This is a genomic window from Curtobacterium sp. NPDC089689 (genome assembly GCF_044749145.1).
In the GTDB taxonomy this organism is placed as follows: Bacteria; Actinomycetota; Actinomycetes; order Actinomycetales; family Microbacteriaceae; genus Curtobacterium.
The window spans coordinates 470,120-585,462 of the sequence record NZ_JBIVHJ010000003.1 but is presented as its reverse complement, the minus strand read 5'-3'; the positions used below and the strand labels follow the sequence as shown (position 1 = coordinate 585,462).

General features: G+C 72.1%; 97 protein-coding genes and 1 tRNA gene (2 of these 98 running past the window's edge). 57 read left to right on the top strand and 41 right to left on the bottom strand.

The genetic code is table 11. The features are described 5' to 3' along the window. The 6 genes from glmS to aroA all read right to left on the bottom strand — a co-directional run. Positions 1-442 carry the 5' portion of a glutamine--fructose-6-phosphate transaminase (isomerizing) gene (gene glmS, locus ACIPYW_RS14300; RefSeq protein ID WP_400414624.1) on the bottom strand. Its footprint begins 1,373 nt before the window's first position, so only the first 442 of its 1,815 coding nucleotides appear in the window; its start codon is at positions 440-442; the stop codon falls past the left edge of the window. 429 nt (positions 443-871) lie between these two features. Continuing rightward, the gene (locus ACIPYW_RS14295) at positions 872-3,571 is read right to left on the bottom strand and encodes an AAA family ATPase (RefSeq protein ID WP_400414621.1); all 2,700 of its coding nucleotides are present in this window, start codon (positions 3,569-3,571) and stop codon (positions 872-874) included. A gap of 609 nt (positions 3,572-4,180) precedes the next feature. Next, positions 4,181-4,963 carry an inositol monophosphatase family protein gene (locus tag ACIPYW_RS14290; RefSeq protein ID WP_400414618.1) on the bottom strand — a complete coding sequence of 261 codons (783 nt, stop codon included), beginning with the start codon at positions 4,961-4,963 and terminating at the stop codon, positions 4,181-4,183. A 32-nt stretch (positions 4,964-4,995) separates the two neighbouring features. Next, entirely contained in the window at positions 4,996-6,111 is a 1,116-nt protein-coding gene (locus ACIPYW_RS14285) for a hypothetical protein (RefSeq protein ID WP_400414616.1), read from the bottom strand. A 233-nt stretch (positions 6,112-6,344) separates the two neighbouring features. Next, a complete protein-coding gene (gene rsgA, locus ACIPYW_RS14280; protein WP_058727084.1) occupies positions 6,345-7,403 on the bottom strand; it encodes a ribosome small subunit-dependent GTPase A in 1,059 nt (352 codons plus the stop codon). Beyond that, positions 7,400-8,812 (bottom strand): 3-phosphoshikimate 1-carboxyvinyltransferase, encoded by a 1,413-nt coding sequence (aroA, locus tag ACIPYW_RS14275; RefSeq protein WP_400414612.1) that lies wholly within the window; start codon positions 8,810-8,812, stop codon positions 7,400-7,402. The genes rsgA and aroA overlap by 4 nt, the downstream gene beginning before the upstream one ends. 114 nt (positions 8,813-8,926) lie before the next feature. Here aroA and ACIPYW_RS14270 point away from each other — a divergent pair, with 114 nt between their 5' ends. The 3 genes from ACIPYW_RS14270 (at position 8,927) to ACIPYW_RS14260 (ending at position 10,483) form a co-directional block, all read left to right on the top strand. Further along, positions 8,927-9,721 carry a sigma-70 family RNA polymerase sigma factor gene (locus ACIPYW_RS14270; protein ID WP_290131505.1) on the top strand — a complete coding sequence of 265 codons (795 nt, stop codon included), beginning with the start codon at positions 8,927-8,929 and terminating at the stop codon, positions 9,719-9,721. Beyond that, positions 9,718-9,960, top strand: coding sequence for a zf-HC2 domain-containing protein (locus tag ACIPYW_RS14265; protein ID WP_058727081.1), 243 nt, complete (start codon positions 9,718-9,720; stop codon positions 9,958-9,960). Before ACIPYW_RS14270 ends, ACIPYW_RS14265 begins: the two co-directional genes overlap by 4 nt. Before the next feature lie 82 nt (positions 9,961-10,042). Continuing rightward, positions 10,043-10,483: a GNAT family N-acetyltransferase gene (locus tag ACIPYW_RS14260; protein WP_400414609.1), complete on the top strand. Its 441-nt coding sequence runs from the start codon at positions 10,043-10,045 to the stop codon at positions 10,481-10,483. Positions 10,484-10,549: 66 nt separating this feature from the next. Here the strand turns inward: ACIPYW_RS14260 and ACIPYW_RS14255 are convergent, their stop codons facing one another. Next, positions 10,550-14,305, bottom strand: coding sequence for a multifunctional oxoglutarate decarboxylase/oxoglutarate dehydrogenase thiamine pyrophosphate-binding subunit/dihydrolipoyllysine-residue succinyltransferase subunit (locus ACIPYW_RS14255; RefSeq protein ID WP_400414607.1), 3,756 nt, complete (start codon positions 14,303-14,305; stop codon positions 10,550-10,552). A gap of 233 nt (positions 14,306-14,538) precedes the next feature. On the opposite strand from ACIPYW_RS14255, the gene ACIPYW_RS14250 reads away from it, so the two are divergent. Beyond that, positions 14,539-15,978: a GuaB1 family IMP dehydrogenase-related protein gene (locus ACIPYW_RS14250; RefSeq protein WP_290131508.1), complete on the top strand. Its 1,440-nt coding sequence runs from the start codon at positions 14,539-14,541 to the stop codon at positions 15,976-15,978. A gap of 400 nt (positions 15,979-16,378) precedes the next feature. Here ACIPYW_RS14250 and ACIPYW_RS14245 read toward each other — a convergent pair whose 3' ends face one another. The 4 genes from ACIPYW_RS14245 to ACIPYW_RS14230 form a co-directional block, all read right to left on the bottom strand. Further along, positions 16,379-17,461 carry a hemolysin family protein gene (locus tag ACIPYW_RS14245; protein ID WP_400414606.1) on the bottom strand — a complete coding sequence of 361 codons (1,083 nt, stop codon included), beginning with the start codon at positions 17,459-17,461 and terminating at the stop codon, positions 16,379-16,381. After that, positions 17,458-18,867 carry a hemolysin family protein gene (locus ACIPYW_RS14240; protein ID WP_400414604.1) on the bottom strand — a complete coding sequence of 470 codons (1,410 nt, stop codon included), beginning with the start codon at positions 18,865-18,867 and terminating at the stop codon, positions 17,458-17,460. Before ACIPYW_RS14240 ends, ACIPYW_RS14245 begins: the two co-directional genes overlap by 4 nt. Before the next feature lie 150 nt (positions 18,868-19,017). Further along, positions 19,018-20,100, bottom strand: a complete 1,083-nt coding sequence (locus ACIPYW_RS14235; protein WP_400414602.1) for an NADH:flavin oxidoreductase/NADH oxidase — start codon at positions 20,098-20,100, stop codon at positions 19,018-19,020. After that, the gene (locus tag ACIPYW_RS14230) at positions 20,097-20,735 is read right to left on the bottom strand and encodes an HAD family hydrolase (protein WP_400414600.1); all 639 of its coding nucleotides are present in this window, start codon (positions 20,733-20,735) and stop codon (positions 20,097-20,099) included. The genes ACIPYW_RS14235 and ACIPYW_RS14230 overlap by 4 nt, the downstream gene beginning before the upstream one ends. A 24-nt stretch (positions 20,736-20,759) precedes the next feature. Here ACIPYW_RS14230 and ACIPYW_RS14225 point away from each other — a divergent pair, with 24 nt between their 5' ends. From ACIPYW_RS14225 to ACIPYW_RS14205, 5 genes are all read left to right on the top strand, one after another. Further along, positions 20,760-21,617: an NAD(P)H-hydrate dehydratase gene (locus ACIPYW_RS14225; protein WP_400414599.1), complete on the top strand. Its 858-nt coding sequence runs from the start codon at positions 20,760-20,762 to the stop codon at positions 21,615-21,617. Between the two features lie 193 nt (positions 21,618-21,810). Next, positions 21,811-23,124 carry a glycosyltransferase 87 family protein gene (locus ACIPYW_RS14220; RefSeq protein ID WP_400414598.1) on the top strand — a complete coding sequence of 438 codons (1,314 nt, stop codon included), beginning with the start codon at positions 21,811-21,813 and terminating at the stop codon, positions 23,122-23,124. Continuing rightward, positions 23,121-23,429: an MTH1187 family thiamine-binding protein gene (locus ACIPYW_RS14215; protein ID WP_400414596.1), complete on the top strand. Its 309-nt coding sequence runs from the start codon at positions 23,121-23,123 to the stop codon at positions 23,427-23,429. Before ACIPYW_RS14220 ends, ACIPYW_RS14215 begins: the two co-directional genes overlap by 4 nt. A 132-nt stretch (positions 23,430-23,561) precedes the next feature. Beyond that, positions 23,562-23,744: a hypothetical protein gene (locus tag ACIPYW_RS14210; protein WP_290131516.1), complete on the top strand. Its 183-nt coding sequence runs from the start codon at positions 23,562-23,564 to the stop codon at positions 23,742-23,744. Between the two features lie 314 nt (positions 23,745-24,058). After that, positions 24,059-25,324, top strand: a complete 1,266-nt coding sequence (locus ACIPYW_RS14205) for an MFS transporter (RefSeq protein ID WP_400414594.1) — start codon at positions 24,059-24,061, stop codon at positions 25,322-25,324. A 202-nt stretch (positions 25,325-25,526) separates the two neighbouring features. Here ACIPYW_RS14205 and ACIPYW_RS14200 read toward each other — a convergent pair whose 3' ends face one another. The 6 genes from ACIPYW_RS14200 to ACIPYW_RS14175 all read right to left on the bottom strand — a co-directional run bounded on the left by ACIPYW_RS14200 (position 25,527) and on the right by ACIPYW_RS14175 (position 33,230). After that, positions 25,527-26,198, bottom strand: a complete 672-nt coding sequence (locus ACIPYW_RS14200) for a response regulator (protein ID WP_400414591.1) — start codon at positions 26,196-26,198, stop codon at positions 25,527-25,529. Between the two features lie 112 nt (positions 26,199-26,310). Continuing rightward, positions 26,311-27,633: a hypothetical protein gene (locus ACIPYW_RS14195; protein ID WP_400414589.1), complete on the bottom strand. Its 1,323-nt coding sequence runs from the start codon at positions 27,631-27,633 to the stop codon at positions 26,311-26,313. Positions 27,634-27,682: 49 nt separating this feature from the next. Further along, complete coding sequence (locus ACIPYW_RS14190; protein ID WP_400414586.1) at positions 27,683-28,840, bottom strand: sensor histidine kinase; 1,158 nt, start codon at positions 28,838-28,840, stop codon at positions 27,683-27,685. A gap of 288 nt (positions 28,841-29,128) precedes the next feature. Next, positions 29,129-30,328, bottom strand: coding sequence for a homoserine O-acetyltransferase (locus ACIPYW_RS14185; protein WP_400414585.1), 1,200 nt, complete (start codon positions 30,326-30,328; stop codon positions 29,129-29,131). Positions 30,329-30,628: 300 nt separating this feature from the next. Beyond that, positions 30,629-31,957 (bottom strand): bifunctional o-acetylhomoserine/o-acetylserine sulfhydrylase, encoded by a 1,329-nt coding sequence (locus ACIPYW_RS14180; protein ID WP_290131522.1) that lies wholly within the window; start codon positions 31,955-31,957, stop codon positions 30,629-30,631. Between the two features lie 190 nt (positions 31,958-32,147). Then, positions 32,148-33,230: an acyltransferase family protein gene (locus tag ACIPYW_RS14175; protein ID WP_400414583.1), complete on the bottom strand. Its 1,083-nt coding sequence runs from the start codon at positions 33,228-33,230 to the stop codon at positions 32,148-32,150. Between the two features lie 91 nt (positions 33,231-33,321). Here ACIPYW_RS14175 and ACIPYW_RS14170 point away from each other — a divergent pair, with 91 nt between their 5' ends. The 5 genes from ACIPYW_RS14170 (at position 33,322) to ACIPYW_RS14150 (ending at position 36,929) form a co-directional block, all read left to right on the top strand. After that, positions 33,322-34,098: an SDR family oxidoreductase gene (locus tag ACIPYW_RS14170; protein ID WP_400414581.1), complete on the top strand. Its 777-nt coding sequence runs from the start codon at positions 33,322-33,324 to the stop codon at positions 34,096-34,098. A 124-nt stretch (positions 34,099-34,222) separates the two neighbouring features. Continuing rightward, positions 34,223-34,756 (top strand): phosphoribosyltransferase, encoded by a 534-nt coding sequence (locus ACIPYW_RS14165; protein ID WP_193750459.1) that lies wholly within the window; start codon positions 34,223-34,225, stop codon positions 34,754-34,756. Beyond that, entirely contained in the window at positions 34,753-35,472 is a 720-nt protein-coding gene (locus ACIPYW_RS14160; protein ID WP_400414578.1) for a Type 1 glutamine amidotransferase-like domain-containing protein, read from the top strand. Before ACIPYW_RS14165 ends, ACIPYW_RS14160 begins: the two co-directional genes overlap by 4 nt. A 5-nt stretch (positions 35,473-35,477) precedes the next feature. Then, complete coding sequence (locus ACIPYW_RS14155; protein ID WP_400414576.1) at positions 35,478-36,158, top strand: uracil-DNA glycosylase; 681 nt, start codon at positions 35,478-35,480, stop codon at positions 36,156-36,158. A gap of 156 nt (positions 36,159-36,314) precedes the next feature. After that, positions 36,315-36,929, top strand: a complete 615-nt coding sequence (locus tag ACIPYW_RS14150; RefSeq protein ID WP_400414573.1) for a GNAT family N-acetyltransferase — start codon at positions 36,315-36,317, stop codon at positions 36,927-36,929. A gap of 339 nt (positions 36,930-37,268) precedes the next feature. Here ACIPYW_RS14150 and ACIPYW_RS14145 read toward each other — a convergent pair whose 3' ends face one another. Next, complete coding sequence (locus ACIPYW_RS14145) at positions 37,269-37,976, bottom strand: FadR/GntR family transcriptional regulator (protein WP_400414571.1); 708 nt, start codon at positions 37,974-37,976, stop codon at positions 37,269-37,271. Positions 37,977-38,201: 225 nt separating this feature from the next. Here ACIPYW_RS14145 and ACIPYW_RS14140 point away from each other — a divergent pair, with 225 nt between their 5' ends. Both ACIPYW_RS14140 and ACIPYW_RS14135 read left to right on the top strand, forming a co-directional pair. Continuing rightward, positions 38,202-39,731, top strand: coding sequence for a GntP family permease (locus tag ACIPYW_RS14140; protein ID WP_400414568.1), 1,530 nt, complete (start codon positions 38,202-38,204; stop codon positions 39,729-39,731). A gap of 68 nt (positions 39,732-39,799) precedes the next feature. Then, the gene (locus tag ACIPYW_RS14135) at positions 39,800-40,282 is read left to right on the top strand and encodes a gluconokinase (RefSeq protein ID WP_400414839.1); all 483 of its coding nucleotides are present in this window, start codon (positions 39,800-39,802) and stop codon (positions 40,280-40,282) included. 78 nt (positions 40,283-40,360) lie between these two features. Here the strand turns inward: ACIPYW_RS14135 and ACIPYW_RS14130 are convergent, their stop codons facing one another. Continuing rightward, the gene (locus ACIPYW_RS14130) at positions 40,361-42,394 is read right to left on the bottom strand and encodes a glycoside hydrolase family 43 protein (protein WP_400414567.1); all 2,034 of its coding nucleotides are present in this window, start codon (positions 42,392-42,394) and stop codon (positions 40,361-40,363) included. A gap of 197 nt (positions 42,395-42,591) precedes the next feature. Here ACIPYW_RS14130 and ACIPYW_RS14125 point away from each other — a divergent pair, with 197 nt between their 5' ends. After that, positions 42,592-42,960 carry a YciI family protein gene (locus ACIPYW_RS14125; protein ID WP_400414564.1) on the top strand — a complete coding sequence of 123 codons (369 nt, stop codon included), beginning with the start codon at positions 42,592-42,594 and terminating at the stop codon, positions 42,958-42,960. Positions 42,961-42,969: 9 nt separating this feature from the next. Here ACIPYW_RS14125 and ACIPYW_RS14120 read toward each other — a convergent pair whose 3' ends face one another. After that, a complete protein-coding gene (locus tag ACIPYW_RS14120) occupies positions 42,970-44,634 on the bottom strand; it encodes an ABC-F family ATP-binding cassette domain-containing protein (RefSeq protein ID WP_400414561.1) in 1,665 nt (554 codons plus the stop codon). A 108-nt stretch (positions 44,635-44,742) separates the two neighbouring features. Here ACIPYW_RS14120 and ACIPYW_RS14115 point away from each other — a divergent pair, with 108 nt between their 5' ends. Beyond that, positions 44,743-45,330 (top strand): dihydrofolate reductase family protein, encoded by a 588-nt coding sequence (locus ACIPYW_RS14115; protein ID WP_400414837.1) that lies wholly within the window; start codon positions 44,743-44,745, stop codon positions 45,328-45,330. A gap of 22 nt (positions 45,331-45,352) precedes the next feature. Here the strand turns inward: ACIPYW_RS14115 and ACIPYW_RS14110 are convergent, their stop codons facing one another. Then, positions 45,353-45,652, bottom strand: a complete 300-nt coding sequence (locus ACIPYW_RS14110) for a putative quinol monooxygenase (RefSeq protein ID WP_400414835.1) — start codon at positions 45,650-45,652, stop codon at positions 45,353-45,355. 160 nt (positions 45,653-45,812) lie between these two features. On the opposite strand from ACIPYW_RS14110, the gene ACIPYW_RS14105 reads away from it, so the two are divergent. Beyond that, positions 45,813-47,276, top strand: coding sequence for an amidase (locus tag ACIPYW_RS14105; protein ID WP_400414560.1), 1,464 nt, complete (start codon positions 45,813-45,815; stop codon positions 47,274-47,276). Between the two features lie 187 nt (positions 47,277-47,463). On the opposite strand, the gene ACIPYW_RS14100 is transcribed toward ACIPYW_RS14105, so the two are convergent. The 3 genes from ACIPYW_RS14100 to ACIPYW_RS14090 form a co-directional block, all read right to left on the bottom strand. Then, positions 47,464-49,122 (bottom strand): extracellular solute-binding protein, encoded by a 1,659-nt coding sequence (locus ACIPYW_RS14100; RefSeq protein WP_400414557.1) that lies wholly within the window; start codon positions 49,120-49,122, stop codon positions 47,464-47,466. 102 nt (positions 49,123-49,224) lie between these two features. Continuing rightward, on the bottom strand, positions 49,225-50,118 hold the full coding sequence (locus ACIPYW_RS14095) for a carbohydrate ABC transporter permease (protein ID WP_400414554.1): 894 nt from the start codon (positions 50,116-50,118) through the stop codon (positions 49,225-49,227). Further along, positions 50,115-51,098: a sugar ABC transporter permease gene (locus ACIPYW_RS14090; RefSeq protein WP_290131536.1), complete on the bottom strand. Its 984-nt coding sequence runs from the start codon at positions 51,096-51,098 to the stop codon at positions 50,115-50,117. The genes ACIPYW_RS14095 and ACIPYW_RS14090 overlap by 4 nt, the downstream gene beginning before the upstream one ends. A gap of 143 nt (positions 51,099-51,241) precedes the next feature. Between ACIPYW_RS14090 and ACIPYW_RS14085 the strand changes: the two genes are divergently transcribed. The 4 genes from ACIPYW_RS14085 to ACIPYW_RS14070 all read left to right on the top strand — a co-directional run bounded on the left by ACIPYW_RS14085 (position 51,242) and on the right by ACIPYW_RS14070 (position 56,107). Then, positions 51,242-52,351 (top strand): substrate-binding domain-containing protein, encoded by a 1,110-nt coding sequence (locus tag ACIPYW_RS14085; protein ID WP_400414552.1) that lies wholly within the window; start codon positions 51,242-51,244, stop codon positions 52,349-52,351. 83 nt (positions 52,352-52,434) lie between these two features. Next, positions 52,435-53,502, top strand: coding sequence for a hydroxyacid dehydrogenase (locus ACIPYW_RS14080; protein WP_400414550.1), 1,068 nt, complete (start codon positions 52,435-52,437; stop codon positions 53,500-53,502). Positions 53,503-53,510: 8 nt separating this feature from the next. After that, positions 53,511-55,409: a heparinase II/III family protein gene (locus tag ACIPYW_RS14075; RefSeq protein ID WP_400414547.1), complete on the top strand. Its 1,899-nt coding sequence runs from the start codon at positions 53,511-53,513 to the stop codon at positions 55,407-55,409. Further along, entirely contained in the window at positions 55,406-56,107 is a 702-nt protein-coding gene (locus ACIPYW_RS14070; protein WP_400414545.1) for a ThuA domain-containing protein, read from the top strand. The genes ACIPYW_RS14075 and ACIPYW_RS14070 overlap by 4 nt, the downstream gene beginning before the upstream one ends. A 211-nt stretch (positions 56,108-56,318) precedes the next feature. Here ACIPYW_RS14070 and ACIPYW_RS14065 read toward each other — a convergent pair whose 3' ends face one another. The 7 genes from ACIPYW_RS14065 to ACIPYW_RS14035 form a co-directional block, all read right to left on the bottom strand. Then, positions 56,319-57,920 (bottom strand): DUF4832 domain-containing protein, encoded by a 1,602-nt coding sequence (locus ACIPYW_RS14065; protein ID WP_400414543.1) that lies wholly within the window; start codon positions 57,918-57,920, stop codon positions 56,319-56,321. Positions 57,921-58,120: 200 nt separating this feature from the next. Next, positions 58,121-58,903, bottom strand: coding sequence for an ABC transporter ATP-binding protein (locus ACIPYW_RS14060; RefSeq protein WP_400414540.1), 783 nt, complete (start codon positions 58,901-58,903; stop codon positions 58,121-58,123). After that, on the bottom strand, positions 58,900-59,730 hold the full coding sequence (locus ACIPYW_RS14055) for an ABC transporter ATP-binding protein (RefSeq protein WP_400414538.1): 831 nt from the start codon (positions 59,728-59,730) through the stop codon (positions 58,900-58,902). Before ACIPYW_RS14055 ends, ACIPYW_RS14060 begins: the two co-directional genes overlap by 4 nt. After that, positions 59,727-60,695, bottom strand: a complete 969-nt coding sequence (locus tag ACIPYW_RS14050) for an ABC transporter permease (RefSeq protein WP_400414536.1) — start codon at positions 60,693-60,695, stop codon at positions 59,727-59,729. Before ACIPYW_RS14050 ends, ACIPYW_RS14055 begins: the two co-directional genes overlap by 4 nt. Further along, positions 60,692-61,645, bottom strand: a complete 954-nt coding sequence (locus tag ACIPYW_RS14045) for an ABC transporter permease (protein ID WP_400414534.1) — start codon at positions 61,643-61,645, stop codon at positions 60,692-60,694. Before ACIPYW_RS14045 ends, ACIPYW_RS14050 begins: the two co-directional genes overlap by 4 nt. A 29-nt stretch (positions 61,646-61,674) precedes the next feature. After that, positions 61,675-63,204 (bottom strand): ABC transporter substrate-binding protein, encoded by a 1,530-nt coding sequence (locus ACIPYW_RS14040; protein WP_400414533.1) that lies wholly within the window; start codon positions 63,202-63,204, stop codon positions 61,675-61,677. Positions 63,205-63,264: 60 nt separating this feature from the next. Further along, on the bottom strand, positions 63,265-64,233 hold the full coding sequence (locus ACIPYW_RS14035) for an alpha/beta fold hydrolase (protein WP_400414530.1): 969 nt from the start codon (positions 64,231-64,233) through the stop codon (positions 63,265-63,267). Positions 64,234-64,297: 64 nt separating this feature from the next. On the opposite strand from ACIPYW_RS14035, the gene ACIPYW_RS14030 reads away from it, so the two are divergent. Together ACIPYW_RS14030 and ACIPYW_RS14025 are read left to right on the top strand one after the other, a co-directional pair. Then, positions 64,298-65,212 (top strand): siderophore-interacting protein, encoded by a 915-nt coding sequence (locus ACIPYW_RS14030; RefSeq protein WP_400414528.1) that lies wholly within the window; start codon positions 64,298-64,300, stop codon positions 65,210-65,212. Positions 65,213-65,220: 8 nt separating this feature from the next. Then, a complete protein-coding gene (locus ACIPYW_RS14025) occupies positions 65,221-66,024 on the top strand; it encodes an ABC transporter ATP-binding protein (protein WP_400414526.1) in 804 nt (267 codons plus the stop codon). 216 nt (positions 66,025-66,240) lie between these two features. On the opposite strand, the gene ACIPYW_RS14020 is transcribed toward ACIPYW_RS14025, so the two are convergent. The 5 genes from ACIPYW_RS14020 to ACIPYW_RS14000 form a co-directional block, all read right to left on the bottom strand. Further along, positions 66,241-66,597 carry a Fe-S oxidoreductase gene (locus ACIPYW_RS14020; protein ID WP_400414524.1) on the bottom strand — a complete coding sequence of 119 codons (357 nt, stop codon included), beginning with the start codon at positions 66,595-66,597 and terminating at the stop codon, positions 66,241-66,243. Next, positions 66,594-67,997 carry a dihydrolipoyl dehydrogenase family protein gene (locus ACIPYW_RS14015; RefSeq protein WP_400414521.1) on the bottom strand — a complete coding sequence of 468 codons (1,404 nt, stop codon included), beginning with the start codon at positions 67,995-67,997 and terminating at the stop codon, positions 66,594-66,596. Before ACIPYW_RS14015 ends, ACIPYW_RS14020 begins: the two co-directional genes overlap by 4 nt. Positions 67,998-68,150: 153 nt before the next feature. Next, positions 68,151-68,972 carry an arginase family protein gene (locus ACIPYW_RS14010; RefSeq protein WP_400414520.1) on the bottom strand — a complete coding sequence of 274 codons (822 nt, stop codon included), beginning with the start codon at positions 68,970-68,972 and terminating at the stop codon, positions 68,151-68,153. An 80-nt stretch (positions 68,973-69,052) separates the two neighbouring features. Beyond that, entirely contained in the window at positions 69,053-69,778 is a 726-nt protein-coding gene (locus tag ACIPYW_RS14005) for a PspA/IM30 family protein (RefSeq protein WP_290131552.1), read from the bottom strand. Between the two features lie 85 nt (positions 69,779-69,863). Continuing rightward, positions 69,864-71,792, bottom strand: a complete 1,929-nt coding sequence (locus ACIPYW_RS14000; RefSeq protein WP_400414518.1) for a TPM domain-containing protein — start codon at positions 71,790-71,792, stop codon at positions 69,864-69,866. Between the two features lie 307 nt (positions 71,793-72,099). On the opposite strand from ACIPYW_RS14000, the gene ACIPYW_RS13995 reads away from it, so the two are divergent. Together ACIPYW_RS13995 and ACIPYW_RS13990 are read left to right on the top strand one after the other, a co-directional pair. Beyond that, on the top strand, positions 72,100-72,303 hold the full coding sequence (locus ACIPYW_RS13995) for a hypothetical protein (RefSeq protein WP_290131554.1): 204 nt from the start codon (positions 72,100-72,102) through the stop codon (positions 72,301-72,303). Positions 72,304-72,345: 42 nt separating this feature from the next. After that, positions 72,346-72,912 carry a 4'-phosphopantetheinyl transferase family protein gene (locus tag ACIPYW_RS13990; RefSeq protein WP_400414515.1) on the top strand — a complete coding sequence of 189 codons (567 nt, stop codon included), beginning with the start codon at positions 72,346-72,348 and terminating at the stop codon, positions 72,910-72,912. Here ACIPYW_RS13990 and map read toward each other — a convergent pair. Continuing rightward, positions 72,896-73,663, bottom strand: coding sequence for a type I methionyl aminopeptidase (map, locus tag ACIPYW_RS13985; protein ID WP_400414513.1), 768 nt, complete (start codon positions 73,661-73,663; stop codon positions 72,896-72,898). The genes ACIPYW_RS13990 and map overlap by 17 nt on opposite strands. A 31-nt stretch (positions 73,664-73,694) precedes the next feature. Between map and ACIPYW_RS13980 the strand changes: the two genes are divergently transcribed. Further along, a complete protein-coding gene (locus ACIPYW_RS13980; RefSeq protein WP_400414512.1) occupies positions 73,695-73,979 on the top strand; it encodes a helix-turn-helix domain-containing protein in 285 nt (94 codons plus the stop codon). A 155-nt stretch (positions 73,980-74,134) separates the two neighbouring features. Here ACIPYW_RS13980 and ACIPYW_RS13975 read toward each other — a convergent pair whose 3' ends face one another. Then, positions 74,135-75,445 carry a M1 family metallopeptidase gene (locus ACIPYW_RS13975; protein ID WP_400414509.1) on the bottom strand — a complete coding sequence of 437 codons (1,311 nt, stop codon included), beginning with the start codon at positions 75,443-75,445 and terminating at the stop codon, positions 74,135-74,137. Positions 75,446-75,576: 131 nt separating this feature from the next. After that, positions 75,577-79,485, bottom strand: coding sequence for a Pls/PosA family non-ribosomal peptide synthetase (locus ACIPYW_RS13970; protein ID WP_400414507.1), 3,909 nt, complete (start codon positions 79,483-79,485; stop codon positions 75,577-75,579). Between the two features lie 149 nt (positions 79,486-79,634). On the opposite strand from ACIPYW_RS13970, the gene ACIPYW_RS13965 reads away from it, so the two are divergent. Next, positions 79,635-79,706 (top strand) — tRNA-Arg (locus tag ACIPYW_RS13965). Positions 79,707-79,822: 116 nt separating this feature from the next. On the opposite strand, the gene ACIPYW_RS13960 is transcribed toward ACIPYW_RS13965, so the two are convergent. Further along, entirely contained in the window at positions 79,823-80,380 is a 558-nt protein-coding gene (locus tag ACIPYW_RS13960) for a hypothetical protein (protein ID WP_400414505.1), read from the bottom strand. Positions 80,381-80,438: 58 nt separating this feature from the next. Here ACIPYW_RS13960 and argS point away from each other — a divergent pair, with 58 nt between their 5' ends. From argS to prmC, 9 genes are all read left to right on the top strand, one after another. Beyond that, positions 80,439-82,109, top strand: coding sequence for an arginine--tRNA ligase (argS, locus tag ACIPYW_RS13955; protein WP_400414502.1), 1,671 nt, complete (start codon positions 80,439-80,441; stop codon positions 82,107-82,109). Positions 82,110-82,339: 230 nt separating this feature from the next. Beyond that, on the top strand, positions 82,340-83,095 hold the full coding sequence (locus ACIPYW_RS13950; RefSeq protein WP_400414499.1) for a hypothetical protein: 756 nt from the start codon (positions 82,340-82,342) through the stop codon (positions 83,093-83,095). Positions 83,096-83,138: 43 nt separating this feature from the next. Further along, positions 83,139-84,563, top strand: coding sequence for a diaminopimelate decarboxylase (lysA, locus tag ACIPYW_RS13945; protein ID WP_400414496.1), 1,425 nt, complete (start codon positions 83,139-83,141; stop codon positions 84,561-84,563). Between the two features lie 29 nt (positions 84,564-84,592). Beyond that, a complete protein-coding gene (locus ACIPYW_RS13940) occupies positions 84,593-85,924 on the top strand; it encodes a homoserine dehydrogenase (RefSeq protein WP_400414493.1) in 1,332 nt (443 codons plus the stop codon). A 53-nt stretch (positions 85,925-85,977) separates the two neighbouring features. Beyond that, positions 85,978-87,057, top strand: a complete 1,080-nt coding sequence (gene thrC / locus ACIPYW_RS13935; protein WP_290131565.1) for a threonine synthase — start codon at positions 85,978-85,980, stop codon at positions 87,055-87,057. Between the two features lie 68 nt (positions 87,058-87,125). After that, a complete protein-coding gene (gene thrB, locus ACIPYW_RS13930; protein WP_400414833.1) occupies positions 87,126-88,049 on the top strand; it encodes a homoserine kinase in 924 nt (307 codons plus the stop codon). Between the two features lie 163 nt (positions 88,050-88,212). Next, positions 88,213-90,420 carry a transcription termination factor Rho gene (gene rho, locus ACIPYW_RS13925; RefSeq protein WP_400414490.1) on the top strand — a complete coding sequence of 736 codons (2,208 nt, stop codon included), beginning with the start codon at positions 88,213-88,215 and terminating at the stop codon, positions 90,418-90,420. 3 nt (positions 90,421-90,423) lie between these two features. After that, positions 90,424-91,506 carry a peptide chain release factor 1 gene (prfA, locus tag ACIPYW_RS13920; RefSeq protein ID WP_290131568.1) on the top strand — a complete coding sequence of 361 codons (1,083 nt, stop codon included), beginning with the start codon at positions 90,424-90,426 and terminating at the stop codon, positions 91,504-91,506. A 23-nt stretch (positions 91,507-91,529) separates the two neighbouring features. Beyond that, positions 91,530-92,405 carry a peptide chain release factor N(5)-glutamine methyltransferase gene (gene prmC / locus ACIPYW_RS13915; protein WP_400414831.1) on the top strand — a complete coding sequence of 292 codons (876 nt, stop codon included), beginning with the start codon at positions 91,530-91,532 and terminating at the stop codon, positions 92,403-92,405. 60 nt (positions 92,406-92,465) lie between these two features. On the opposite strand, the gene ACIPYW_RS13910 is transcribed toward prmC, so the two are convergent. Further along, a complete protein-coding gene (locus ACIPYW_RS13910) occupies positions 92,466-93,137 on the bottom strand; it encodes an HAD-IA family hydrolase (protein ID WP_400414487.1) in 672 nt (223 codons plus the stop codon). Positions 93,138-93,163: 26 nt separating this feature from the next. On the opposite strand from ACIPYW_RS13910, the gene ACIPYW_RS13905 reads away from it, so the two are divergent. The 19 genes from ACIPYW_RS13905 to ACIPYW_RS13815 all read left to right on the top strand — a co-directional run. Further along, positions 93,164-93,838, top strand: a complete 675-nt coding sequence (locus ACIPYW_RS13905; RefSeq protein WP_400414486.1) for an L-threonylcarbamoyladenylate synthase — start codon at positions 93,164-93,166, stop codon at positions 93,836-93,838. Continuing rightward, positions 93,835-95,061 (top strand): MraY family glycosyltransferase, encoded by a 1,227-nt coding sequence (locus ACIPYW_RS13900; protein WP_290131571.1) that lies wholly within the window; start codon positions 93,835-93,837, stop codon positions 95,059-95,061. The genes ACIPYW_RS13905 and ACIPYW_RS13900 overlap by 4 nt, the downstream gene beginning before the upstream one ends. After that, entirely contained in the window at positions 95,058-95,543 is a 486-nt protein-coding gene (locus tag ACIPYW_RS13895) for a hypothetical protein (protein WP_400414483.1), read from the top strand. Before ACIPYW_RS13900 ends, ACIPYW_RS13895 begins: the two co-directional genes overlap by 4 nt. Before the next feature lie 105 nt (positions 95,544-95,648). Next, the gene (atpB, locus tag ACIPYW_RS13890; protein ID WP_400414481.1) at positions 95,649-96,509 is read left to right on the top strand and encodes a F0F1 ATP synthase subunit A; all 861 of its coding nucleotides are present in this window, start codon (positions 95,649-95,651) and stop codon (positions 96,507-96,509) included. Between the two features lie 58 nt (positions 96,510-96,567). Continuing rightward, positions 96,568-96,810 (top strand): ATP synthase F0 subunit C, encoded by a 243-nt coding sequence (gene atpE, locus ACIPYW_RS13885; protein ID WP_022905151.1) that lies wholly within the window; start codon positions 96,568-96,570, stop codon positions 96,808-96,810. A 9-nt stretch (positions 96,811-96,819) separates the two neighbouring features. Further along, the gene (locus tag ACIPYW_RS13880) at positions 96,820-97,365 is read left to right on the top strand and encodes a F0F1 ATP synthase subunit B (RefSeq protein WP_058725321.1); all 546 of its coding nucleotides are present in this window, start codon (positions 96,820-96,822) and stop codon (positions 97,363-97,365) included. A gap of 2 nt (positions 97,366-97,367) precedes the next feature. Continuing rightward, entirely contained in the window at positions 97,368-98,162 is a 795-nt protein-coding gene (locus ACIPYW_RS13875; RefSeq protein WP_400414478.1) for a F0F1 ATP synthase subunit delta, read from the top strand. A gap of 109 nt (positions 98,163-98,271) precedes the next feature. Continuing rightward, on the top strand, positions 98,272-99,900 hold the full coding sequence (gene atpA / locus ACIPYW_RS13870; RefSeq protein WP_400414476.1) for a F0F1 ATP synthase subunit alpha: 1,629 nt from the start codon (positions 98,272-98,274) through the stop codon (positions 99,898-99,900). Continuing rightward, on the top strand, positions 99,901-100,803 hold the full coding sequence (locus ACIPYW_RS13865; protein ID WP_400414474.1) for a F0F1 ATP synthase subunit gamma: 903 nt from the start codon (positions 99,901-99,903) through the stop codon (positions 100,801-100,803). 47 nt (positions 100,804-100,850) lie between these two features. Further along, positions 100,851-102,305, top strand: a complete 1,455-nt coding sequence (atpD, locus tag ACIPYW_RS13860; protein WP_400414472.1) for a F0F1 ATP synthase subunit beta — start codon at positions 100,851-100,853, stop codon at positions 102,303-102,305. Between the two features lies 1 nt (position 102,306). Next, a complete protein-coding gene (locus tag ACIPYW_RS13855; RefSeq protein ID WP_022905158.1) occupies positions 102,307-102,570 on the top strand; it encodes a F0F1 ATP synthase subunit epsilon in 264 nt (87 codons plus the stop codon). Next, positions 102,567-103,337, top strand: a complete 771-nt coding sequence (locus tag ACIPYW_RS13850) for a YaaA family protein (RefSeq protein WP_400414829.1) — start codon at positions 102,567-102,569, stop codon at positions 103,335-103,337. The genes ACIPYW_RS13855 and ACIPYW_RS13850 overlap by 4 nt, the downstream gene beginning before the upstream one ends. Positions 103,338-103,436: 99 nt before the next feature. Beyond that, positions 103,437-103,997, top strand: coding sequence for a hypothetical protein (locus tag ACIPYW_RS13845; protein ID WP_400414469.1), 561 nt, complete (start codon positions 103,437-103,439; stop codon positions 103,995-103,997). 55 nt (positions 103,998-104,052) lie between these two features. Further along, positions 104,053-104,892, top strand: coding sequence for an FHA domain-containing protein (locus ACIPYW_RS13840; RefSeq protein WP_400414467.1), 840 nt, complete (start codon positions 104,053-104,055; stop codon positions 104,890-104,892). A 52-nt stretch (positions 104,893-104,944) separates the two neighbouring features. Continuing rightward, positions 104,945-105,766: a PP2C family protein-serine/threonine phosphatase gene (locus tag ACIPYW_RS13835; protein ID WP_400414464.1), complete on the top strand. Its 822-nt coding sequence runs from the start codon at positions 104,945-104,947 to the stop codon at positions 105,764-105,766. Between the two features lie 128 nt (positions 105,767-105,894). Next, positions 105,895-107,307 carry a serine/threonine-protein kinase gene (locus ACIPYW_RS13830; protein WP_400414462.1) on the top strand — a complete coding sequence of 471 codons (1,413 nt, stop codon included), beginning with the start codon at positions 105,895-105,897 and terminating at the stop codon, positions 107,305-107,307. Beyond that, on the top strand, positions 107,304-113,150 hold the full coding sequence (locus tag ACIPYW_RS13825) for an Ig-like domain-containing protein (RefSeq protein ID WP_400414460.1): 5,847 nt from the start codon (positions 107,304-107,306) through the stop codon (positions 113,148-113,150). The genes ACIPYW_RS13830 and ACIPYW_RS13825 overlap by 4 nt, the downstream gene beginning before the upstream one ends. Before the next feature lie 77 nt (positions 113,151-113,227). After that, positions 113,228-114,199 (top strand): AAA family ATPase, encoded by a 972-nt coding sequence (locus ACIPYW_RS13820; RefSeq protein WP_400414458.1) that lies wholly within the window; start codon positions 113,228-113,230, stop codon positions 114,197-114,199. Then, positions 114,196-115,343, top strand: partial view of a DUF58 domain-containing protein gene (locus ACIPYW_RS13815; protein WP_400414456.1) — the 5' portion only. The gene runs 265 nt beyond the window's last position; the window shows 1,148 of its 1,413 coding nt (coding positions 1-1,148); its start codon is at positions 114,196-114,198; the stop codon falls past the right edge of the window. Before ACIPYW_RS13820 ends, ACIPYW_RS13815 begins: the two co-directional genes overlap by 4 nt.

The following is a 115,343-nucleotide window of genomic DNA, read 5'->3' as shown; positions in this document are numbered from 1 at the left end:
GCATGAGGTCCGGGTCCACCGCGAGGGCTCGTTCGACGAGATGCGCGATGACCTCGGAGTCGACGTCGGACCGGAACACGTGGCCCTGACGCTCCAGGGTCGCGCGCAGTTCGTCGGCGTTCTCGACGATGCCGTTGTGCACGACGCTCACCCGGCCCCCGCAGTCAGCGTGCGGGTGCGCGTTCGCCTCGCGGACGGCACCGTGGGTGGCCCAGCGGGTGTGGCCGATGCCGACCCCGGTGAGCGCGTCGCCCGAGCGCGCGGCGACGAGCGTCCGGAGATCGCCGACGCGGGACACCGACCGGATCGTCTCGGTACCACCGGAAGCTGTCCGGACCGCGATGCCGGCCGAGTCGTAGCCGCGGTACTCGAGGCGTTCGAGACCGTCGAGCAGGTATGGGCTCGCGTCGTCACTGACGCGGGCCGCGATGATGCCGCACATCGGGCGTCCCTTCGGGTCGGGCACTGCTGGGGGATCGGCACCGACCGCCGTCGGGTCTGCCGCGCGCTCGGTCCGCCGGCTCGAGGGCCGCCGCCCGTCCCCGGATCAGGCGAGGACGGACGACGGCGGTCTGGTGAGCCGACGGTTCGGGTACCGAACGGGGTACCGCGGTCGGGCTCCCGGAGGAGCACGGCGGTCGGTGCAGGAGAAGCGTCACCCGCGCGTGGTGGCCAGGGCAACCATGTCCGGCCGCTCTTGCGGTTCCCCGCGCGGCGACCGCACCGCGCGTGCGGCCGTGCGGAACCCCGCATCCGGGGGTCACTCGCCCCGGCGCGGCGCACGCAGACGACGGACGGGAGGCCCGGTACCAGCTGGTACCGGGCCTCCCGTCCGTCCTGTGGTCGCGTCACGACCGCGCGGTCACCTCGATCAGGTGAGGAGCGCGACCAGGTGCGAGCGCGACCGCGCACCCACCTTGCGGTAGATCTGCGTGAGCCGCAGCTCCACCGTCCGCTGCGACATGAACAGCGACGAGGCGATCTCGCGGTTGCGGTACCCCTCGGTCACCTTCTGCACGACGGCGCGTTCCTCGGCGGTGAGCGACGTGAAGGCCGCCGACGCGTCCGGGGCGCTCCGCGGCGTCCCGGGGACGGGCCCCGAGGCCGTCGGACCCGACCGGACCAGCGACGCGCCGAAGGACGGCATAGCGACCGACGGAGCCGGCGTGACGAGTGGTCGGCGCAGGCCCGCCGCCTCGTAGGCGGCCGCAGCCGCCGCACCGAGGCGCGGACGCTCGGTCGGTGTCCCGACCGCGGCCAGTGCTGCGAACGTCCGAGCCCGCTCGTACTGCGAGTCGTGCGGCTGGAACAGTTCGAGCGCGCGGCGACGTGCGGTCTCCCGCGTCGTGTCGTCCGCGACGAGCGCCAGGCTCCTCGCGAGGACGAGCGCACCCCACCGCGACGGTCGGGCGTGGTGGTCCGCCGCGAGGCGGGCCGTGATCGCCCGGGCGTCGTCGACCCGACCGAGGCGCACGTACGCCTCCACCAGGTCACCGAGGTGCCGGAGCAGGACCGGGTTCCGCAGCGGGCGGCCGATGGCGTCGGCGGCCTCGAGGGCCACCGCCGCCTCCTCGAGCCGGCCGTCGAGCAGCAGCACCTGGCCACGCAGGGCGTGCAACTTCGCCGTGGCGCCCCAGAGCCGGTTCGTCGACCGCTGTGCCAGGCAGGCGTCGAGGACGTCGAGCGCCTCCGCGGAACGACCCTCGGCGAAGTGCCGCCACGCGATCGCGATCACCCGCGACGGCTCGCGCAGCCGCTCCGCCGCCGCCGAGCCGGCCTCCCACACGTCGATCGCGCGGAGCGCCTGCCGGAAGTTCCCGGAGCGCACCTCGTTGTCGGCGGACAGGTACCGCGCCGCCTCGGTCCACACCAGGGGCGTCTGCGGCCCCCGGGCGAGCACCAGGGCGAACACCCGACGTGCGCTGCGGTAGCGCTCGCCGAGGCTCAGGGCGTGGGCGAGGAGGAGCAGCGCCGGGTCGGACATGCCGAGCAGCACGGTCGCCGAGAGCCCGTCGTGCAGCTCCGCGTCGGCCGGGAGCGTCCCGTCGACGGCCGCGATCACGTCACGGGCCGTCGACGCGATCTCGAGCGTGTGCGGCGAGGCCGTGTCGAGGTACGGCTCGGCTCGGTGCAGGAGGTCCCGCGCCTGGTCCAGCTCCCACACCTCGGCGCGGAAGCAGGCCACCGTGGCGAGCAGCCCCGCGACGGCGTCCGTCTCGGCGGGGTCCGTCGTGTCCGCCGGGACGAGCAACTCGTCGGCGTGCACGGCGTCACCGCTGAGGAACTCGACGGAGTACTGCAGGCGCAGTCGTCGGACCTCGGTGACGGTGGTGCGGAACGGACGGATCGCCGCGAGGTACCGCGCCGCGCCGCTGAGGAGCCGGTTCGCCAGCATGACCTCGGCCACGCCGAGCAGCGCCTCGTGCTCGTCCTCGGTGCCGCCGCCGACGAGCAGGGCTCGTTCGGTGAGCGCGGTCGCCGCGGTGGTGTTGCCGTCCACCACGTACGACCGGGCCGCCCGGAGCAGGGCGACGGCGTCGGGGACGTCGTCGACGAAGCTCCGGTGCCAGGCGTGGGCGCGCTGGTCGGTGTCCGCGGTGATCGCCGCGAGGGCGGTGTGTGCCGCACGGCGGTCCCGGGAGGCGGTGCCCCAGTACAGCGACGAGCGCACGAGCGGGTTCGTGACCGACACCTGCTGGCCGCGCACCGTGACGAGCCCCGCGTCGGCGAGGTCGTCGATGGCGTCGCGGTCCCACCCGGTGGTGGTCGCGGTCGGCACGAGGGCGAGCCGAGCGAGGACGTCCAGATCGCGTCCCGCAGCGGCGTCGAGCACGGCGGAGGCGATCGCTTCCGTCGTCTTCGAGGGGCGGAGCGGCAGCACGAGCGGCTCGGTGCCGTTGAGCTGACCGCGGCTGAGGCCGGCGAGCTGCTCGCGCAGGACGCCGGGGTTGCCGCCGGTCTCCTGGGCGAGGACCGCCAGGACGCCGTCGTTCGCGTCCTCGGCGGCGGTGGTCCGTGCGAGGGTGAGCGAGTCGTCCTCGCTGAGCGGCTCCAAGCGCAGCGCTGGGAGCGCGGCGAGCGGGCCGTCGGCGGGGACGGTGCGGACGGACGCGACCACCCGGAGCGCGGTGCCGGCCAGTCGACCGGCGAGGAACGCGATGAGCTCCTGGCTCTCCGTGTCCATCCGGTCGAGGTCGTCGATGAGGACGACCGTCGGCGGCAGGGTCAGCGTGTGCACGGCTTCGAGGAAGTCGTGCGCAGCGGCGAGCCCGGCGCGGGCGGGGGCCTGGCCACCGGTGCTGCCCGCCTGCAGGAGGTGGGCGATGTGCGCGGTGGCGCGGGGGTCGTCCAGGGCGGTGAAGAGCGCGGTCACGCCGGCCAGGGGCCAGTGGGACTCACTGCCGTTCACACCGACGCGGACGACGGGGAGGGAGACGCGGTGTGCGACCGCGTCGAGGACGCTGCTGCGCCCGGAACCAGGGTCGCCGACCACGACCATCGCCGACTCCCGGGGGAGCATGGCGAGGGTCGCGATCCGGTCGACCTCGAGACGGCGACCGGTGAGTGCCATGACTCACCGGCTCCCGGGTACGGGGACGGATGCAGCGACGGACGGGCGCGCAGAGGCGGAGCGGTCGAGGACGCGGAGGGAAACCGCGCGACGGACCGGTCGTGGGAGAGCTTCGTGGTTGGAATGCGGACGACGAGTGAGGGTGCACTCGGTTCCGCTCGGGAACGATGATGTCATCGTCTGTATCACCCCTCGGGTTAGGGTCTTCGACGAACTGGCACCGGGTCGCGCTCCGTGCCGGATCTAGGGAATCCGAGACGTCACCTGACCTGGCGTCCCGTTGACAGTAACCCAGGTGCGGCCGAGGTGGACCGGTCGTTCGCGGACATTTCACCCCCCCGCGTGTCCCCAGTCCGGGGGGCGGTACCCCCGTGGTGGGGAGCGAGCGCCGGGGCGTGTGGTACGGCAACGGGGTACAGCATCGTCCGCACCCGGCGTGCCCGGATCAGCGGGGTACGCGGGCTGTTCCGGCCATGGCGTCGAACCGGTTCGACAGGTCGTGCGTCGGTGGGGTACGCGCGGGTATCGAGTGACGCACCCGGACGAGGGGGGTGTCCGACCGCTCCGACCGGAGGGGCGTGTGCGTTCTCCGGATCGTCCGGCGGCGTGTCAGCGTCGGAGGAGCTCGACCACGGCGTCGTGCACGAGGCCGTTCGTGGCGAGCGCGCTGCCGTGCCAGGGTCCGGGATCGCCGTCGAGGGAGGTGAACCGGCCGCCGGCCTCCTCGACGATGGGGACCAGCGCGGCGATGTCCCACGGCTTGAGGTCCGGTTCGCCGGCGACGTCGAGGACACCTTCGGCGACCATCATGTACGACCACATGTCGCCGTAGGCCCGGGTGCGCCAGACCGTCCGGGACAGCGCGACCAACGAGTCCAGCCGGTCGTCCTCGTCCCACTGCTGGATGCTGTTGTAGCTGAGGCTCGCGTCGCCGAGCTCGTCGACGCCGGAGACGCGGAGCGGTCCGTCGAAGGAGTGCGCGCCGAGCCCCTCGGCGGCCCACCAGCGCTTGCCGAGCGCCGGCGCGCTCACGACGCCGAGGACCGGTCGACCGTCCACGGCGAGGGAGATGAGCGTCGCCCACACCGGCACGCCCCGGAGGTAGTTCGCGGTGCCGTCGATCGGGTCGACCACCCACTGCCGGTGCCCTTCGCTGACCGCGTCGGCGCCGGTGTCCGCCGTGGTCTCCTCACCGAGGAAGGCGTCGTCCGGCCGCTCGGCGGCGAGTCGCTCCCGCAGGGCACGCTCGACCGCCTGGTCGGCGTCCGTGACGTGCGTGCTGTCGGCCTTCTTCGACACGTGCAGGTCGGCAGCGCGGAAGCGCTCGAGGCTGATCGCGTCGGCGGTGTCGGCGAGGGAGCGGGCGAAGTCGAGGTCGGCGCTGAGGTCCACGCGACGAGCGTAGCGTCCGCCCGGCAGGCCGTTCAGGCGGCGACGACCTCGTCCTCCTCCTGCGCGGTCACGACGCGTTCGCGGGCGATGCGGGTGCGGCGGGCGACCAGGCCGTGCACGACGAAGCACAGCACCACGGCCACGACCAGCCAGAGCGCCAGCACGAGCATCGGCCGACCGACGGACGCGTCGGGGAAGTACTGCAGGGCCTGCGCGACCTGGAGCCACGCGGCTCCGCTCCAGAACGTGTTGAGTGCGGCGAAGAAGCCCGGCTGGAACGCCGGCTGGAAGATGCCGCCGGAGCTCGTGAAGTTGAGCATGACGAAGAGCATCGTGAGGATCGGGGTCGTCCACCGGCCGAGCACCGGGTGCAGGCCGACGCCGAGCGCCACGATCACCGCGTCGTAGAGCCACGCGACGAGGAAGACCTCCCACCGGTGGGTCGCGACGACGCCGTACACCGGACCGGCGACGACGACCCCGATGCCGGCGACGACGCCCGCGGTGGCGAGTCCGACCACGGCCGTCCAGACGCCCCGGAGCTTCGTCGCGACGGCCGCGACGGCGATCGCCGAGGCGTACCCGCCGACACTGAGGCCGACCAGCAGGAAGAACAGGCCCTGCCCGGTGGAGTCCTGCGCGCCCGCGGGCACGACGTCGACCACGCGGAACGGCAGGTGCTGCCCGTACGCGATCGGCAGGAACACCTTCTGCGCGGCGGTGGCGGTCGTCTCGGACGCGGCGCTCGAGACGTAGAGGGTCGCACCGGTGCTCGTCGGGGCGTAGACGGCGGCGAGCTCGCGGTCGCGGACCTGCCGTTCTGCCCGCTCGGTGTCCGCGACGACGTGCGCGACGAGGGCGCCGTCCGAGCGGTCCGTCACGGTCTGGGCGAACACCTGCGTCGCGGCGCCCTCGCCGACGATCCCGACCGGGAGGTCGTGCGGCGTCGGGGCGTGGAAGGCGCCGAGGTACGCCAGACCCATGCCGGCGGCGAGGAACAGCGGGACGAGGATGTGCGAACCGAAGTGGCGCAGCACCGCGCCGAGGCCCTTCGGGCGCCACACGCTGTCCGGTCGGGGGTGGTGGACCCTCGGGGCGGCGTGGGTCGCGCTCGACGAGGCGTAGTTGTACTTTGCAACTTCAGACACAAGAGGCAACGATACACCGTTGTCGGCGCGGCGCATCGGGAGTCCAGGGCACCCCGCGGGCCTGGCGCCGAACGGCCACGACGCCCCGCGACCCTGGTGCCGAGCGGTCACGACCGGTCGATGTGGCGTCGACGGAGCGACCGTTGGTGACCGCGCGCCGGACCCGAGCGGGGAGTCGTGACCGCGCCGGGACGGAGGGAGCGTGCCCAGCGCGCCAGCCCGGTCGCGGTGGGCTACTCCTGCCCGGGGTCCTCCGCGCCCATCCCGGTCAGCAGGGCACGGAACGAGTCGAGCCGCTCGACCCCGGTCGGCCCGAGCTCGCCGTCCGCCACCCGGTCCACGATCTCCCAGTCGTGCGCCTGCGACAGGGGGATGCCGTCGACGGGCTCCCGCACGGGCACCGCGTGGGAGGCGAACGCCCGGAAGACGTTCGCGGGGTCGACGTGGCCGAGGCCGAACGACCGGACGCCGGGGGTGTCGATGATCCAGCCGCCGTCCCGCACCCGCAGCGCGATCGAGGACGACGACGTGTGGCGCCCGCGTCCGGTCACGGCATTGACGTGCCCGGTCGCACGGGTCGCGCCGGTGATGGCGTTCACGAGCGTCGACTTCCCGACGCCCGAGTGCCCCACGGTGACGGTGACCCGGTCGTCGAGGACCTCGTGCAGGGCGTCGAACGGCACGTCGTCCGAGCGGCTCGTGACGATCCGCAAGGAGAGGCACGCGAAGTGCTCGAGGAACGGCGCCGGGTCGGCCAGGTCCGTCTTCGTGATGCAGAGGATCGGGTCGAGTCCCGCGTCGAACGCCGCCACGAGGTAGCGGTCGATGAGTCGGGTCCGCGGCTCGGGGTCGGCCGCCGCCACCACGACGAGCATCTGGTCGGCGTTGGCGACGATGACGCGCTCGACCTCGTCGGTGTCGTCGGCGCTGCGACGGAGGAGCGTGGTGCGGTCGGCGACCTTCACGATGCGCGCGAGCGAGCCCGGTTCGCCGGACAGGTCGCCGACGAGGGAGACGTGGTCGCCCGTGACGACCGACTTCTTGCCGAGCTCCCGCGCCTTCGTGGCCGTGATCACCCGCTCGTCCGCACCACCGGAGCCGACCAGCACGCCGTACCGCCCGCGGTCGACGTTCGTCACCCAGCCGACCGGCGCGTCCTCGTACGTCGGCCGGACCTTCGTGCGCGGCCGGTTGCCCTTCGGGTTCGGCCGGATGCGGACCTTCGACTCGTACTGTCCGTACGGCTCGTCGTCGTCCGTGTCGTCGCCGTCGACGTCGTCCCACCAGCTCACGGGGTCACCCCGCCCGCGGGCGCCGACCGGGTGTCGCTGCCGGACGCCACGAGCGACGCCCACAGCTCGGGGAACTGGGGCAGGGTCTTCGCGGTCGAGCCGATGTCGTCGACGGCGACGCCGTCGACGACGAGGCCCACGACCGCGCCGGCCGTGGCCATCCGGTGGTCGTCGTACGCGGCCCAGTCGGCGCCGTGGAGGGGAGCGGGCTCGATCCGGAGGCCGTCATCGAGTTCGCGCACCGCGCCTCCCGTCCGGTTCAGGTCCGCCGCCAGCGCGGCGAGGCGGTCCGTCTCGTGTCCACGGAGGTGGCCGATGCCGGTGATCTCGCTCGGCGCGTCCGCGAGGGCCGCGAGCGCGACGAGCGCCGGGGCCAGCTCGCCGCCGCGCGTGAGGTCCAGCTCGACACCCGGCAGGGAGGCCCCACCCGCGACCCCGACGCCGCCGTCGAACACGAGGTCGTCGCCGTCCCGCGTGACGGTCGCTCCCCACAGCGGCAGGAGCGTCTCGAGGTCGGCACCGACCTGGGTCGTCTCGGTCGGCCAGGTGCGGATGCGGACCGTGCCGCCCGCGACGAGGGCGGCGACTGCGAACGGCGCGGCGTTCGACAGGTCGGGCTCGATGGTGACGTCGCGCGCGCCGATCGGGCCGGGGTGCACGACCCACTCGCCGACGGCGGGCTGGTCGACGCGCACGCCACGGGCCCGGAGGACATCGACCGTCATGTCGATGTGCGGCAGGCTCGGCAGTCGCTCGCCCGCGTGCACGAGGTGGAGGCCCTCGGTGAAGCGCGGCGCCGACAGCAGGAGGCCGGAGACGAACTGCGACGACGCGGACGCGTCGATCGTGAGGGAGCCGCCGCGGACCGTGCCCGTGCCGGTGAAGGAGAACGGCATCGCGCCGTCGCCGTCGTCGGTGACGTCGACGCCGAGGTCGACGAGCGCACGGATGATCGCGCCCATCGGCCGCTTCCGCGCGTACGGGTCGCCGTCGATCGTGACCGGTCCGGTGGCCAGCGCGGCGAGCGGTGGCAGGAAGCGCATCACGGTGCCGGCGAGGCCGCAGTCGAGGCGGACGTCGCCGTGCATCGATGCCGGGGTGATCCGGAGGTCCGGGCCGTACGGGTTCGGCACACCTGGTGCGCCGTCCGACCCGGGGGCGACCTCCTCGATGCCCACCTCCTCGATGCCGACGCCCAGCTGCCGGAGCCCGGCGATCATCAGGGCCGAGTCGCGCGAGTGCAACGGCAGGCGGATGGTGGACGGCCCGTCCGCGAGGGCGGCGAGCACGAGCTCCCGGTTGGTCAGCGACTTCGACCCGGGCAGCGCGACGTCGCCGCGCAGCGGACCGCGCGCGCGGGGGGCGGTCCAGGGGGCGGGGGCCTGGTGGGAATGCGTCGTGGCAGCCATCGGTTCACCAGGGTACTGAATCCACCGGGAGGACCATTGGCGACAGCAACCCTGACGCGCGAGCGGACGCACCTGCCCGTCGCGGTCACCACGCTCGGCCTAGACTCGGCCGTGATGACCACCGACGAACCGCAGGCAGCACCGCACGACGTCGCGGGACCGGACGACGTGGCGGCTCCGCACGACCTGGTCGAGGAGACCGAGGCGCAGCTCGACGCGGTCCAGGACGAGGACGAGGTCCTCGCCGACGAGACGACCGTGTCCGAGTCGGAGCTCCGCGCCCTCTTCGAGACGCAGGCGCTGCCGTTCATGGACCAGCTGTACGGCGCGGCGATGCGGATGACCCGCAACCCCGCCGACGCGTCCGACCTCGTGCAGGAGACCTTCGTCAAGGCGTTCGCGGCCTTCCGGCAGTTCCGGCAGGGCACGAACCTCAAGGCCTGGCTGTACCGGATCCTCACGAACACGTTCATCAACACGTACCGCAAGAACCAGCGGAACCCGTACCAGGGCACCATCGACGAGCTCGAGGACTGGCAGCTCGGCGGCGCGGAGAGCGTCACGCAGTCGATCTCGGCGCGCTCGGCCGAGGCGGACGCCATCGACCACCTGCCCTCGTCGGCGGTGAAGGACGCCCTGCAGGCGATCCCCGAGGACTTCCGCATGGCCGTGTACTTCGCGGACGTCGAGGGCTTCTCCTACCAGGAGATCGCCGACATCATGAAGACCCCCGTGGGGACGGTCATGAGCCGACTCCACCGTGGCCGCCGCCTCCTCCGGGGGCTGCTGGCGGACCACGCCCGTGAGACCGGCATCGTCCCGGACGCAGCGTCGACGGCGACGATGCGCGGACGCGGCCGGAAGCCAGTTGCGACCTCGGGTCGCGTCGAAGGGAAGGAAGCACGATGAGCGGCTGCGACTGCTCGAAGGCCAAGGCGGAGCTCGAGGAGTTCCTGCACGGCGAGCTCTGCCGCGAGGACGCGGCGGACATCCGCGAGCACATGGAGGACTGCGAGGACTGCACGAGCGAGCACCGCGTCGGCGTCGTCCTCATCGAGACCGTCCGACGTGCCTGCAAGGAGACCGCTCCCGAGCAGCTGCGCGCCGAGGTCCTCGCCCGCATCCGCGTGGAGCAGGCGACGCACTGACGCTGGTCGGCGGCGCGGCGGCCGGCCTGCGAGCCCGGTCAGCGTGTCGTCACACGCCGTCCGTGCTCGGTAGGGTCGCGACATGACCCTTGCTGTCGAGTCCGTCACCACCTGGTCCGACGCCGACGTCGCCGACGTCAGCGCCCTCGTCCGCCTCCTCGGCCACGAGGTCGACCCGGACGACATGCGCTCCCGGCTCGAGCGGCTCACGCCGGCGGCCGGGCACCGCACATGGTTGGTGCGCGGTGAGGACGGGCGAGCGGTGGCCGTCGCGGGAGCGCAGGTCACGTGGGCGTACGCCTCGGACGAGCCGACGGCGCAACTGCTGCTGCTCGTCGTCGACGACTCGGCCAGGAGGCACGGCACCGGTTCGGCGCTCCTCGGCACGTTCGAGACGTGGGCAGCCGAGCAGGGTGCGCGTCGCCTCAGCGCGGTCAGTGCGGCCGCGACGGACAGCGCGCACCGCTTCTACCAGAAGCGCGGGTACCACGAGGCCGGAGTCCGGTACACCCGCATCGTGTGAGGTCGGACCGACCGGACAGGGCGAGGGCGGCCGCGCACTGCGCGACCGCCCTCGCCCCGTTCCCGCTCAGCGCTGGTCCGACGAACCCAGCGCGGCGCGGATGACCTCGGTGGCCTCCTGTGCGGAGCGCTTCGACGACCCCGTCGCAGGTGCGGCACTCGCCGGACGCGACGCGACCGAGAGCGGCCGACCCTGCAGGTGCGGCGAGAGGTTCATGCACACGAACGGCCAGGCACCCTGGTTCTCGGGTTCCTCCTGCGCCCAGACGACCTCGGCGTCCGGGTAGCGGCCGAGGACCTCGAGGATGCGCTCGAGGGGCAGCGGCGCGAGCTGCTCCAGCCGGACGAGGGCGACGTCGCCGCGGCCGGTCTTCTCGGCCTCGGCGCGGAGGTCGTGGTGGACCTTGCCGGAGTGCAGCACCACGCGGCGCACGGCACCGGCGTCGAGCTGGCGGTCGTCGTCGACGACCTCCTCGAAGGTGCCGTTCGTGAACGCCTCGACGGGGCTCGTCGCCTGGCGCAGGCGCAGCATCGCCTTCGGGGTGAACACGATGAGCGGCTTCTGCGGCCGTTCCCATGCCTGGCGACGCAGCAGGTGGAACCACGACGCCGGGGTCGACGGCCGGGCGATCACCATGTTGTCCTCGGCGAAGAGCTGCAGGTAACGCTCGATGCGCGCCGACGAGTGGTCCGGTCCCTGGCCCTCGTAGCCGTGGGGGAGCAGGAGCACGAGACCCGAGCGCTGCCCCCACTTCTGCTCGGCGGACGAGATGAACTCGTCGATGACGGTCTGGGCACCGTTGGCGAAGTCACCGAACTGCGCCTCCCAGAGCACGAGGGCCTCGGGACGCTCGACCGAGTAGCCGTACTCGAACGCCATCGCCGCGTACTCGCTCAGCAGCGAGTCGTAGATGGTGAAGCGGGCCTGGTCCTCGGTGAGGTTCGCGAGCGGGAGCCACTCCTGCCCGTTCACCCGGTCGTGGAAGACGGCCTGGCGCTGGACGAACGTGCCGCGTCGGGCGTCCTGGCCGGCGAGGCGGACCGGCTTGCCCTCGACGAGGACGGAGCCGATCGCGATGAGCTCGGCCATCGCCCAGTCGATGCCGCCGTTGCGCGTCATGTCGGTGCGCTTCGCGAGCAGCTGCTGGAGCTTCGGGTGGATGGAGAACCCCGCGGGCGGGTTGCTGTGCGCGTCGCCGACCGCCCGGACGAGGTCCTCGGGGACGGCGGTCTCGTGCACGTCGTTCTCGGAGTCGTCCCGCTGCGAGGTCGGGCGCTCGAGGCCGTTCACGGCGCCGTCGTCGTCGCCCGTGATGACCGGGATCGTGCCGGTCTGCGCCTCGTGCGTCTCGGCGAACGCGCGCTCCAGGCGGTCCTGGAAGTCGCGGTGCGCCTCGTCGTACTCCTCCTGCGTGATGTCGCCGCGGCCGACGAGCGCCTCGGTGTAGAGCGTGCGGACGGAGCGCTTCGCCTCGATGAGGTTGTACATGAGCGGCTGGGTCATCGAGGGGTCGTCGCCCTCGTTGTGTCCGCGTCGGCGGTAGCAGATGAGGTCGATGACGACGTCGCGGTGGAACTCCTCGCGGTAGGCGAAGGCGAGCTCCGCGACGCGGGACACGGCCTCGGGGTCGTCGCCGTTCACGTGGAAGATCGGCGCCTGGATCGTCTTGGCGACGTCCGTGGAGTACACCGAGCTGCGGGCGGACTCCGGCGGGGTCGTGAACCCGACCTGGTTGTTGATGACGAGGTGGACCGTGCCGCCCGTGCGGTAGCCGCGGAGCTGCGACATCTGCAGGGTCTCGACCACGACGCCCTGACCGGCCATCGCCGCGTCGCCGTGGACGAGCACCGGCAGCACGTTCGTCGACCCGGGGCCCTGCTTGTCCTGCTTCGCGCGGACGATGCCCTCGAGCACGCCGTCGACCGCTTCGAGGTGCGACGGGTTCGCCGCGATCGTCACCGGGATCGCCGTGCCGTCGCTCGCACGGAACACGCCCTCGGTGCCGACGTGGTACTTCACGTCACCGGAGCCCTGACCGGACACGGAGCCCGGCAACGAGGAGCCCTCGAACTCGCGGAAGATCTGCCCGTACGTCTTGCCGGCGATGTTCGTGAGGACGTTGAGGCGGCCGCGGTGGGCCATGCCGATCGCGACCTCCTCGAGTCCGGCGCCGGCGGCCTGCTGGATGAGGGTGTCGAGGAACGCGATCGTCGACTCGCCGCCCTCGAGTGAGAAGCGCTTCTGCCCGACGTACTTCGTCTGCAGGAACGTCTCGAACGCCTCGGCCTCGTTGAGCTTGCCGAGGACGCGGAGCTGTTCGTCCTTCGACGGCTTCGCGTAGGGGACCTCGATGTGCGACTGCACCCAGCGGCGCTGCTCCGGGTCCTGGATGTGCATGTACTCGACACCGGTCGTGCGGCAGTACGCATCGCGCAGGATGCCGAGGACGTCGCGGAGCGGAGCGTTCGTCGTGCCGGCCAACCCGCCCGTGACGAACTCGCGGTCGAGGTCCCAGAAGGTCAGCCCGTGGCTCTCGATCTCGAGGTCCGGGTGGGTGCGCTGTCGGTACTCGAGCGGGTCGATGTCCGCCATCAGGTGCCCGCGGACGCGGAAGCTGTTGATGAGCTCCTGCACGCGCGCGGTCTTGTTGACGCGGTGCGCGAGGTCGACGTTGATGTCGTTCGCCCACTGGATCGGCTTGTAGGGGATGCGCAGCGCGGCGAAGATCCCCTCGTAGAAGCCGTGGCCCCCGATGAGGCGCTCGTGCACCTTCTTGAGGTACTCGCCCGAGCCGGCGCCCTGGATGACGCGGTGGTCGTAGGTGCTCGTGAGCGTGATCGTCTTGCCGATGCCGAGCTCGACGAGGGTCTTCTCCGCCGAGCCCTGGAACTGCGCCGGGTACTCGAGGGCGCCGGCGCCGATGATGCAGCCCTGACCCTTGGTGAGGCGCGGGACCGAGTGCACGGTGCCGATGCCGCCCGGGTTCGTCAGCGAGATCGTCGTGCCCTGGAAGTCCGCCGGCGTGAGCTTGTTGTCGCGGGCGCGCTTGACGAGGTCCTCGTAGGCGGAGAGGAACTGCCCGAACGTCAGGCTCTCGGCACGCTTGATGCTCGGCACGAGGAGGGAACGGGTGCCGTCCTTCTTCGGGACGTCGATCGCGATGCCGAGTCCGACGTGGGCGGGCTCGACCACGAACGGCTTGCCGTCGCGCTCCTCGTAGAAGACGTTCTGGCTCGGGAACTCCTTGAGGGCCTGCACCATCGCCCACCCGATGAGGTGCGTGAACGAGATCTTCCCGCCGCGGGCCCGTCGGAGGTGGTTGTTGATGACGATCCGGTTGTCGATCATGAGCTTCGCCGGGATCGTCCGGACGCTCGTCGCGGTCGGGACCGTCAGGGAGGCGTCCATGTTCGACGCCAGGGTCTTCGCCATGCCCCGGAGCGGGGTGGCCACGTCCTCGTGGGTCTCCTCGTGCTCGTCCGTGGCGTCGTTCGCCTCGGCGGGGATCGGCTGCGGCGTCGGCTGACGCGAGGTCGTCTTCGCCTGGATCGGGCCGGACTTCGCCTCGGCCGGGGCGTCACCGGTCGCCGGCTGTTGCGTGCTCGACTGCGCGGCGGGCGTGGTCCCCGAGGGAGCAGGTGCAGACGGCGCGGGCGATGCCTGGCCGGTCTGGGAGCGGTGGAACTTCTCGAGGACCGGCCACCAGGACTCGTCGACCGAGGTCTTGTCCGCGACGAACTGCTCGTAGAGCTCGTCGACGAGCCACTCGTTGGCCCCGAATTCGCCCGCGGTCTCGTCAGTTCCGGTCAGATGGCTCGACACAGCCGATCGCCCACTCTCCGTCGATAGATGCTCGTGTGTGTCGTACGCAGCAACCCTGCTGCCGTACTGCGTGGAAGCCTAGCCGTTCCCGGATGACCGTTCGGTGACCGCCGGACGCGATTCGTGCCTCTCGGCGGACGCCTGGCGTGTCGTGCCGGACGAGCGCGTCACCGCGCGCACCGTGGGCGCCGACGGGGCGGTCCGCACCCCCTGTGCCGCCGTACAGTGGGCCCATGAGGTTCTACGAGACGCGGCCGACGCACGACCTGACCTACTCTGACGTCTTCCTCGTCCCCAGCCGGTCGGGGGTGACGAGCCGCTTCGACGTGGACCTCGCGGCGAACGACGGCTCCGGGGCGACGATCCCGATCATCAGCGCGAACATGAACTCGGTGACCGGGCCGCGGCTCGCCGCCACCCTCGCCCGCCGCGGCGGCCTCGGCGTCCTGCCGCAGGACATGCACCTGCAGGACCTCGACGCCGCGATCCGCTGGGTGAAGGACCAGCCGGTGGCGTTCGACACCGCGGTCGACCTCGGCGCCGACACCACGGTCGCCGAGGCGCTCGAGCAGCTCCTCCCGGTCGCCGGGCGCGGCGTCGTGGTGCGCGACGGCAGCGGTGCGTACCTCGGCTGCGTTCCCGCGACACGGCTCGGCACGGCGGGTCAGGACGCGACCCTCGGCGACCTCCTGCACGGCGCCTCCACCGGCATCGACGCCGAGGACGCCGGCACCCCTCGACACGTCTACGACGTCCTCACCGCGGCGGAGGTCGACTTCGCCCCGGTCACGAGCCACGGCCGTGTCGTCGGGACCACGAGCCCCACGAGCGCCATCCGCTCGGACATCTACACGCCCGCGGTCGACGCCGACGGTCGCCTCCGCGTCGCCGCGGCGCTGGGCATCAACGGAGACGTGGCCGCGAAGGCGAAGGCCCTCGCCGCGGCCGGCGTCGACGTGCTCGTCCTCGACACCGCGCACGGCCACCAGGAGGGCATGCTCCGCGCCCTCGACACGGTCGCGTCGCTGGGGCTCGGCATCCCGCTCGTCGCGGGCAACGTCGTCACCGCCGACGCGGTCGCGCACCTCGTCGGCGCCGGCGCCTCGATCATCAAGGTCGGCGTCGGACCCGGCGCGATGTGCACCACCCGCATGATGACCGCGGTCGGCCGTCCGCAGTTCTCCGCGGTGCTCGAGACCGCGGCGGCCGCGAAGTCCCTCGGCGCCCACGTCTGGGCCGACGGCGGCGTGCGTTACCCCCGCGACGTCGCGCTCGCGCTGGCCGCCGGGGCGTCGGCCGTGATGATCGGCTCGTGGTTCGCCGGGACGCTGGAGGCACCGGGTGTGCTCCGCCGCGACGCCGCGGGCAAGGCGTACAAGGAGAGCTGGGGCATGGCGTCGGCGAAGGCCGTCCGGGAACGCTTCGAGCGACTCGACCCGTACGAGCGGGCGCGGAAGGCGCTCTTCGCGGAGGGCATCTCGTCGTCGACGATCTACCTCGACCCGGAGCGGCCGAGCGTCGAGGACCTGCTCGACATGATCACGACGGGCATCCGCAGCTCGGCGACGTACGCGGGGGCGACGTCGCTCGCCGAGTTCCACGAGCGGGCCCTCGTCGGCATCCAGTCGGCCGCCGGCTACGAGGAGGGCAAGCCGCTGCCGGTCAGCTGGTAGCGCGCCGTCGGCGCGGGGCCGAGACTCGGTCTGAGCGACACGCCTCGGGGTCCGGAGCGCGAGAAGCGTCGCTGACCCCGAGTCTCGGGGCAGGGAGCACGAGACTCGGGGCACACGGCGGCCGGGAGGCGCGTGGCGGCCGCGCGCCGTGCCTCCAGTCCGACGGTCGGCTGCGTCAGCGGTCCGCTGGCTGCATCGCTGCCCGAGCCTCGCGCCGGGCGACCGTTGTCGTGGCCGGAGCCGCGAGGACGGTCGCTCACGCCGAGTCTCGGCTCGCGACCACGAGCGGACGGAGGCACGGTGCCAGCTGGCACCCCTCCCTCGCAAGCTCGGTCGGCGCGCCCCGCGCAACGCTTCGCGTCGCCGCTGAGCGGGGCGCGCCCGTCCGTCGTTGCGCGCGTCAGCGGCGTCGGGTCGCGTCCTCGACCTCGCCGACGAGCTCCTCGAGGATGTCCTCGAGGAAGAGCACGCCGAGCGTGCGGCCCTCGGCGTCGAACGCCCGTGCCACGTGACGGCCGGCGCCACGCATGGTCGCGAGGGCGTCCTCGAGGTCGGTCTCGGTGTAGAGCGAGATGAGCTGCCGGATGCGCTTCGGCGGCACCGGGTCGTCGTACTCGTCCGGGCGCAGGTCGATGACGTCCTTCACGTGCACGTAGCCCGTGGGGGAGCCGTCCTCGCCGACGAGCACGTACCGGGAGAACCCGCGCTGCGCCACGGCCCGCTCGACGTCGCCCGGGGTGGCGTCCTCGGGCAGGGTGACGAGCTCGGCCATCGGCACCGCGACGTCCTTGACCTGCTTCTCCGTGAACTCGAACGCCATGCGGAGCGTGCCGCCGTTGTCGACGAGGGTGCCCTCGCGGCGGGACTGCTCGACGATCGTCTGCACCTCCTCCACGGTGAAGGCGCTGACGGCCTCGTCCTTCGGCTCGACCTTGAACAGCCGGAGCACGCCGTTCGCGGCCTCGTTGAGCCCGACGATGACCCAGTGCAGGCCGTGGCCGATGTACCAGAGCGTCGGGACGAGCATGAGCGCGGCGCGGTCGGGCATCGAGAAGGAGATGTTCTTCGGCACCATCTCGCCGAACACGACGTGCAGGAACGACACGAGGAGCAGCGTGAAGACGAAGGCGACCGTGCCGATGACCTCGACGCTCCAGCCGGTGAGGTGCAGCGGCCCCTCGAGCAGGTGGTGGATCGCCGGCTCGGACACGTTGAGGATGAGCAGCGAGCAGACCGTGATGCCGAGCTGGGTGGTGGCGAGCATGCGCGTGGCGTGCTCCATCGCCCAGAGGGTCATCTGCGCGGCCTTCGACCCCGCCTCGGCCCGCGGCTCGATCTGGGAGCGGCGGGCGGAGATCACGGCGAACTCGGCGGCGACGAAGTAGGCGTTGCCGAGCAGCAGCACGACGAGCCAGAAGATGCCCCACCAGTCGGAGGTGGACGAGGCGGACTCGCCGGCGGCGAGGACGGTGACGGTGGTCATCGGGAGCCGCCCTTCGTGGTCGTGGTGTCGACGGTCGGCGTGGACTTCGTCGCGGGGATGATGATCGCGGTCGCGGGGGACTGCGCGGCGGGGGACCCGGTCGGCTCGGGCGCCGTGGGGGTGTAGCGGATCCGGTCGACCCGGCGGCCGTCGAGCCGCTCGACGCGGAACACGCCGCCGTCGATCGGGACCTCGTCGCCCACGACGGGCAGACGTCCGAGCGTGGACATGACGAACCCGCCGACGGTCTCGTACGGGCCGTCCTCCGGCACCCGGACCCCGGCGCGGTCCTCGAGCTCGTCGGGGCGGAGCAGCCCCGGGAACGTCAGCCAGCCGCGGGAGCGGACCACGTCGATGCGGGCGCGGTCGTGCTCGTCGGACACCTCGCCGACGATCTCCTCGACGAGGTCCTCGAGCGTGACGACCCCGGCGGTGCCGCCGTACTCATCGACGACGATGACCATCTGGTAGCCGCGGCTGCGGACCTCGGCGAGCAGGGCGTCACCGGGCATGGTCTCGGGGACCCGCTCGGCGTCGGTCATGAGCGCCCCGACGGGGACCTCCGGGCGCTTCTCGCGCGGGACGGCGACGGCCTGCTTGACGTGCACGATGCCGACGACGTCGTCCGCGTCCTCCTCGATGACGGGGAACCGGCTGAACCCGGTCTTCCGGGCGAGGGCGAGGACCGCCTCGGCGGACTCGGACACCCGGATGGTGGACAGGCGCGGCCGCGGGGTCATCACCTCGCCTGCGTCGAGCTCGGAGAACGAGATGGTCCGCTCGAGGAGCGTCGCGGTGTCCTGCTCGAGGGAGCCCTCGGACGCGGAGCGACGCAGCAGCGAGGTGAGCTCCTCGGCGCTGCGGGCACCGGAGAGCTCCTCCTGTGGCTCGATGCCCATCGCCCGCAGGACGGCGTTCGCGGTGCCGTTGAGGACGGCGACGGCCGGCTTGAACACCGTCGTGAAGGCGATCTGCAGCGGGACGACGATCTTCGCCGTCTGCAGCGGCAGCGCGAGCGCGAAGTTCTTCGGTACGAGTTCACCGAGGATCATCGAGAGCAGCGTCGCGATGACGAGCGCGACGATCGAACCGACGGTCTCGACCACGGCCTCGGGCAGCTGCATCGCGAGGAAGGGCGCCTCGAGCAGCGTCGCGATCGACGGCTCGAGCAGGTAGCCCGTGAGCAGCGTCGTCAGGGTGATGCCGAGCTGCGCGCTGGAGAGGTGCGTCGAGGTGACCTTGAGCGCACCGATGACCGGCGCGAGGCCGGACTCGCCGCGGTCGCGACGGGCCTCGACCTCGGCGCGGTCGAGGTTCACGAGCGCGAACTCGGACGCGACGAAGACACCCGTGCCGAGCGTCAGCAGGATGCCACCGATCAGCATGACGACGTCGATCGGACTCATTCTTCACCCCCCGGACCGTGCGGGGAGGAGCTGCTCACCGTGTGAGCGGCGGATGAGTGGGAGGGCGAAGAGGCATTCGGAGGATCGTCCACAGTGCTCATCATCGTACCGGGTGGCCGTCGGGAAGCCGAGAGGACGTACAGGGACGGCCTAGGTGGTCACCCGGGCCCGGTGGTACTGCTGCGGCTCGTAGTCCACGTGCACGCCGAGCTCCACCGCCGCACGCAGGGCGAACGACGGGTCGCGGAGGAACTCCCGTCCGACCATGACGACGTCGGCCTGCCCGGTCGCGACGATCTGCTCGGCCTGGAACGCGTCCGAGATCATCCCGACCGCGATCGTCCCGATGCCGGCCTCGCGCTTGACCGCCGCGGCGAACGGCACCTGGTAGCCCGGACCGACCGGGATGGGCGCGCTCGACACGTTGCCGCCCGTCGAGACGTCGGCGAGGTCGGCGCCGTGCTCGGCTGCCCACCGCGCGACCTGCACGGTCTCCTCGAGCGTCAGGCCGCCGTCGACCCAGTCGGTCGCCGAGAACCGGACGACGACCGGGAAGCCGTCGCCGGCCTCGGCGCGGACGGCGTCGAGCACCTCGAGGAGTGCGCGGGCGCGGTTCTCGAGCGACCCGCCGTACTGGTCCTCGCGGTGGTTCGACAGCGGGGAGAGGAACTGGTGCAGCAGGTACCCGTGCGCGGCGTGCAGCTCGACGAGGTCGAAGCCGGCGTCGATCGCTCGACGAGCGGCCGCGGCGAAGGACAGCGCGACGACCCGGACGTCCTCGGCGGCGAGCTCGCGGGGCTCGGCGTAGCCGTCGAAGGACTCGGCCGACGGGGCGACGGTCTGCCACCCGCCCTGCTCGAACGGCACCGAGCCGTGCTCGGACTCCCACGGGCGGAACGTCGAGGCCTTGCGGCCGGCGTGGGCGAGCTGGATGCCGGCGGCCGCGCCCTGCGAGTGGACGAAGTCGACGATGGGACGGAAGGCGTCGCGCTGCTCGTCGTTCCACAACCCGAGGTCCTGCGGGCTGATCCGGCCCTCGGGGACGACGCCGGTCGCCTCGACCACGACCGCGCCCGCGCCGCCCTTCGCGAACGACCCGAGGTGCACGAGGTGCCACGGGGTCGGGACGCCGTCCTGGGCCTCGACCGAGTACTGGCACATCGGGGAGACCCAGATGCGGTTGCGGACGGTGAGGTCGCGGATGGTGATCGGCTCGAACAGGACGTGCGTCACGCGGGGGCTCCTTCGGCGGTCGTCGCCGCCAGGTCCTGCAGGAAGGACCGCAGGCCGGCGGGGGACGTGTAATGGTGGCCGACCGCTCCGATCGCTTCCGCACCGGCGGCGTTCTCGGCCCTGTTGTCGACGAACACCATCTGCTCGGGCGTGATTCCCAGACGGTCGCACGTGTCGCGGTAGATGGACGGCTCGGGCTTGAGCACGTGGTCCTCGGCGCTGACGACGACGGTCTCGAACAGCGACCCCATCGGCGAACGGCGGTACGGGTCACCGAAGTCGAAGCCGGCGTTCGACAGCAGGGCCAGCCGGGTGCCGGCGTCGTGCAGCTCCTCGACGATCGCGAGGGTCTCCGGCTCGACCTCGAACCAGCCGGTGAAGTCGATCGCCCAGAACCGGTGCACGTCCGTGACGCTCCAGGTCCGACCGACCCGGTCACCGATGGCCCGCCAGTACGCCAGCACCGAGAGGTCGCCCCGGTCGAGGTCGTGCCGGAGCTCCTGGTAGACGGGGAACAGCTCGGCAGCGGGCACGCCCGTCGCGGCGACGAGGGCGTCCCGTGACGCGTGCGGCGTCCGGCTGATCACCTCCCCGTAGTCGAAGACCACCACACGACCGGGGAGGAACAGACTCATGCGCCCCACCGTACTGTCGGGACGATGAGCGATCCCGTGCCCTTCCGACCGTCCGACGCCGCCGCGTGGATCACCGTGCCGCACGGGGAGTCCACGAAGTACCGCCGCGGGGTGCTCGGTGTCGCGACCGGCTCCGACCGGTACCCGGGCGCGGCCGTCCTCGGGGTCGACGCGGCCGTGCACACCGGCGTCGGCATGGTCCGCTACGTCGGGCCGGACCGTGCGACCGAGCACGTGTTGACCCGCCGCCCGGAGGTCGTGTCCGGCATCGGCCGGGTGCAGGCGTGGCTCGTCGGCTCGGGCATCTCCGCGCCGTCGCTCGACGACCTCGACCCGGCCACCGCCGACGCCTTCCGCCACGCCTCCGACGACGGCGTCCCGGTGGTCGTCGACGCGGGAGCGATCCCGCTCGTCGACCTCGGACCGCTCGCGGTGCTCACGCCGCACGCCGGCGAGGCCGCGTCGCTCCTCGGCGAGTCCCGCGACGACGTCGAGGCGGACCCCGCAGCCGCCGCACTGCGCGCCGCCCGGCAGACCGGGAGCGTCGTGCTCCTCAAGGGCGAGCGGACCCAGGTGGTGACACCGGACGGCACCGTCGCGCTCGTCGCGTCCTCCGCCACGCCGTGGCTCGCCACCGCGGGGGCCGGGGACGCACTCGGCGGGGTGCTCGGCGCGCTCGTCGCGGCACGGCAGGGCCTCGCCGAGGCTTCCGGCCGCACCCTCACGCCTTCCGCCCTGGCGCACCTCGCGGCGACGGCGGCCGTCGTGCACGGCCTCGCGGCGCGCCGCGCCTCGCGCGGCGGTCCGTTCCCGATCACCGGGCTGGTCGAGCGGGTGGGCGGCGTCGTCCGCGACCTCGCGGTCGACGGCGACGCCGGCTGACGTCGCGCCCGCTGCCGTCGGACGACGGCGTCGCTGGCGTCCGACGACGGACGTGCCGACCCGCAGCGGTGGAGGCGACCACCTGACGGCCGGGAGGCGCGGGTCGGGCCCGCACCGCGCCTCCCGGCCGTCGAGCGGTCACCTCCGGCACCCCTGTCGGGGTTCCCGCACGCTGGCTCGGTACGCTCGTCCGGTGCAGCGCAGAACCTGGGTCGAGCCCGTCCTGTTCGGCGCGGCGTTCGTCGCCGTCCACGCCGTGCTGTGGTGGCTGACGACGACCTCCGGCAACCTGCCGCTCGGTGACGTGACGATCACCTACCGTCGCTGGATCGAGACCGGCCAGCAGTCGCACTTCTGGGTCGGCGTCGACGAGGCGTGGGTGTACCCGATCCTCGCGATCGTCCCGATGGCCGCGGCCGCGCTCGGGGGTGTCGCGTCGATCGGCACCGGGTGGCTCGTCCTCATGGTTCTGCTCGACGCCGTCGTCTGCGTGGTGCTCTGGCGCTTCCGGGCCCGCGTCGGCACCGCCCGGATCCGCGTGGTCTGGTGGTGGCTCGCCTTCCTGCTCGCGCTCGGGCCCATCGCGCTCGGGCGCATCGACACCGTGGCGACCGTCCTCGCGCTCGCCGGCGTCGCGTTCGTGGTGACGCGGCCGGCCGTCGCGTCGGTGCTCTTCACCCTCGCGGCGTGGACGAAAGTGTGGCCCGCCGCACTCGTCGGCGTCCTCGTGCTCCTGCGTCGTGGGCACCGGCGTGGCGTGGTCGTGGGTGCCCTCGTGACGACGGCGCTCATCGTGCTCGTCGACGTGCTCTACGGGGGTGCGGCGTACCTCTTCTCCTTCGTCGGGCAGCAGAGCGGCCGCGCGCTCCAGATCGAGTCGCCCCTCGCGACGCCGTTCATGTGGGCGGCGGCGCTCCGTGTGCCCGGGGCCGCCGTGTACTACGACCGCGAGATCCTGACGTTCGAGGTGTCCGGCGCGGGGACCCACGCCGCCGCGGCGGTGTCGACGCCGCTCATGGCGCTCGTCGTGCTCGCCGGGGTGGTCCTCGCGCTGCTTGCCGTGCGGCGCGGCGCACCCCGGGCCCAGGCGGCGCCGCTCCTCGCGCTCGTGCTCGTCGCCGCACTCGTCGCGACGAACAAGGTCGGGTCGCCGCAGTACATCGGCTGGTTCGCGGTGCCCGTGGTCTGGGGGCTCGTCGCCGGGCGGGCGAGTGCTCGGCGGTTCCTGCCGATCGCGCTGCTCGCCCTGCCGACGGCGTTCCTCACTCAGGTGATCTACCCCGGGTACTACGACCAGTTGCTCACCGTGCAGCCCTGGATCCTCGTGGTGCTGACGCTCCGGAACGTGCTCGAGGTCGTCGTGCTCGTGTGGGGGATCGTCGGGCTGGTGCGGTTGGGGAGGCTCGGTCCGCGCTCTGGTGCTCCGTCGTCGGGTGCTTGGTCGTCGGGCGGTTCGTCGCCGCGCACGGCGCACTCGGTCCGTCCGCGGGGCAGGATGGACGCATGATCGTCGCGTTCTCCGTCGCACCGTCCGGTGGTCCCGCCGCAACCGAGGACGGCTCGGTGCACGACGCCGTGGCCGCCGCCGTGCGGGTCGTCCGCGAGAGCGGGCTGCCGAACCGCACCTCGTCGATGTTCACCGAGCTCGAGGGGGAGTGGGACGAGGTCATGGACGTCGTGAAGCGCGCCACCGAGGCCGTCGCACCGTTCGGGACGCGGGTCTCGCTCGTGCTCAAGGCCGACATCCGCCCAGGGCACACGGGCGAGCTGGACGGCAAGGTCGAACGGCTCGAGGCAGCCCTCGACCGCTGACGGGGCGACCGCCCTGGGCACACGCCCGGTGCGGCCGCGACACGCCGCGCGCCTCCCACGGATGTCGGTGGTCGGGTGTCTCCTGTCGGTGTCGGACGCAGCGGGCGTCCGCACGACGACGAGGAGCTGCTCATGATGCACGACGGCTGGTGCCCCGACTGCGACCTGCGTTCGGTCGTCATCGACTCGGACGCCGACGGTCAGCACGCCTGGGCGACCTGCAGCGAGTGCGGCGCGGGCTGGGTCCACCGTGACGAGCTCCCGGAGGCCACCGCTGCACCGGCTCGGACCGTGCCGGAGCGTCGAGCGGCCTGACCTCGTCGGCCGGGCGTCCGTTCCGGCCGACCGCGTCGTGATCGGTCGAATCGATTCGGCACGTCGTCTTCCGTCGGCTGGTTGGAGCGTTCTACACTGCTGGGAGCAGGTCGGCACGACCGACCTGTGACCCGTTCGCCGCTGAACCGGGACGCCCGATCCGGGTGGTGCCCGCCGTTCGCGACGGGGCCGCCGAGGGGTGCGCCGCGCGACCAGCGCGTGCCCCGCCGTCCCGGTCGGCCCACCGCACCGCCCGTGGGCCGCTCGACGGCGTGCCGGGCCGACCCGCTCCTCCCGTCCGAGAGACAGGCACCATGACCCACCTCACGCCTGCGCGCCGCGCCGCCGCGCTGATCGCCCTCGCCCTCGGCGGGTTCGCGATCGGATCGACCGAGTTCGTCGCGATGGGGCTGCTCCCGAACATCGCCGAGGCCCTGCTGCCGTCGCAGTACGCGGCGAACCCCGACGCGGGCATCGCCCACGCCGGGTGGCTCGTCAGCGCCTACGCGCTCGGGGTGGTCGTCGGTGCCCCCACCATCGCCGCGATGTCCGCGAAGTTCCCGCGCAAGGGCCTCATCCTCGTGCTGCTCGTCGGGTTCGTCCTCGCCACGGTCGCGAGCGCCGTGCTGCCGTCGTTCGGGCTGGTGCTCGTCGCACGGTTCGTCGCCGGCCTGCCCCACGGCGCCTACTTCGGCATCGCCTCGATCGTCGCCGGCGACATGATGGGACCGGGCAAGCGCGGCAAGGGCATCGCGATGGTCCTCCTCGGGCTCTCGGTCGCGAACGTCGTCGGCGTGCCCGCGATCACCTGGGTCGGACAGGTCGCCGGCTGGCGCATCGCGTACGGCGTCGTCGCCGCGCTCTTCGCGCTGACGTTCCTCGCCGTCGCCGCGTTCGTGCCGCGCTCCGCGAAGGACGAGCACGCGACGATCGGCCGCGAACTGCGGGCTTTCCGTGAGCCGCAGCTCTGGATCGTCATGGGCCTCGGCGCGATCGGCTTCGGAGGCTTCTTCGCGGTGTACTCGTACATCTCGCCGATCGTCCAGAACGTCACCGGGCTGAGCGAGTCAGCGGTGCCGCTCGTCCTCGTGGTGGTCGGCCTCGGGATGGTCGTCGGCGGGGTCGTCGGCGGGCACCTGGCCGACCACAGCGTCAAGCGCACGATCTACGTCGGGCTCCTGGCGCTCGTCGGCGCGCTCCTCGTCACGGTCCTGACGGCGCAGTGGACGGTCGGCATGTTCGTCGGCGCGTTCCTCATCGGCGCGACCTCGTCGGCGATCCCGCCCGCCGTCCAGTCGCGGCTCATGGACGTCGCGGGCGATGCCCGGACGATCGCGGCGGCGCTGAACCACTCGGCGTTCAACATCGGCAACTCGCTCGGTGCGGCCCTCGGCGGGGCGGTCATCGCGGCGGGGTTCGGGTTCCTCGCACCGGGCTGGCTCGGGATCGTGCTCGCGCTCCTCGGCGTCGGGGTCACGGCGGTCAGCTACGGGGTCGAGCGGCGGTCGACGGCACATGCGGCGCTGCGCTCGTCGCACCCGTCCACCGGCCCGATCACTGCGCCCGTCCCGACCGTCTGACCCGGAGGCGCGCGGTGCGGATCGCGTCGGCGCGCGGCGCGGCGCGCGTCGGCACGCGGCGCGAATCGCGTCGGCACAACCGGAGTCACCCCGAACCACGCATCGGCGCGGTTCGGGGTGACTGTGGTTGTGCGGTGCGGTGCGTCGCGGAGCGGCGGACAGGTGGCGGACAGGCGGCGGACAGGCGGCGGTGCCGTCGGCGCTACAGGCCGACCGGGCTGCCGTCCTGCACGATGATGCCGTCGGTGATCGCCCGCTTCCGGAGCGCCACCTTCGTGCCGACGTCGAACCCGGCCACGCGGTACTTCTCGCGGATGCGCTTGAGGTAGCTCTTCGCGGTCTCCTCGGAGATGCCGAGCTGGTACGCCACGCTCTTCACCGGCTCGCCGCCGCCGTACAGCGCCATGACGCGACGCTCCTGGGCGCTGAGCTTCGGCACGCCGCCGACGTCGCCGGAGTTGATCGCGAGGTCGAGCTCGGCGGAGACGTACTGCTCGCCGCGCTGGGCGGAGCGGATCGCCTCGACGATCATGTCCGCGTCCTCGCTCTTCACGAGGTAGCCGAGCGCACCGGAGGCGAGGGCCTCGCGGACGACGTTCGGCTCGGAGTACGTGCTCATCACCACGGTCTTGACGCCGGCGGTCTTCAGCGTGGAGATCTTGAGCGAGACCGGGATCGAGTCCTTGAGGTCGAGGTCGAGCAGCACCACGTCGACCGGGAACGCGGGGCTGGTGAGCAGCTCCGGCCAGGTCGTGACGGCGGCCACGAGGGTGATGTCGTCGGCGGCGCTGCGGATCCACTCCGTCAGTGCGCCGAGGAGCATCTTGTGGTCGTCGACGAGGGCGAGACGGATCGGTTCCTCTGGAGTCGCCATGCTGGCGTCCTTTCTCGGGGGCTGTGCCGATCCTAGGTGGACCGGACGCACGGTACGGGCAGGCTGGTCAGGGTGTCCGGTTGTTCGGGTCCAGCCGGCTCGGTCCGCGCGACTACATCGTCGGGTGTCGGTTGACGACGCAGTGCGCCACGATGCGCAGCGTGCCGTCCTGGACGGTCTCGGTGAACGGGCCGATGCGGTGCAGGGCACTCCACGTCGCCGGGCCGAGTCGTCGACGCGTGACGCTCCGCGACTCGATGACGATCGGGACGTCCATCGTCTCGTCGGTGACGGGGTGGCCGTCCGACCCGACGGGGCCGAGCGTCACGGCCACGACGGGCTGGCCCGGCTGTGCGGTCCGTCCGTCGCCCGCCATCTGCCACAGGGCCTGCAGGAGTCCGTCGCGCTGGGTGGGGGAGAGGTGTCCGGCGAGCGAGCCCGGGTCGGCGACGCTCACCGCACGGCCCAGGTGGTCGGATTCGGTGATGGCGTGGTACAGCCACGTCTCGCGACGGCCCTCGATGAGGTGCAGTCGGAGTTCGGTGGCGAGCGACGCCGCGACCGAGGCCGAGGCGTCGGAGAGCGGCAGCGGGTCGGACCCGTTCGCGACGGCGTCGAGGAGCTTCTCGGCCGCGAGGTCGAGCCGGGCGAGCTCGTCCGACGCGAGCATGCCCACGGCGAACTGCGGCGCCTGGACGTTGCTCTGCACGAGGACGCGGTCGAGCTCCTTCTGCACGAGCTGCCGGAAGCGGTGCACGACGTACAGACCGAACGAGGGCGGGACGACGACGAGGGCGACGAGCGACACCATCCCCGGCAGCGTGTCGGTCGTCACGGGGGTCGAGACGAGGCACATCACGATGAACGCCACGCCGAGGACGACGATCGCCGCGGCGACCTCGCGGGCGGGTCGCAACGAAGCCATCGGCAGCAGCGCGAACCCGGCCGCGATCGACGCGGTGGCGAAGTGCGCGATGTCGTGCTCGGGCCAGATCCCGATGAAGTCGAGCGTGACGACGCACGCGAGGACCACGCCGATCAGAGCGAACGCGACCCCGGTCAGTCGCTCGCCGTACGTGAGCAGGCTGAGGCCGACCCCGAGCGCCGCGACGATGTAGAGCCCCCACGCGGCGGCCGGCAGCCACGGGTCGGTGTACTCGGGCCAACGGGCGAGGAAGAGCACGATGCCGGCGACCGCCTCGATCGCGGTGAGGACGGCTGCGCCCGCGCCGAGGTACCCGGCCCCGAGCGACGCGCCCGGCTTCGCCGCCTGGCGCAGGGAACGGGCACCGGTGGAGGTCGACGGCAGGCCGCGTGCCTGCCGACGTTCGCTGCCCCGGTACCGCTCCCGTGCCTCGCGGCGGGTCCGCGGAGCGGACTGCACGGTCTCACCGGGCAGTCCGCGACTGATGGTGTCCTCGGGGACGCGGCTCACAGCGCTGGCCCCGTCCGCCGGAGCGCAGGACCTGCGGGACGGTGCTGGCTCATCGTGGGGCCTCCAGGACGACGGTCGTGCCGGAGCCCGGCGCGGAGAACAGCTTCGCGTCGCCGCCGACCTCGCGGAGGCGGTTCACGACGCTCTCCTTGAAGCCGAGCCGTTCGGCGCTGACGTGGGTGAGGTCGAAGCCGACACCGGAGTCCGTGACCATCGCGCGGACCATCTCGTTGTCGTGCACGATCGTCACGTGCGCCTCGCCGACGCCGGCGTGCCGACGGACGTTCTCGAGGCACTCGCCGAGCGCCAGGAGGAAGGCGTCGAGGACGGTGGACGGCAGCAGCACCTGGCCGGTGCCGTGCCAGCTGACCTCGAGCCCCATGCGGCCGAAGCGCTGCTTGACCGACTCGAGGGTCTGGCCGAGGGGTGACTCTTCTTCGCGGGTGAGCGAGTAGTCGCCGGACTGCTGCGGCTGCGGCGTCGCACCGAGCCGGAGGTGACGGAGCAGCCGTGCGTCCTCGGCGGCCTGTTCGCGCATCGCCTGCTCCGAGACCCCGACGCCGGAGTGTGCGAGGAGCGTCAGGGTCGCGAGCACGGTGTCGTGCAGGAGCCGCGCACCCTGCCGACGCTGGGCCTCGGTCTCGCTCGCCTGGCGCTCTGCACGGTGGGCGGTGCCGATGCTGTAGATGCGGCGGGCGACGCGCGGGATGCTCCGGGAGATCCAGATGGTCACGACCGCGATGAGCACCCAGCCGAGGAGCGCTCCGCTCGTCGCCACGGACAGGACCGACCCCGTCGCCCAGGCCATGCCCACTGCGGTGGCGGCGCCGGCCGCGAGGGTCAGTCCGAGCCCGACGGGGTGTCCGCGCTGGGCCATGAGCGGTGCGGACACGCCGCCGGCAGCGAGCGGCATGACCGCGCTCGCGATCACCGGGCGCGTGGCGTCGTCCGCTCCGAGCAGCAGGATCGCGAGGGCGCCGAGACCGCCGGCGAGGATGACGGCGGTCCACCACACCGAACCGCTCGACCCGAACACCACGAACCCGGCGATCATCGCCGCGATGCACGCGAGGGCTCCGAGGAGCAGTCCGACCGGCACTGCGAACGAGGACAGCACAGCGATGACGCTGATCACGGTGCAGACGATGCCGACGACACGGACGGTCGACCGGAGCAGTCGGTCGCGTTCCTGTGCGATCAGTTCCATCGATGTCCTGTGCGGTGGTCGTGGTGCGAAGTCGAGACTCGGTCAGCCGAGCACCACGCCATCATTCCACGCACGGCACCCGTTGGGGGGTCTTCGGCGCGCGGGGCCGTACCGGATGGGAACCGAATTGTGATCGCGGGTGCGATGCAATCCGCCCGTCGCGGCCCGCGTCCGCGCCCCAGCCGTCCGCGTCCGCGTCCGGGCAGGCGTCGTCCGCGGTCCTGCGGCCCGCCGCCGCCCACGCGTCCCGCGCCCGCCACGCGGCCCGCGCCCGCCACGCCACGCCCGTCAGTCCAAAAGCCGCCGGAGGTGCGCCCCGACCGCCTCCTGCTCGATGAGGAACCCGTCGTGCCCGAACTCGCTCGTCACCACCGTGGCGCGGTCGCCGTCGAGGGTGTCCGGGATGCCCGCGGCGATCCGGTGCTGGTCCTCGACGGGGAACAAGCGGTCGCTCGACACCCCGATGACGAGCGTGCGCGCGGTCACCCGTCCGAGCGCGGCGGCCACGCCTCCGCGGCCGGCCCCGACGTCGTGCGAGTCCATCGCGTGCGTCAGCGTCACGTACGAGCCCGCGTCGAACCGACGGGTGAACTTGTTGCCGTGGAAGTCGAGGTAGCTCTCCACCGAGAACCGGCCGTCGTCACCGAGCGGCGACACGTCGCTCTGCCACGACCGGTCGAAGCGGCCGTTGAGCTCGTCGGGCGCCCGGTAGGTCATGAGCGCCATGCGGCGGGCGAGTGCGAGCCCCCGGTGCGGTCCCTCGCCCGGGGCAGCGTCGTGGTAGTCGCCGTCCGCGAACCCGGGGTCCATCTGGATGGCGGCACGCTGCAGCGAGTTCGCGGCGATCTGGTCGGCGGTGGTCTGCGCCGTGGAGGCGAGGACGGCGAGCCGCGCGACGCGGTCGGGGTGGGTGATCGCGAACTCGAGGGCGTGCATGCCGCCCATCGACCCACCGACGACGCCGGCGAACCGTTCGATCCCGAGTCGGTCGGCGAGCTGGACCTGCACGGCGACCTGGTCGCGCACCGTGACGAACGGGAAGCGTGCGCCCCACTCGACCCCGTCCGGTGCGACCGACGAGGGGCCGGTCGTCCCCTGGCAGCTGCCGAGCATGTTCGGGACGACGACGAACCAGCGGTCGGTGTCGATCGCGCGGCCCGGTCCGACGACGTCGCCCCACCAGCCGGCGGTGCGGTGCCCCGGGCCGGCCTCGCCCGTGACGTGCGAGTCGCCCGTGAGGGCGTGGAACACCAGCACGGCGTTGTCGCGCTCCGGGGACAGCGTGCCCCAGGTCTCGTAGGCGACCCGGACGTTCGGCAGGCGCCCGCCGCGGACCCGCTGCTCGCCGAGGCTCGCGAAGTGTCGGGTGCCGGGGTGGTCGCCGGGCCGCCAGGCGCCCGTGACCGGCGGCTTGCCGAGGGTGCCGAGTTCGGTCCCGGGCACGAGGGAGGACGGCACGGAGTCCTCGGGGGTCGTCTGCCAGTCCATCGTCCGACCAGTCTGCAGGGAGGCACGGGTCGCCGCCGCCGTGTTACGTCACGCCGGGCGTGTGGCCGGCCCGGCGGCTCGTGGTCACGTTCTCGCGTGCGCCACGTGGTCGTGTCGCGCGCGCCGCGTGGACGCGTCGTGCGTGCGACGAAGCACGCGTCGATCGACAGGTGTTCCGTCGCGGTCACGACGTCGCGTCCGATGCGGGTGCGACGAGCGACGTCCCACGTGTCGATCGACACGTGGGACGTCGGGACGCGGGCGTTTCGTGCAAGAGAGGGGAGCCGGCGCGCGCCCGCGTCAGGCGCGGAGACGCTCCGACTCGGCACGGGCCGCGGCGAGCCCGGCCTCGAGGTCGGCCCGCAGGTCCTCGACGTTCTCGATCCCGACCGACAGCCGGACGAGCCCCGGCGTGACCCCGGTCGTCAGCTGCTGCTCAGGGGTGAGCTGCGAGTGCGTGGTCGACGCCGGGTGGATCACGAGCGAGCGCACGTCCCCGATGTTCGCGAGGTGCGAGAACAGCCGCAGGTTGTCCACGAACGCCTTGCCCGCGTCCACGCCGCCCTTGAGCTCGAACGACAGCACCGCACCGACGCCCTTCGGTGCGTACTTGTTCGCAGCGGCGTACCAGGGGGACGTGGGCAGCCCGGCGTACGACACCGAGGCGACGTCGGGGTGGCGGTCGAGCCACTCCGCGATCTCCTGTGCGTTCGACACGTGCCGCTCGATGCGGAGCGACAGCGTCTCGATGCCCTGCAGCAGCGCGAACGCCGTGTCGGGGGAGTTCGACGCCCCGAGGTCACGGAGCAGCTGCACCCGTGCCTTGATGATGTAGGCGAGCGGATCGCCGACCGCCTGCGAGAACACCGCACCGTGGTACGACGGGTCGGGCGTGCTGAACTCCGGGAACTTCTCCGCGTGGTCCGACCAGACGAACCGGCCGCCGTCGACGATCACGCCGCCGATGACGGTGCCGTGTCCGCCGAGGAACTTCGTCGCCGAGTGCACGACGATGTCGGCCCCGTGCTCGAACGGACGGATGAGGTACGGCGTCGCGATCGTGTTGTCGACGATCAGCGGGACACCGGCCTCGTGCGCGATGTCCGACACGGTGGCGATGTCGAGGACGTTGATCTTCGGGTTGCCGACCGTCTCCGCGAAGAACAGCTTCGTGTTCGGTCGGACGGCGCGACGCCACTCCTCGGGGTCGTCCTGGTCCTCCACGAAGGTGGTCTCGATGCCGAGCTTCGCGAGCGTGTACTTGAACAGGTTGTACGTGCCGCCGTAGATCGACGACGAGGACACGATGTGGTCGCCCGCACCCGCGATGTTGAGCACCGCGTACGTCTCCGCGGCCTGCCCGGAGGACACCAGCAGCGCCCCGGTGCCGCCCTCGAGCGCGGCGATGCGCTGCTCGACGACGTCGTTCGTCGGGTTCATGATCCGGGAGTAGATGTTGCCAGGCTGCGCGAGCGCGAACAGGTCGCGGGCGTGGTCCGAGTTCTCGAAGACGTACGAGGTCGTCTTGTAGATCGGCGTGGCACGCGCACCGGTCGTCGGGTCCGGCTGGGCGCCGGCGTGGACCTGGGTCGTCTCGAACCGCCAGGCGGCGGCGTCGTTCGTGCTCATCGGTGCTCCTGTCGGGTGCGGTTCTCGGGACGGGCGGCGCACCGGCCGGGAGGCCCGGGGCAGCGCTGCGTCGCTCGTCACGGTACGCAGGTGGTCGGGTCCGCACCAGCGTGCCCGCCACGCGACGTAACGGACGTCGCGGGGGCGACCCGTGCCTCCCGGCCGGCGCAGCACACCGACCGCAGCGCGCCTACCGCACCTCGTCCTTCCGGAACAGCCAACCGACCCTCGGCTCGAGGAGCCAGCGCATCGCGCTGCGCACGAACGGCTGCGCCAGGAAGAGGCTCACCGCGCAGGCGACCACGACCATGAGGAGCACGTACGGCCAGGCCGAGTGCTCGCCCGCGAGGACACCGGACTCACGGATCGGGTAGAGGACGAACGTGTGCAGCAGGTAGACGTACATCGTCGCCGCACCGAACCGGGTGATCCAGACCGTCCGTCGGGGCACCAGCAGGAGGAACGACGCCGTGAGCACCGCGGCGAGCAGCATCAGGCCGAAGCGGACCGCTCCCGCCCACCACGCGTCCTCGCCGAGCCCCGAGTACGAGTCGTCGTAGAAGAACCAGTGGTGGAGGTCGAACTCCTTGAACTGCGGGATCCAGATCGCGCACGACACCGCCCACGCCGCGAACACCGCGGCCGCGATCACCCGCACGCGCACCACGGTCCGTCGGGGTGCGTCGTACCAGCGGTCGAAGAGCCCCCACTGCTTGACCTGCCAGCCGACGAGGAAGAACGGCAGCAGGCTGATCGCGCGGCTCAGGGAGAGCGTCGAGTCGACGTTGTCGAAGTAGCCCACGCCGATGCTGAACACCACGGCCCAGAACAGCGGCCACCGCAGCTGCGCGAGGTACGGCAGGATCAGCCGGAAGATCCCGAGGGCGAGCAGGAACCAGAGCGTCCAGGTCGGCTGCGTCGGGTTGAACTGCTTGCCGCCCTCGACGATCGCCTGCACGACGGTCCAGATCGTCTGCATGATGATGTACGGCACCACGATGTCCGTGATCGTCCGCTTCATCCGGTCCGCGGTCGGGGTCGCGGCCGACGAGAAGTAGCCGCTGATCACACCGAACGCCGGCATGTGGAAGGCGTAGATGAACGTGTAGAGGGCGAGCGCGTGCTCACTGTCGCTCGTCTGGCGCTGGATCGCGTGCCCGATGACGACGAGCGTGACCGCGAGGAACCGCGCGGTGTCCCACATCGGGATGCGCTGCTTCGCCCGCCCCGGCTCGGGCCCGGCGGGGGCCACCGGAGCCGCTTCTCTCGTCATGGCCCGCCACGCTACCGGCTGGCGCGGCGTCGTGGTCGGTACGCTCGTGACCCACACCCGTGTCCACACCCAGGCGTTCGGAGGAACACCCATGGCACCTCGTCGCGCAGTCGTCACCGGAGCCAGCTCGGGCATCGGCGCCGCGACCGTCCGACTCCTGCGCTCCCGAGGCTGGGACGTGCTCGCCGTCGCCCGACGCGAGGCCAAGCTGCAGGCGCTCGCCGAGGAGACCGGTGCGACGTACCTCGTGGTGGACGTCACCGACCCGTCGGACGTCCAGGCGCTCGCCAGCCGGGTGTCCGAGGCCGGCGGTGTCGACGTCCTCGTCAACAACGCCGGTGGTGCCCTCGGGTCGGCGTCGGTCGAGGAGTCCGACGTCGAGGACTGGCGCGCCATGTTCGAGGTGAACGTGATCGGTACGAAGCAGGTCACGGCCGCGCTGCTCCCGGCGCTGCGCGGGACCGCCCGGAGCAACGGACACGCCGACATCGTCACGGTGACCTCGACGGCCGGGCACGTGGCGTACGAGAACGGCGGCGGGTACAACGCCGCGAAGTTCGCCGAGCACGCCCTCGTCGGGGCCCTCCGGCTGGAGCTGAACGGCGAGCCGATCCGGGTCGTGGAGATCGCTCCGGGCCTGGTGAAGACGGACGAGTTCGCGCTCACCCGGTTCCGCGGCGACGAGGCGAAGGCGGCCGCCGTGTACGACGACGTGCCGGAGCCGCTCGTGGCCGAGGACGTCGCGGAGGCGATCGTGCACGCGGTCGAGCTGCCGGCGCACGTGAACCTCGACCTCGTGACCGTCCGGCCGGTGGCGCAGTCGGCGCAGCACAAGCTGGCGCGGGGGCGGTTGACGCCGCGCGACTGACCCGACGACCTGCGCGGCCCTCGTGGGCGTGTGCGCGGGCGTGCGCACGCACCCGGGCGTGTGCACGCGCCCGGGTGCCGGGTGCGGGTCGCGGGCTCGGGGTCCCTGCCGGTACCGTGGTCGGATGCCGATCAGCAGCGAATCCGAGCCGGTGGCCCAGGCTCCGTCGACCGTGACCGTCACGAGTGGGCCCGAGGTGCTCGGCTGGCTGGAGTTCGGGGACGCCGCGCGCCTGCTCGCCAAGGACGTCCTGTCGTCCGGCTTCGAGCCCGAGGTCGTCGTGGCGGTCGCCCGCGGCGGGCTGATCATCGCCGGAGCCGTGGCGTACGCGCTCGGCACCAAGGAGTGCGGCTCGATCAACGTCGAGTTCTACACCGACGTGGAGCAGCGACTCGAGGAACCGGTCATCCTCGCCCCCGCGCTCGACGCCCCGGCCCTCGCCGGCAAGAAGGTGCTCGTCGTGGACGACGTCTCCGACTCCGGCCGCACGCTGCGCCTCGTGGTCGACATCATCGCGAACGCCGGTGCCGAGGTCCGCAGCGCCTGCCTGTACTCGAAGCCCGGCACCGTCCTCGAGCCCGACCACGTCTGGCGTCGGGTCGACGGCTGGATCACGTTCCCGTGGAGCGCCCTGGCCCCCGTGACGGCCGAGTCGTGAGCATCCACCTCGTCGGCGGGGGCCTCCTCGCCGCGGCGGACGTCGCCGCCCCGTTCACCGCCGAGGCCGCCGCACGCGCGGCCGCCGTCGGCCGGACCGTCCCGCGCATCGCGGTCCTCTCCGTCGCACGCGCCGACGGGACCTCGCCGTCGAGCACCGCGGACATCGCCGAGACCCTCGGCGGCGCGCGGCAGGCCGAGACGATCGTGACCGAGGTCGCCGCGGGTGCGGCCTTCGACACGACCGTGCTGAGCGACGTGGATGCCCTCGTCGTCGCCGGTGGCGTCACACCCGACTACCTCACCGCGGTCGCGCCGATCGTCGACCAGCTCCGCCTGCTCGTCAGCGACGGGCTGCCGTACCTCGGCTACTCGGCCGGAGCGATGATCGCCGCCGACCGTGCACTGGTCGGGGGCTGGCGCATCGGCGGCGTCGAGATCTGCCCGGAGGAGGCCTCCGAGGGCCTCGACGAGGTCGAACTCCGTGAGGGGCTCGGGCTGATCGACCTCACCGTGGACGTGCACGCCGTGCAGGCCGGGACGCTCGCGCGGCTCATCGCCGCCGCCGAGGCCGAGTTCGTCACGGCGGGCCTCGCGATCGACGAGGACACCACGCTCGTGGTCGGCGAGGGTGCGCTCGAGGTCCGGGGGACCGGCAGCGTCTGGCGGGTGATCGCGGGCGACGAGTCCGTGTCCGTCGCCACCATGGGCGCGTAGCGGGCGTGGAGCCGCGGCCGCTCGTCGAGCTCGTCGATCCCGGGTGGGCGGCCGCGCTCGCCCCCGTCGAGGACGACGTCCACCGGATGGGCGTCTGGCTCCGTGCCGAGGTCGCCGCCGGGCGGCCGTACCTCCCGGCCGGCGCCGACGTGCTGCGCGCGTTCCGTGATCCCTTCGACGACGTCCGGGTGCTCGTGCTCGGGCAGGACCCCTACCCGACCCCCGGCCACCCGATCGGCCTGTCGTTCGCCGTCGATCCCGGTGTCCGGCCGGTGCCGCGCAGCCTCGCGAACATCTACGCCGAACTCCGCGACGACCTGGGCGTGGAGCCCCCGGCGCACGGGGACCTCCGGGCGTGGTCGTCGCGCGGCGTGCTGCTGCTCAACCGGGTGCTCACGGTCCGCGCGGGCGACGCCGGGAGCCACCGGGGGAAGGGCTGGGAGGCCGTCACCGACCAGGCCGTCCGAGCACTCGTCGCCCGGGGAGCGCCCCTCGTCGCCGTGCTCTGGGGAGCGCAGGCGGCGACGGTGCGACCGCTGCTCGGGGACACCCCGGTCGTCGCGTCGGCGCACCCCTCGCCCCTGAGTGCCCGCCGCGGGTTCTTCGGCAGCCGACCGTTCTCGCAGGTGAACGAGCTGCTCGTGGCGCAGGGCGCGGAGCCGGTGGACTGGTCACTGCCCGCCTGACGCGGCTGGCCGGCTGGCCGGTTGGCGGCTGCCGGTTGGCGGCTGCCGGCAGCCGAGTCTCGGGCTGAGCGACGTGTTCCGCGGCAGGACGCGCGAGAACGGTCGCTGACCACGAGTCTCGGGGCCCGCGGCGCCGCCGCCCCGTAGGCTCGACCCGTGCTCGAGGAGGAATACCAGCGACGGCGGGTCCTGCCGCGACACCTGCGCGCCCCCGTCCCGCAGGAGGCCGCGTTCACGTACACGATCCGCGCCGCCGAGCCGCGCGACGTCCCCGACGTGCGGGAGATCCACACGCACTACGTCCGGAACTCCTCGGTCACCTTCGACCCGTCGGCGTTCACGTTCGCGCGCTGGAAGCAGCGGTACGACGAGATCCGCCGGCGGGGGCTGCCGTTCCTGGTCGCGGAGAACCCCTCGGGCCAGGTGCTCGGCTACGCGCTCGTGGACCCGTGGAACCCTCGCGACCGTTCGAACCACGTCGTCGAGGACTCGATCTACCTGGGTGCGGCGGCGGGCGGCAAGGGACTCGGGCGGGCGCTCATGGAGGCACTGATCGAGGAGTGCCGCGCCGCCGGTGTCCGCGAGGTCGTCGCCGTCATCGCCGACCGTCAGGCCGAGGCGTCGATCCGTCTGCACGAGCGACTCGGCTTCGAGGAGGTCGGGCGCATGGGCAAGGTCGGCTACAAGTACGACCGATGGCTCGGCACGGTGACGATGCGGCTCCGGCTGCGTGGTCCGCGCCTCTTCGCCCGGGGTCGCGCCGCGCGCTGAGCCGGCGCTCGTCCCGCTGGTCGCAGAACGCGTCGTCCGGCGCCGCCGTCAGCGACGGGTCGTGCGACCAGCGCGGCGCGCGGACGGCGTGTCGTGCGACCAGCGCGGCGCGTGCGCCCGTGACGTGGGACCACCGTACGGGAGGCTCGTGGCGGGCCGGCACCGTGCCTCCCGTTCGGACCGGGGTCGCCACGCGAGATCGGTACCAGGCCTGGTCGCAGGAGGTGTCGGCCCGCGCCGCCGTCCGCGGCGTGTCGAGCGACCAGCGCGGCGCGCGGACGGCATGTCGTGCGACCAGCGCGACCCGGCGACTGCCGCACGCGCCCAGCGCCCGCGCACTCAGCGCGTCGGCGCCTCCGCGATGAACTCGTCCCGCGTCACCCGCACCAGCGCCGTCGTCGCGTCCGAGGCCCGGACGGCGTCACCGTCCGCGACGGCCCGCGCCACCGCCTCGTGTCGCTCCGCCGCGTCCCGCGTCCACCGGGTGATGGTGTCCCGCGACTCCGATGTCCGCGTCCGCAGCAGCGCCTCGACGGTGCCGGCGAAGTGGCGGAACACGGCGTTCCCCGAGGCGTCGAGCAGGGCGCGGTGGAAGCGGACGTCGGCCTCGAGGTAGGCGCGGCTGTCCTCCCGGGCGCACGCCGCCAGCATGTCCGCGGCGGCCGCCGACACCGCCCCGACGGCGGACGCGTCCGGGGTGGCTGCCGCGAGTGCGGCGGCGACCGGTTCGACCCCCAGCCGCAGCTCGAGGAGCTCCCGTTGCTGCACGAAGTACGCGGGGGAGGCGCCGCGCCACCGGATGACCGTGGGCGCGAGCAGCTCCCACGAGCCGATGCCGAGCACCTGCGTGCCGACCCGCTGCCGGGGCTCCACGAGGCCGAGTGACTGGAGGACGCGCAGCGCCTCGCGGACGACCGATCGCGAGACGGCGAACTCCGCGGCCACGAGTTCGGGCCGGACGACCGTCCCCGGGGTGATCGCCCCGTCGACGATCCGCTGCCCGAGGGTGTCGAGCACCTGGGCGTGCAGTCCGCGGGCCGTCGGCATCGTTCCTCCGTGCAGTACGTGTCACGCGGCGCCGTGACGTCGTGTCCATCGAAGCGGCAGACTGCGCCGGAGGGCGCGTGCCGCGCTGGGGATCATCGTATAGTCTTATTAATCAGATTATTCGGGTCGGCGGCGCACCGCCGGGCCGGCCGGTCCGGAGGAACGTTCGGACCAGCACACGAAGGCGACGGAGTCCCGCGGATGCGACTCCAGGAAGGGGCGCAGATGCCTCACGCGCTCACGGCGGCCACCGCCCACACGACCGTCCTCGCAGCAGAGGGGGGTGCAGCGCCGACCGTCGACCCGTCCGGGCCGGTCGCGCAGCTGATCATCGCCGCGCTGATCGGCATCGTCGTCATCATCGCGCTCATCACGTGGCTCAAGGTCCACCCGTTCATCGCGCTGACGATCGGCGCGCTCGGCGTCGGCATCGGTGCAGGGCTCGCACCCGACAAGGCGGTCACGAGCTTCGGCAACGGGTTCGGTGCGACGATGACGAGCGTCGGCATCCTCGTCGGCCTCGGTTCGATGTTCGGCAAGCTCCTCGTCGACTCCGGTGCGGCCGACCGTGTGGTGGACACCCTCGTCCGGCGGTCGTCGAAGGCCGCGCTGCCCTGGACCATGGCGCTCATCGGCGCGCTGATCGGTCTGCCGATGTTCTTCGAGGTCGGTCTGGTCCTCCTCATCCCGATCATCGTGCTCGTGGCGAAGCGCAGCGACGTGCCGATCATGAAGATCGCGGTGCCCGCACTCGTCGGCCTGTCGACGATGCACGCCTTCGTGCCGCCGCACCCCGGTCCGCTCGTCGCGATCTCCACGGTGGGCGCGAACCTCGGCACGACCCTCGCCTTCGGCATCGTCCTGGCGATCCCGGTCATCGTGCTCGCCGGTCCGGTCTTCGCGCGCTTCGCCGCGCGCTGGGTCGACATCCCGGCCCCGGACATGTTCGGGTCGCGCGGATCGGCCGGCGGTCACGACGACCCCGCCTCGGCCGGACGGGAGGCACGGCGCGGCCCCGCCACGCAGGACACGGCCTCCCTGCCGAACGGCAAGAGCGACTTCACCCGCGTGATCAGCGAGCCGCGCAGCCCGTCGTTCACCACCGCGCTCGTCGGCATCCTCCTGCCGGTGGTCCTCATGCTCGCCCAGGCGATCCGCGAGGCCGTCGCGCCCGACGCCGCCGGATCGTGGGTGAGCGTGCTCGACTTCCTCGGGACGCCGATGATCGCGATCGGGATCGCGGCCGTCTTCGCGATGGTGTTCTTCGCGATCGGCGGCGGCATGGACCGCTCGGCCGTCGCGAAGTCGCTCGAGAGCGCGCTGCCGCCGGTGGCCGGGGTGCTGCTCATCGTCGGAGCGGGCGGTGGGTTCAAGCAGGTGCTCATCGACACCGGGATCGGCGGGGTCATCGCCGACGCCGTGAAGGACTCCGGGATCTCCGTGCTGCTCGTCGCCTGGGTGGTGTCGGCGCTCGTCCGGGTCGCGACGGGTTCGGCGACGGTCGCCACCGTGACGGCCGCGGGCATCATGGCGCCGATCGCGAGCGACCTGTCCCAGCCGATGACCTCGCTGCTCGTGCTCGCGATCGGTGCCGGGTCGGTGTTCCTGTCGCACGTGAACGACGCCGGCTTCTGGCTGGTGAAGGGCTACCTCGGCACCACGGTGGGGCAGACGTTCAAGACGTGGACGGTGCTGGAGTGCCTCATCTCGGTCTTCGGGCTCGGGGGCGTCCTGCTGGCCGGGGTGTTCCTGTGACCCCGGGCGCGGGCGCGAGCGCGGGCGCCGGTCGGTCCGAGGTGCTGGACGCTCGCGTGCTCGTCGTCATGGGGGTGTCCGGCTCCGGGAAGTCCACGGTCGCCGCGACCGTCGCAGAGCACCTCGGGTGGGACTTCGCGGAGGGTGACGCGATGCACCCGCGGTCGAACGTCGACAAGATGCAGGCCGGGACGCCGCTCACCGACGAGGACCGGTGGCCGTGGCTCGACGTCGTGGCGGGGTGGATCCGGGACCACCTCGACGCCGGTACCCCCGGTGTCGTGACGTGCTCGGCGCTGAAGCGGTCGTACCGCGACGTGCTCCGCGCACCGGGGGTCGTCTTCGTCCACGTCGCGGGGGATGCTGCGCTCATCGCGGACCGGATGGCGGCGCGCTCGGGGCACTTCATGCCGACCTCGCTCCTCGCGTCGCAGCTCGCGACGCTGGAGCTGCCGGGGGCGGACGAGGCGCACGTCACCGTCGCCGCGGACCGCACGCCGGAGGAGGAGGCCGACGAGGTGGTCGAGCGCCTCGGGCTCGGGGTGCACTGAAGCACTGTGCACCACCGCGCGGACGCGCCCCCTCCGGATCAGGGAGGGGGCGCGTCCGCGTCCGGGTGCCCGGCTTGCTCAGGCCTTCGACACCATGATCCAGCTCACCTGGATGCCGTACTTCGTCGCCGGGCTGATGCGGAGGTCGACGATGCCGTCCTTCCCGGCCGTCGCGGTCGACGTCAGCGTGCGGAACGAGCCGTCGATCGGCTGCTTCGTCGCGACGGTCGTCCCGTTGACGCTGACCGCCGCCGCACGACCGGGAGCGCTCTTCGTCCACGGGTCCCAGAAGCCGACGTCCACGCGGTAGCGGCCCTTCCCGAGTCCGCCGAGCGCGTACTCGAGCTCGGTGGCGTCCGCCTGCCAGCGCACGGTCGACGTGATCGTCCCGCCGCTCGTGCCCGAGACACCACCCGTGGTGCCGAAGTACCCCCAGTGGTCCCCGGTCCGCGGGTCGGCGCCGAACCGCTGGTCGGCGACGCTGTTCAGCAACCGGTCGCCACGGCGCTGCAGGAACGCGAGGTCGGCCGCGTGGTCCGCGGTGCCCTGACCGTCCGGGGTGCTCGGACCACCGGCGTCGACGAAGTAGGCGAGGTGCTTCGGCAGCACCGTCACCGGGCGGGTGAACGTCCGACCGTCGTCGAGTGTCCCGGTGACGGTCTGCTCGCCGGCGGTCCGCAGTGCCGTCGCCACCCAGGTGACGCGGTGGGTCTCCTGTCCACGTGTCCGGGTCGTGCCGCCTTCGCGGACGTTGACGCGCTTCGGCAGCGCGCCGGTGTCGCCGAGCGTGACCTGCCCGGGCACCGTGGTGGTCACCGTCCACGGAGCGTACGGGTGCAGGTCCGCGAGCGACCACTCGCCGGTGTTGCACGAGAACGACATCGACCCGCCCTCACCGAACGTCACGGGCAGCCACACGCTCGGGGCGGTCCGCAGGTCCTCGGCGTTGTTCCACCGGTCGCCGAGGTACACCACGCGACCGTCGCCGAGGTTCAGCAAGGACGTGCTCTGCGAGTCGCACGTCGTGTCCGCACCCGTGCCCGTCGCGGGGTTGCCGTGCGCGGTCCACGTGCCGAGGATGTCCGTCGCGGTGGCGTACGCCGCTGCGTTCGGTGCCCACCCCGTCGCTCCCGAGGTCACGAGGTAGTAGGTCCCACCCACCTTCGTGATGGCCGGAGCCTCGCGCTGCCCGCCGATCCACGGCTGCGGCCGGCGGAAGTCGACGCCCTCCACCGCCTTCGTCGGGTCGGCGGACAGGTCCGTGTAGTCCGCGTCGAGCTTCGAGATGTAGAGCGTGAGGTTCTCCTCACTCGCGTACACGATGTACGCCGTGCCGTCGTCGTCGACGAACAGGTTCATGTCACGGGCCATGCCGGGGGAGTCCGGCTGGTGGTTCGTCGGGTCGTCGGCCGGCACACGGTCGAGGCGGTACGAGTCGACGTACCGGAACGGCCCCGTGGGCGAGTCGGACACGGCGACTCCGGCCTGCGCCTTCGCGTACTGCGCGTCGGACGAGTCCGTCGGCCCGTCGGCGTGCACCCACATGACCCACTGGCCGGTCTTCGCGTTGTGGATGACCTTCGGCCGCTCGAGGATCGCACCGGGGCGGGTGCTGCTCGGAGCGGTGACGCCGAGGTCGCGGTACACGGCGTCGCGCTGCGTCTGGTCGTAGCCGCCGTAGAGCGCCGCGAAGTACGGGTCGTCGAAGTCCGCGCGGCTCGTCATCGTGCGGAGCGCGAGACCGTCGTCCTTCCAGTGGTACAGGTCACGCGACTCGTAGACGTGGACGCCCCGGGTGTCGCTGTACCCGTTGGTCCGGTCCTCGCCGTACCAGTAGTAGATCGTCTCCCCGTCTCCGTCCGTCGCCGCCACCACCTGGCCGCCGTGGCCCTGGATCGGTTGCCCCTGGTCGTCGAGCCACGGCTCGCCCGGTCGGAACGAGGAGTCGGTCGTCCCGGCGCTCGCCGCGACGGCCGGTGCGGCGGTCAGCCCGGTGACGGCGAGTGCTGTGGCGACGGCCACGGCGACGATGCCGCGCCACCGTCTGGTCGTGCCTGGTGCGCTGTGCACCGTGGTGCCCGGTGTGCCGGGCCTGGTCGTGCGAATCTCCATCGATCCGCCCCCTCCTGGGTCGTCGTTGCCCCCGATGGCAACGTCAACATCCTGCGGACGGCGATCGATCCGTGCAAGCACTCGCATCGTGTTGCCGTCTGTTGCCACCGCCTCGTCCGCTCGCCGCACCCGGTGAGCGCGGAGCAGTCCGGGTCTCGCCCTTCCCTCCTGCGCTGCGGAGGAGTAGACCTCTGGCCATGCCGCACTTCGTCATCCTGATCCACGGAGGCCCGGGCAACCCGGCGCCGGACGACCTCGCCGCCCACGACGCCCACGCGCAGGACCTCATCGGCTCCGGAGCGCTCGTCGCCGCGTTCGCGTTCGGCCCGACCGACGAGGTGGTCCGCATCGACGCGGACGGGCCGGCGCCGGGAGCCGCGGGAGCGACCGCGCTCGACGGGGTCGGCGTGGTCGAGGCCGATGACCTCGACGCCGCGGTCGCGATCGCCCGTGCGAACCCGGCGACGGTCCAGGGCGGCTTCGTCGAGGTGCGCCCGGTCCTCGGCTCGTGGGTGCGCGGTGGTGGGTCGGGCGGTTCGGCACACGGGGTGCCGTCGGTGTCCTGAGCCGTGGGATCAGCGCTCGGACACGCGCCCGTCCTCGACGTGCCAGTGCCGGTCGAGCCGGACCGTGTCGAGCATCCGCCGGTCGTGCGTGACGAGCAGGAGCGTGCCGTCGTAGGACTCGAGCGCCTGCTCGAGCTGCTCGATGGCGGCGAGGTCGAGGTGGTTCGTCGGTTCGTCGAGGACGAGGACGTTCACACCCCTGGCCTGCAGCAGCGCGAGGCCTGCCCGGGTGCGTTCGCCCGGTGACAGGTCGGCTGCCGCCCGTCCGACGTGGTCCGCCTTGAGGCCGAACTTCGCGAGCAGGGTCCGGACGTCGGCGGTGGCGTACTCCGGCACGAGTGCCTCGAACGCGGCGGCCAGGGGCTCGGGCCCGGAGAACGCCGCTCGCGCCTGGTCCACCTCGCCGATCGCCACGCTCGACCCGAGCGACGCCGATCCCGTGGTGGGCGCCTGCCGACCGAGCAGGGCGCGCAGGAGCGTCGACTTGCCGGCACCGTTCGGCCCGGTGATGCCGATGCGGTCCCCGCCGTCCACCTGGAGCGACACGGGGCCGAGGGTGAAGTCCCCCTGCGTGAAGGTGGCGTCGGCGAGCGTGGCGACGACCGCCGACGACCGCGGTGCCTGCCCGATGGTGAACTCGAGGCGCCACTCCTTGCGCGGCTCCTCGACCTCGTCGAGGCGGGCGATGCGCGACTCCATCTGGCGGACCTTCTGCGCCTGCTTCTCGCTCGACTCGCTCGCCGCGCGCCGTCGGATCTTGTCGTTGTCCGGGTTCTTGCGCATGGCGTTGCGGACACCCTGGCTCGACCATTCGCGCTGGGTGCGGGCACGGGAGACCAGGTCGGCCTTGGTCGCCGCGTACTCCTCGTAGGCGTCGCGCTTGTGCTGGCGTGCGATCTCGCGCTCCTCGAGGTAGGCGTCGTAGCCGCCACCGAACAGCCGGTTCGACGACTGCGCCAGGTCGAGTTCGAGCACCGCGGTGACCGAGCGGGCGAGGAACTCGCGGTCGTGGCTCACGAGCACGGCTCCGCCCCGCAGCCCCTGCACGAACTGCTCCAACCGCGCGAGGCCGTCCAGGTCGAGGTCGTTCGTGGGCTCGTCGAGGAGCACGACGTCGAAGCGGGACAGCAACAGCGCGGCGAGACCCACCCGTGCCGCCTGACCACCGGACAGCGAGGTCATGAGCGAGTCCGGCCCGACACCGTGCCCGTCCAGGTCGTTCGCCAGCCCGAGCTCGGTGAGCACGACCGGTAGCCGTTCGTCGAGGTCCGCGGCTCCCGACGCCAACCACCGCTCGAGCGCGACCGAGTACGTCTCACCGGCTGCGTCGTCGGCACCGGGGGCACCGAGCGCCTCGGCCGCCTGGTCCATCGCCACCGTCGCGGCCGTGCTGCCGGTCCGTCGCCCGACGTACCCGGCGACCGTCTCACCCCCGACCCGGTCGTGCTCCTGCGGCAGCCAGCCGACGAACGCGTCCGGCGGCGACGCCGACACCGTGCCCGCGAGCGGCTCGTCGACCCCGGCGAGGAGACGGAGCAGCGTCGACTTGCCGGCGCCGTTCACACCGACGACGCCGATCACGTCGCCGGGGGCGACCGTGAGGTCGACACCCTCGAACAGCGTGCGGGCGGCGTACCCGCCGGCGAGGTCCTTGGCGACGAGGGTGGCGGTCATCCGCCAATCGTCCCATCCCCAGCGCGTCCCGCCTGCCATGATCGAGGCACCACCGTCGACGAGGAGCGCGCGATGACCGAGGACACCACCACCGACACCACCTGCCACATGTCGATCTCGCTCGACGGCTTCGTGGCCGGCCCGGACCAGAGCCTCGACCACCCGCTCGGCGTCCGCGGCGGAGAACTGCACACCTGGCACATGCCGGGTGTCGAGGTGGGCGAAGCCGACCGCACCGCAGCCTCCTGGCTCATGCGGCCGCGCGGCGCGTACGTCATGGGCCGGAACATGTTCGGGCCCGTCCGGGGAACCTGGGACGAGCCGTGGGACGGATGGTGGGGGCCGGAACCGCCCTACCACGCACCCGTCTTCGTCCTCACCCACCACGAGCACGAGCCGATCGAGATGGCGGGCGGCACGACGTTCCACTTCGTCACCGAGGGGTTCGACACCGCCTACGCCCGCGCCGTCGAGGCCGCTGACGGGCGGGGAGTCGACATCGCCGGGGGAGCGTCGACCGTCCGGCAGGCGCTCGCCGCGGACGTGGTCGACGAGTTGACGCTGGACATCGCACCCGTACTGCTGGGGAGCGGGGAGCGCCTCTTCGACGGATCGCAGTCGTTCGGCTTCGAACCGGTCGAGGTGCTGCACTCGCCGTTGACGACGCACGTCCGCTACCGTCGCGTCCGCGGCTGACGGACGCGCAGCGCAGGGGCGGTCAGGCGAGCGTGATGGACCGGTCGAACGTCCGGGTCGTCGGCGGCCCGGCGATCACGGACCCGAGCTCACGCGCTGTTCCCTCCGGCGTCGCACGCCACGCGACGTAGGCGGCGTGGTCGGCTGCCGTCCTCCAGCGCTCGACGACCACCACGTGGTTCGGGTCGGCGTCCTCGACGATCACCTCGAGCGACTCGTTGCCCGCGAAGGCCCGGGTCTGGTCGAGCGTCGTGCGGATCGCGGTCTCGATCTGGTCGGCGGGCAGGTCGTCGCGGAGCTGCACCTCGAGCAGGACGGTCATCGTCACGTCGGACACCTTTCGTCGGGGACGCGCCGGGGACGCGCCGGGGACGCGTCGGGAACGCGGGGGACAACCCGCGAGCGTGCTGTGGTGTTCCGGATCGTTCCACGGGCCGGGGAAACTCGGCGGGCCGGTGGCGGACGCCGCCTAGGCTGGCCCCGTGTTCGAACTGCACCACCTGTCCGCCCAGGAACTCTGGGACTGGATCCGTCGCGGTGAGGCGACCGCGCGCGAGGCGGTCGACCACTACCTCGCTCGGATCGAGCGGTTGGACGCGGACGGACCGGCCGGAGCGGGCCTCGGCGCGTTCGTGACCGTGACGGCCGAGGCAGCGCGCGACCGTGCCGACCACCTCGGCGAACGGGTGCCGACGTCGCGGCCGCTGTGGGGCCTCCCGGCTGCGGACAAGGACCTGTACGACCGGGCGGGCGTCGTCACCCGCAACGGCACGACCAGCCTGCCCGCGCGGTCGGCGGGCGCCGACCACCCGCTCGTGGCCGCGGCGGACGCCGCGGGCAGCATCAGTCTCGGCAAGACGGCCTCGCCCGAGTTCGGGATGTCGTCGTCCTCCGAGACCCGCTTCGGCACGACCCGCAACCCGTACGACACCGCGCGTGCGCCGGGCGGGAGCTCGAGCGGTGCCGCGGTGGCGGTCGCCGCCGGACTGCTCCCCGCGGCGGTCGGCAGTGACGGCGGCGGATCGGTACGGATCCCGGCGGCGGCCACGGGGCTCGTCGGGCTGAAGCCGAGCCGTGGCCGCGTCCCCGCGATGCCGGGCCGGTCGGGTGTCGGCGGGCTCTCGGTCGCGGGGCCGCTCACGCGGTCGGTCGCGGACGCCGGCATGCTGCTGGACGCCCTCGTCCGTCCGGCGGGCCTCGACGAACCGGAGCCGTACGCGCTCGTGACGCCCGACGTCGGCGACGGCCCGTTCACCGCGGCGGCCGTCCGTGGCGAGGGGCGCTTCGTGGTCGGCGTCCTCGACGGCTCACCGTGGGACGACACCGTCGACGTCGTGGTCGACCCGGCTGCGCGTGCCGCGGTGGCGACCGCGATCCGGGTGCTCGGTGAGGTCGGACACGGCATCGAGGACGTCGCGATGCCCCGCGCGCCCTACGCCGAGGCGTTCCGCGTGGCGTGGGAGTCGAGCGCCGCCCGACTGCCCCTCGCGCCGGGCATCGACCTGCGCGAGACCACGCCCCTCGTCGGGTGGCTCGTGGATCGCGGGCAGCACCTCACGGGGACGCAGGTGCTCGACGCGATGACGGCGCTCGACGCGTTCTCGGTGTCGCTCATCGGCGCGTTCGACCGCTTCGACGCCGTGCTCACCCCGACGCTGGCGCTGACGCCCCGTCCGCTCGGCTGGTACGGCGACGACCCGGAGGAGGACTTCCGGCGGCAGTGCGCGTACTCGCCGTGGACCTCGATGGCGAACGTGTCCGGGCTGCCCGCGATCACGCTGCCGGTGGGGGCGACGGACGACGACCACCCCGACGGCGCCGGGCTCCCGATGGGGGTGCAGCTCATCGGGCGACCGGGTGGGGAACGGGTGCTGCTGGCGATCGGCGCCCAGCTCGAGCGCCGCCTCCGCTGGCAGCGGCGGCACCCGCCCGCCTGGACCGCCTGACCGGCGGTGCCCGCCGGGCGCGCCCGGTCGGAGGCGACGGGACGCGCGCGTCTCGACGATGCGCGCGTCGATCGACGCGCGCATCGTCGAAAGGCGCGCGTTCCATCGCTCAGACCGGCACGATCCGGACGGGAGGCCCGTGGCGGCGCCGCCACGGGCCTCCCGTCCGGATCGTGGCCGCGCCCCGCTACGCCTCGCCCTGCTTCTCCATCGCCTCGGTGTACTCGCGACGCATCTTGTCGCCCGCCGCGGCGGTCCAGGTCTTCACACCGGCCTCCACCTTCGCGAGGTTCGTCCGCCCGAGCACGTAGTCGTTGCACAGCAGGTTGAACGCCTGGCTCGCCGACTGCGTGGACGACGCCGACGGGGAGTAGTACCCGTCCACCGGGTTCGGCAGCAACATGTCCTGCGTCGCCACCTGGTACGCATGGGACTGCCGCAGCTGCTCGTCGATCCGGATCGCAGTGTTGAGCACCTGCGGCCCGGCGGCGAGCCGGTAGAGGGCACTGGCGTTGATCATCTGCTCGCCGGCCTTCGTCAGCGACGCGTTCGGGCCACTGCCGGTGTAGTGCACGTTCTTCTTCCCGTGCGTGAGCGTGAACGCCTCCTGCGAGCCGAAGGGTGCGGACAGGTAGTCGAGGAGCCGCAGCTGCGCCCTCACCCGGTCGGGTGTGGTCTTCTTCAGCGCGGCGAACGAGAAGCTCGACGTGCCCTGGTAGTTCACACCGGCGCCGCCGTCGGCCCCGAACGGCACGACCCCGCCGGTGACGATCCCCTTCGGCATCGTCTGGTCGAGGAGTGCCGAGATGCCGTCGAGGTGCATGAGCACGGTGCCGTTGTTGATGTACGTCTTGGCCTTCGCGCTCTCGAGGCTCGGCGTGTCCGGGTGGAAGACACCGGCGTTCCAGAGCTTCTTGACGTAGCTCAGCGTCTCCAGCCAGGCGTCGGTCTCGTTCTTGTGCACGAGCTCGCCGCCGCTCGTCCTCGTCCACTGGTTCGGGACGCCGAACGTGGCGCCGATGAAGTCGTACGACCAGTCGACCCCGGCTGCTCCGCCGCCGCCGGCGATGGCGTACCGTCCCGCCTTCGCGTCGGTGACGTCCTTGCACATGTCGAAGAACTCGTCCTTGTCCTTCGGTGCCGGCGCCGAACCGGTGAGCTGCTCGATGAGGTCCGGGCGACAGACCATCACGGAACCGAACGGCGGGCGGTGCTCCGGGACGCCGTAGATCTTGCCGTTGATGCGCGCGCTCCGCCACGACGGCGTGGGGATGTTCGCGAGGTTCGGGTACTCCTTCACGGCGTCGCCGGACAGGTACTCGGAGAGGTCGGTGAACTTCGCGTCGAGGAGCTGCGGGAACCGCGGCGGCATCGCGAACGTCAGGAACTCGACGATCCCGGGGATGTCGTTGCCCGCGGTCATGGTCGCGAACTTCGTGTCGAACGAGTCGCCGGGCACGAACGTCAGGTCGTACTCCGTGTCGGTGACCTCGCCGATGTAGTCGAGGAAGCTGTTGTTCGCGGGCGGCGGTGCCGAGTACGTCACGACGAAGCCCGTGGTGGTGCCGCCGACCGTCAGGTCCCTCGCCACCGAGCGGAAGAGCTCACCCTCCTCCGGGTACGCGTAGTAGACCGGCTGCACCTTGTCGTTGCCGGGCAGGTCCGGCTTCGGTCCCTTCGTGATCGGCACGTACGTCGGCAGGGCCGCCACCTTGTCGGAGATGGTCGCGGCGGTCCCGCCGCCGGAGCAGCCGGCGAGACCGCCGGCGCCGCCGAGGGCGACGAGCCCGAAGGCGGCGCCGGAGATCAGGGTGCGCCGGCTGATGCCGGCAGTGGATTCGGACATGGCTTCTCCCTCGAAGCGTGCGGTCGGGTCGGATGGTGCGGAGCACCGGACGGGAGGCGCGGTGCGGGGCCGCCACGTGCCTCCAGGCCGGTGGCGGGCGAGTCAGCCCTTGACGGCGCCGGTCAGCACGCCCTTGGTGAGGTGGCGCTGCACGAGCGGGTAGGCGGCGAGGATCGGGATGATCGCGATCATGACGACCGCCATCTGGACGGACTCGGCGGGCGGCTGCATGCTCGCGTCGGAACCGGCACCGGACACCAGGTTCGAGCCCTGCAGCACGTACGTCCGCAGCACGAGCTGGAGCGTCCACTTCGTCGAGTCCGACAGGTACAGCAGGGCGTTGAAGAACGCGTTCCAGTACCCCACCGCGTAGAAGAGGCCGACGACGGCGATCACCGCGCGGGACAGCGGCAGCACGATCTGCCACAGGATCCGGAACTCGCCGGCGCCGTCGATCTTGGCGCTGTCGATCAGCTCCTGCGGGATGCTCATCATGAACCCGCGGACGACGACCATGTTGAACACGCTGAACGCACTCGGCAGGATCAGCGCCCAGTAGTTGTCGAGCAACCCGAGCTGCTTCACCATCAGGTAGAGCGGGATCATCCCCGGGGCGAACAGGAACGTGATGAGCACGAAGGTAAGGATCGGCCGCTGGAACAGCGAACCCGTCCGACTCAGCGCGTACGCCGCGAGCACGGTCGAGGCCAGGCTCAGCGCCGTGCCGACGATCGTCACGAGGAGCGTGACGACGACGGAGCGGGTCACGACGCCGCCGGACAGGATCTGCACGTAGGCGGACAGGTCGAACGACTTCGGCCACACCACGTAGCCGCCCGCAGCGGTGATGTCGTCCTGGCTCGAGACGCTCGTCGAGAAGACGATGAGGAACGGGAACAGGATGACGGCCAGGATCAGCACGATGCCGACCGCCTTCAGCGCGATGACCACCGGGGTCGGTTTGCCGGCCCAGACCGGGCGCACGATGGTGCTCATGATCGTGAATACACTCCCTGCTCGCCGAGCATGTGGGCGGCCTTGTTCGCCGCCATGATGAGGACGAAGCCGACGAGGCCCTTCACCAGGCCGACGGCGATGCCGGTGGACCAGTTCCCGTCGATGACCCCGTGGTAGTAGACGTACGTGTCGAGCACTTCGGCCGCATCGGCCCCCACGGCGTTCCGCTGCAGGATGATCTGCTCGAACCCCACGGACAGCGCCTCACCGAGCCGCAGGATGAGCAGCAGGACGATGATGGGCCGGATCCCGGGCAGCGTCACGTGCCAGAAGCGGCTCCACGCCCCGGCACCGTCGATCGCCGCGGCCTCGTACAGGTTGTCGTCGATCGCGGCCAGCGCGGCGAGGAAGATGATCGTCCCCCACCCGGCGTCCTTCCAGATCACCTGGCTCGTCAGCAGCAGCTTGAACGTCGCCGGGTCGCTCATGATCCCGACCGTGCCGACGTCCAGCTGCCGCAACGCGTGGTTCAGCACGCCGCCCGACCCCAGGGACTGCTGGAAGAAGCCGACGACGATCACCCACGACAGGAAGTGCGGCAGGTACAGCACCGACTGCACCGTCGCCCGGAGCCACGGCCACACCAGCGAGTGGATGAGCAGTGCAAGAGCGATCGGCACCGGGAAGAACAGCACCAGTTGGATGAACGTGATCTCCAGCGTGTTGATCGTCGCCCGCCAGAAGTCGGCGTCGGCGAACATCACCGCGAAGTTCTGCACCCCCACCCACGGGCTCTGCGAGATCGGGATGTACGGCTGGTAGTCCATGAACGCGATCACGTTGCCGAGCAGCGGCACGTACACGAACAACAGCAGCAGGACGACCGCGGGCGCCACCATGACCAGCAGCGGGTAGTCGCGCCGCAACCGGGCGGTGAAGGGGACCTTCCTGACCTCCGGAGCGGAGCCGGACCGTGCCGGCTCCGCCCTCGTGGCCGGGTCGACCATCGTCGCGCTCATGTGGCTCCCTTGCTCACGAGACTCTCGACACCGGCGGACCCCGCCGGTGGTTTCGTCATCCTGTGGCGTCCGTATGATGACGGTCAACCCGGGCCATTCACCCGCACACCAAACGAACACCGACCCACTACGGGGGAGCAACGATGCACCCGACCAGGCGCCGAGAGCGCATCCTCGCCGAGCTGCGCGTCCACGGCAGCCTCTCCGCCTCGGACTTCGCCGACCGCGAGGGCATCTCCGCGATGACCGTGCGCCGTGACCTCGCAGAACTCGCCGACCGCGGCCTCGTGAAACGCGTGCACGGCGGGGCGGTCTCGGTCGAGACCCTCCCCACCGCCGGCGCCCCGCACCGCCCGGCACCGCGCCCGACGAACGACCCCGACGGACCGGGACCCGCGGCCCTCTTCACCCTCGGCCTCGTCGTCCCCGACCCCGGCTACTACTTCCCGAAGATCGTCGCCGGCGTCGCCGAGCGCACCGAGGCACTGGGCGGCCGCGTCGTCCTCGGCGTCTCGCGGTACGACCCGGCACGCGAACGCCAGCAGGTCGAGCGTCTCATCGCCGCCGGGGTCGACGGACTCCTCGTCACCACCACCGTCGCCGACGCCTTCGACACGCTCGAGCTCCTCGACGCCGCACCCATGCCGGTCGTCGTCGTGGAACGCTCCGTCACCGAGGCCCCCGTCGGGTCCGACCTCGAGTCCGTCCGGAGCGACCACGAGGCCGGGGCCGCGATCGCCGTCCGACACCTCGCCGCGCTCGGGCACCACCGGATCGGCATGGCCGTGTTCGACACCCCGACCACCCCGCAGCTCCGCACCGGGTACGAACGCACCGTCCGTCAACTCGGCCTCGACCAGGACGCCCCCGTCGAGGTCATCGACGAGACACAGGGCGTGGGGGCGGCCACCGAGGCGTACATCCGCCGGTGCCTCGACTCGCACACCACCGCGGTCTTCGTGCACTCCGACCACTACGCCGTCGAGTTCGTCGAGACGCTCACCGCCATGGGCCTGTCGATCCCGGGAGACCTGTCCGTCGTGGCGTACGACGACGAGGTCGCAGCGCTCGCCGAGGTCCCGCTCACGGCCGTCGCCCCGCCGAAGAACGATGTCGGCCGCTTCGCCGCGACGATGTGCTTCGAGCGGATCTCGGCGACCGCGCAGACCGGGTTCGCTCGGCGTCACATGACGCTGGCTCCGACGCTCAGCGTCCGGGGATCGACGGCCGAACCGCCCGTGTTCGGTTCGTGAGCGTTTGCGTGACCGTGCTTGACCCCGCACACCGCGGGGCACTGGCATGGACACGCTGCACTCCGGAGAGGAGCCGTCCGACGATGACGTCACGCCCCGTCACACCCCGCTCGACCGCCACCGACGACCGCCCCGACCGCGGACCCGTCGCGGTCGCCTTCGTCCTGCCCGGACCGACGTTCGAGCGGGTGTTCGCTCCCGCGGACGTCGCGGCCCTGCACGCCGCGCCGGCCGTCCGGCTCGTGCACGACCGCCCGCTCGACCCCGACGACCCGCGCGACGCGGGCCTGCTCGCCGACGTCGAGTGCATCATCACCGGGTGGGGGAGCCCGGTGCTCGACGTCCGCCGACTCGACCGGATGCCCCGGTTGCGGGCGATCGCCCACTCCGCCGGGTCCGTGAAGCCCGTGGTCGACGACGACGTCTGGGCCCGGGACATCGTCGTCACGACGTCCGCGGCCGCCAACGCCGTCCCCGTCGCCGAGTTCGCGGTCGCGATGATCGTCCTGGCAGCGAAGCGCGCGTTCGCGACGGCGTCCGCCCTCGCCGCGTCCGACGGCGCTCCCGTCGACGTCGAGGGGTCCTGGCCGGTCATCGGCATGCACGGCATCACCGTCGGCGTCGTCGGAGCGTCCCGCGTCGGACGAGCCGTCGTCGAGCGGCTGCGCGACCACGACGTGCGGGTGCTCGTCAGCGACCCGTACCTCGACGCCGCGGAGGCCGCCGCGCTCGGGGTGACCGCCGTCGACCTCGACACCCTCGCGGCCGCGAGCGACATCGTGACGCTGCACGCACCACTGCTGCCCTCGACCCGGAACCTCGTCGACCGGCACGTGCTCGGCCTGATGCGCCCCGGTGCCACGCTCGTCAACACCGCCCGGGGTGGCATCGTGGACCAGGAGGCCCTCGCCGACCGACTCGACCGGGGCGACCTCGCCGCGGTGCTCGACGTCACCGAGCCCGAGGTGCTGCCGGCCGGCGCTCGGCTCCGCAGCACCCCGAACACCTTCATCACCCCGCACATCGCGGGTTCGCTCGGCAACGAGCTCCGCCGGCTCGCCGGCAACGCCGTCCGCGAGACGGTGGCGTTCGCCGCCACCGGCGCGTTCACCGACCCGATCGTCCCCGACGGCTTCGCCGTCCAAGCCTGAGGAACACGATGCCCTCCTCCCTGGATGCCCCGACCGCCGACCCCGCCGTCCGGTCCACCTCCGCCACCACCTTCGCCGCTCGGCTCACCCCGGCCGCGCGAGCCGCCGTGCGACCGCGCTCGTGGCGCGCCGCCCCCGACGTGCGGGACCGTGCGGCGTGGGCGGGTGCCACCGACGTCGACCGGGAGGCACTGCTCTCGACCGCCGCGGACCGGCGCGACACGGCGCTGGTCGAGTACCCGACGCTCACCCGGTGGGCGACCTACAGCCGCGACGGCGACCGTCGGCCCTACGAACGGTCGCTGCGCAACGTCATGGAGTCCGCAGCGACGGCGTCCCTGGCGCTCGGCGTCACCGGTGACGACGAGTGGGTGGCGACCCTGGGCGACACGGTCTGGCGCCTCTGCGAACTGAGCGCCTGGTGCCTGCCGTCGCACTACGCCCTGCCCGAGGACGGCGCACGGCCGTTCCTGCCGGTACCGGGCCGTGACGTGCTCGACCTCAACGACGCCGCGCTCGGCGGGATGCTCGCCGCGATCGACTCGTTCGCGGGGGAGCGGCTCGAACAGGACTTCCCGGGCATCCGCGCGCGGGTGCACCACGAGGTGCGGCGGCGGGTGCTCGACCCGTGGGAGCAGGAGGAGTACTTCTGGCACGGCACGGACGGCGCACCGCCGAACAACTGGGCGCCGTGGATCGTGTCGAACGTCCTCGTCTGCGCCGCCGTGGTCGAACCGGACGCCGGCCGGCTCACCGTGACCCTCGATCGTGCGCTCGGCATCCTCGACCGCTTCCGCGCCGGGTACGACGACGACGGCAGCTGCGACGAGGGGGCCACGTACTGGTGGTGGGCCGGCGCGACGCTCTTCGAGGCGCTCGACCTGCTGACCACCATCACCCACGGGGCGTTCGACGGGTGGACGGTCGCCCCCGTGGCCGCGATGGCCCGCTTCCCGATGAGCATGCAGATCGACGCCGACCACCAGGTCAACCACTCGGACGGGTCACCCGTGCTCCCCGAGAACGCGAACTGGCACCTCCTCGCCCGCTTCGGCGCCGTGGTCGGCGACGACGACGTCGTGCAGCACGCTCGCTGGATGGGCCGTCGGCACCCGCTGCGCTTCGACGGGCAACTCGCCCCGCTGTTCCTCCGGACGCTCCACGAGCTCCGAACGCCGGACTGGCAGCACGCCGGTGCCGCGGCGCCGGGCATGCCGCGGTCGCTGTACCTGCCCGGTACCGAGGTCGCCGTCGCCCGTGCCGACGGGTTCTTCCTGTCCGCGAAGGGCGGCCACAACGACGTCAGTCACAACCACAACGACGCGGGCTCGGTGATCGTGTCGCTCGACGGCGAACCGGTGGTCGTCGACGCCGGTGTCGGCGTGTACCACCGCGAGACCTTCATGCCCGACACCCGGTACGGCATCTGGACCATGCGGTCGAGCTGGCACAGCGTGCCGTGGCCGAACGGTGTCGAACAGCACGAGGGGGCCGCGTTCCGCGCGACCGGCACGACGTTCGCCGACGACGGCGGCCGGGCTTCCCTGTCGATGGACCTCGCGGCCGCGTACCCGGCCGACTCCGGGCTCGAGCGTGCCCGACGGGTCGCCTCGATCGACCGGACGACGGACAGCGTCGAGGTGCACGACGAGTGGACGTTCCGCCGCCCCGGCACCATGACCCTCGTCGTCCTGACCCTGCACGAGCCGCAGCCGACGCCCGGTGGGCTCCTCGTCGGACCCGCCCACCTCGCGGTCGACGCGGCCCTCGGGGTCGAGGTCGAACGACGTGACCTCGACGACGAGAAGCTCCGCGCCGCGTGGGGGCCAGCCCTGCACCGGATCCTGCTCGTGCAACGCGACCCGGCGGTCTCGGGATCGCACACGCTCCGGATCACCCGCGCGTGACGGTTCACCACCGCGTGGCGGAGCGGCCGACCGACGGTCCGGTCCTGCTCGGCGGGGTCGGGCGGTGGACAGATCCCTGGCACCCGTTCGACGCGACGAACCGGGCGCTCGTCGACATCGGCCGCGAGGCCGGCGTGCCGTTGACACAGGCGGAGGACGTCGACGCAGCCCTCGCCTCCTTCGCGTCCGGACCGCTCCCGTCCCTCGTGGTCGTGAACGTCGGACTCCCGCGCGACGACCGTCCGGTACCGCTGTCGTGGGCGGAGGCCGGGTACGGTCGGCTCCTCGCCAGCGACGTACCGGTGTTCGCCGTGCACGTGTCGTCGACGTCGTTCGCCGGGGACGGGCGGTGGGAGCGCGTCCTCGGCGGGGTGTGGGTCCGGGGGACGACGATGCACCCGCCGTCGGGGCCCTGCACGGTGCAGGTCGTGGACGACGGACACCCGGTCACGGACGGCTTGTCCGACTTCGCGCTCGACGACGAGCGGTACGCGTACCAGCGGGTGGCACCCGACGTGCGTGTGCTCGTCGACCACGAGCACGACGGGATCCGCCACCCGCTCGTCTGGGTGCACGACCGCCCGGGAGGCGGGACCACCGTCTACGACGGACTCGGCCACGGCTCGGCGTCCTTCGCCGCACCGGCGCACCGCGCGCTGGTCGCGCAGGCCCTCCGGTTCCTCGCCGGGGCGCCCTGAGCGCGCTCCGCGCGCGTCCGGCAGGAGTCGGGCGGGAACCGGCCCGCGCGCGTTCCGACGTCGCGACCGTCGAACGACGCGCGCTCCGACGGAACGCGCGTGTCCCGTGACGTGCGCCCCGCGCCCGCGCGACCGCCTGGAGGACCGGTGCCGGTCCGCCGGACCGGTGCCGTGCCTCCAGGCCGTCGCGTCCAGGTCGTGGCGGCTCGCGTCAGCGGACGGTGACGTCCCCGACCACGAGCCACCCGTCCGCTCGCTCCCCGGTCGCGCCGAGGGCGATGGCGGGCACGTTCCCGCGGGTCGTGTCCACGATCGCGATGCCCCATCGGTACCGACCCGGGGCGACGCCGGTGATCCGCGGGGCGAACGTGTACGACCTCGGCGAGCCCTTGCGCCATTCCGACGGCTCCGGATCCGCATCGACGAGGACCCGCGCCGGGGTGTCGTCGGCGCGGAGCAGTCCGATCGCGACCCTGTACTTGCCTTGCCAGACCGGCAGGTCGGACGGCAGGTACCCCCACCCCGTGTTCGTCCACTCGTGCGTGATGGAGGCGGCGGAACCGACCCGGACGTCCGTCGGCACGCTGACCTCGGACGGGTGGAGCCGGTAGCCGCCCTCGGCGTCGAAGCGCTTCGTGAGCGGGTACGTCTCGGCGGTGAACCACGACAGCGCCTCGCCGTTGCGGAGGTCCATCATGTTGACGTGCGCCTCGGCGGAGTCGTCGAACTCGCCCTGCCGGACGTCGGCCGCGTCCTCGTACCCGCGGGGGTCCTTCGTGACGTCGTGCTGCGCGGTGACCCAGCCGCCCTCCATGATGATCGGCCGACGGTGGCGCCACTTCGCGGCCATCGACTTCTCCCAGTCGGCGTAGTAGTCGGTCATGCCGAAGGCGTCCTGACGGAGGACGTATCCCTTCTCGTAGGCGGAGTCGAGGAGCGCCTCGCTCTCCGGGTCCGGTGCGCCCCAGCTCTCGTCACCGCCGGCCCCGATGAGCCGGTGGTAGTTGAGCGCGAGCGGGACCGTCGTGAAGTGCTCGAGGTACAGGTCGATGATCCAGTCGAACACCTGCTTGCGGTTCGCCGGGTCGAGGTACTTCATCGAGTGCCCCTCGCCCCACTTGCCGAGGCCGTACCCGTCGATGAAGTCGGTCACCTCGGGGTCGTCGTAGCGGGCGGCGAAGGCTGCGACGAACGCCGAGTACTTCGCCTGGAACACCGGGTCGTCGGGGTAGGGGGTCCACACCGTGTGCGATCCGACCTGGTTCTCGTACCCGACCGCTCCGGCCTCGCGGACCCAGGCCGGCGTGAAGTCGTTCGCCTTGTCGCGGCTGTCCACCACGACCCGGAACGCGAGCCGCATGCCCCGGGACCGTGCCTCGGCGAGGATCCCGGCGAAGGCGGCGTTCGTGTCCCAGCCGTAGACGCCCTCGGAAGGCTCGAGGATCGTCCACGACACCCGCATGTACAGCACCCCGGCCACGTCCGAGATCCGGATCGAGCTGCCGTCGGGCAGCGTGACGTCGTCGTACTTCGTCCAGTAGTCGGCCGGCGGCTCCGCGGAGCCGTACAGGGCCCATCCGTTGAGCGGGTTCTTCAGCACCGTCGTGCTGTCGGGCTCGAAGCGCTTCGTCAGTCGTGGTGCGGCGTGTGGGGTGCCCGAGCCGTGCCCGACGCCGAACCCGTGTCCGGCGCCGGTCCCGCGGCCGGCCGCCTGGGCGGCGCCCGGTGTCAGGATGCCCGAGGCGACGGTGGCGGCTCCCGCGGCGCCGAGTCCGAGGGCGGTCCGTCTGCTGATGTCGTTCGACTTGCTCATGCGTTCTCCCCTTCGAGAAGCGGCCGGTCGGCCGGCTCGATCGTCCCCGGAGTCCCACTGAGCGGGCAACGGTTGCCGCCGGATCGAACACGACTCGCACAGCGCGGGTCTGGCGTGCGGTCATCGTCACCCATCCCGGTCACCCGCGCCCGACACCCACGCCCACGAAACGCGCGCGTTCCGACCCCGCCCGCCGCGCCCTACGGCAGCGTCGGGGCGGCCGCCACGAGCGCCTGCGTGGCCGGGTGCTGCGGCGCGTCGAGGAGCGACACCGGCCCGTGCTCGACGATCCTCCCCGCCGACATCACCGCGACCGTGTCGCACAGCCGCTGCACCACGCCGATGTCGTGCGACACGAGCACGAGGGCCAGCCCGAGGTCGTCGACGAGCGACCGGAACAGTTCGATCACGCGGGCGCGGACCACCACGTCGAGGGCGCTCATCGGCTCGTCCCCGAACAGGATCCGCGGTGAGTGCACGACGGCCCGGGCGATCGCGATGCGCTGCCGCTGCCCGCCGGAGAACTCGTGCGGGTACCGCGTCACGGCGTCCGCGGGCAGGTCCACCCGCTCGAGCACGGACGCCACGAGCGACGCGTGCGAGCCGGGGACCCGCAGGGCGCGCAGGGGTTCGGCGACGATCGCGCCCACGCGCATCCGCGGGTCGAGCGAGGCGTACGGGTCCTGGAACACCACGCCGGTCTCGCGACGGAACCAGCGCAACGCCTGCGCGGACGCCGACGCGACCACGGGCCGTCCGGAGGCCGACACGGTCCCGGTGGTGGGTGCCTCCAGGCCGGCGAGCAGTCGCACCAGGGTGGACTTGCCGGAGCCGGACTCGCCCACGATGCCGAGGCGGCTGCCGGCGGCGACCGTCAGGTCGACGCCGTCGACCGCGGTCCGGACGGGCCCGGGTTCGAACGGGCCCCGGCGGGGGAGCCGGTAGTGCCGGTGCAGTCCGGTGCCCTCGAGCAGTGCGGTCACCGGTCTCCTCCGGGCGTGCGGCGGGCGGTGGCCCGGGCGGCGGACACGAGGGCGGCGGTCGCGGGGTGCGACGGCGCGGCGAGCAGCTGCTGCACGGGACCCTCCTCGACCACGCGTCCCGCGTCGAGCACGACCGCGGTGTCGGCGATCCGGGCGAGGACGGCGAGGTCGTGCGTGACGAAGACCGTGCCCGCCGAGCGTCGCTCGAAGAGCTCGAGGATGCGCGCCTCCGTCGTGACGTCGAGCGCGGTCGTCGGCTCGTCGGCGACGAGGTACGACGGCTCGCCCGCGACGGCCATCGCGATGCACACGCGCTGCCGCTGGCCGCCGGAGAGCTGGTGCGGGTACTGCCGGAGCAGGGACTCGGGGTCCGGCAGGCCGACCTCAGCGGCGAGCGAGCGCGCCCGGCGTGCGGCTCCTCGACGGTCGAGGCCGTGGTGCAGGCGCAGCGGCTCGGCGATCTGCGCCCCGACCCGACGGAGTGGGTCGAGCGCGGTGCCCGGCTCCTGGAACACCATCCCGATCCCGGATCCGCGGTGGCGGGCGCGCTCCCGGTCCGGCAGCCCGACGAGTTCGGTGCCGTCGAGCCGGATGCTCCCGGTGACGACGGCCCCGGCGGGCTCCAGGCCCATCAGCGCGAGGGCGGTCATCGACTTGCCGGAGCCGGACGCGCCGATGACGCCGAGGCGTCGGCCGGGAGGCACGGTGAACGTCACGCGGTCGAGGATCGTCCGCCCCGCGATCCGGACCGTGAGGTCGCGCACCTCCAGCCCGCCGGTCGCGTCGACCGGGACGGCGTGCCCGGATCGTCCGGTCGGCTCGGTCATGCGGTCACCCCCGGTCCGGCGCCCGCTGCGCGGTCGCGGTCGGTGGCGGAGGCCGTGCCGGCGTCGGTGGTGGCCGCGGTCCCCGCGTCGGCCACGTCGGCGGCGTCGACGGGAGCACCGGCGTCGGGGTCGGAGGACCGGTCCGCCGTGGTCAGTCGCGGGTCGGTCGCGTCACGGACGGCATCGCCGAGGAGCGACAGCGCCGCGACCACGAGGGCGATCGATGCGCCCGGCCAGGTCGCACTCCACGGGTGCACGCCGATGTACGCCTGCAGGTCGGACAGGAGCGACCCCCACGATGCGGTGTTCGAACCGGCTCCGTACCCGAGGTAGGACAGCCCCGCCTCGGCGAGCACCGCCGTCGCCATCGCGAGCGAGAGCTGCACCGTGAAGAGTGGTGCGGCGTTCGGGACCAGGTGCCGCAGCAGCACGCCGCCACCCCCGACCCCGGACGCGCGGGCCGCGGTGACGTAGTCGCTCCGGGCGATGCGGCGGATCTCCCCGCGGGCGACGCGGGCGATCGTCACGCCGGAGGACAGACCGACGGAGACGACCACGACGCCGAGCGAGCCGCCGTACACCGCGGTGAGGAGCATCGCGGTGAGGAGCGTCGGGAACGCCACGAGGATGTCCAGGAGGACCGCCGTGCCCTCCCGGACCCACCGCGCGGTCAGCGAACCGATCGCGGTGAGGACGACCCCGACGATGCTCGCGATCACGCCGGACCCGACGGCGACGAGGACGGTGGTCCTGGTGCCGGCGAGCAGGTAGCTGGCGATGTCGCGCCCGGAGGCGTCGGTGCCGAACCAGTGCGCGGCGCTGGGGGCTTCCCACTGGTGGAACGGGTCGGCACGGAAGGGGTCCTGCGGCGTCCACACGAGCGACACCGCCGCGAGCACCACGAGCAGGCCGAGCACCACCACGGCGAAGACACCCGTCGGACGGGCGAGGAGACGACGGATCACGAGGAGGCCTCCCGCTGCCGTGGGTCGAGCGTCCGGTGCACGACGTCGACCGCGAACCCGACGAGCAGCACGAGCCCGGTGAGCACGAGGAGTTCCGACTGCACCTTCGTGACGTCCCGGCGCCCGACGTCGGTGACGAGCATCCGGCCGACACCGGGCAGCGAGAACAGCTGCTCGACCACGACGGCGCCGACGAGGAGTCCGGCGATCTGCACGCCGAGGACCGCGAGCACGGTCAGCGCGACCGAGGGCAGCCCGTGCCGGAGGAGCGCCTGCGTCCGGGTGAGCCCGATCGCCGCCGCGGTCCGGACGTGGTCGGCGTCGAGGACGCTGAGCGTCGCCGAACGGGTGAACCGGAGGATGACCGCGCCCTCGACCGCACCGATCGTCAGCGCGGGGAGCACGAGCGAGGAGAACGCCCGACCGGGGTCCTGCCAGCCGTCGAGCGGGAAGCCCTGCGTGGGCAGCCAGTGCAGCGTCACCGCGAACAGGGCCACGAGGAGCATGCCCGCCCAGACGATCGGCACCGCCGCGACGGCCTGCGCGACGAACCCGATGACCGCTCCGCCGGCACGTCGGCGGAGGACCGCGGCGAGCACGCCGAGCGGCACCCCGAGGACGAGGGCCGCCACGAGCGACATGCCGGCGAGCGGCAGCGTGACGCTGAGCTTCTGGACGAGCTCCGGTGCGACGGGCCCGTCGGTCACGAGCGATCGGCCGAGGTCACCGCGGAACAGCCCGCCGATCCAGTCGAGGTACTGCAGGACGACCGGACGGTCGAGCCCGAGCTCCTGCCGCAGCTGCGCCACCTGCTCCGGGCTCGCCTGGGTGCCGGCCACGATCTGCGCGACGTCGCCCGGCAGCACCCGCAGCGTGGCGAACACGATGATGCTCGCCACGAGCAGGCCGACGACGAGCAGCAGGAGCCGCCCGATCAGGAACCGGGTCACGGGTCGATGCTACTGAGGGGTCGGGAGGGTCACTTGACGGCGATCCCCGACAGGTCGAGCCGCGAGTTCGTGCCGTCGAACGGGACGCCCGTGACGCCCTTGCGGACCGCGGTGATCGACGTGGACGTGTACAGCCACTCGCCGGCCGCGTCCTCGGAGACGATCTTCGCGGCCCTCCGGAGTGCATCGACCTTGGCCTGCTCGGTGGTCGCGGCGACGGACTGTGCGTAGAGGTCCTGGACCTCCGCGTTGTCGTACCCGAAGTAGTAGTCCGGGTTCGCCCAGTTGCCGAAGTCGCGCGCCTCGACGTGGTCGACCATGCTCATGTCGAACGTGCGCTCGCCCGACTTCGGCGCTTCGAACACGCTCGACAGCCAGGTGGCGAAGTCGACCCGCTTCACCGTGAGGGTGATGCCGACGTCGGCGAGCTGCGACTTTAGCACGTCGCCGATCGTCGCCGGGTAGATGTTCGCGTACGTCAGCGTCAGGTCGAGCTTCGGCGTGCCGGCCTCCGCGAGGAGCTTCTTCGCGTTCGACGGGTCGTACGCGTCGATCGCGGTGAGGTCCTGGTAGCCGGGGTCGAGCTCGGGGATCGGTCCGCCCTGCTCGACGCCGGTCCCGCCGATGGCCTTGATGACCGCCTTCGGGTCGATCGCCTGCCGGATGGCCTGGCGGACGCGCTTGTCGGTGAAGGGCGCCTTCCGGTCGTTGAACGCCAGCGTGTACTTGTCCGTCGTCCGGCCGGTGTGCAGTGTGACGTCCGGGTTGCCCTCGAGCTGGCTCTTGAGCGTGCCGTCGACGGCGGTCTGCACGTCGAGGTCGCCGCTGGCCATCGCGTTGACGGCGGTCGACGGCTCGGTGATGTAGCGGAACACGACCTTGGCGACCTTCGCCTTCGTGCCCCAGTAGTCGTCGTTGCGCTCGAAGGTGATCGAGTCGCCCTGCTTCACCGAGGCGACCTCGAACGGACCGGTGCCGTTCGCCGAGTCGGACAGGTCGTTCTTCGCCGCCTTCTCGAGCACGAGACCGGCGCGGCCGGTGAGGTTCCAGAGCAGGTCGGAGTCCGGCTTCGCGAGCTGCAGCACGACCGTGTCGGACGACGGGGACGTGATCGACGAGACGTTCGCGAGCTGCGCGGAGTCGACGTAGGTGTCGTTCGCCTTGACCTGCTGGAGCGACCACACGACGTCCGCGGCGGTGACCGGCTCGCCGTCCTGGAACGTCGTGCCCTTCCGCAGCGTGAACGTGTACGTGCGACCGTCGGAGGACACCTCGTGCGAGGACGCGAGGACGTCGCGGACGTCGCCGTCCGCGGTGCGGCCGACGAGCCCCTGGTACACGTTGTCGATGAGCACCTGGTCGAGCGCGGCGCCGGACTGGGTGCGGATGTCGAGGCTCGTGGGCTCGAGCACCAGGCCGACGCGCACGGTGGCGTCGGCGCCGCCCTGCTCGTTCGACGATCCGGAGCAGCCGGTCAGCGCGAGCGCAGACGTCACGGCCACCGCGGTCGCGACGACGGCGAGGCGTGACGCGGCGGTGCGGGGGAGGAGCGGACTCATGGGTTGTGGGTTCCTTCCGGACGCTCGTGGCGACGGTCGTCGCGTGGCGCTCGCACGAGACTACTGGCGTGCGGAGCCGTGCTGCGACGGTTTCTGCTCGGGGTGCAACAATCCGTGGCCGTCGGTCCATGCCCGGATCGCCCGGGCGAGTTCGAGCGGTGCCTGGTTCTGCACCGCGTGCCGCGACTCGACGGTCACGGTGCGGGCGTCCGGCAGGCGTTCGGCGAACCCGGCGTGCAGCTTGGGCGAGACGTAGCCGCGGTCGCCGCGCACGAGCAGGATCGGCACGTCGAGCGCCTCGAGGTCCGGCCAGGCGTCGGCGAACCGTCCGACCGACGCGGTGCGGCCGGTCGGCAGGTGCGGGAAGTGGTGCCGCCGCACGAGGCGACCGTCGGCCCCGAGCCGTGTGGTGTGGCGGGCCTCCCGCAGCAGGACCTCGCGGTCGTCCCCGACACGTGCCTCGACGGCGCGGTCGACGACCTCGTCGAGGGACGCGAAGGGCTCCTCGTCCTCGAGTGCCCGAGCGATCCGGTCGACGGCGCGCTGGGCGAAGTCCGGGGACATGTCGACGAGGACGAGACCCGTGACGCGCTCCGGCGACGAGGCGGCGATCCGCGCGGCGAGGATCGCGCCGAGCGAGTGCCCGACGAGGACCCCCGGCGGGACCTCCAGCGCGTCGAGCGCGGCGAGCACGGTCGGCGCGGTCGCGCCGGCGCCGTAGTCCGCGTCGTCGCGCCACGAGGAGCGGCCGTGACCGGGCAGGTCGAGCGCCACCGCGGGCGCGCCGACGGCGATCGCCGTCTGGTCGAAGCTGTGCGCGTCGATGCCGAGCCCGTGCAGGTAGGTGATCCGGGCCTCCCGGTCGCCCCACCGGATCGCGGACACGTCGTGTCCGTCCGCGGTGCGGACCACCTGCCTGGAGGCGCGCAGCGGCTCCGTCACGCCGCTCACGGCGGCGAGGTGGCCGAGGTCGGCGAACTCGTCCCGCGGGTCGGGCAGGGCGGGGGCGGGGAGGTCGGGATCGGGCACGGCTCGATCCTGCCACCGCGCCGGACCCTGGCCGCGTTAGGTAAGGCATGCCATACTTGGACACGTGGCAGCCCGGTACCGCATCTTCTCCGTCCGCGTGGCAGCCGTCACGTCACTCACCCCGCACTTCGTGCGCGTGACGCTGACGGGCGACGCCCTCGCGGAGTTCTCCGCCGTCGGGCTCGACCAGCGCATCAAGGTCATGCTGCCGATCGAGGGCCACGGCTTCACCGAGCTTCCCGAGGACGGTGACTGGTACGGCGCCTGGCGCGACCTGCCGGACGCGGTGCGCAACCCGCTCCGCACGTACACGGTCCGGTCGTTCCGTCCCGACGCGCACGAGCTCGACATCGACTTCGTGGCGCACGGCGACGCCGGACCCGCCTCGCGCTGGGTGTCCGGCTGCCGGGTCGGTGACGAGCTGCGGATCATCGGACCCCGCGTGCCCGAGTCGCCCGACGAGCTGCCGACCGGCGCTGCCGAGTTCGCTCCCGGCACCGCGACCCGCATCCTGCTCGCGGGTGACGAGACCGCCGCGCCGGCCATCTGCGCCATCCTCGAGGCCCTCGACGTCGCGACCGTCGGGCACGTCTTCATCGAGGTCCCGACCGACGCCGACCGCCTGCCGGTCAGCGCGCCGTCCGGGGTCGAGGTCCGCTGGATCGCCCGGAACGGCGCCACCCACGGTGTGCGCATGACCGACCAGGTGCACGCCTGGGCCTCGACCGTCACGGCGACGACGGCCGGTGGGACGTCCGCGGTCTGCGCGGACACCACCGACTTCACCGAGGTGGACGTCGACGAGCAGGTCCTCTGGGAGGTCCCGGCGCCCGTCGACGAGCGCCCGGTCTACGCCTGGATCGCGGGGGAGGCCGGCTGCGTGAAGGAGCTGCGCCGACACCTCGTCCGCGGGGTCGGTTTCGACCGCAAGCAGGTCGCGTTCATGGGCTACTGGCGGAACGGCAAGGCCGAGCATTGACTGCGGCGGTGCCGACCACCGCCCTGCCGACGACCGCACTCGGTGCGCGTGGGCTGACGCTCGCGTACGACGACCGCGTGGTCGTGTCGGACCTCGACGTGGACGTCCCGGACGCTGAACTGACCGTCGTCATCGGGCCGAACGCCTGCGGGAAGTCGACGCTCCTCAAGTCGTTCGCGCGGACGCTGCGTCCGAGCGCGGGCACCGTGTACCTCGACGGGGCGCCGATCTCGTCCCTCCGCCCGAAGGTCGCCGCGCGCCGGGTCGCGATGCTGCCGCAGACGCCGATCGCCCCGGACGGCATCACCGTGCGCGACCTCGTGTCCCGCGGGCGCTTCCCGCACCAGGACCTCCTGCACCCGTCGTCGGGGTCGGACCGGGCCGCGGTGCAGGCGGCACTGGAGCAGACCGACACGGTGTCACTCGCGGACCGGAGCGTCGACGAGCTCTCGGGTGGGCAGCGGCAGCGCGTGTGGATCGCGATGGTGCTCGCGCAGGAGACCGACATCGTGCTGCTCGACGAGCCGACGACGTTCCTCGACATCGCGCACCAGTACGACGTGCTCGAACTCGCGGCCGGGCTGCACCGTGCGGGTCGGACGGTCGTCGCCGTGCTGCACGACCTCAACCAGGCTGCTCGGTACGCGACGCACCTCATCGCGATGCGGGCGGGGTCGATCGTCGCCGCGGGCACGCCGGCCGAGGTCCTGACGGCGTCCCTCGTGGAGGACGTCTTCGGCCTGCCGTGCGTCGTCGTCCCCGACCCGGAGACCGGCACGCCGCTCGTCGTCCCGAGGCGTCCCGCCGCCTGACCGCCCCGTGCCCGTCGGTCGCCGTCCCGGGGTCGGACGTCGGACGTCGGACGTCCCTTTGGCGGGCGTTGGTCGCACGACATGCCGCTCACGTTCTCGGCGGGCGACACGTTCTGCGACCACGGGGACACGCGCGCGGCGCGTTACGCGACCAACAGGCGGACGGGAGGGCCGTGGCGGCGCCGCCACGGGCCTCCCGTCCGGACCACGGTCGTGTCAGCGGACGTAGCCGCCGTCCTCGAGACCGGCCTCGACCTCGAACCGGTTGCGGAGCGGATCGCGCCCCGCGAACGCGTAGAGGACGGGCATCGCCATGCCGTACCGCTTCCACTGCGCGACGTGGACCCGCTCGTGCCGGAGCACGCGGTCGCCGTCGTTGTCGCGCGTCAGGTACACCGACCCGACGCAGGTGCCGCCGCGGCGGAACGCCCACCGGGGGAGGCCCGAGCAGACGACGAGCCCGTCGACGATCCGGACCGGTCCCGTCGACAGCGGGAGTCCGACGGCGAGGCCGACCGCGGTCGCGAGGAGCCAGCCGGCCCGCGACACGACCGAGTCGACGAACGGGTTCACGCCGGACGGCCGTAGGTCTCGAGCAGCCGCAGCCACACCTCGTTCATCGTGGGGTAGGCCGGGACGGCGTGCCAGAGGCGGTCGATCGGGACCTCGCCCACGACCGCGATCGTCGCGGCGTGCAGCATCTCGGCGACGTCCTGACCGACGAAGGTCGCCCCGACGACGACGCCGCGGGACTCGTCCACGACGAGGTTCGCCCGGCCGGTGTACCCGTCGGCCTGCAGGGCGGCGCCGGCGACGTTGCCGAGCTCGTACTCGACGGTGCGGACGTCGATGCCCTGCTGGCGTGCCGTCGCCTCGGTCAGCCCGACGCTCGCGACCTCGGGGTCCGTGAACGTCACCTGCGGAGCGGCGGCGTGGTCGGCGGTGGCGACGTGCGAACCCCACGGCTCCGTGTGCAGCGGCGTGCCCTGGAACCGGGCGGCGATCGCCTCGCCGGCGGCGCGAGCCTGGTACTTGCCCTGGTGGGTGAGCAGCACGCGGTGGTTCACGTCCCCGACCGCGTACAGCCAGTCGGTGCCGTGCACGAGCATCGTGTCGTCGACGTCGAGCCAGGCGCCGGGCTCGAGGCCGACGGTCTCGAGGCCGAGGTCGGCGGTGTGGGCACGGCGGCCGGTGGCGGCGAGGACCTCGCTCGTCACGACCGTCGAGCCGTCGTCGAGCGTGGTGGTGACCAGGCCGTGCTCGTCGCGGTCGACCCGAACGGGGTTGACGCCGGTGCGGACGTCGACGCCGCGGGCACGGAGGGCGTCGGCCACGAGCTCGCCGGCGAAGGGCTCCATGCCGCCGAGCAGGCCGTGCCGGGCGACGAGGGTGACCTTCGACCCGAGTGACGCCCACGCCGTCGCGAGTTCGGATCCCGACACTCCGCCGCCGATGACGAGGAGGCTCTCGGGGACCTCCTGCGCGCTCGTGGCCTCGCGAGTGCCCCAGGGCTGCGCGTCGGCCAGGCCGGGGACGTCGGGGAGCGTGTGCAGCGAGCCGGTGACCACGGCGACGGCGGCACGCGCGGTGTGGGTCTCCCCGCCGACCTCGATGGTCTTCTCGCCGGTGATTCGCGCGTGCCCGCGGAGGAGGGCGATGTCGGCGGACTCGAGCCACGACACCTGGCCGTCGTCCTTCCAGTCCGACGTGAACGAGTTGCGGCGGGCGAGCACGTGTGCAGCGTCGAGGGCACCCGTGACGGCCTGCGCGGCACCGTCGAGGCGCTTGGCCGCCTCGAGGGCGTGGCCGCTGCGGAGGAGCGCCTTCGAGGGCATGCACGCCCAGTACGAGCACTCGCCGCCGACGAGCTCCGCCTCCACGATCGCGACCGAGAGGCCGCGCTTGTGGGCGTAGTCCGCCACGTTCTCGCCGACTGCGCCGGCGCCGATCACGATGAGGTCGTAGTCCGTCATGTGGCCAACCTACGCGGCTGCGGTGACGGCACGCCGACCGTGAGGCGTACCGCGGCGCGGCGGTCCGCGCGACGCGGGCTGCGGCACCGCGGCACGCCGACCGTGAGGCGTACCGCGGCGCGGCGGTCGGCTCGACGCCGGCTGCGGCGCCGGTCAGGCCGTCCTGGACGCGTTCGCGAGTGCCCCGACTGCCCGCAGGATCACGCCCAGGTCGTCCACGGCGCGGTCCGGGTCGACCGGTGCGAACCCGGTGAGGGCGGCACCCACGAGCCGTCGGCCCCGCGTCGCGGCCTGGAGGAGTTCGACCAGGCCGGCGCCGTCGAGACCGAAGGGCACCGGTTCGAGGAGCCCGTCGACCTCCGAGGGGTCGAGCACGTCGAGGTCGACGTGCACGAACACCGAGCCGGCTCCGGTGGCGCTGACGGCGGCGGCTACGGCCTCGGCGGTCGCGGCGTCCACGTCGAGGGTGCGGATGCCGGCACGCTCGAGCGCGGTCGACTCGCTGTCCTCGGCACCGCGGACGCCCGCGAGGACGACCTTCGACCCGGACAGGACGGGCAGGTCGGGGAAGAGGTCGTCCGGCCGGTCGACGACGAGCCGCAGCGCCGCCGCCTCGGCCGCCACCGGCTGGGCACGGTTCAGCGGACGGTAGCCGCTCGACCCCGCGATCCGGACGAACGCGGTGTCCTCGTCGAGGCCGACGGTCGCGCCGAGGAACGACGAGCCGTCGCCGCCGACGACGAACGGGGCCTCGGGTGCCACGCTGGACTCCTCGGCGACCCGCTCGGCCACCTGGCGGACCGACGTGTAGCGGGCGATCGCGGTCTCGAGTCGGTCGCCGGCGCCCGGCGGCACCTCGACCACCGTCGTCGAGGCGCGGGGGAGGTCCGCCGCGATCGCCGCCGCACCATCCCCGAGCCGCATCGCACGGGACGACGCCGAACCCTGCCACTGACCGACCACGATGAAGTGCATCGTGCCAGTCTGGCAGCCGGGTCCGGCGTCGTCCGGGGTGCGCGCTGGGTGCGTGCTGGATCAGCCCGCCGAGCGACGGGTCAGATGCTCGACGACCCGCCGCCCTTGAGCGCTGCGAGCCGGGCCTCGACCTCGGCGTCCTTGCCGACGTCCTCGAGGCTCTCGAACTGGGAGTCGAGGCTCGACGACTGGAGCTCCTGCTGCCCGAGGACCTTCGCCTCTTCGCGGCGGACCTTCTCCTCGAAGCGGGTGAGGTCGCTCGTCGGGTCGGTGATGTCGATGTTCCCGATGGCGTCGTTGACCTTCGACTGCGCCTCCGCCGTCTTCTGGCGGGCGACGAGCGAGTCGCGCTTGGACTTGAGCTCCTCGAGCTTCTGCTCCATGCCGGCCAGCCCGGACTTGAGCTTCTCGACCTGCTCGTTCTGCGTCGCGAGCGGACCCTCGTTGTCCTTGACCTCTTGTTCGGCGGCGATCTGCTTGCCGATGGCGATCTTCGCGAGGTTGTCGAACTTGTCGGCGTCGGCGGTCTTGCCCTCGGCGCGGTACTTGTCCGCCGCTGCCGAGGCGTTGGCGGCCTTCTGGCCCCATTCGGTGGCGGCCTTCTTGTCCTCCTCATGGTCCTGCTCGAGCAGGCGGAGGTTGCCGATGGTCTGCGCGATCGCGGTCTTGGCATCGGCGATGTTGTTCGTGTAGTCACGCACGAGCTGGTCCAGCATGAGCTGCGGGTCCTCGGCGTTGTCGATGAGCTGGTTCACGTTCGCCCGGATGAGCGAGGAGATGCGACCGAAGATCGTCTGCTTGGCCATTGCTGTTCCCTTTCTGGAGGAGTACCGCTTCGTGCTGTCTGGTCGTGGAGTCGTCGTCTGGGAGCCGGGGAGAAGAGCGGTCCGCTCAGAAGCGGCCGCCGCCGGAGAAGCCGCCGCCCCCGCCGCCCCCGCCGCCGCCTCCGCCGAAGCCACCGCCGCCACCGCCGAAGCCGCCGCCGCCGAACGAGCCGCCGCCGAACGAGCCGCCGCCGAACGAGCCGCCGCGTCCGCCGAGGAGACCACCGAGGACGAGCCCGGTGACGAGCCCGCCGAGCTGTGCACCGTTGCCGCCGCCCCCGGCACCGGGCCAGCCGCCCATGTCGTTGCCGGCTTCGTCCATCGCGGCGGCGGCGTACTGCTCGGCCGCGCGTGCGGCCTGGAGCGCCTGCCCCGGGTTCGTCGTGGCGAGGTCGACCGCGTCGTCGAGGGCGCGCTCGGCTTCGGACAGCCGAGTCCGTGCCGTCGGCCCGACCGCTCCACGACGCAGGGCGATGTAGTCGCGAGCCTGGCTGATCCGGGAGCGGGCGTCGCGCAGGGCGTCGTCGAGTGCCCGTGCGGCGCGCTGGTTCCGCTCCTCGACACCTCGTGCGGTCGCGAGCGCGGCGTCGATGTCGGTGTTCGCCTTCGTCAGGGCGTCGACGGCGGAGATCGGGTCCTTCGGGTCGATGCCCTGCCGCAGGACCGTCTCGGCCTGGGTCACGGCCGCGGCGAGCTCGGGACTGTCCGTGCGCATCGACCGTGCGGCTGCGACGTCGCCCTCGACGTCGGCGCGCATCGCCTGGGCGCGTGCCGACGCCTCGGCGAAGGTCGTCTCGGCGGCGGTGGCGGAGGCCGTCAGCTGCTGCACCTGCGCGAGGGCGTGCTGGGCGTCCCGCACGGCGACGACCGCTTCGCCCTTGTCGCCGGCCGCGATCGCCGCGGTCGCCGCTGCGGACCGCTCCGTGGCGTAGTCGAGCACCTGCTTCGCCTGGTCGACGTTGTCCGACACGGTGGCGAGGGTCCGGCCGGAGTACGCCGCACGGACCCGCTCGAGTGCGGCCGAGGCGGCGGCGACGGTCGCGGGCGCCGCGGCGACGTCCGCGGCGAGGGCGGTCGACGCGTCCTCGACGCCGTCCTCGAGCGAGCGGAGCTTGTCGAACGACTCGGTCTGCGCCTCGATCGCGGCGTGTGCCTGCTCGCAGATGGCGATGATCTGGTTCGCCCACTCGGCGCGCTGCTGCGGGGTGTCCGGGATCTCGTCGTCGAGCTGCTGCTGGAACGTGAACGCCTGCCGGACGTTGCGCTTCGCGGTCGCCACGGCGTCGGCGAAGGGCTTCGCGGCGTCGGCGCCGAACTGGGCGGTGGCGAACCCGACCTCTTGCTCGGCGGTCTTCAGTTCGTCGTCGATCGTGACGAGGGCACCCCCGGCGGTGCGTTCGAGGCCCGCGAGGGACTCCTCCTGCGCCTTGGTCGCCGCTGCGGTGCGGCGTCTGTTGCGCGCACGGACGACGAGCACCACGACGACGATCGCGATCACGACGACGAGCAGCACGACCCACAGCGCGGTGAGGTCCGGCGGGTCCTGCGTCTGGGCGAGCCCGTCGGCGAACGCGGTCGCGGCCGCCGCCCAGTTGCCGTCACGGAGCTGCGGCACGGCGTCGTCCTGGTAAGCGTTCTCGACGTCGGACGACGTCAGGTCGGTCTCGTTGGTCTGGTGGATGTCCGCGATGCGGTCGTCGACCGCCACCGCGAGCACGATGCTGTCCGAGTCGATCTGGTTCTGCTGGCGGAACGTGTCGCCCCACGCGGTGTGGTCGGACGGGTCCGAGAAGGTCGGGACGTACACGACGTAGAGCTGGGTCTTCGTCTTGTCGTAGAGGTCCTGCACGGCCTGTTCCACCTGCGACTGCTGCGCGGAGGTCAGGGCGTCCGCCCGGTCGACGACGTACGCACCGCCCTGGAGCTGGAAGGGCGCGGTGGCGTGCGACGCGGTCGCGGGTGCGAGGACGAGGAACGCGGCGAGCAGGGCGGTCACCAGGCGGGTGGTCCACCGGAGCACAGGACGTGACGTCCCGCTCCCCGGACCGGCTGCGGCCTCGTTCGGGCGTCTGCCGTGGACCATGCGCATCCGTCCTCCATCCGACCCCGCAGGCCCCTCGTCGGCGCCCCTGGACGGCACTCCCGGCGCCGTCGTCCGCAGTCTATCCAGGAGGCGCACGGCTCGGTCCGGGCGATCCGGGACTGTGCATGAACATTCGTCATCCGCACAGGTGCCGGACGTTTGTCCCCCACATCGGGGTATGCTGACGCCACTGTTCGACGACGAGCGGAAGGGGACAGCAATGGAGCGAACACTGAACACCGAGGTCGTCCCGCTCGAGGACGGCTACCACCGGGTGTCGACGCCGGCGAGCGGCGTGATCGGCTTCGTGCGCGAGGAGGACGGTCGGTACGAGGTCCTCCGCGGACGTGTGCGCCAGGCGACGCGGTCCGAGGGGCTCTACAGCACGATGAACGTCGCGCTGATCGCGCTCACGCACGCCTGAGTCGTCACGGACCGCACCACCTCACCCACGTAGGCTTCCTGCGTGGGTGAGTCGTGCCTCCAGTCCGTCGTCGTGACGCTCCGGCCGGCGGCCGCGGACCGTGCGGCCGACCGGGAGGCCCTGGTCGCCGCCGTCGCGTCCGCGACGGGCGCGGACGTGGCCGGGGTGCGCGCGGGGCGCGGCTGCCCGCACTGCGGCAGCACCGCGCACGGCCGACCGTGGGCCACCGTCGGTGGCCGGGAGGTCGGCGTCAGCCTGTCCCGAACCGCGGGCGTGACCGCCCTCGCGGTCGCGCCCGACGTCGTCGGGGTCGACGTCGAGCGCGTGTCCCGGGTGGCGCGCGCGCCGCTCGACGCCTTCACGCGTGGGGAGATCGACCGTGCCGCGGGCGACGTCGGCGTGCTCGCGGCCTGCTGGGCGGCGAAGGAGGCCGTCCTCAAACGGGACGGCCGGGGCCTCCGGGTGGACCCCCGGTCGGTCGACGTCGACGTCGAGCGCGGCACGGTGGTCCTCGACGGAGCGGCACAGGCGGTCGTCCTCGTGCGGCCCGAGCACGACCTCGTGCTCGCGGTCGCCGCAGGGGGAGTACCGGTCACCTGGGGAGCGTGAGCACCTCGGCGCCGTCCTCGGCGATCGCGACGGTGTGCTCGGTGTGCGCCGTCCGGGCCCCGGTGGCGCTGCGGAGCGTCCAGCCGTCCGGGTCGGTGACGAGGACGTCGGTGTCGGCCATCACCCAGGGTTCGAGCGCGAGGAGGAGCCCCGGGCGGAGGGTGTAGCCGCGTCCGGGCCGTCCGGTGTTCGACACGTGCGGGTCCTGGTGCATGGTCGACCCGAGGCCGTGGCCGCCGAACTCGACGTTGACCGGGTAGCCCGCGTCCCCGAGCACGGTGCCGATCGCGTGCGACAGGTCCCCGGTGCGGGCGCCGGGGCGTGCGGCGGCGATGCCCGCGGCGAGGGCGCGTTCGGTCGCGTCGATCAGCGCGGCGTCGGCGGGGTCCACGGTGCCCACGACGAAGCTGATCGCGGCGTCGGCGGCGATGCCGTCGAGCGACACGGCGAGGTCGAGGGTGAGCAGGTCGCCGTCCGCGAGTGCCCGGTCGTGGGGGAGCCCGTGCAGGACGGCGTCGTTCACGGCCGTGCAGACGTGGTGGCCGAACGGGCCGCGGCCGAACGACGGGGCGTAGTCGACGTAGCAGGACTCGGCGCCGGCGTCCTCGATGAGCTGCTTCGTCCACCGGTCGATCTCGAGCAGGTTCGTGCCGACGCGCGTGCGGTCGCGGAGGGTCTGCAGGATCGTGCCGACGAGCGCTCCGGTGCGGCGGGCGCGGTCGACCTCGGCCGGGGTCAGGATCTCGATCACGGGATGATCGTACCGGTATTACTATCGGTGCATGGTCCGTCTGCCGCTCAGTCCCCTCGAACTCGCCCGCGGTCGTGCCCTCGGGGCGTTGCTCCGCGCCGCCCGAGCCGATCGGTCGATGCTCGACGTCGCGCTCGCGGCCGGGGTGTCGCCCGAGACCCTGCGGAAGATCGAGGCCGGACGCATCGCGACGCCGTCGTTCGGGACCGTCGCGGCGGTGGCAGCGGTCGTGGGGCTCTCGCTCGACGAGGTCTGGCGCGAGGTACTTCGGGCCGGCGAGGTCGTCGCCGTCGACGAGCCCGCGGGCGTCGCCTGAAGCCGCCAGCGACGCGCCCGCGCGCGCAACGCGCCTGCGCCCGCGCGCGCAACGCGCCTGCGCCCGCGCGCGCAACGCGCCTGCGCCCGCGCGCGGACGTCGCCTGACGTTGCCGGCCTGCAGCTCGGCTCGCGTTGCTCCGACGCCGCGGGTCGTCAGGCAGCGGGCAGCTCGGGGACGCCGGGTTCCTCGATCCAGGGTGCCGTCACGGCTCGGACGGCGTCGACGGACACCCCCGCGGTGCCGGCGAAGGCGTCGAGGACGTCCTCGGGGGCGACGGACGCGTGCCGGTGTCGCTCGGTGATCGTCCGGAGGCCGGCGAAGAACGCGGCGTCGCCGAACGTCCGGCGGACGGCGTGCAGGGCGAGGGCGCCGCGCTTGTAGACCCGGTCGTCGAACATGTCGCGGGCGCCGGGGTCGCCGACCACGAGGTCCTGCGACTGGTCGAGCAGTCCCTGCCGGTACCGCGCGGCGAGCACGTCGGCGGTGTCGCCGCCCCGGTGCTCGGACCACAGCCACTCGGCGTAGCAGGCGAAGCCCTCGTGCAGCCAGATGTCGCGCCAGCGTGCGACGGTGACCGAGTTGCCGAACCACTGGTGGGCGAGTTCGTGCGCGATGAGCCGGTCGGTGCCGTGCTCGCCGTCGACGTGGTTCCGGCCGAAGACGGCGAGACCGTGGGCCTCGAGCGGGATCTCGAGCTCGTCGTCGGTCACGACCACGCCGTACGCGGGGAACGGGTACGGGCCGAACCGGTCCGCGTAGAGCGCGAGCATGTCCGGCACCCGGCCGAAGTCGGTCTTCGCCGCGGCCTGGAGGTCTGCGGGGTGGTGCAGCGTCACCGGGACGCGCGGGCTCCGGAGCTTCGTCGTGCGGTACCGACCGATCTGCACGGTCGCGAGGTACGTCGCCATGGGCTCGGTCGTCGCGTACGTCCAGGTCGTGCCGGCCCGGGCACGGTCGGTGCCGAGCAGCTCGCCGTTCGCGAGGACGTCGTACGCGGCCTCGGCGGTGATCTCGAACCGGTACGTGGCCTTGTCGTCGGGTCGGTCGTTGCACGGGAACCACGACGGCGCCCCCGTCGGCTGCGCGGCGACGATGACGCCGTCGGAGAGCTCCTCCCAGCCGACCTGTCCCCAGGGGCTCCGGATCGGCCGCGGTGTGCCGCGGTACTTGACGTGGACGGTGAACTCCGTGCCGGCCGCGATCGGCTCCTGCGGCGTCACCGTCAGCTTGTGGGTCGCTGTGCTGACCTTCTTCGCGCGCTTCCCGTCGACGTCGACCCGGTCGACCGTGAGGCCGTGCAGGTCGATGACGACCCGGTCGAGGGTCTCGTGCGCCTGCGCCGTGACGGTCGCGGTGCCGTCGAGGCGGTTCGTCGCGACGCGGTACCCGAGCCGGAGCTCGTAGTGCACCGCGCTCCACCGACGGTCGCCGCTGTGCGGGGTGTACGGGTCGGCGCTGGTCATCGGCTTCACGGTGCCGCTCAGTCTGGCACGACCACGGAGCCGTCCGTCCCGGCAGCGCGCTCCGCGGCCGGAGCGTCGGACGGCGCGGCGCCGCCGGACGGCGCGGTGCCGCCGGACGGCGCGGTGCCGCCCTACGGCGCGGTGCCGCCGGACGCAGGATCGCCGGACGCCCACGGTGGCGCGGCCCACGGCGCGATGGGGTTCCCGGACCACAGCGATCCGGCCGGCACCTGCTCCCCGCGCATCACGAGGGACACCGGCCCGACCGTCGACCCCGCCCCGAGCCCCGCCGCCGGCAGGACGACGCTGTGCGGCCCGAGCGTCGCGCCGGCGTCGAGCCGGACGGCGTCGAGCTGCATCACCCGGTCGTGGAACAGGTGCGTCTGCACGACGGTCCCGCGCGACACGGTGGCGCCGTCGCCGATCGCCACGAGGTCGGCCTCGGGGAGCCAGTACGTCTCGATCCACGTCCCTCGGCCGATCCGCGCACCGAGCGTCCGCAGCCACGCCGCGAGCGCCGGGGTCCCCGTGCACTGCTCCGCGAACCACGGCCGCGCGACGGTCTCGACGAAGGTGTCCTGCACCTCGTTCCGCCACACGAACGACGACCACAGCGGGTGCTCGCCCGCGTCGATCCGCCCGACGAGGGCCCACTTCGCCGTGGTCGACACCGCGGCCGCGACCGCACCGGCGACGATGAGCACCGGACCCGCGAGCAGGACGGTCCAGCCGAGCCCGATGGTCGACCACAGGCCGAGGAACGTCCCGACGACGCCGAGTGCGATCGCCGCCGACACCATCGGCGCCAGGAGGCGCAGCAGCTCCCAGCACCCGCGCGCGACCTTGAGCCTCCGCGGCGGCCGGAACGTGCGTTCCTCGTCGAACGTCGTCGTCGCACGCCGCAGCCGCACGGGCGGGGTCCCGAGCCACGACGAACCGCGCTTGGCCTTCTTCGGCACCGCGGAGAGCACGGCCACCAGGGCTTCGCGGGGGACCGACCGCCCGGCACCCGTCATCCCCGAGTTCCCGAGGAACGCGCGACGACCCACCTTCGACCGACCGATCGTCACCCGACCGCCGCCGAGCTCGTACGTCGCGACCATCGTGTCGTCGGCGAGGAAGGCCCCCGACGCGATCTGCGTCAGCGCCGGGATGAGCAGGACCGTCGAGATCTCGGTGTTCCGTCCGACCCGGGCGCCCAGCAGCCGGAGCCACAGCGGCGTCACGAGCGAGGCGTAGACCGGGAACAGCAGCGTCCGCGCAGCGTCGAGCACCCGCTCGGTCGTCCACACCTGCCAGCCGATCCGGCTCCGCACCGGGTGCCGTCCCTCGTGCAGTCCCAGACCGAGCAGCCGCACCGACGCGACCACCAGCAGCGCGTAGACGAGCCCGGCGACGACCGTCGCGAGCGGCACCACCGCGAGCGCACGGAGCACCGCCGCCCCGAGGCTCGGCGCCGCACCCACCAGCGCCGCCGTCACCGCGAGTCCCGCCGCGACCCCGACGACGGGCAGCCCGGCCACCGCGACCGAACCGGCCCCGTACGCGACGAGCCAGCGTCGACGGGAGGCGGGTCGTGCCTCCCGGTCGTGCCGAGCCGACCCGACGCGCTCCGCCGGCGAACCCGCCCACCGCTCGCCGTCGGGGACCTGGCCGGTCACCGACGAACCGGGCTCGACCTCCGCACCGGCCCCCACGTGCGCGCCCGGCAGCAGCGTCGACCGGCTCCGCACCACCGCGTCCGCGTCCACCCGCACCGGCCCGAGTCGGAAGACGTCGCCGTCCACCCAGTGCCCCGCGAGGTCCACCTCGGGCTCGATCGACGCCCTGGCCCCCACCCGCAGCATCCCCGTCACCGGGGGCAGCGCGTGCAGGTCCACGTCCCGCCCGATCCGTACCCCGAGCGCACGCGCGTAGTAGCTGATCCACGGCGCACCGGCCGTCGACGGACCGTCCACCGCCTCCGCGATCCGCTCCGCGAGCCACACCCGCACGTGCACCGACCCACCACGCGGATGGTCACCCGGCCGGACACCCAGCAGCAGCAGCCGCGCGAGCACCACCGTCACCGCCATCTTCCCCACCGGGGTGACGAACACCAGCAACGCGAGCACCAGCCACGGCCACGGCACCGACGGCAGGAACGGCAACGACGTCGCGTGCAGGACGGTCGACACCAGCGACGTCCACGTCAGCACCCGCAACCCGCGGAGCACCTGCACCGGCAGCCCGAGCACCGTCAGCAGGAACCCCGTCACCGGCGCCACCGGCGCCACCGGCCGTTCCGACGCCTCCGCCGCACCGGACTCGTCCAGCGCCGCGGCCAACGCACCGATCCGGGGATGGTCGTACACGTCCGCCACGGTCGTCGTCGGGAACCGCTCCCGGATCGCCGACACCAGCTGCGCCGCCGTCAACGACCCGCCACCGTGCGCGAAGAAGTCGTCGTCCACACCCGTCACCGGCACCCCGAGGATCGCCGACCACCGCTCCGCGATCCACGCGACCGTCTCCGGCAGGTCCGCGACGTCCGCGACCCCCGGCAGCGGCCACGGCAGCGCCGCACGGTCGACCTTGCCGGACGTCCGCGTCGGCAGGGAGTCCACCACCGCCACCAGCGGCACCAGCGCCGCCGGCAGCTCCGCACGCAACCGTGCGTTCGCCGCCGCCACGTCCACCGCCCGCCCCGTCACCGGCGCCACGTACCCGACCAGCACCTGGTTGCCCGCCGGCGTCCGCTGCACCACCGCAGCACCACCGGCCACCCCGTCCAACGCCTGCAGCGCCGCGTCCACCTCACCCAGCTCGATCCGCCGACCACCGAGCTTCACCTGGTCGTCCGCCCGACCCTGGAACACCAGCCCCTCGGGCTCGTACCGCACCAGGTCACCACTCCGGTACGCCCGCTCCCACCCGAGCTCCGGGAACGCCGCGTACTTCTCCGCGTCCTTCGCCGGGTCCAGGTACCGCCCCAGCCCGACACCGCCGATCACCAGCTCGCCGACACCACCCGGCGCGACCCGCTGCCCGGCCTCGTCCACCACCGCCAGGTCCCACCCGTCCAACGGCAGCCCGATCCGCACCGGTGCGGTCCCGTCCATGAGCGCACCACACGCCACCACGGTCGCCTCGGTCGGCCCGTACGTGTCCCACAACTCCCGGCCCCGCGACGCGATCCGAGCCGCCAGCTCCGGGGGACACGCCTCACCACCGAAGATCACCAGCCGCACCTGCTCCAGCGCGTCGTCCGGCCACAGCGCCGCGAGCGTCGGCACCGTCGACACCACCGTGATCGTGTGCGCGATCAACCACGGCCCGAGGTCCACCCCCGTCCGCACCAGCGACCGCGGCGCCGGCACCAGGCACGCACCGTGCCCCCACGCCAGCCACATCTCCTCGCACGACGCGTCGAACGCCACGCTCAACCCCGCCAGCACCCGGTCACCCGGGCCGATCGGCGCATCCTGCAGGAACATGCGCGCCTCGGCGTCCACGAACGCCGCAGCACTCCGGTGCGTCACCGCCACGCCCTTCGGCACCCCGGTCGACCCCGAGGTGAAGATGATCCACGCGTCGTCCTCCAGCCGGGGGAGGTCGGCGCTCGCCGCGGGGTCGGTCACCGGCAGGGGCGTGCCCTCGCGGTCGGCGAGCACCCCGCCCGCTCCGACGACCCCCACGACGCCGGCCTCGCCGAAGACGAGCGTCGCCCGCTCCTCGGGGTCGTCGGCGTCGACCGGGACGTACGCGGCGCCGGCCGTCAGCACCGCGAGGATCGACACGTAGAGGTCGCGCCCGCCGGACGGGATGCGGACGCCGACCCGGTCGCCGCGACGGACGCCTCGGCGTGCGAGGTCGTCGGCCTGCGCGTGCACCGCCGCCAGCAGGGCCCGGTAGTCGAGGGTGCCGTCGGGGTCCTCGAGGGCGAGGGCGTCCGGGTGCGTCGTCGCGGTCTCGGTGAGGACGTCGAGGAGGGTCCGGGGCGCAGGCGCGTGTGCGCCGCGTGCGAGCTCGAGCTGCGGGTTCCCTGTGGCGGTGGTCATCGAGTCCTCTCCCTGGTCGTGTGCTGGGCGACCGGGCCGCGATCCTAGGGGGTCGACGTGACGCCTCGGGAAACACCGCTGCGAGCCGTCGCGCGACACGCCTGGTCCGAGAGGGTGCCGGAGACCTGCTACGGTTGGTGACACCCCGGGCCCCCATAGCTCAGGGGATAGAGCACTGCCCTCCGGAGGCAGGGGCGGAGGTTCGAATCCTCCTGGGGGCACAAGGGAAACCCCCACTCACCGAGTGGGGGTTTCGTGGTTCCGGGGGTGACCAGAGGACGGCCGGGAGGCACGGGGCGGGGCCGCCACGGGCCTCCAGGCCGGCGCCCGGTCGCGTCTACTTCGCGGTCGGCTTCACGACGCCGCGCACGGCGTCCACCACCGGCTGGGCGCCGCCCGGCTCGGTGAAGAGCGTCGACGACGCGGTGATCCAGTACGGGTCCGCGAACGCGTCCGCCCGCCCGACCCCGTCGTCCGCCAGGTCGAAGTACCCCTCGACCGTGTAGGTCGGCACCGATCCGCCCCGCTGGTACAGCGCGTCCTTGAGGTTCGTGAGCGACTTCTCAGGCAAGTCGGCGACGGCGAACGCGATCGTCACGGAGTGGTCCGACACCTCGCGGAACTGGCACGCGCGCCCCCGCTGCTGGACGATCCGGGCCGCCGGTGTGCCCTTCGCGGGCCGGTAGGACTCGACCTGCTCGAACGCCTGGCCGTACACCGCGAGCGACTCGAGGGGGAGCAGCTCCGCGCACGTCTGCGACACGGGCTTCCCGATCGCCGTCGCGGACGGCGTCGGACCCGCTCCGCCGCCGCCGGAGCACGCGGCGAGCACGGCGACGGACGTGGTCGCGAGGACGGCGGCGCTGATCGCCCGGACGCGGCTGCGGGAGGTCATCCGGCCATGATGGCGCATCGTCCGGGGAGGCCCGTGGACGCCGGTAGAATCGACCGCTATGACACCAGCCGAACTCTCCGCCGCGTACCTGTCGATCCTGACGGGGATCGTGGAGCGACGAGGCGCCTCGGACACGGTGACGGTCGAGGAGTCGCACGCGGCCCTCGAACGGCCGAAGAACCGGGCGCACGGTGACTGGGCGTCGAACGCCGCGATGCAGCTGGCGAAGCGCCTCGGGACGAACCCGCGCGAGCTCGCGACCGAGATCGCGGGGGAGCTGACCGAGCTCGACGGCGTGGCCTCGGTCGACGTCGCCGGCCCCGGGTTCATCAACATCACGCTCGATGCGGCCGCCGCCGGCGCGATCGCCAAGACCATCGTCGACGAGGGCGCCGCGTTCGGGCAGGGCGACCTGTACGACGGGGTGAAGATCGACCTCGAGTTCGTCTCCGCGAACCCGACCGGTCCGATCCACATGGGCGGCGTCCGCTGGGCCGCGGTCGGCGACAGCCTCGCCCGCGTGTTCGAGGCGCAGGGCGGACTCGTCACCCGCGAGTACTACTTCAACGACCACGGCGCGCAGATCGACCGCTTCGCCCGGTCCCTCGTGGCGTCGGCGCTCGGCGAGCCCACGCCCGAGGACGGCTACGGCGGCGCGTACATCGGCGAGATCGCGGCGCGCGTGATCGCCACGCTGCCGGCCGGCACCGACGTGCGGGACCTGCCGCGCGACGAGGCACAGGAGCTGTTCCGGCGCGAGGGCGTCGAGTTCATGTTCGCGGACATCAAGTCGTCGCTGCACGACTTCGGCGTCGACTTCGACGTGTACTTCCACGAGAACTCGCTGCACGAGTCAAAGGCCGTCGAGCGGGCCATCGAGCGGCTGCAGTCGCTCGGCAAGATGTACGAGGCCGAGGGTGCGCTCTGGCTCCGCACGACCGACTTCGGCGACGACCGGGACCGCGTCGTCATCAAGTCGGACGGGCAGCCGGCCTACATCGCGGGCGACCTGGCGTACTACCTCGACAAGCGCGAGCGAGGCTTCGAGCGGAACCTCATCATGCTCGGCGCCGACCACCACGGCTACGTCGGCCGCATGATGGCGATGTGCGCGGCGTTCGGTGACGAACCCGGCACGAACCTCGAGATCCTCATCGGGCAGATGGTCAACCTGCTCAAGGACGGCGAACCGATGCGCATGTCGAAGCGCAACGGCACGATCGTCACGATGGAGGACCTCGTCGACGCCGTCGGTGTCGACGCCGGCCGGTACGCCCTCGTGCGCTTCGCGAGCGACACCTCGATCGACATCGACCTCGACCTGCTCACGAAGCGGACCAACGACAACCCGGTCTTCTACGTGCAGTACGCCCACGCCCGCACGCAGTCGGTCGCCCGCAACGCCGCCGCATCCGGGGTCGACCGGTCCGCGTTCGACGCCTCGCTCCTGACGCACGAGACCGAGAGCACCCTCGTCGGGGCCCTCGCCGAGTACCCGCGGGTCGTCCGGCAGGCCGCCGAGCTCCGTGAGCCGCACCGCATCGCGCGCTACATCGAGCAGCTCGCGGGGCTGTACCACCGCTGGTACGACTCCTGCCGCGTGACGCCGTTCGGGGACGAGCCCGTGACGGACCTTCACCGCACGCGCCTCTGGCTGAACGACGCCACCGGGCAGGTCATCCGCAACGGCCTCGGCCTCCTCGGGGTGAGCGCGCCCGAGCGCATGTAGCGCGGGCGCGGGGCGCCGCGCCGCCGCCGGCGCGCGCCGCCCAACCGAAGACACCCGGCACCACGGTTCCCCGTGGTGCCGGGTGTCTTCGGTTGTGCGGATGCAGCTGGCGCCGGGGCTCGGCGCGCCCGGCGCGCCGCGCCGCACCCAGCGCTCCCGCGGCGGACACCCACCGGGCGCACGCCGCGCCTCCAGGCTGGCTGACGGTGGGTGCTGGCAGGGTGGGACGCATGACCGCCGTCCCCGCCGCCCGCCCGAAGCGCCGCCGCTGGCCGATCGTCCTCGTCGTCGTCCTCGTCGTCCTCGCCGCCCTCGTGGTGATCGCCGAGTTCGTCCTCCGCGGTGTCGTCGACCGGATCATCGCCCAACAGGTCGAGCAGTCCCTCCCCGAGGGCACCACCGGCCAGGTCGACGCGCACGCGGACGGCATCGTCATCCCGCAGCTCATCGGCGGGACGCTCGACCAGGTCGAGATCTCCTCACGGAAGATCACGGTCGACGGCATCCCGCTCGCCGCCGACGTCACCGTGCACGACGTCCCCGTCGACGGCGAGGGGGACGTGCGCGACCTCGACGGCACCGTGACCCTCGCGTCGAGCAGCGTCTCCGACCTCGCGAAGTACAGCCCGCTGTTCGAGCGCCTGAAGCTCGTCGACGGCGGGGTCGAGCTCTCCGGCAAGACGGCCGTCCTCGGCTACGACATCACCTACGCCGCGCGCGGCGACGTCGTGACGCAGGACGACGGCAAGGGCGTGACGATCACCCCGAAGAGCGTCCGCATCACCAACTCGTCGCTCGGCCTCAAGGTCGACTCGATCCCCGGCGTCACGAACGTCCCGGTCGAGGTGTGCACCGCCCGCTTCCTGCCGTCCCAGCTCGCGGTGCGCGACCTCGACATCACGGCACGCGACGCGACCGTCCGCGTCACCGCGGACTCCCTGCCGCTCAGCGAGGACGGGCTGCGGTCCGTGGGGTCCTGCTCGTAACACCGGACGGGAGGCTCCTCACGGCTCGGTAGGATCGGGTCCCGTGAGCGAGAACCCCCTTGCCCCGCCGCGGCTGCGGTTCCCGACGGACGCCTCCGCGCTGACGGCGCGCATCTGGCCCGCGTCCGCGACCCGGACGGACGACGGCGAGCTCGCCGTGGGCGGGATCACCGCCTCGGACCTCGCCCGGCAGTTCGGCACACCCCTCTACGTGGTCGACGAGCGCGACGTGCAGTCCCGAGCCGTGCGCGTGCGGACCGCCTTCTCGGACGCGTTCGGCCGGATCGGCACCCGTGCGCACGTCTACTACGCCGGCAAGGCGTTCCTGACGACCCAGGTCGCCGCGTGGATGGCCGGGGCGGACCTGCGCGTCGACGTCTGCACAGGCGGGGAGCTCGCGGTCGCCCTGGCCGGCGGTGTCGACCCGGGGATGCTCGGCTTCCACGGCAACGACAAGTCCGACGCCGAGATCGCCCGCGCCGTCGAGGTCGGGGTCGGCACGATCGTCCTCGACAGCCACGAGGAGGTGCAGCGCGTCGCCCGGGCCGCCGCCGACGCCGGTGTCGTGCAGCGCGTCCGCATCCGGATCAACAGCGGCGTGCACGCCTCCACGCACGAGTACCTCGCGACCGCCCGCGAGGACCAGAAGTTCGGCATCCCGCTGACCGAGGCCGAGCAGGCCGCTGCGGCGGTCCGCGCGGAGCCCTCGCTCGCGTTCGTCGGCCTGCACTCGCACATCGGCTCGCAGATCTTCGACGAGTCCGGCTTCCGCGAGGCCGCCCGGCGCCTCATGGACGTGCACGCAGCGCTCGTGGCCACGGGGCCGGTGCCGGAGCTCAACCTCGGCGGCGGATGGGGCATCGACTACACCGAGGCCGACTCGGCGTTCGCGCCCGAGGACGTCGCCGAGGCCCTTGCCACGATCGTCGCCGAGGCCTGCGCGGAACGCGGGATCCCGGTGCCCGAGATCGCGGTGGAACCCGGTCGGTACATCGTCGGCCCCGCCGGCATCACGCTCTACTCCGTCGGCACGATCAAGCCCGTGACGCTGGAGCTCGACGCGCCCGCGTCCGAGGCGACCGCGACCCGCACGTACGTGTCCGTCGACGGCGGCATGAGCGACAACGCCCGCCCCGCACTGTACGGCGCCGACTACACCGCCCGCCTCGCCCGGAGCTCGGACGCGCCGGCGGTGCTCAGCCGGGTCGTCGGCAAGCACTGCGAGAGCGGCGACGTCGTCGTGCAGGACGAGTACCTGCCGGGCGACGTGCACCGCGGCGACCTCCTCGCCGTCGCCGCGACCGGTGCCTACTGCTGGAGCCTCGCGAGCAACTACAACCACGTCGGTCGCCCGCCGGTCGTCGCCGTGGCGGACGGCACAGCCCGTATCCTCGTCCGGGGCGAGTCGATCGACGACCTGCTCGCCCGTGACACCGGGGTCGTCCCCGCACCCGACCCCGGCCGGTGACACACCCGAACGACAGGAACCACCCCCAGATGATCGAATACCGCAACGTCCGCGTCGCCCTGCTCGGAGCCGGCTCGGTCGGGTCGCAGGTCGCGCGGCTCCTCCTGGAGCACGGCGACGAACTCGCCTCGCGTGCCGGCGCCGGCCTCGAGCTCGTCGGGATCGCCGTCCGCGACACCGAGGCGGAGCGGGACGTCGACCTGCCGAAGGACCTCTTCACGACCGACGCCGAGTCGCTGATCCTGGGCGCCGACATCGTCGTCGAGCTCATCGGCGGCATCGAGCCGGCGCGGACGCTCGTCCTCCAGGCGCTGCAGTCCGGCGCGGACGTCGTCACGGGCAACAAGGCGCTCCTCGCCACCCACGGACCGGAGCTCTTCGCCGCCGCCGAGCAGGTGGGTGCGCAGCTCTACTACGAGGCCGCCGTCGCCGGCGCGATCCCGATCATCCGCCCGCTGCACGACTCCCTCGCCGGCGACCGCATCGTCCGCATCATGGGCATCGTCAACGGCACCACGAACTTCATCCTCGACCTGATGGACCGCCAGGGCGCGACGTTCGAGGACGCCCTCGCCACCGCGACCGCACTCGGGTACGCCGAGGCCGACCCGACCGCCGACATCGAGGGCTACGACGCCGCGCAGAAGGCCGCGATCCTCGCCTCGCTCGCGTTCCACACCTCGGTGCCGCTCGTCGCCGTCCACCGGGAGGGCATCACCGCGATCACGATCGACCAGGTCCGCGCGGCCCGGAAGGCCGGTTACGTCGTGAAGATCCTCGCGACGGCCGAGCGACTGACCGACGAGGACGGCCGCGAGGGCGTCTCCGCCCGCGTCTACCCGGCGCTCGTGCCGGAGTCGCACCCGCTCGCGAGCGTGCACGGCGCGAAGAACGCCGTGTTCGTCGAGGCCGAGGCCGCTGGCGACCTCATGTTCTACGGCGCCGGAGCCGGCGGCGTCGAGACGGCCTCCGCCGTCCTCGGCGACCTCGTGTCCGCCGCGCGTCGACACGTCATCGGCGGCCCCGGCGTCGCCGAGTCGACCCAGGCGGACCTGCCCGTGTTCCCGATCGGGACCGTGCGCACCCGCTACCAGATCACGCTCCACGTCGCGGACGCCCCCGGTGTCCTGTCGACGGTCGCGGGCGTCCTGGCCAAGCACGGCGTCAGCGTGGAGACGGTCGAACAGACCAGCGCGCTGCAGACGGACGCTCCCGGTGCCGACCGCACCGGTGCGACCGCGACGCTCGTCATCGGCACCCACCTGGCGCGCGAGTCCGACCTCGCCGACACCGTGGTGGCGCTCCGCAACGAGGACGTCGTCGCCGAGATCACCAGCGTGTTGCGGGTCGTCGGCGGCTGAGCCGCACGCACCCCCACGCACCCGAACAGCACACCGATACAAAGGGGAGCCTGATGGCCCACCAGTGGCAGGGAGTCCTGCGCGAGTACGCCGACCGTCTCGACGTGACCGAGGCGACGCCCGTCGTCACCCTCGGCGAGGGCGGTACCCCGCTCATCCCGGCGCGACGGCTCTCCGAGCGCACCGGGGCGGACGTCTACGTCAAGTTCGAGGGCATGAACCCGACGGGTTCGTTCAAGGACCGCGGCATGACGATGGCGATCTCGAAGGCCGTCGAGCACGGCGCCAAGGCCGTCATCTGCGCCTCGACCGGCAACACGAGCGCGTCGGCCGCCGCGTACGCCACGCACGCGGGCATCACCGCCGCGGTGCTCGTGCCCGAGGGCAAGATCGCGATGGGCAAGCTCAGCCAGGCGATCGCGCACGACGGGCAGCTGCTCCAGGTGCAGGGCAACTTCGACGACTGCCTCGACATCGCGCGCGACCTCGCGGCGAACTACCCGGTGCACCTCGTCAACTCGGTGAACAACGACCGCATCGAGGGCCAGAAGACCGCTGCGTTCGAGGTCGTCGACGTCCTCGGTGACGCGCCGGACTTCCACTTCCTGCCCGTCGGCAACGCCGGCAACTACACGGCGTACTCCCGCGGCTACCGCGAGGACGTCGCCGCTGGTCGTTCGTCGAAACTCCCGCGCATGTTCGGCTTCCAGGCCGCCGGCTCGGCCCCGATCGTCCGCGGTGAGGTCGTCCCGAAGCCCGAGACGATCGCGTCCGCCATCCGCATCGGCAACCCCGCCTCGTGGCAGTACGCCCTCGACGCGCGCGAGGAGACCGACGGCTACTTCGGCGCCATCTCCGACGAGGCGATCCTCGCTGCGCACCACATCCTGTCGGCCGAGGTCGGCGTCTTCGTCGAGCCGGCCTCCGCGATCGGTGTCGCCGGGCTCCTGGAGCGCGCGGACGCCGGTGTCGTCGGCAAGGGCGCGAAGGTCGTCATCACGGTGACCGGACACGGCCTGAAGGACCCGCAGTGGGCCCTCCGCACCGAGGACGGCAGCGAGGTCCAGCCCACGGTCGTGCCGGTGGACACGAAGTCCGTCGCCGACGTGCTCGGACTGGTCGGCGCCGAGTGAGCACGCACCGCTCGTCCGGACCGGGGGAGGGCACGACCGCCCAGCACGCTGTACCGGCCGGACGGGCGGTGCGCGTCCGGGTGCCGGCGACGTCGGCGAACCTCGGGCCGGGGTTCGACTCGCTCGGGCTCGCGCTGTCGCTGTACGACGAGGTGACGGTGCGCGTCCGGCCGGAGCCCGGCGCGACCGTGACGGTCGAGGGCGTCGGTGCCGGCGAGGTCGCCACGGACGACACCAACCTCGTCGTCCAGGCCGTCCGCCGAGGGCTCGCGGCCGGTGGCGTGACCGAGCAGCCGGGTCTCGAGCTGCACGCGGTCAACGCCATCCCGCACGGCCGTGGACTCGGGTCGAGCGCGGCGGCGATCGTCGCCGGACTCATGGCGGCGCGGGGTCTCCTCGAGGGGGTCGTCGACCTCGACGCTTCGACGCTCCTGACGCTCGCCACCGAGATGGAGGGGCACCCGGACAACGTCGCGCCGGCGCTCTTCGGCGGCCTCACCATCGCGTGGATGACCGCGGACGGGCCGGCGTACAAGCGGCTGCTCGTGCACCGCGGCGTCTCGCCGGTGGTCTTCGTGCCGACCTCGACGCTGTCGACCAAGCTCGCACGGTCCCTGCAGCCCGCGAGCGTGCCCCACGAGGACGCCGCGTTCAACGTGTCGCGGTCGGCGCTCCTGGTCGCTGCACTGATCCAGAGCCCCGAGCTGCTCCTGGCGGCGACCGAGGACCGTCTGCACCAGGCGTACCGGGCGAGCGCCATGCCCGAGACCGACGTGCTCATCGGGCTCCTGCGGCAGCACGGGCTCGCGGCGGTCGTGTCCGGGGCCGGCCCGAGCCTCCTCGTCCTCGGCAGCGATCCGGCGCAGCGACTCACCGCGGCGGACCTCGTGACGCGACACGCGGAGTCGGACTGGCGCCCGCTCATGCTGGCCGTGGACCTGGGTGGTGCTACAGTGGCAGCGCACTCGGCGCTCCAAGCCGATCCCGCATAGGCAGCAGGAACGATCCTCGCCGGTGCAGGGTCCGGTGCGCGGGGGCAATCTCTTTCTGATCACCGTTTCCCGGTCCGTCGTCTGAACGACGGTCAGTGCACCCCTGTGCGTCCGGGGCGGTGGAAACTCTCCGCGTTCTGCGGTTCGAAAGGAAACACCGACCTTGACGAACGTCAACGACTCCACCCCGGTGGAGATCCCCAGCGACCTGCGCGCCCTCCGCCTCCCGGAGCTCCAGCGCATCGCTTCCTCCCTCGGCATCACGGGCCTGTCGAAGATGCGCAAGGGCGACCTCATCGCCACGATCGAGGACAAGCGCCCCGCGACGGCCGACGCCCCCGCCGCCGAGACCCCGGTCGCCGAGCAGCCGACGCTGCCCGAGCCCGCGACCGAGCAGTCCGAGGCCGAGCAGCCCGCGACCGAGCAGCCCGCCGCCGACCAGCCGGCCGCTGCGCAGGAGCCGGCCGCCCAGCAGCAGCCCGCGCAGGACGCGACCTCGGGCGCCGCCACCGGCGCCGACGCGACCGACCAGCCGACCGGCGGTCGTGCGCGTCGCTCGCGCCGTGCCTCCTCGGCGGGCACCGTCAACGCGGCGCCGACGTCGGCGTCCGAGCACCGGAACCACGGGCACACCGGCACCGAGGACCTCCTCGCCGGGCTCGACCAGGTCCGTGCCGAGAAGGACGCGCAAGAGGCCGCGCAGGCCGCCGGCCAGCGCCGCGGGCGCGGCCAGCAGCAGGACGGCCAGCAGCAGGGCGGTCAGGAGGCCCAGGACGACGCCGCCACGCAGGCGGGCGAGCAGGGCGGCGAGTCCGGTGAGGGCGACCAGCAGGGCGAGGTCGGCTCGCGTCGCGGACGCCGCAGCCGTGGTCGCGGTCGTGGGCGCGGCCAGAACGCCGAGAACGGCGAGCAGAACGGACAGGGCGGCAACGGCCAGGGCGGGAACGGCCAGGGCGGCAACGACCAGCAGGGCCAGCAGAAGCAGGACGACCAGAACGGTCAGCAGAAGCAGGGCCAGCAGAAGCAGAACGGCCAGCAGAAGCAGGACGACCAGAACGGTCAGCAGAAGCAGGGCCAGCAGAAGCAGAACAACCAGAACGGCCCGCAGCAGGACGCGCAGGAGGGCGAGGGCCGCAGTCGTCGTCAGCGTGACCGCAAGCGCGGCCGTGGCGGCCAGCAGGACGACCTCGAGCCGGAGGTCACCGAGGACGACGTCCTCATCCCGATCGCGGGCATCCTCGACGTCCTCGACAACTACGCCTTCGTGCGGACGACCGGCTACCTGCCCGGCCCGAGCGACGTCTACGTCTCGCTCGGCCAGGTGAAGAAGTACCACCTCCGCAAGGGTGACGCGATCGTCGGCTCGATCAAGCAGCCGCAGGGCGGCGAGCAGCAGAGCCGCCAGAAGTACAACGCGCTCGTCAAGGTCGACACCGTCAACGGGCAGACCGCGGAGGAGGCGGCGGCCCGCAAGGACTTCTCCGACCTCACGCCGCTGTACCCGAACGAGCGCCTGCGCCTCGAGACCGAGCCGCAGAAGCTGTCGACGCGGATCATCGACCTCGTGTCGCCGATCGGCAAGGGCCAGCGCGGCCTCATCGTCTCGCCGCCCAAGGCCGGCAAGACGGTCGTGCTCCAGGCCATCGCCAACGCGATCGCGAAGAACAACCCCGAGGCGCACCTCATGGTCGTGCTCGTGGACGAGCGGCCCGAAGAGGTCACCGACATGCAGCGCTCGGTGAAGGGCGAGGTCATCGCCTCGACCTTCGACCGTCCGGCGGAGGACCACACGACGGTCGCCGAGCTCGCCATCGAGCGGGCGAAGCGCCTCGTGGAGCTCGGTCACGACGTCGTCGTGCTGCTCGATTCGATCACGCGCCTCGGTCGTGCCTACAACCTGGCGACGCCGGCCTCCGGTCGCGTGCTCTCCGGTGGCGTCGACTCGGCCGCGCTCTACCCGCCGAAGCGCTTCTTCGGCGCGGCGCGCAACATCGAGGACGGCGGTTCGCTGACCATCCTCGCGACCGCGCTCGTCGAGACCGGCTCCAAGATGGACGAGGTCATCTTCGAGGAGTTCAAGGGCACCGGCAACATGGAGCTCCGCCTCAACCGCCACCTCGCGGACAAGCGGATCTTCCCGGCCGTCGACGTCAACGCCTCCGGCACCCGTCGCGAGGAGCAGCTGCTCTCCGCCGACGAGGTCAAGATCACGTGGCGCCTGCGCCGGGCCCTCGCCGGGCTCGACCCGCAGCAGGCCCTCGAGATCGTGCTGCGGAACCTCAAGGAGACGCAGTCGAACGTCGAGTTCCTGGTCCAGGTGCAGAAGTCGGTCCCCACGACCGGCGGGCACCACAACGGCCACCAGGAGTAACCGGTGTTCGAGTCGGTAGCGGGGCTGCTGGCGGAACACGAGGACCTGACGCAGCAGCTGTCGGACCCCGCGCTCCACGCCGATCCGGTCCGTGCGAAGAAGGTGAACCGGCGGTACGCCGAGCTCAACCAGATCAAGTCCGCGTACGAGTCCTGGCAGGCGGCGGGGGACGACCTCGCCGCCGCCCGGGAACTCGCGCGCGAGGACGAGGCGTTCGCGGACGAGGTCCCCGCGCTCGAGGAGCAGCTGCAGGAGCGCCAGGAGCGTCTCCGTCGGCTGCTCATCCCGCGCGACCCCGACGACGGCCGCGACGTCATCATGGAGATCAAGGGCGGTGAGGGCGGCGAGGAGTCGGCGCTCTTCGCGGCCGACCTCCTGCGGATGTACTCGCACTACGCCGAGACGAAGGGCTGGAAGGTCGAGCTCCTCGAGCGCACCGAGTCCGACCTCGGCGGCTACAAGGACGTGCAGGTCGCGATCAAGTCGAACGCGACCGACCCGTCGCAGGGCGTCTGGGCGCACCTCAAGTACGAGGGCGGCGTGCACCGCGTGCAGCGGGTGCCGGCGACCGAGTCGCAGGGGCGCATCCACACGTCGACCACGGGCGTGCTGGTGTTCCCCGAGGTCGACGAGCCCGAAGAGGTCCAGATCAACCAGAACGACCTCAAGATCGACGTGTACCGGTCCTCCGGCCCCGGCGGTCAGTCGGTGAACACGACGGACTCCGCGGTCCGCATCACCCACCTGCCCACGGGCATCACGGTGGCGATGCAGAACGAGAAGTCGCAGCTGCAGAACCGCGAGGCCGGCATGCGCGTCCTCCGCGCACGCATCCTCGCGAAGCAGCAGGAGGAGCTCGACGCGATCGCCTCGGACGCGCGCAAGTCGCAGATCCGCGGCATGGACCGTTCCGAGCGCATCCGCACGTACAACTTCCCGGAGAACCGCATCGCGGACCACCGGACCGGCTACAAGGCGTACGACCTCGACCGGGTGATGAACGGCGCGCTCGAACCCGTCATCCAGTCCGCCATCACCGCGGACGAAGAGGCCCGCCTGGCCGCCATCGGCGACCAGGACGCGTGACCGAACCCCGCCGGGAGGCTCGGATCACCGCCGACACGCCCGTCCCGTTCGCTGCGGATCGCCTGCTCGAGCAGGCGACCGCGGCGCTCGGCGGTGCCGGTGTCCCGACTCCACGGGTCGACGCCGAGCTCCTGCTCGCCTGGGCGACGGACACCTCACGCGGTGCCGTCCAGGCCCGGGTGCTGACCGGGGGAGCGATCGCACCGGAGCACGTCGAGCGCTTCCGTCACGCGGTCGCCCGCCGGACCACCCGCGAGCCGCTCCAGCACATCACGGGCGAGGCGCACTTCCGTGCCCTCACGCTCGCGGTGGGACCCGGCGTGTTCGTCCCGCGACCAGAGACCGAGGGCGTCGTGCAGTTCGGCATCGACGCGCTCCGCGCCACCGCGCTGCCCGCGCCCGTGGCCGTCGACCTGGGCTCCGGCAGCGGTGCGATCGCCATCGCGATGGACACCGAGGTGCCGAACGCGGTCGTGTACGCGGTCGAGCGCTCACCCGAGGCCCTGCCGTGGACCCGCCGGAACGTGGACGCCCACGGCGGCACCGTCCGGCTCGTCGAGGGCGACCTCGCCGACGCGCTGCCCGAGCTCGACGGCACCGTCTCCGTCGTCGTGTCGAACCCGCCGTACGTCCCCGACGACATGGTGCCGGTCGACCCCGAGGTCCGGGACCACGACCCGTCGCTCGCGCTGTACGGGGGAGCGGACGGCCTCGACGCCGTCCGTGCGCTCACCGAGACCGCCTGGCGCCTCCTCGTGCCCGGCGGCCTGCTCGTCGTCGAGCACGCGGAACAGCAGGGTGCGGGCGTCCGCGAGGTCATCGCCGCGCGGGGGTTCCGTTCCCCGGAGACGCACGTCGACCTGACCGGCCGCGACCGCACCACGACGGCCACCCGCTGACGCGACCCGCGGGGCGGACGCGAGCCGTGCCTCCCGGCCGGTCGTCACGCGGCGCGTCGATCAGGCGACGGGGGAGGCGACCCGCTCCTGCTCCTGTTCCGCGACGAAGGCGCGGACCGACTCGCGGAGGTCGGTGTGCTCCTCGACCAGGACGGCGTGGATGCCGACGCTCCGCGCGCCCTCGACGTTGACCGGCATGTCGTCGGCGAAGAAGGTGCGCTCGGCCGGGACACCGTGGTGCTCGAGCGCCCGGAGGAAGACCTGGGGCTCGGGCTTGCGGGCACCGAAGTTGCTCGTCGTGTCGAGGTGGTCGCCGAAGACCGCCGCGAGCGAGGGCGCCCACCGCGCGATCCACCGACCGGCGAGCGGACCGTTGTTCGTCAGCAGGCCGACGCGCCCGTGCTGCGCCGCGATCCGGACCGCCTCGACCCGCTCGGGCAGCTCCGTCATCGCCGCGCCGCGGAACCGCGCCCACTCGGACTCCGGGACGTCACAACCCATCGCGTCCTCGAACGCGGCGAGGTAGGCGTCCCCGTCGGGCCAGTGGCCGGCCTCGGCCCGCGCCTCGTTCCCGCAGTCCCACCAGCGACGGCGGAGCTCGGTGAAGTCGTGTCCGGTGAAGGCCGCGAGGGCCTCCATCCGCACGCGCCAGTCGTAGTGCACGAGGACCTCGTCCATGTCGAAGAGGAACAGGAGCGGGGGCGCGGTGGTCTCGTTCACGATGTCGTCCATTGTGTCGCACTATCATCGTGCGAGTCATGGCCTCCCGATACGACTGCACCGACAACGACGGCCTCCTCACCGGGATGCGGCTCGCACGTGCCGCGCTCGGACGCGGAGAACTCGTCGTGGTCCCCACCGACACCGTCTACGGCCTCGCCGCGGATGCCTTCAGCGCGGCCGCCGTGCAGCGCCTCCTGGACGCGAAGGGCCGCACGCGGCAGTCCCCGCCACCGGTGCTCATCCCGGGGCCGCCCACGCTCGACGCGCTCGCGAGCGAGGTGCCGCAGCAGGTGCGCGACCTCGTCGACGAGTTCTGGCCCGGTGGCCTCACGGTCATCCTCCGCGCACAGCCGTCGCTCGACTGGGACCTCGGCGAGACCCGGGGGACCGTCGCGCTCCGCATGCCGGACTCCCGGATCGCGCTCGAGCTGCTGCAGGAGGTCGGCCCGCTCGCGGTCTCCTCGGCGAACAGCACCGGCGACCCGGCCGCGATGGACGTCGACGCCGCGGAGCGGATGCTCGGCGAGAGCGTCTCGGTGTACCTCGACGGCGGCCCGATCGAGGTGCACGACGGGTTCGCCGCGTCGACCGGCTCGACCATCGTCGACGCGACCGGGCTCTCGACCGGCGACAAGCTGACGATCGTGCGGCACGGGGTGATCCCCGACGACGAGATCGCACGGGTCGTCGGAGCCGACCTGATCGCGTGAAGTACTACCTGCTCGCGGGAGCCATCGCCGCGGTCGTGAGCTTCTGCATCAGCTGGCTGGTGTGGAAGCTCGGCGTCCGGTTCCGGTGGTACCCGAAGGTCCGCGAGCGTGACGTGCACCGCACCCCGACGCCCCGGCTCGGCGGGATCGCGATGTACCTCGGCGTCATCGTGGCGATGCTCGCGGCCTGGTTCCTGTTCCCGTCGATCGCCGGCACCGACTACTTCCGGCTCGTGTTCTCCGAACCGGGGCGCGTGCTCGCCGTCCTCGGCGGAGCGACGATCATCGTGGTCCTCGGCGTCGCGGACGACATCTGGGACCTCGACTGGATGACGAAGCTGGCGGGCCAGATCATCGCCGCCGGCATCCTGGCGTGGCAGGGCGTGGCGATCGTCTCCCTGCCGATCGGCAACACGCTCGGCGTCGGCTCGTCCTACATGAGCCTCATCTTCACGGTGTTGGCGGTCGTGCTCGTGATGAACGCGGTGAACTTCATCGACGGGCTGGACGGGCTCGTCGCCGGGGTGGCGATCATCGCCGGCGGGGTGTTCTTCCTCTACACGTTCTTCATCAACCGCGTCGTGCAGCAGACGGAGTTCTTCTTCAACCTGCCGTCGCTCCTGACCGCGGTCCTCGTCGGGGCGTGCTTCGGGTTCCTCATCCTCAACTGGCACCCGGCGAAGCTCTTCATGGGGGACGCGGGCGCGCTGCTCGTGGGCTTCCTCATGGCCACGAGCGCGGTGAGCGTCACGGGCAACATCGACCCCGCGGCCGTGCAGACACGCCAGGCCCTGCTGCCGGCGTTCATCCCGATCCTGCTGCCCTTCGCGATCCTCATCGTGCCGATCCTCGACTTCGGGCTCGCGGTCACCCGGCGGCTCAGTGCCGGGAAGTCGCCGTTCTCGGCCGACCGGAAGCACCTGCACCACCGCCTGCTCGACATGGGGCACTCGCACTTCCACGCGGTGCTGATCTTCTACGCCTGGACCGCCACCGTCGCGTTCGGCTGTCTGCTCTTCCTCTTCGTCGACTGGTACTGGGTCGTGGCCTTCGTCGCGGTCGGGTTCACGGTGTGCGCCGTCGCCACCTTCGCCCCGCTCGGCCGCAAGCGCACCGAGATCGCCGCCCAGACCGCCAACCGCTCCGCCGCCGTGGTGGACGCCAGCCTCGACCCGCTCGACCGGGCCGCCAACGACCGCACGATCCCTGGAGACATCACGTGACCGCACCGAACGCGCTCGACCACGTCCGGCCGGTGTTCCGCCGCATCCTCGTCTGGGCGGGCCTGCTCGCGGTGGCCCTCGCCGTCGTCGGGGGAGTCGTCGGGCTCCTCGTCGCCGGCACGCCCGGGTTGGCTGGTGGCCTGCTCGGCGCCGTGCTGAGCGTCGTGTTCCTCGGGCTCACCGCGGTCTCCGTGCTGGTGGCGCTCCGGGCCTCGAAGGGCCAGATGATCTCCGGGGCGTTCTTCGGGATCGTGATGGGCACCTGGCTCCTGAAGTTCGTGCTGTTCCTCGTCGCACTGTTCCTGCTCCGCGGGCGCGACTGGGTCGACTTCCCGACCCTGGCCATCGTGATCATCGTCGGGGTCGTCGGCTCCCTGGTGATCGACGTCGCCGCGGTCGCCACCGCCCGGGTTCCGATCGACGTCCCGCTGCCCGGTCCGGCTTCCTCCTCGGACCCTGAGAAGAACGACACCCGCGGCTGAGAGCCCGGGAAGCCTCCCGCACCTGATAGGCTTCTCGAAGTCCGCGTCCGGAGCCTGCGCTCGGAGCGGACGAGCCTCCACAAAGTCCACCATCGCGTGCCGTGTGTGCGCGCGCCGACACAGGAGACAGCGCTGCTATCCCACGCTCTTCCCCTGTCCCTCACCGCTGCGGTCAACCCCGTCGCGGCGGGGAGCAGCCAGGCCGCCGAGTTCCACGGTCCGTCGATCAACGAGTTCTTCCCTGACGCGATCTTCTTCGCCGGGACGCCGTTCGAGATCGACCGCCTCGTCATCATCCGCTTCATCGCCGTCGCGGTGCTGCTGATCATCGGGATCGTCGGGACCCGCTCGCTGAAGCTCGTCCCCGGTCGCGGTCAGGCGCTCATCGAGTACGCGTTCGACGTCGTCCGCCGCAACACGTTCGACAACCTCGGCGAGAAGGACGGCAAGCGGTTCCTGCCGATCCTCGCCACGATCTTCTTCTCCGTGCTGTTCCTGAACCTGACGGGTCTCATCCCCGGGTTCAACCTGCAGGGCACCAGCCGCATCGCGTACCCGATGATCCTCGCGATCGTCGCCTACGTGGCGTTCATCTACGCGGGCCTGAAGAAGCACCCGGGTGCGTTCCTCCGCAACGCACTGTTCCCGCCCGGGGTGCCGTGGCCGCTCTACATCATCGTGACGCCGATCGAGCTCGTCTCGACCTTCGTGCTCCGTCCGGTGACGCTGACGCTCCGACTCCTCATGAACATGGTCGTCGGCCACCTGCTGCTCGTCCTGTTCTTCGCAGCGACCCAGTTCTTCCTGTTCGACACCGAGGGTGCCTTCAAGCTCTTCGGCGTCGGGACGCTCGCGTTCGGCATCGCGTTCAGCTTCTTCGAGATCCTGGTCGCGCTGCTGCAGGCGTACGTCTTCATGCTGCTGACCGCTGTGTACATCCAGCTCGCGCTGGCTGACGAGCACTGACCTGCACTGACCCCCATACGGCACGGCATCCGTCGGGCCGCACCTGAAAGGAAAACACGTGGACGCAACGACCGTTCTTGCGGCAATCAACGGCAACATCGCGACGGTTGGCTACGGCCTCGCGGCGATCGGCCCGGCCATCGGCGTGGGCATCGTCGTCGGCAAGACGATCGAGTCCGTCGCTCGCCAGCCGGAGCTCCAGGGCCGCCTGACGACCCTCATGTACATCGGTATCGCCTTCACCGAGGCACTCGCCTTCATCGGTATCGCGACGTACTTCATCTTCACCGGCACCAACTAAGGCCTCTCGATGCAGAACGCACTCATCATCGCGGCGGAGGAGACGCACAGTCCCCTCGTCCCGCCGTTGTACGACATCGTGTGGTCCGCGGTGGCGTTCGTCGTCATCCTGCTGGTCTTCTGGCGGGTCATCATCCCGCGGATCACGAAGATGCTCGACGAGCGCACCGAGGCCATCGAAGGTGGCATCAAGAAGGCGGAGGCAGCTCAGGAGCAGGCCGCCGCTGCGCTCGACGAGTACAACAAGCAGCTGGCGGAGGCGCGTGCCGAGGCATCGCGCATCCGTGAGCAGGCCCGTGCCGACGCGACCGCGATCGGCAACGAGGTCCGTGAGCAGGCTGCTGCCGATGCCGCGCGCATCACCGCGAACGCCCAGGCGCAGATCGAGGCCGAGCGCCAGAGCGCGCTCCAGTCGCTCCGCACCGAGGTCGGCTCGCTCGCGCTGGACCTCGCGTCCGGTGTGATCGGCGAGTCCCTCAAGGACGACGCGAAGTCGAACGCCGTCGTGGACCGCTTCCTCGCGGACCTCGAGGCCTCCAAGGCCGGGGAGCGCTGAGCATGCGCAGCGCCACCAGGGAAGCGCTCGCGTCCACGAGGGCGGTGCTCGCCGACCTCGGCAGCAGCGCCGACCTGGCCACGGGTGCCGAGATCCTCGCCTCCGGGCGTGCGATCGCCGGTGCGCCGCAGCTGCTCGGTCTGCTGTCCGACCCGACGGCCGACCCGGCCGGCAAGAAGGTCCTCATCGACCGTGTCTTCGCCGGTCAGTCGGACGCCACGCGTGCGGTCCTGACCGCGGTGGCCGGCTCGCGCTGGTCGTCGCAGGAAGACCTGCTCGCGGGCATCGAGGACGCGGGCATCCGCGCCGTCGCCGCCACCGCGGGGACGGGCACCTCGATCGAGTCGGAGCTGTTCGCCTTCGAGTCCGCCGTCCGTTCGGACCCCGGTCTCGAGCTGGCGCTCGGCACCAAGCTCGGCAGCCCGGCGGAGAAGGGCGCGCTCGTCGAGCGGCTGCTCGGCTCCAAGGCGTCGCAGCAGACCGTGACGATCCTCTCGGCGCTCGTGCAGCAGCCGCGCGGTCGTCGGATCGGCGAGCTGGTGCGTGAGGCGAGCCGGATCGTGGCAGACCAGGCGGACAAGCTCGTCGCGACGGTCATCACCGCGACGCCGCTCGACGCCGGACAGTCCGCCCGCGTGGCCCGCGGCCTCGGCGAGCGGTACGGCAAGGACATCAGCATCAACCAGGTCGTCGACCCCTCGGTCGTCGGCGGGGTCCGGGTGCAGATCGGCGGCGACGTCATCGACGGCACCGTGTCCACGCGCCTGGCGGAGCTCCGGCTCCAGCTGGCCGGCTGAGCGTACGGTCGAAGCCGCCCCACCCAAGTCCACAACGGGAACTGTCGTCGTCACGGCAGCATCACCCTCTCGGAGCCGAAGGGCCCCGGAAACCAACAAGGAAAATCCCATGGCAGACATCACCATCAGCCCCGATGAGATCCGTGATGCCCTGAAGGACTTCGTCTCGAACTACGAGCCGACGAAGGCCTCCACGGCCGAGGTCGGGCACGTCACCGACGCCGGTGACGGCATCGCGCACGTCGAGGGCCTCCCCGGCGTCATGGCCAACGAGCTCATCCGCTTCGCGGACGGCACGCTCGGCCTCGCGCAGAACCTCGACGAGGACGAGGTCGGCGCCATCGTGCTCGGCGAGTTCGACGGCATCGAAGAGGGCCAGGAAGTCACCCGCACCGGCGAGGTCCTCTCGGCCCCCGTCGGCGACGGCTTCCTCGGTCGCGTGGTCGACCCGCTCGGCAACCCGATCGACGGTCTCGGCGAGATCGCAGCCGAGGGTCGTCGTGCCCTCGAGCTCCAGGCTCCGGGCGTCATGTCCCGCAAGTCGGTCCACGAGCCGCTCCAGACCGGCATCAAGGCCATCGACGCGATGATCCCCGTCGGCCGCGGCCAGCGTCAGCTGATCATCGGCGACCGCCAGACCGGCAAGACGGCCATCGCGATCGACACGATCATCAACCAGAAGGCCAACTGGGACTCCGGCGACGAGAACAAGCAGGTCCGCTGCATCTACGTCGCCATCGGTCAGAAGGGCTCCACGATCGCCTCCGTCAAGGGTGCGCTCGAGGACGCCGGCGCGATGGAGTACACCACCATCGTCGCCGCTCCCGCCTCCGACCCGGCCGGCTTCAAGTACCTCGCCCCCTACACCGGCTCGGCCATCGGCCAGCACTGGATGTACGGCGGCAAGCACGTCCTGATCATCTTCGACGACCTGTCGAAGCAGGCCGAGGCCTACCGTGCCGTGTCCCTCCTCCTCCGCCGTCCGCCGGGCCGTGAGGCCTACCCGGGCGACGTCTTCTACCTGCACTCCCGTCTGCTGGAGCGTTGCGCGAAGCTGTCGGACGACCTGGGCGCCGGCTCGATGACTGGTCTCCCGATCATCGAGACCAAGGCGAACGACGTGTCGGCGTACATCCCGACCAACGTGATCTCGATCACGGACGGCCAGATCTTCCTGCAGTCCGACCTCTTCAACGCCAACCAGCGTCCGGCGGTCGACGTGGGCATCTCGGTGTCGCGAGTCGGCGGTGACGCGCAGGTCAAGTCGATCAAGAAGGTCTCCGGCACGCTCAAGCTCGAGCTCGCGCAGTACCGCTCGCTCGAGGCGTTCGCGATGTTCGCGTCCGACCTCGACCAGGCCTCGCGCCGTCAGCTCGACCGTGGTGCGCGCCTGACCGAGCTCCTCAAGCAGCCGCAGTACTCGCCGTACCCGGTCGAGGAGCAGGTCGTCTCGATCTGGGCCGGTACCAACGGCAAGCTCGACGAGGTCCCCGTGTCCGACGTCCTGCGCTTCGAGTCGGAGCTGCTGGAGCACCTCCGCCGCAACTCCGACGTCCTCACCACCCTCCGCGAGACCAACCAGCTCAGCGACGAGACCGTCGCCGCGATGGACCGCGAGATCGACGCCTTCAAGAAGGGCTTCCAGACGAGCGACGGCAAGACGCTCGGCTCGGAGCAGTTCGAGGCTGCGTCGGCCGAGGACGTCGACCAGGAGCAGATCGTCAAGGGTCGTCGCTAGATGGCAGCGCAGGTCCGGGTCTACCGACAGAGGATCAAGTCCGCGAAGACCACGAAGAAGGTCACTCGCGCGATGGAACTGATCTCGGCGTCGCGGATCCAGAAGGCACAGGCCCGCATGGCCGCGTCCGGCCCGTACTCGCGGGCCGTGACGCGGGCGGTGTCGGCCGTGGCGACGTTCTCCAACGTCGACCACGTGCTGACCACCGAGCCGGAGTCGTCGACGCGCGCCGCCGTCGTGCTGTTCACCTCGGACCGCGGTCTGAACGGTGCATTCAGCACGAACGTCCTCAAGCAGGGTGAGGAGCTCGCGTCCCTCCTCCGCAGCGAGGGCAAGGAGGTCGTGTTCTACCTCGTCGGCCGTAAGGCAGTCGGGTACTTCGGTTTCCGTGAGCGCCCGTCCGAGCAGCAGTGGGTCGGCGGCACCGACCAGCCCGAGTTCTCGACGGCCAAGGAGATCGGCGACGCGGTCGTCGGCAAGTTCCTCCAGGACACGGCCGAGGGCGGCGTCGACGAGATCCACATCGTCTTCAACCGCTTCGTGAGCATCGCGACGCAGGAGCCGCAGGTCGTCCGGCTGCTCCCGCTCGAGGTCGTCGAGGGCGTCGAGGCGCCGTCGAACGACGAGCCGCTCCCGCTGTACGAGTTCGAGCCCGAAGCGGACGCCGTGCTCGACGCACTGCTGCCGGTCTACATCGAGAGCCGCATCTTCAACGCCATGCTGCAGTCGGCTGCCTCCGAGCACGCCGCGCGTCAGAAGGCCATGAAGTCCGCGAGTGACAACGCGGATGCCCTCATCCGCGACTTCACCCGCCTCGCGAACAACGCTCGTCAGGCCGAGATCACGCAGCAGATCTCCGAGATCGTCGGCGGCGCCGACGCCCTCTCGTCGAAGAAGAAGTAGTCCGCGTCGTTCGCGGACAGTTACCCACCCTCAGGAAGGCACCAGCCATGACCGACACCGCCACCACCGCGGTCGAGACGTCGTCGGCGCCCGGTGTCGGCCGGATCGCCCGTGTCACGGGTCCCGTCGTCGACATCGAGTTCCCCCACGACGCCATCCCCGAGATCTACAACCTCCTGCACACGACGATCACCATCGGTGACTCGACGCAGGAGATCGGTCTCGAGGTCGCGCAGCACCTCGGCGACGACCTCGTCCGCGCCATCTCCCTGAAGCCGACCGACGGTCTGGTCCGTGGCCACGAGGTCCGTGACTCGGGCGCTCCGATCTCGGTCCCCGTCGGCGACGTCACCAAGGGAAAGGTCTTCGACGTGCTGGGCAACGTGCTCAACACGGACGAGGCCATCGAGGTCACCGAGCGCTGGCCGATCCACCGCAAGGCCCCGGCCTTCGACCAGCTCGAGTCCAAGACCACGATGTTCGAGACCGGCATCAAGTCGATCGACCTCCTCACCCCGTACGTGCAGGGTGGCAAGATCGGCCTCTTCGGTGGTGCGGGCGTCGGCAAGACGGTCCTCATCCAGGAGATGATCCAGCGCGTCGCGCAGGACCACGGTGGTGTGTCGGTGTTCGCCGGTGTCGGCGAGCGCACCCGTGAGGGCAACGACCTCATCGGCGAGATGGAAGAGGCGGGGGTCTTCGACAAGACGGCCCTCGTGTTCGGCCAGATGGACGAGCCGCCGGGAACGCGTCTCCGCGTGGCCCTGTCAGCGCTGACGATGGCGGAGTACTTCCGCGATGTCCAGAAGCAGGACGTGCTCCTCTTCATCGACAACATCTTCCGCTTCACGCAGGCCGGTTCCGAGGTCTCGACGCTGCTCGGCCGCATGCCGTCCGCGGTGGGCTACCAGCCGAACCTCGCCGACGAGATGGGCGTGCTCCAGGAGCGCATCACCTCGACGCGCGGTCACTCGATCACCTCGCTGCAGGCGATCTACGTGCCGGCCGACGACTACACCGACCCGGCACCGGCGACCACGTTCGCGCACCTCGACGCCACGACCGAGCTCTCCCGTGAGATCGCGTCGCAGGGTCTCTACCCGGCCATCGACCCGCTGACCTCCACGTCGCGGATCATGGACCCCCGGTACCTGGGCGCCGACCACTACGAGACCGCGACGCGTGTCAAGCAGATCCTGCAGAAGAACAAGGAGCTGCAGGAGATCATCGCGATCCTCGGTGTCGACGAGCTCTCCGAAGAGGACAAGATCACGGTCGAGCGCGCTCGTCGTATCCAGCAGTTCCTCTCGCAGAACACGTACATGGCGAAGAAGTTCACGGGCGTCGAGGGTTCGACCGTCCCGCTGAAGGACACCATCGAGTCGTTCCGCGCGATCGCCGACGGCGAGTTCGACCACGTCGCGACGCAGGCGTTCTTCAACGTCGGTGGCATCAACGACGTGGAAGAGAAGTGGGCGCAGATCCAGAAGGAGAACCGCTGACATGGCGGCACTCACCGTGAGCGTCGTCTCGGCCGACCGCGAGGTCTGGTCGGGCGACGCCACCATGGTCGTCGCTCGCACGACGGAGGGCCAGATCGGTGTCCTCGCGGGGCACGAGCCGCTGCTCGCGACCCTCGCCGAGGGCCAGGTCCGCATCACCCGGGCCGACGGCTCGACGGTGACCGCGGACGCCGCCGACGGCTTCCTGTCGGTCGAGCACGACACGGTCACGATCGTGGCGCGGCAGGCCGCGCTGGCGTCCTGACCGGACTGACCGTCCTCCTCCCGCCCTCGGAGACGAAGCGGGAGGGCGGGGACCCGAGCCGCACGCTCGACCTGCGTGCGCTCAGCTTCCCGGAACTGTCCGACGAGCGGGCCGCGGTGATCGCCGCGGCCCGCTCCGTCAGTTCCGAGGAGGACTCCGCTCGGACGGCGTTGAAGCTCGGTCCGAAGTCGAGCGCCGAGCGGTTCCGGAACCTCGTGCTGGACACGGCGCCGACGATGCCGGCGATCGACCGCTACACCGGGGTGCTCTACGACCCGCTCGACGCGCTGTCGGCGGACGACGAGACCCGTCGGTGGTGGTCCGACCACGTCGTCGTGCAGTCGGCGATGTTCGGGCCGATCGGGGCGGGCGACGCGATCCCTGCGTACCGGCTGTCGCACGACTCGCGGCTCGGCACGCTCCGGCTCGCCTCGCACTGGCCGACGGTGTCGTCCGGCGCGCTCGCCTCGCGGTCCGACGGGCTCGTCCTCGATCTCCGCTCCGAGGGGTACCGTCAGCTCGGCCCCGTGCCCGATGCCCTCGTACCTCGCGTCGTGAGCGTGGACGGCAGTGGTCGGCGCAAGGCGCTCAACCACTGGAACAAGACCGCGAAGGGGCGCCTCGTCTCGCTGCTCGGGCGGACCCGCGCAGACGTCTCGACCGTGGACGAGCTGGTCGCGTGGGCCGACGAACACGGTGTGGTCGTCGAGCGCACGTCGGAGGTGTGGGACCTCGTGGCCGAGTCCCTCGAGACGGTCCGCACCTGACGCTGGTCGTTCCTGCACAGGCGGGGTGTGCCTGGTCGCCGTCCACGGGCGGCTGCGGACGACCGGCCTGGAGGCACGGATCGCGCTTCGATGGCGTGCATGATCCCCTCCACGACACGATCCGAGCACGACCGAGCGGTGCGCTACCCGCGTGAGATCGCTGCCGCGGTGACACTGCGCGCGGCCTGCGCCGCCCTGACGGACGGCCCGGCCGACCGGCCACTCTCACCGCTCGCCGCGGTCGCGGTGCTGACGTCGTGCGCGGCGCTGGCGACGCGCTTCGCCATCCTCGAGCACCTCGCGGACCCGAACGACCCCGATCCGCGGACGGCCGTCCCGTTCGACGCGTTCGTCGACCGGCTCCCGCCGGCGCTCACCGGGACGGGGCCGATGCCCGACCGGGCACGGTTGCGCACCGCGGGGGACCGGGCAGCCGAGGCCTGGCGGGTGTGGCGCGCCGGGCACGATCCGCACGGGTGTGCTCGCGGCGCGGCGGGCGCGTTGGCGGTCGCCGCCTGGTGTGCATGGGGCCTCGGTTCGGCCGAGCGGGCACGGACCCGGGCGGTGTACGCGCTCGAGACGGCGGCCGACGACCCCTTGGCGTCGCTCGTCCTCAGGATGGTCCGGTGCGACGTCGCGCCGACGTGGGAACGGCGATGACGCGCATGGTCGACCGCATCGTCTACGGTTGGACCAGCAGCGAGGGAGGGGCCGGGTGCGCGACGACGACACCGCTGACGAACGACACGGCACCGCCGACGATGTCGACGACGTCGCCGACACGGTCATCCGGCAGCGTCGGGACGCTCCCGGCAGCGTCGACGCCGTCAGCGACGACCCCGGCCGCGACGACCCTCTGGGCGACACGGTCATCCGGTCACGCGGGCGCCGCTCGGCTGAGCCGGATGCCGACACGGTCATCCGCCCCATTCCGGACGGCTCGGACGACCCGTTCGGCGACACCGTCATCCGCACCCGCATCGGTGACGCGTCCTCCCGTGCGGTACCCGACGACGACACGATCGTCCGTCCCGCTCGCTCGCCCCGTGGCGGACCGGGCCCGGCGACGGACGACACCGTCCGGGGCGCACCAGCGCGACCCGACGCGGACCGGTGGCCGAGCGCCGGACCGGCACCGGGCCTCCAGGCCGACGCGCCACGGACCGCCCGCACGCCGTCGGTCCGGATCGGCGACCACGTGCTGCGGCTCGACCGCCCGGTGGTCGTGGGCCGGAAGCCCGCACTGCCGCGGATCGTGCGCGGACCTGAGCCCCTGCTCGTCACCGTGCACTCGGCGTCGGGGCAGGTCTCGTCCTCGCACGTGCTCCTGCAGGCGTCGGGCGAAGCGGCCGTGGTCGAGGACCTCCGGTCGACCAACGGGACCGTCGTCCGGCCGGTCGCCGGGAAGCCGTTCCGACTGGCGTCGGGTGGGTCAGCGGTGGTCCTGACGGGTACGGTTGTCGAGATCGGTGACGGCAACGCCGTCGAGATCCTCTCGCCACACCTCCGGGTGCCGCCCGCGGATCCCGTCCCCGCCCCGCCGGACTGGCCGTGACCGGTTCCCTGACCGCCGTGCCCCCGACCCCTCAGAGAGCGATCCAGTACACGTGACCGAACTCGGCCGAGCAGCCAACGCGCACGCCATCGACATCCCCGGTGCCGACGGCGCCGTCCTCACCCTGTCGTGGGGAGCAGCGACCGACGTCGGACGTCGTCGCGACCACAACGAGGACAGCTACATCGTCGGCGCCCCGTTCTTCGTCGTCGCCGACGGCATGGGTGGCCACCTCGCCGGTGACCGTGCGAGCGATGCCGTCGTCCGGCGCCTCGCGCAGGTGTCGGAGCAGCCGTTCACCACCAGGCAGGGCATCCAGCGTGCGCTCCTGCTCGCGACCGCGGACATCGAGCGGGCGGCGGGCGGCAACGCGATCGGCGCGGGGACGACCGTGACCGGGATCGCGCTGGTGGCGACGCAGGGGCAGCCGGCGGCGCTCGTGTTCAACGTGGGGGACTCCCGGACGTACCGGATCGACGACGGGGTGATGCGTCGCGTGACCGTGGACCACTCGGTCGTGCAGGAGATGGTGGACGCCGGCCTCCTCCGCGCCGAGGACGCCGAGCGGCACCCGGACAGCAACGTCATCACCCGAGCCGTCGGGTTCGGTGAGCCGCCGGAGCCGGACTGGTGGACGCTGCCGCTCCGGCAGGGTGACCGCTACATCGTGTGCTCGGACGGCCTCACGAAGGAGCTCGGCGACGTCGGCATCGCGCGCATCGCGGCGCGCGTCGAGGGTGCGCAGGAACTCGCGGAGCGCCTGGTCGGCGACGCGGTCGTCGCGGGCGGCCGCGACAACGTGACCGTGGTCGTGCTGCAGGTCGACGGGGCTCCCGACGACGGCGACGTCGAGGACACGCTGCCGCGACACTGACCCCCGAACTGGGGCCGCCTGTCCTGGTGGGGTCCACAGGGTGCCCGGGTGGGCGTCGGGGGCCTTCCGTAGAATGACATGGCCGTGACGAGCGTGCCGGCCGTCCGACGGCTGGGGAGGAGGGGAGCATGGCGCGACGACTGCCGTCCGACCCGCCCGTGATCCCGGGCTTCAGCCCCGTGCACGTCCTCGGCTCCGGTGGCTTCGCGGACGTATTCCTCTACGAGCAGGACATGCCCCGTCGCAAGGTCGCGGTCAAGGTGCTGCTGGACGAGGTCGTCGACGACCGGGTCCGCCAGATGTTCCAGGCCGAGGCGAACCTGATGGCCCGGCTGAGCACCCACCCGTCCATCCTCACCGTGTTCCAGGCCAGCGTCGCCGCCGACGGCCGGCCGTACCTCGTGATGGAGCTCTGCTCGTCGTCGCTGAGCGATCGGTACCGGCGCGAGCCGATCCCCGTCTCCGAGGTGCTCGCGATCGGGATCCGCATCGGTGCCGCCCTCGAGACCGCCCACCGTGAGGGTGTCCTGCACCGCGACATCAAGCCCTCGAACATCCTCCTCACCGCCTACGGCAACCCGGTGCTGTCCGACTTCGGCATCGCGGCGACGGTGGGGGAGTCCGACCCCGACGAACCCGTCGGCATGTCGATCCCGTGGTCCGCGCCGGAGGTCCTCGGTGACGAGTCGCGCGGCACCATCCAGTCCGAGGTGTACTCGCTCGCGGCCACCGTCTACTCGCTCCTGGCCGGCCGGAGCCCCTTCGAGGTCCGCGGGGGCAAGAACGGCGCCGGCGACCTGATGAGCCGGATCGACAAGGGCGGGGTGAAGCCCACGGGGCGCACGGACGTCCCACCGACGCTCGAGCGTCTGCTCGCGGCCGCGATGTCCCGCAAGCCCCAGCAGCGTCCGGCGACCGTGCTGGAGCTCGTCCGCGGGTTCCAGCAGGTCGAAGCCGAACTCGGCATCCCGCAGACCTCGGCCGACGTCGCGGTCGAGGCCTGGGCGATCGCCACCCCGGCGCCCGAGGGCGACCGCACGATGATCCGCGAGCTCCAGCCGCCGTCCCGCCTGGGCGGTCGTCGTCGAGCGCGCCGTGCGGTGCAGGGCGGCGTCGCGGCGATCGGCGCGCAGAGCGTCGGCACCGTGCACCGCACCGGATCGACGACCCGTGCGCGACGCCGGAGCCGCTCGACCCTGCTGTGGGCGGGATCCCTGACCGTCGTGGTCGTGGCCGCGCTGGCCGTGGCGACCGTCGTCGTGGTGGGTCGGCTCGGCAGCGGAGCGATCCCGGTCGTGTCGGACGTCCGCGCCACCACGACCGCCACGTCCGTGACGTTCCGCTGGTCCGATCCCGGTCTCGACAGCGGGGACACCTACGTCGTGTCGTCCAGCGGCGCGTCGAGCCAGCAGTCCGGGACGAGCTTCGTGGTCTCCGGGCAGCGTGGCGACGAGGAGTGCATCTCGGTCGCGGTCAACCGTGACGGGAAGACCGGCGTCGCGAGTGCGCAGCGCTGCGCGACCATCGGGAGTGGCCGGTGATCCGCGGCTTCCTCGCGAAGCACCGCTCGGCGGCGATCACCACCGCAGCGTCGGTGCTGGTCGGCGCCGTGGTCGCCACGGCTGCCGTGGCGTCGAGCGGGTACCACACGCAGCGGGTCGACCTCGGGGACGGCACCGTGTGGGTCCCCTCGTCGCAGTACGGGGCGATCGGACGTGCCAACACCGGTGTCCTCGAACTCAACACGGCGGTCGAGACCTCCACCGACCAGTTGGCCGTCCTCCAGCGCGGCTCCACGGTCTACAGCGTCGACCAGACGAAGGGCACGGTCGCGAAGGTGGACGTCACGGACGCCACCGTGGGCGACCCGGTGACGCTGCCGGCCGGGTCCCCGCAGGTGTTCTTCGCGGGGTCGTCGGCCGTCATCGGGAACGCGGACACGGGGGAGCTCTGGACGACGCCCGCCGCGGACCTCGCCGACTTCGACGCGTCGAGCAAGGCCGACCTGACGCTCGGCGCCGACGCGGTCTTCGACGCCTCCGACGACCACGTCGCGGTCTACTCCCCGAAGACCTCGACCGCCTCCCTCGTCGACCTCGGCACCACCGTGTCGGTGGCGCAGAAGTGGTCCGTCCGGATGGACGCAGACCACGACCTCCAGGTCGCGGCGTTCGGCCGCAACGTCGCGGTGCTCGACCGGACCGACGGGGTGCTCGCCATCGACGGCGACCGCGTCGAGCTGGGTGACCGGGTCGGTGCCCAGCCCGCGTTGCAGCGTTCGACGACCGACGGGGACAGCGTGGTGGTCGCCGGGACCGCCGGGATCGTCCGGGTGTCGCCGTCCGGGGCGGTCGACGCGACCCCGCTCGCGGTCTCGGGTCGCGCGGCGCGTCCCTACGTCGACGGTGCATGCGTCTACGGCGCGTGGGCCGGCGGACAGGCGGTCGACACCTGCGACGGCCGCGCGGTGCAGCGCCTCGAGCAGGCGACGAGCAGCGGTGCGCTGCAGATCCTGCACAACGGCAGCACGGTGGTCGCGAACGACCCCGACAGCGGGCGGTCCTGGGCCATCGACCGGAGCGGTCAGCTCATCGACAACTGGTCCGACCTGATCAAGAAGGACGACGACCAGCAGCAGGAGCAGGTCTCCGACGACGACCCGGAGGTCGAGAAGGACCAGAAGCCGCCGGTGGCGGTCGACGACGCGCTGGGCGCGCGTCCCGGACGCACCACGAGCCTCCCGGTCCTGCTCAACGACTACGACCCGAACGGCGACCCGATCATCGTCTCGGAGGTCGGGAAGATCGACGAGTCTATCGGTCGCGTCGCGATCGTCGCCGACGGTCAGCGCCTCCAGATCACGTTGACCTCCCGCGCTCGCGGCACGGTGAAGTTCCCCTACACGATCACCGACGGCAACGGCGGATCGGACACCGCGACCGTCACCGTCTCGGTCCGGCAACCGTCCGAGAACGACGCGCCCCGCCAGGTCCGGGACACCAGCGCGAACGTCGTGCAGAACGGACACGTCGTCTCGAACGTCCTGGGCGACTGGGTCGACCCCGACGGCGACCCGGTGTACCTGAAGTCCGCGACCGCAGCCGACGGCGACACCGTCTCGACGACCCCTGATGGCCTGCTGGACTACCGCAACAAGAGCGGCCGCACAGGCGACCGTTCCGTGCAGCTCGTCGTGAGCGACGGACAGGCGGACGGCCGCGGCTCCCTGACCGTCACGGTCGCGAAGGCCGGCAGCGTGCCGCTCTACGCCGACGCCTTCCCGGTCGCCGGGTACGCGGGCAAGGCGTTCACCGTCGACCCGCTCGACCACGTCCGGGGCGGCAACGGCACGGTGACGCTCACGAGCGTGTCGTCGTCCAAGGGCCTCACCATCACGCCGAGCTACGACTCCGGCACGTTCCGCGTCGTCGGCGCCGGCGCGGGCGACCACCAGCTCGAGTACACCGTGACCGACGGTTCGAAGACGACCAGCGGCGTGGTCCGCGTCACGATCCAGGCGCCGCCGGACGCCTCGACGCCGCCGATCACCACGCCGAAGACGGTGTTCGTCAACACGCTCTCGACGAAGGACACCGACGTCACCGCGACCGACATCGACCCGGCCGGCGGCGTCCTCCTCGTGACCGCTCTCGACGCCCCCGACCGCGCGTCTGGCGTGCAGACGAGCATCCTCGACCAGCACACGGTCCGCATCACCCTCACGGCGCCGCTCGACGGGCCCGTGACCTTCGGGTACAACGAGACCAACGGCCTGGCCTCCGCGACCGGCACCATCACGGTCGTCGAGATCCCGAAACCCGACCGGGTCCAGCCGCCGGTCGCCCAACCCGACACCGCCACGGTCCGTGTCGGCGACGTGGCGAACATCCCCGTGCTCGACAACGACACGCAGCCCGAGGGCGAGCCGCTCACCCTGCAACCGGACCTCGTGCAGAACGTCCCGGGCGACGGCGGCCTGCTGTTCGTGTCCGGCGACCACCTGCGCTACCTCGCCCCGGAGACCCCCGGCAGCTACACCGCCGTGTACCGCGTCGCGGGTCCGGACGGGCAGTACGCCGACGCCACGGTCTCCATCTCGGTCCGTGACAAGGACACGGCGACGAACAACCCGCCGGTCCCACAGACGGTCACCGCACGCGTGGTGGCGGGCGGGTCCGTGCGCGTCTCGATCCCGCTGAACGGCATCGATCCCGACGGTGACTCCGTGCAGCTCGTCGGGGTCGGATCGAACCCGGACAAGGGCTCCGTGAGCGACGTGTCGTCCGATTCGCTGACCTACGAGGCCGGCGACTACTCGGCGGGTACCGACGAGTTCACCTACACCGTGGTGGATGCCCTCGGTGCCCGTGCCACGGGGACCGTCCGTGTCGGCATCGCCCCTCGTGCCGAGCAGGCGTCGAACCCAGTGGCCGAGGCCGACCACGTCACGATCCGGCCCGGTGGGTCCGTCACCGTGCGCGTCCTCCAGAACGACTCCGACCCCGAGGGCGGTCAGCTCACGGTCACGAAGGCCGAGCCGACCGACGACACCGTGCGGACGAAGGTCCTCCGGGGGCAGCAGATCCGGGTCACTCCGCCGAAGTCCGCGACGAGCGGCGACTTCGCGGTGTTGTACACGGCGACGAACGAGAGCGGGGGCTCGAGCACCGCGTTCTTGACGGTCACGGTCGACGAGGACGCGCAGCCCCTCCGTCCGGAGGTCGACGACACCACGCTCGACCTGCAGGACATCATCCGGCGGCAGAGCGTCACGGTCGACGTGCTCAAGAACGTCTTCTTCGCCGAGGGCACCGCCGCCGACCTCACCGTCGGTGTCGTCGACGGGTACGGCGACACCGCGAGGCTCACCGACGACGAGCGGATCGTCGTCCGGCTGACGGACGAGTCCCAGGTGATCCCGTTCTCGGTCGCTCGGAAGGACCGACCGGACATCGTCTCCTACGGCTTCATCAACGTGCCGGGCTTCGACGACGCCCTGCCGCAGATCGACCGCACGGCAGCGGCCATCACCGTGAAGAGCGAGTCGACCGTGCGGATCCCGCTGTCGGACTACGTCGTCACCGCGAACGGCAGGACCGCGACGATCACCGACGACGGCACCGTGAAGGCGACGCACGCGAACGGGCAGGACCTGGTCGTCGACTCCTCGACGCTGCAGTTCACCTCGGCGAAGCTCTACTACGGCAACGCGTCGATCTCGTTCGAGGTCACGGACGGCTCGTCCGCCAACGGCGGCAAGGGGCGGACCGCGACACTCGTGCTCCCGATCAAGGTGCTGCCGCGGTCGAACCAGCCACCGGCGTTCTCCGGGTCCGCTCTCGACATGGAGCCCGGGTCGTCGCGCACCATCGACCTCGCGAAGCTGACCGACTACCCGTACCCGAAGGACCTGCCCGAGCTCCGCTACTCGATCGTGAGTCAGCCCTCGGAGGGTGTCTCGGCGACGATCTCCGGGCAGCGGCTCACCGTGAAGGTGGCAGACACCGCGAAGAAGGACACCACCGCTTCGGTCGGCGTCGGTGTCGCCGACGACGCGAACGCCGGCCGTGCCGGGACGGTCAGCGTGTCCGTGGTCGCGTCGACGCGTCCCCTCGTGCAACCCGGTGCGGACAAGAGCGTCGCGAAGCGCGGCGAGACGACCGCCATCGACGTGCTCGCGAACGACCAGCCGACGAATCCGTTCCCGGGCGAGCGGCTCCGCGTCGTCGACATCCGCGGACTCGGCGGTGGCCTGCCGGCCGGTGTGAGCGTGACACCGAGCGCCGACAAGTCGCGGCTCCAGGTCCGGGTGTCTGACACGGCGAAGCCGGTGGACGCGCACCTGCAGTACCAGGTGGCCGACGCCACGAACGACCCCGACCGGTACGTCTGGGGCGACGTGACGATCTCCGTGCAGGACGTCCCGGACGCGCCCGGTGCCCCGACCCGGACGGGGTCCTACGACGGCGGCCAGGTGTCGCTCACGTGGTCGACGCCCCAGGCGAACAACTCGCCGATCACGGGCTACCGGGTCACCGGGACGAACGGCGTCTCGAAGGACTGTGGGACCGCGACGGTCTGCCAGGTGAAGGGTCTCGACCCGAAGGCCTCCTACCGGTTCTCGGTCGTCGCGACGAACGCCGTCGGGGACAGCGAGCCCTCCGCGCAGTCGGTGCCCATGAGCGCCGACTACGTGCCCGCTCCGCCGACGGGAATCAGCGTGAAGCCGAACCAGGACACGCCGAACCAGCTCGACGTGAACTGGAACGCGGTGCCCGCTCCCAACAACGGGAGCGCGGTGGACAACTACGTCGTGACGATCAGCGGCCCGGGCATCTCGACGACGAAGAGCACCGGCACGTCGACGAGCACATCGTTCGGGGGAGCGCAGAGCGGTCAGCAGTACACGGTGAAGGTGTCCGCACGGAATGGTGCCGACCGGAACAACACCGTCGTCCAGTGGAACGAGAGAACTGCTACCGGGACGGCGGTCGGAACGCCTGGGAAACCTTCCAACGTAACGGCCACGACGGGCGACAAGCCTGGTACCGATGGGCGGTCCACTGTCTCCGTGCAGTGGGGCGCGGCTGACCCTGCCGGCGCGACGTCGCTGACCTACGACGTCTACAAAGGCAGTGTCTTTGACTGCCGATCGCCAGGAACCCCATCGCTCGGTTCGTCGAACCCGACATCGGTCAGCGGAGTAAGTGCAGGTGACACCAGTTTCTCGGTAGTCGTCTCGAACGGCCCGTTCTGCAACGTTCAGACAGCGTCAACCACGGCGTACCAAGTGCCAGGCGACACGCAACAGCCGTCCGTCGGGAACTACCAGATCGATGGGACCACTTTCGGTGCTGAGATTGACGAGCCAGGCAACGCAACGAACGTCGATCACTACGAGATCAAGATCGGCGACGCCTACCAGGTGCTTGACGGTAGATGGCGCGGAGTGCCGGGTGGCTCCTTCGGTGTCCCAGCCACCTACACGGTTCGCGCCTGTGGCGGCCCGAGGCTCGGATCGTTCTGCACGACGTCGACGAAGGACGTGACTGTCGCTGCTTTCCGTACGAACGCGTCCATCGCGAAGGCTCAGCAGACCGTGCCCCTGTCGGTGGACCCTCCGCAGAACGATCAAGCGGTCGCGACGACTTACACAGCTACTTGGTATGCCACCGTGCTCGGCCAAGAGGTTGAGATCGGCAGCTCGGAATGGTCAGATCCGGCGAAGGCCCCGATCCCACCCAGCAATGCTGACTTTGCATCGGTCAGAGCCGAGGTCTCGGTTCCCGGAACTACAGCGCGCGGAACGGGCAGCGACTCCGCGATGATCCCTGTCGAAGCCGCTCCCTTGCCCGCGGATTCCACAACCCCGTCCGGCAACTGAGCCCGGCGCCGATCACGCCCTACGCTTCCCCGTAGCGCGACACGACCCACGACTCACCACCGAAGGAACGACCCCGCATGAGCATGACCCCGGAGCAGGCCACCTGGTTCGCCGACGCCGCCGGCCGCATCGTGACCAACATCGAGCAGGTGCTCCTCGGGAAGACCTTCGTGATCCGCCTCGCGGTCACGGCGATGCTCAGTGAGGGCCACCTCCTGCTCGAGGACGTCCCCGGCACCGGCAAGACGAGCCTCGCCCGCGCCATGGCGCAGAGCGTGCAGGGGTCGACGAACCGCATCCAGTTCACGCCGGACCTGCTGCCCGGCGACATCACCGGCATCAGCGTCTACGACCAGCGCACGCAGGAGTTCGACTTCCACCGCGGCCCGGTGTTCTCGAACATCGTGCTCGCTGACGAGATCAACCGCGCGAGCCCGAAGACCCAGTCCGCCCTCCTCGAGGCGATGGAGGAGTCCGCGGTCACGGTCGACGGTGTGAACCACCGCCTGGCCGCCCCGTTCATGGTCATCGCGACGCAGAACCCCGTCGAGCAGGCCGGCACGTACCGGCTGCCGGAGGCGCAGCTCGACCGGTTCCTCATGAAGGCGTCGATCGGCTACCCGGACCACGCCGCGACGGTGAAGATCCTCGAGACGTCCTCGGCTCCTTCGGCGTCGGTGCCGCTCGCGAGCGTCGTGCCCGCGGCGACGATCACCGAGATGGCTGCCCTCGCGCGGTCGGTCCACGTCGATGCGGTGATCGCCGACTATGTCGCCCGCCTGGTCGACGCGACGCGCTCGGCCAGCGAGGTCCGTCTCGGTGTCAGCGTCCGCGGCGCGATGGGCCTCATGCGAGCCTCGCGCGTCTTCGCGGCGCTGAACGGTCGGCACTACGTCACGCCGGACGACGTGAAGGCCCTCGCGGTGCCGGTGCTCGCGCACCGTCTGGTGCTCGACGCCGAGGCGGAGTTCGACGGCGTCAGCGCGAACGCCGTCGTGTCGCAGCTCCTGGTCGAGACGCCGCCACCCGCGGACCGGATCTCCTCGTGACCGACCGCCGGCCCGTCTCGACGCGTTCGCGCCGCCCCTCCTCGACGCGGTCGCGTCGGGGCGCGGGCGCCTACGAGCGCACCGGGACGGTCGCCGGCCTGACCAACGTCCGGACGCGCCTGGTCGGCGACCGCGAGGGCGTGGCAGCGGACGCGGTCGTCGGCTTCGTCCAGGTCTGGGCATCGGCCTGGAGGCTCGTCAAGCGCGCCTGGGGCGAGGTCTCGTCCGTGGTCACCGGCCTGGGCTGGACGGTGGCGGTGCTCACGCTCGTCGCGTTCGTCGCGGGGTACCGGTTCGGCCTCCGCGAGGTCGTCGTCGTCGGGTTCGCAGGAGCGCTGCTCGTCGTGGTCGCGGCGATCGCCCTGATCGGGCGTTCGCGGCTCCTCATCCACATGCGGCTGCCTCAGCACCGGGTAGCGGTCGGGGATCCGGCCGGCGTGGTCGTGACCGCGGAGAACCCCGGGCGCCTGCCTTCGGTGCCGACCACCGTCGAGGTCCCGGTCGGTCCCGGGCTCGTCGACGTGGCGATCCCCGCGGTGCCGGCGAAGGGGTCGTTCGAACGCGAGGTCCCGGTGCCGACCACCCGCCGTGGGGTGCTCGACGTGGGGCCGGTGACCGGTGTGCGCGCCGACCCGGTCGGGCTCGTCCGTCGGGAGATCGTGTGGACGGCGCGCGAGCAGGTCATCGTGCACCCCCGGACGATCGCGATCCCCTCGACGAGCACGGGTCTCGTCCGTGACCTCGAGGGACAGGCAACGACGGACCTGTCCCCGGCCGACATCGCGTTCCACGCCATCCGCGAGTACCTGCCCGGCGACGACCCACGGACGATCCACTGGAAGTCGACCGCGAAGTCCGGCGCGCTCATGGTGCGCCAGTTCGAGGACACCCGTCGCTCGCACCTCGTCGTCGCACTCGGGGTCTCCCGGGCGGAGTTCGCTGACGGCGACGAGTTCGAGCTCGCGGTGAGCGCCGCGGCGTCGCTCGGCACCCGGGCGATCCGGGACGGCCGCGACGTCACGGTCGTGGTGTCCGAGCGCACGCCGGAGTTCGCCAAGCGCCCGGTGTACGCCGTGCAGCCGCTGCCGACGGTGACCCCCACCCGGCTCCTCGACGACTTCGCGCGCGTCGGCCTGGCCGAGGC

Excerpts from the sequence above, each read along its gene's own strand:
- ACIPYW_RS14245 (WP_400414606.1), bottom strand. The coding sequence starts at position 17,461 with ATGACCACCGTCACCGTCCTCGCCGCCGGCGAGTCCGCCTCGTCCACC.
- ACIPYW_RS13975 (WP_400414509.1), bottom strand. The coding sequence starts at position 75,445 with ATGACCAGCGCCGACCCGTACACCCCGCACAGCGGCGACCGTCGGTGG.
- ACIPYW_RS14210 (WP_290131516.1), top strand. The coding sequence starts at position 23,562 with ATGATGCACGACGGCTGGTGCCCCGACTGCGACCTGCGTTCGGTCGTC.
- ACIPYW_RS14250 (WP_290131508.1), top strand. The coding sequence starts at position 14,539 with ATGAGGTTCTACGAGACGCGGCCGACGCACGACCTGACCTACTCTGAC.
- atpA (WP_400414476.1), top strand. The coding sequence starts at position 98,272 with ATGGCAGACATCACCATCAGCCCCGATGAGATCCGTGATGCCCTGAAG.
- ACIPYW_RS13970 (WP_400414507.1), bottom strand. The coding sequence starts at position 79,485 with ATGACCACCGCCACAGGGAACCCGCAGCTCGAGCTCGCACGCGGCGCA.
- ACIPYW_RS13995 (WP_290131554.1), top strand. The coding sequence starts at position 72,100 with ATGGAGCGAACACTGAACACCGAGGTCGTCCCGCTCGAGGACGGCTAC.
- ACIPYW_RS13875 (WP_400414478.1), top strand. The coding sequence starts at position 97,368 with ATGCGCAGCGCCACCAGGGAAGCGCTCGCGTCCACGAGGGCGGTGCTC.
- ACIPYW_RS14190 (WP_400414586.1), bottom strand. The coding sequence starts at position 28,840 with ATGGAACTGATCGCACAGGAACGCGACCGACTGCTCCGGTCGACCGTC.
- ACIPYW_RS14125 (WP_400414564.1), top strand. The coding sequence starts at position 42,592 with ATGCCGCACTTCGTCATCCTGATCCACGGAGGCCCGGGCAACCCGGCG.
- ACIPYW_RS14240 (WP_400414604.1), bottom strand. The coding sequence starts at position 18,867 with ATGAGTCCGATCGACGTCGTCATGCTGATCGGTGGCATCCTGCTGACG.
- ACIPYW_RS14140 (WP_400414568.1), top strand. The coding sequence starts at position 38,202 with ATGCCTCACGCGCTCACGGCGGCCACCGCCCACACGACCGTCCTCGCA.
- ACIPYW_RS14295 (WP_400414621.1), bottom strand. The coding sequence starts at position 3,571 with ATGGCACTCACCGGTCGCCGTCTCGAGGTCGACCGGATCGCGACCCTC.
- ACIPYW_RS14110 (WP_400414835.1), bottom strand. The coding sequence starts at position 45,652 with ATGACCGTCCTGCTCGAGGTGCAGCTCCGCGACGACCTGCCCGCCGAC.
- atpD (WP_400414472.1), top strand. The coding sequence starts at position 100,851 with ATGACCGACACCGCCACCACCGCGGTCGAGACGTCGTCGGCGCCCGGT.
- ACIPYW_RS14270 (WP_290131505.1), top strand. The coding sequence starts at position 8,927 with ATGACCACCGACGAACCGCAGGCAGCACCGCACGACGTCGCGGGACCG.
- ACIPYW_RS13880 (WP_058725321.1), top strand. The coding sequence starts at position 96,820 with ATGCAGAACGCACTCATCATCGCGGCGGAGGAGACGCACAGTCCCCTC.
- ACIPYW_RS13950 (WP_400414499.1), top strand. The coding sequence starts at position 82,340 with ATGACCGCCGTCCCCGCCGCCCGCCCGAAGCGCCGCCGCTGGCCGATC.
- ACIPYW_RS14200 (WP_400414591.1), bottom strand. The coding sequence starts at position 26,198 with ATGGCGACTCCAGAGGAACCGATCCGTCTCGCCCTCGTCGACGACCAC.
- ACIPYW_RS13940 (WP_400414493.1), top strand. The coding sequence starts at position 84,593 with ATGATCGAATACCGCAACGTCCGCGTCGCCCTGCTCGGAGCCGGCTCG.
- ACIPYW_RS14120 (WP_400414561.1), bottom strand. The coding sequence starts at position 44,634 with ATGACCGCCACCCTCGTCGCCAAGGACCTCGCCGGCGGGTACGCCGCC.
- ACIPYW_RS14130 (WP_400414567.1), bottom strand. The coding sequence starts at position 42,394 with ATGGAGATTCGCACGACCAGGCCCGGCACACCGGGCACCACGGTGCAC.
- ACIPYW_RS13905 (WP_400414486.1), top strand. The coding sequence starts at position 93,164 with ATGGCCTCCCGATACGACTGCACCGACAACGACGGCCTCCTCACCGGG.
- aroA (WP_400414612.1), bottom strand. The coding sequence starts at position 8,812 with ATGGCTGCCACGACGCATTCCCACCAGGCCCCCGCCCCCTGGACCGCC.
- ACIPYW_RS14115 (WP_400414837.1), top strand. The coding sequence starts at position 44,743 with ATGTCGATCTCGCTCGACGGCTTCGTGGCCGGCCCGGACCAGAGCCTC.
- ACIPYW_RS14175 (WP_400414583.1), bottom strand. The coding sequence starts at position 33,230 with ATGACGAGAGAAGCGGCTCCGGTGGCCCCCGCCGGGCCCGAGCCGGGG.
- ACIPYW_RS14185 (WP_400414585.1), bottom strand. The coding sequence starts at position 30,328 with ATGGACTGGCAGACGACCCCCGAGGACTCCGTGCCGTCCTCCCTCGTG.
- ACIPYW_RS14040 (WP_400414533.1), bottom strand. The coding sequence starts at position 63,204 with ATGAGTCCGCTCCTCCCCCGCACCGCCGCGTCACGCCTCGCCGTCGTC.
- ACIPYW_RS14205 (WP_400414594.1), top strand. The coding sequence starts at position 24,059 with ATGACCCACCTCACGCCTGCGCGCCGCGCCGCCGCGCTGATCGCCCTC.
- ACIPYW_RS13830 (WP_400414462.1), top strand. The coding sequence starts at position 105,895 with ATGGCGCGACGACTGCCGTCCGACCCGCCCGTGATCCCGGGCTTCAGC.
- ACIPYW_RS14095 (WP_400414554.1), bottom strand. The coding sequence starts at position 50,118 with ATGAGCACCATCGTGCGCCCGGTCTGGGCCGGCAAACCGACCCCGGTG.
- thrC (WP_290131565.1), top strand. The coding sequence starts at position 85,978 with ATGGCCCACCAGTGGCAGGGAGTCCTGCGCGAGTACGCCGACCGTCTC.
- ACIPYW_RS14005 (WP_290131552.1), bottom strand. The coding sequence starts at position 69,778 with ATGGCCAAGCAGACGATCTTCGGTCGCATCTCCTCGCTCATCCGGGCG.
- ACIPYW_RS13865 (WP_400414474.1), top strand. The coding sequence starts at position 99,901 with ATGGCAGCGCAGGTCCGGGTCTACCGACAGAGGATCAAGTCCGCGAAG.
- argS (WP_400414502.1), top strand. The coding sequence starts at position 80,439 with ATGACACCAGCCGAACTCTCCGCCGCGTACCTGTCGATCCTGACGGGG.
- ACIPYW_RS14260 (WP_400414609.1), top strand. The coding sequence starts at position 10,043 with ATGACCCTTGCTGTCGAGTCCGTCACCACCTGGTCCGACGCCGACGTC.
- ACIPYW_RS14230 (WP_400414600.1), bottom strand. The coding sequence starts at position 20,735 with ATGAGTCTGTTCCTCCCCGGTCGTGTGGTGGTCTTCGACTACGGGGAG.
- ACIPYW_RS13910 (WP_400414487.1), bottom strand. The coding sequence starts at position 93,137 with ATGGACGACATCGTGAACGAGACCACCGCGCCCCCGCTCCTGTTCCTC.
- ACIPYW_RS13855 (WP_022905158.1), top strand. The coding sequence starts at position 102,307 with ATGGCGGCACTCACCGTGAGCGTCGTCTCGGCCGACCGCGAGGTCTGG.
- ACIPYW_RS13960 (WP_400414505.1), bottom strand. The coding sequence starts at position 80,380 with ATGACCTCCCGCAGCCGCGTCCGGGCGATCAGCGCCGCCGTCCTCGCG.
- ACIPYW_RS14090 (WP_290131536.1), bottom strand. The coding sequence starts at position 51,098 with ATGAGCGCGACGATGGTCGACCCGGCCACGAGGGCGGAGCCGGCACGG.
- ACIPYW_RS14080 (WP_400414550.1), top strand. The coding sequence starts at position 52,435 with ATGACGTCACGCCCCGTCACACCCCGCTCGACCGCCACCGACGACCGC.
- ACIPYW_RS13845 (WP_400414469.1), top strand. The coding sequence starts at position 103,437 with ATGATCCCCTCCACGACACGATCCGAGCACGACCGAGCGGTGCGCTAC.
- ACIPYW_RS14215 (WP_400414596.1), top strand. The coding sequence starts at position 23,121 with ATGATCGTCGCGTTCTCCGTCGCACCGTCCGGTGGTCCCGCCGCAACC.
- ACIPYW_RS14100 (WP_400414557.1), bottom strand. The coding sequence starts at position 49,122 with ATGTCCGAATCCACTGCCGGCATCAGCCGGCGCACCCTGATCTCCGGC.
- ACIPYW_RS14265 (WP_058727081.1), top strand. The coding sequence starts at position 9,718 with ATGAGCGGCTGCGACTGCTCGAAGGCCAAGGCGGAGCTCGAGGAGTTC.
- ACIPYW_RS14075 (WP_400414547.1), top strand. The coding sequence starts at position 53,511 with ATGCCCTCCTCCCTGGATGCCCCGACCGCCGACCCCGCCGTCCGGTCC.
- ACIPYW_RS14065 (WP_400414543.1), bottom strand. The coding sequence starts at position 57,920 with ATGAGCAAGTCGAACGACATCAGCAGACGGACCGCCCTCGGACTCGGC.
- ACIPYW_RS14085 (WP_400414552.1), top strand. The coding sequence starts at position 51,242 with ATGCACCCGACCAGGCGCCGAGAGCGCATCCTCGCCGAGCTGCGCGTC.
- ACIPYW_RS13980 (WP_400414512.1), top strand. The coding sequence starts at position 73,695 with ATGGTCCGTCTGCCGCTCAGTCCCCTCGAACTCGCCCGCGGTCGTGCC.
- ACIPYW_RS14180 (WP_290131522.1), bottom strand. The coding sequence starts at position 31,957 with ATGAGCACGAACGACGCCGCCGCCTGGCGGTTCGAGACGACCCAGGTC.
- ACIPYW_RS14055 (WP_400414538.1), bottom strand. The coding sequence starts at position 59,730 with ATGACCGAGCCGACCGGACGATCCGGGCACGCCGTCCCGGTCGACGCG.
- ACIPYW_RS14145 (WP_400414571.1), bottom strand. The coding sequence starts at position 37,976 with ATGCCGACGGCCCGCGGACTGCACGCCCAGGTGCTCGACACCCTCGGG.
- ACIPYW_RS14010 (WP_400414520.1), bottom strand. The coding sequence starts at position 68,972 with ATGCACTTCATCGTGGTCGGTCAGTGGCAGGGTTCGGCGTCGTCCCGT.
- ACIPYW_RS14170 (WP_400414581.1), top strand. The coding sequence starts at position 33,322 with ATGGCACCTCGTCGCGCAGTCGTCACCGGAGCCAGCTCGGGCATCGGC.
- ACIPYW_RS14135 (WP_400414839.1), top strand. The coding sequence starts at position 39,800 with ATGGGGGTGTCCGGCTCCGGGAAGTCCACGGTCGCCGCGACCGTCGCA.
- ACIPYW_RS13820 (WP_400414458.1), top strand. The coding sequence starts at position 113,228 with ATGAGCATGACCCCGGAGCAGGCCACCTGGTTCGCCGACGCCGCCGGC.
- ACIPYW_RS14015 (WP_400414521.1), bottom strand. The coding sequence starts at position 67,997 with ATGACGGACTACGACCTCATCGTGATCGGCGCCGGCGCAGTCGGCGAG.
- ACIPYW_RS14225 (WP_400414599.1), top strand. The coding sequence starts at position 20,760 with ATGAGCGATCCCGTGCCCTTCCGACCGTCCGACGCCGCCGCGTGGATC.
- ACIPYW_RS14165 (WP_193750459.1), top strand. The coding sequence starts at position 34,223 with ATGCCGATCAGCAGCGAATCCGAGCCGGTGGCCCAGGCTCCGTCGACC.